Source organism: Pseudomonas mendocina (assembly GCF_003008615.1).
Classification (GTDB): Bacteria; Pseudomonadota; Gammaproteobacteria; order Pseudomonadales; family Pseudomonadaceae; genus Aquipseudomonas; species Aquipseudomonas mendocina_C.
In genome coordinates this window covers 3280864-3393880 of the sequence record NZ_CP027657.1, presented here as the reverse complement: position 1 = coordinate 3393880, position 113017 = coordinate 3280864, and the positions used below count along the sequence as shown (strand labels likewise).

Sequence of the window (113017 nt, the reverse complement as noted above, 5' to 3'; positions counted from 1 at the left end):
ACCGATGACGCGTGCATTCAGGTCGGCAGCGACCTCACTGAGCAGCCAGGGCTTAAGCATGAGCTGCCTCCCAGTCCGCCAGGGCCTTGCTCGCTTCGGTCAGGTCGGAGAACGGCTGACGCACGCCCATGATCTCCTGATAATCCTCATGGCCCTTACCGGCCAGCACCAACACATCGGCAACCTCGGACTGAGCGACCAAGCGCGCGATGGCATCGCCGCGACCATGAATGAAGTGCACCGCCTCCGGCGCAACGAAGCCGGCGCGGATATCGGCGACGATCTGCGCCGGGTCTTCGGTACGCGGATTGTCGTCGGTCACCCAAACCACATCGGCCAGGCGCTCGGCCGCTGCCGCCATCAATGGGCGCTTGCCGCGATCACGATCGCCACCACAGCCGAACAGGCAGACCAGACGCCCATCGACATGCGGACGCATGGCCTCGAGCACTTTCTCCAGGGCATCCGGCGTGTGTGCGTAATCGACCACCACCAACGGCTTGTCGCCGCCACCTAGTCGCTGCATGCGGCCGGCCGGCCCCTGCAGCTTCGGCAGTACCTTGAGCACTTCGTCGAGGGCGTAATCCATGCCGAGCAGGGCGCCGACCACAGCCAGCAGGTTGCTCAGGTTGAAGCGGCCCAGCAGATTGCTGCGCAGCACACCTTCGCCACGTGGCGTAACCAGGCGCGCACGTACGCCGTGATCATCAAAATGCGCTTCGCTGCAATAAAGGAAGGCGCTGGCATCGTTCAGGCTGTAACCAATCAGGCGTGACTCGTGGCCCTTGGCAGCCAGCTCACGACCAAAGGCATCATCGAGGTTGATCACTCGGCAGCGCAGGTTCGGCCAGGCGAACAGCTTGGCCTTGGCGGCGCCGTACGCCTCCATGCTGCCGTGATAATCGAGGTGGTCACGCGACAGGTTGGTGAACACCGCCACGTCGAATTCCAGCGCGGCAACCCGGCCCTGATCAAGGCCATGGGAAGACACCTCTATGGCGACTGCGCGTGCACCTGCCTGCTTCATCCCGGCCAGGGTCGCCTGCACGCCAACCGGGTCGGGCGTGGTGTGCTTGCCCTGCTCCAGCGCGCCGTGGAAACCGTTCCCCAGCGTGCCGACGATGCCGCAAGGCTCGCCCAACAGATCCAGAGCCTGGGCCAGCAATTGACTGACGCTGGTCTTGCCGTTGGTGCCGGTGATGCCAATCAGGTGCAAGCCACGGCTCGGCTCGCCATAGAAACGTCCGGCGATGGCCGAAAGTTGCCCGGCCAGGCCCTTGACCGGCACCAGCACGGCACTCTCTGCATGCATCGGCGCTGCGCCCTGGGCCTCGAAGGCCACGGCAGCCGCGCCGCGTGCGATGGCATCGGCGATATGCACGCGACCATCCTGCTGCGTGCCGGGCACGGCCAGGAACAAGTCGCCCGGACGCACCTTGCGGCTATCCAGGGTCAGTTCACGAATCAGCACCGAGCTCTCGGCGGCCGGCAGCAATTGATTGAGTGGCATGGGCATCAGAGGCGCCCTCCCTGACCGATGGCTGCCGTCTTCTGCTCAGGCGCAGGCAGGTTGTCCGGTGCGATATTCATCAAGCGCAGCGAACCAGCCATGACGCGACTGAATACCGGAGCGGAAATGAGGCCGCCGTAATAGGCGCCCTTGCCGGGTTCATCGATGACCACGACCAGAGCGATACGCGGATCCTGCGCAGGGGCGAACCCCGCGAACAGAGAGCGATAGGAATTGGTCTGGTAACCCTTGGCGCCCGCATTGGTCTTGCGGGCGGTGCCGCTCTTACCGGCAACGTGGTAGCCCGGCACCTGCGCACGGAACACACCACGCGGCGCTTCGACCACCTGCTGCAGCATGCCTTGCAGGGTCTTGGCCACTTCGTTCGGTACCACCTGCATCGCGTTCGGCTTGCGATCCACACGAATCATCGACAGCGGCACCATGCCGCCGCCATTACCCAGTGCTGCATAGGCATGCGCCAGCTGCACCGCGGTCACCGACAGGCCGTAGCCATAGGACAGGGTCGCGGTTTCGGCCTGGCGCCATTGCCGGTGGTTCGGCAGATTACCAACGCGCTCGCCCGGGAAGCCCAGACCAGTGTCACGACCGAAGCCCAGATTGCTCATGACCTGGTAGAGGTTTTCCCCACCTACGTCGAAAGCGACCTTGCTCATGCCGACGTTGCTGGAGTTGATCAGAATGCCGGTCAGATCCAGCGCGGGCCCTTGGGTACGGGAGACATCGCGAATGGTGTAGCGGCCGATCTGCAGACTGCCATTGCCCACCTGCACCACATCGCTGGGTTTCCAACGACCGGTTTCCAGAGCAGCGGCCATCGACAACGGCTTGATGGTCGAGCCAGGCTCGAACACATCGATCATCGCGCGGTTACGCATCGCCGCCGGGGTCAGGCTGCGGCGATTGTTGGGGTTGTAGGTCGGATGGTTGACCATGGCCAGCACTTCGCCGGTCTTCACGTCGACCATCACCAGGCTGCCAGCCTTGGCGTCGTTTTCCAGCAGTGCGTTACGCAACTCGCGGTGCGCCAGGTACTGCAGGCGCAGGTCGATGGACAACGCCAAGGCCTTACCGGCCTTGGCGTTCTGCGCAACCTGTACATCCTTGATCAGCTTGCCGCGCCGATCCTTGAGTACCTGGCGCTTGCCCGGAATGCCGGCCAGCCACTCCTCATAGGCCAGCTCCATACCCTCGCGACCACGGTCGTCGATGTCGGTGAAGCCGACCACATGGGCCGCCACCTCACCTGCCGGATAGAAACGGCGAAACTCTTCGATGGCGTAAACACCGGGCACCTTCAGATCCAGCACGCTCTGTCCCTTCTCGGGAGTCAGACCACGCACCAGATACATGAACTCGCGCTCCTTGTTCTGCTCCAGACGCGCCGCGAAGCTGCCCGGCTCCTGCCCCAGAGCGGCTGCCAGTGCCGGCCACTGCTCACGCCCGGCCTGCAGTTCCTTGCCATTGGCCCACAGCGTGGTGACCGGCGTACTGACGGCCAGTGGCTCGCCATTGCGATCGGTGATCAGGCCACGGTGCGCAGGAATCGGAATGTGACGCACGCTGCGCGCATCGCCATGCGCCTTGAGGAAGTCGTGGTCGAGCACCTGCAGATCAAGCATACGCCAGGCAATGGCGCCGACCATCAGAGCGAGCAGCGCCAACACCAGGCGGAAACGCCAGGGATAGAGTGCGCCTTCAAGACCGATCATGGCCGCACCATACGTACAGCGGCGGGATCGGGAATGTGCATTTTCAACTGTTCGCTAGCCAGCGTCTCGATGCGGTTATGCGCAGTCCAGGTGCTCTGCTCAAGAATCAGTCGGCCCCACTCGGCCTGCGCCTTGTCGCGCACGCTGAGCTCGCCGTACAGCTCATTGAGCAACTGACGATTCCAGTGAGCGCTGTAAGACACCGCCAGCGCAGAAAGCAAAATGGCGATGAACAACAGCAGCATCAGAAAGCTGCCGCTGGGCATGGAGCGAACCAGACGGCGGCTCACCGCAACTTCTCCGCAATGCGCATCACCGCGCTACGCGAGCGCGGATTGGCCTTGAGCTCGGCATCGCCGGCATAAACCGGTTTGCCAATCAGCTTCAGACGCGGCTCGAAAGCCTTGGGAATGATTGGCAGGTCGCGCGGTAACTTGTCTGCCTCGCCCTTGGCCTGACGCTTCATGAACTGTTTGACGATGCGATCTTCCAGTGAATGGAAGCTGATCACCACCAGGCGCCCGCCCACCTCCAGCGCTTCCAGTGCTGCGTCCAGGCCACGCTCGAGATCGCCGAGTTCGTTGTTGACGTGGATGCGGATACCCTGGAACGCACGCGTTGCCGGGTTCTTGCCCTTTTCCCAGGCCGGATTGGCAACAGTGAGCACTTGCGCCAGATCGGCAGTGCGGGTGAACGGCTGCTCAGCGCGGCGCTGCACCACGGCACGCGCCATACGCTTGGCAAAGCGCTCTTCGCCGTAATCCTTGAGAACACGAGCAATTTCGTCTTCGTCTGCCGTGGCGATCCAGTCAGCGGCGCTCACCCCGGCATCCGGGTTCATGCGCATATCCAGCGGGCCGTCATTGAGAAAACTGAAACCGCGTGCGGGATCATCCAGCTGTGGCGAAGAGACCCCCAGGTCGAGCAGGATGCCCGAGACAGAGCCGGCCAGGCCGCGGACAACGGACTCCTCGCCAAGTTCCGCAAAACTGCGCTGCACAACGACAAAGCGGCCGTCTTCGGCCGCCAATGCTTCCCCGGTGGCTATCGCCAGGGGATCTTTGTCGAACCCCAAGAGCCGCCCACCTGGGCCAAGCTTCTGCAAGATCAACCGACTGTGCCCGCCGCGGCCGAAGGTGCCATCGATATAGCAACCGTCCGCGCGCACAGCGAGGCCCTCGACGGCTTCGTCGAGCAGCACGGTAATATGGCGCAAGCTGCTATCGGTCATGGTCACAGGATCAAGTCACGCAAATCATCGGAAAGGGCACCCGGCTGCTTGATGGCGGCCAGGTCGGCTTCGGCTACGGCATTCCAGGTATCTTCATCCCAGAGTTGAAACTTGTTCAGTTGGCCGACGAGCATCGCGCGCTTGTCCAGCTTGGCGTACTCGCGCAGACGCGGCGGCACCAGGAAGCGGCCACTGGCATCGAGCTCTAGATCGACGGCATTACCGATCAACAAACGCTGCAGGCGACGGTTCTCTTCACGAAAGGAAGCCAGCTCGCGCAGCTTGTTCTCGATCAGCTCCCATTCGGCCAACGGATAGACACAGAGACAGGGGTCGACAGCATCAATGGTGACGATGAGCTGGCCTGCACAACGCGAAACGAGCTCGTCACGATACCGACTCGGCATCGCGAGGCGCCCTTTGGCGTCGAGACTGATGGCGTTAGCTCCGCGAAACACGGCTGCGCTTCCCCTGTAATTAGCTTTCCATGCCCATAAAAACCCACTTCATGCCACTTTTTACCACTCGCGCACACTATAGGAACGCGTACGCCCCACCGTCAAGGCGCGTCAGAAGGGAAAAATCCTTACAGGACGGAGATTTAGCGAACAAAAGCGAGGAGAAAAACGATGCTGGGACGGGAAAACGACACGCAAAATCCAGCCATTCCAGCGAGCTGAAAATCAAACTTAAAGTAGTTTCTTAAGAGTAAGAATTTTTCGGTATCAGACGGGCGGGGGTTTAGAAGCGCGCAACGAGGAGAAGAAAGGTGGAGAGTCGATCTGTAAGCCGGGTTCTGTCGAGGACAGCCATTCCTCTACGACGTACATCACTGCACGTCTTTAGCAACCTACCCGGTTCCAGCGCGGGCCACGCCAATGGAACCCTATTTGGTCTTGCTCCGAGTGGGGTTTACCTAGCCACGGACTGTTGCCAGCCGTGCGGTGCGCTCTTACCGCACCTTTTCACCCTTACCGGCGCCGAAGCGCTTAGGCGGTTATTTTCTGTGGCACTTTCCGTAGGCTCACGCCTCCCAGGCGTTACCTGGCACTCCGCCCTATGGAGCCCGGACTTTCCTCCCCCCCGCTTCGCGGAACGAAACGAGGCAGCGACTGCCCGATCGACTCTCCGCCAGCAAGGGTACCGGGGGTGATGGCAAGCTGCAAGCTAGACCGACGGCTTACACCTAACCCTTGCGCTCCAACGCGACCTGATAGAGCACATTCTTGCGCACCCCGGTGATCTCCGCCGCCAGCGCGGCTGCGCGCTTGAGTGGCATTTCCGCCAGCAGCAGGTCAAGCACGCGCAACGCCTCGGCGCTCACCGCTTCATCACCTTCCGGCGCCTGCCAACCAGCCACCAGCACCACGCACTCGCCCCGCTGCTGATTACTGTCAGCGGCAACCCAGGCGCACAATTCATCCAGTGGCAATCCCTTCAGCGTCTCGAAAGTCTTGGTCAGTTCGCGGGCAAGCAAGGCCTGCCGCTCACCTCCGAAAACCGCGCGCATATCCTCCAGGCATTCGAGAATGCGATGCGGCGCCTCGTAGAAGATCAGCGTTCGCGGCTCTTCACGTACCTGCTCCAGCCGCGATCGACGTCCAGCCGCCTTGGCTGGCAGAAAACCTTCGAAGATAAAACGATCCGATGGCAGACCGGCAGCAGAAAGCGCAGCGATCAATGCGCAGGCACCGGGCACAGGCACCACCGGGAAACCCGCCGCACGCACCTGGCGCACCAGATGAAAGCCCGGGTCGGAAATCAGCGGCGTCCCCGCATCGGAGATCAACGCCACATCCTCGCCAGCCTCCAGCCGGGCAATGAAACGTCCGCCCTGCTCACGCTCATTATGTTCATGACAGGCAACCAAGGGCGTCGCAATGCCGAAATGCTGCATCAAGCGGGCGGAGTGCCGGGTATCTTCGGCAGCGATCAGCGCCACATCTCGCAGAATCCGCAGCGCCCGTGCACTGATATCGTCCAGATTGCCGATTGGCGTGGCGACCACATATAAGGTGCCGGGCTGAACACTGGCGACAGCGGGCTGAGTCACAAGAAACACCTCGTTAATTGAAAGACCGCTCATTCTAGCCGGTTAAGTCCCGGCGGCATCGCATGGATCTCGACCCTTGGGTACAATCGCCGCTCGTTTTGCTCAAGTATCAGGATGACCCGATGATCGCTAGCCTGCGCCCTCTTTCTGCTCTCGTTCTGGCAGGCCTGCTCGCCGCCTGCGCCAACTCGCCCTCCAATAGCCTGGGCCAGTTGCCGCGCACCCCACAAGCCAGCATCGAGCAGATGCTCCAGCAAGCCGACGCCAGCAAGCCGGAGCAAGCCGCCCTACTGCGCCTGTCCGCTGCCGACCAGGCTTACCAGCAGAAAGACGTTGCGCGCGCCGCACGCATTCTGGAGCAGATCGATATCGCCAGCCTGCAACCCGCACAACAGATCTTCGCCAGTACGCTGAAGGCCGAACTGGCCATGCAGCGCAAGCAGCCCAAGAGCGCCCTGAAAGCACTGCTGCACCCGAGCCTGGAACGCCTGGGCGAGCTGCCAGTCGAGCAACAGGTTCGCACCCAGCTGGTTCGCGCCCGCGCGCTGGAAGCCGATGGCCAGACCCTGGCCGCTGCCCGCGAACGCGTGTTCATTGCCCCACTGCTGAGCGGCCAAGCCGCTCATGACAACCATGAAAGCATCTGGGAATTGGTTTCCAACCTGCCGCCCCAGACATCCGCAGGTGCCGATAGCGACCTGGCTGGCTGGCTGGAACTGGCTCGCGCCACCAAAAGTGGCGCCACACTGGAACAGCAGCAAGCCGCCATCGACCAGTGGGTCGCCCAAAATCCGCAGCACCCGGCAGCCGAACAACTGCCAGAGGCACTGAGCAAACTGCGTGAACTGGCCAGCCAACCACTGACCCGCATCGCCCTGCTGCTGCCCCAGGAAGGCCAACTGGCCAGCGTCGCACGCGCCCTGCGTGACGGTTTCCTCGCCGCCCATTACGAAGCGCAGCAGGCCGGTCAAAACCCGCCGGACATCAAACTCTACGACAGTGCCCGCATCGGCTCGCTGGACGCCTTCTACCAACAGGCACAGGCCGACGGCGTGCAGCTGGTGGTTGGCCCACTGGAGAAACCACTGGTCAAACAGCTGAGTGACCGTGAACAACTGCCTATCACCACCCTGGCACTGAACTACAGCGACTCCGGCCAGGAAGGCCCCGCGCAGCTATTCCAGTTCGGCCTAGCCGCCGAAGACGAAGCCCGCGAAGTCGCTCGTCGCGCCTGGAACGACGGTATGCGCCGCGCCGTGGCTCTGGTACCTCGCGGCGAATGGGGCGACCGCGTACTCGATGCGTTCCGTCAGAGCTGGCAAGCCCAGGGCGGCACCCTGATCGCCGCCGAGCACGTCGACCAACCTGTAGAACTGGCCCGACAGATCGCCGACCTGTTCCAGCTACGCGAGAGCGAAGCACGCGCCCGCCGCCTGCAGAACACCCTGGGCACCAGCCTGGATGCGCAGCCCGCACGTCGCCAGGACGTCGATTTCATCTTCCTTGCAGCAACCCCACAACAGGCGCAGCAGATCAAGCCAACCCTGGCCTTCCAGTACGCGGGCGACGTACCGGTGTATGCCACCTCACACCTGTTCACTGGCGCCCACAGCCAGGCCCAGTACCAGGATCTGGAAGGCATCCGCTTCTGCGAAACCCCATGGCTGCTGGACGCCCACGCACCACTGCGCCAGGAAGTCAGCAACCAGTGGCCACAAGCCGGTGGCAGCCTCGGCCGCCTCTATGCCATGGGCGTCGACGCCTATCGCCTGGCACCACGCCTGGGTCAACTCAAGGCACTGCCGGAGTCACGTATCGACGGCCTGTCCGGCAGCCTCAGCCTGAACCCGGCGCAACGTATCGAGCGCCAACTGCCCTGGGCCGAGTTCCGTGGCGGTCAGGTTCAGCGACTCCCCGACAGTATCAATTGAGCAGCCATAACGATCTGGGCCGTGCCGCCGAGCAGGCGGCACGTCAGCACCTGGAACGGAACGGCTTGCGCCTGATCGAACAGAACTGGAGATGTCGCCAAGGCGAGCTCGATCTGGTCATGCTTGATGGCGATACAGTAGTATTCGTCGAAGTCCGCGCCCGCCGTCACAGCGCCTGGGGCGGCGCCCTGGAGAGTGTCGATGCGCGCAAGCGTGGCAAGTTGATCATGGCCGCCGAGCTCTTCCTCCAGCAGCAGTCTCGCTGGGCACGCCACCCCTGCCGCTTCGACGTGGTCGCCATCAGCACTAACGGCGCCACACATCTCGACTGGATCAAGAACGCCTTCGACGCCTGAAGACCGCACACTCAAGGTTTATCCGATGGACATGCAATCCCGAATCCTCCAGCTCTTCCAAGCCAGCATCGACACCAAGCAACAGGCCATGGAAGTCCTGAGCCCCTACATCGAGCACGCCAGCATGGTGATGGTTCAAGCGCTGCTCAACGAGGGCAAGATTCTTACCTGCGGCAACGGTGGCTCTGCGGGCGATGCCCAGCACTTTTCCTCAGAACTGCTCAACCGCTTCGAGCGCGAGCGCCCGAGCCTGCCGGCCATCGCCCTGACCACCGACAGCTCGACCATCACCTCGATCGCCAACGACTACAGCTACAACGAGATTTTCTCCAAGCAGATTCGAGCACTCGGCCAACCCGGCGACGTGCTGCTGGCAATTTCCACCAGCGGCAACTCGGCAAATGTCATCCAGGCCATTCAAGCTGCACATGATCGCGAGATGACTGTTGTCGCCCTCACCGGGCGCGACGGCGGCGGCATGGCCTCGCTACTGTTACCCGAGGACGTGGAAATCCGCGTTCCAGCCAAAGTCACCGCACGCATCCAGGAAGTCCACCTGCTGGTCATCCACTGCCTGTGCGACCTGATCGATAGTCAATTGTTTGGGAGTGAAGAATGAAACGTTCCGCACTGATCATTGCCGCCCTGGCCTTTTCCCTGGTGCTCGCTGGCTGCGGCAGCCGTAGCATCGGCAACAAGATCGACGACCAGTTCCTCGGCCCGGATGTGGCATCGCAGATCAGCAACGCCCATGCCGACCTGTCCACTCCCACGTCACGCATCGTCGTCACCAGCTACAACGGCGTGATCCTGCTCGCTGGCCAGACGCCACGTAGCGAACTGAAAGATCTGGCCGCTCAGACCGCACGCCGCGTACAAGGCGTGAAAAAGGTCTACAACGAACTGCAAGTGCAACAACCTGCGTCGCTGCTGGCACGCAGCAATGACTCGCTGCTGACCACCAAGATCAAGACCCAGATGCTCGGTGACGCCAGCGTGCCGAGCACACGTGTCAAAGTGGTCACCGAGAACGGCATCGTCTACATGCTCGGCCTGGTCACCCGTGAAGAGGCCAACGCTTCCACCCGCGTCGTGCAAAGCGTATCGGGCGTACAGAAAGTGGTGCGACTGTTCGAGTACACCAACTGAATCACTCAAGAGCAGCAAGCAAAACGGGGCGCCAGTGGCGCCCCGTTTTCATTCGTACACGTCTTACTTGACCACTTTGAGGCTTGGCCGGCCACTGGGACGTGGCGGCTCGCCACCGTCATCAGGACCACCATCGTCCGGCCCCGGCTCTTCCGGGCCAGAGGCAACTGGCGGCTCCATGTCGAAGACCATGCCCTGCCCATTCTCACGCGCATAGATCGCCAATATCGCTGGCACCGGGATATACAACGTATGAGCCACGCCACCAAAGCGCCCTTCGAAACTCACCGCCTGGTTGTCCATATGCAGCTGACGAACCGCGCTGGGCGACGCATTCAATACGATCTGACCATCACTGGCAAAGCCCGACGGAACCTGCACGCCTGGGTATTCGGCATTGACCAGAAGATGCGGTGTGCAGTCGTTATCGACTATCCACTCGTAAAGCGCACGAACCAGATAAGGACGGCTGGAATTCATGATTTTCCTCCTAAGTCTCAGCGCATTGCGCGCTCGGCAGCGGAAAGACTGGCCTGAAAGGTATCACGAGCGAACTGACGCTCCATGTAGTCAAGCAAAGGCTTCGCCGGGCGCGGTAGCTCGATTCCCAATAGCGGTAGACGCCAGAGAATCGGCAGCAGACAGCAATCCACCAGACTCAATTCCTCACTGAGAAAGAACGGCTTGTCAGCAAATAGTGGCGAGACGCCCGTCAGGCTCTCACGAAGCTCCTTGCGCGCCAGCTGGCGCTCGGCTTCCTTGCTGCGCTTGTCGAGAATACGGTCGACCAGCGCGCACCAGTCACGCTGGATGCGGTGCATCAGCAGGCGGCTGTTGGCACGTGCCACCGGATAGACCGGCAATAACGGCGGATGCGGATAACGCTCGTCCAGATATTCCATCACCACGGACGATTCATACAACGCCAGGTCGCGATCGACCAGGGTCGGCACACTGCCGTAGGGGTTCACTTCAGCCAGCTTGGGCGGGCAACGGCCCAGCTCGACATCGACGATCTCGACGCTGACACCTTTCTCGGCGAGCACCAGACGCACGCGATGGGAATAGTGATCGGCGGGGTCGGAGTAGCAGGTCAACCTATTGGTCACCGCCATGGCGATCCTCCTCGCTTTTTTGATTTTCCAGAAACACGAAAAATTGCCGTAAGCAATTTCTGACGTCGCAGGCGACGGACTCACAAGGAAACCGTCAGGTATGGAAGGCATAAAAACCTGCGCGCCCATAAGGGCGCGCAGGTTTGTTACAAGTCGAACGGCTTAGTGTACGTCCTTCCAGTACTCACGCTTGAGCAGGTAGGCGAACACGAAGAAGAACGCCAGGTACAGCAGCACGTAGGTACCGATGCGCTGGGACTCCAGCTTGACCGGGTTGGCCGAGTAGGCCAGGAAGGTCACCAGGTTCTTCACCTTCTCGTCGAACTCGGCTTCGCTCAGCTTGCCGGTGTTCGGCTCGACGGTCAGTTGGTCACAGGCCTCGTGAGTGATCGGCGTACCGGTCAGCGGGTCGAACTGCTTCTTGCCGTTTTCCACTACCTGAACCTGCTTGCAACCAATGACCTGATTGCCCTGCAGGCTGACCAGTACATTGGGCATACCCACGTTCGGGAACACCTTGTTGTTGGCTCCCAGCGGGCGAGTCGGGTCAGCGTAGAAGGTACGCAGGTAGGTATACAGCCAATCGGTACCACGCACACGAGCGACCAGAGTCAGATCGGGCGGTGCCGCACCGAACCATGCCTTGGCATCGGCCGGTTTCATGCCGATCTTCATGTGGTCACCAATCTTGGCGTCGTTGAACACCAGATTGTCCAGCATGACTTCGTGCGGGATACCAAGGTCATCGGCAACACGCTCGTAGCGCTGATACTGGGCCGAGTGGCAGCCCATGCAGTAGTTGGCGAAAGTACGCGCGCCATCCTGCATGGCAGCCTTGTCGCGCAGGTCGATATCCACCTTGTCCAGCGGATGGTTGCTGGCAGCGCCCATGGCCAGGGCAGGCAGCGCAGCGAAAACAAATGCAGCGAAGAGCTTTTTCATCAGCCAGTCACCCTTTCCGGAACCGGTTTGGTCTTCTCCATCCTGGTGTAGAACGGCATCAGGACGAAGTACGCGAAGTACAGGAACGTGCAGATCTGCGACAGCAGGGTACGACCCGGGGTCGGAGCCAGCACACCCAGTACGCCGAGGATGACGAAGGAGATGCAGAAGACCACCAGCCAGATCTTGCTCAGCCAACCCTTGTAACGCATGGACTTGACCGGGCTACGGTCGAGCCAGGGCAGCACGAACAGCACCGCGATGGCAGCGCCCATGGCGATAACGCCGAGCAGCTTGTCCGGTACTGCGCGCAGAATCGCGTAGAACGGCGTGAAGTACCAAACCGGAGCGATGTGATCAGGCGTCTTGAACGGGTTGGCCGCTTCGAAGTTCGGCTTCTCGAGGAAGTAGCCCCCCATTTCCGGGAAGAAGAACACCACGAAGCAGAATACGAAGAGGAAGACTACAACGCCGACGATGTCTTTCACGGTGTAGTAAGGGTGGAACGCGATCCCGTCGAGCGGCACACCGTTCTCGTCCTTGAACTTCTTGATGTCGACGCCATCAGGGTTGTTCGAACCGACTTCGTGCAGCGCCAGAATGTGCAGCACGACCAGGCCGAGCAGCACGATAGGCAGCGCGATCACGTGCAGGGCGAAGAAGCGGTTCAGGGTGATGCCGGAGATCAGGTAGTCACCACGGATCCACTGGGTCAGGTCATCGCCGATCACCGGGATGGCACCGAACAGCGAGATGATCACCTGGGCACCCCAGTAGGACATCTGGCCCCAAGGCAGCAGGTAGCCCATGAAGGCCTCGGCCATCAGCACCAGGTAGATCAGCATGCCGAAGATCCACACCAGCTCGCGCGGCTTCTGGTACGAGCCGTAGAGCAGACCGCGGAACATGTGCAGGTAGACCACCACGAAGAACGCCGAAGCGCCGGTGGAGTGCAGGTAGCGCAGGATCCAGCCGTACTCGACATCACGCATGATGTATTCGACGGAGGCGAAGGCTTCCTCGGCGGACGGAGTGAAGCTCATGGTCAGCCAGATACCGGTAACGATCTGGTTGACCAGCACCAGCAGCGCCAGCGAGCCAAAGAAGTAGAAGAAGTTGAAATTCTTCGGTGCGTAGTATTTGGAGAGATGGTCTTCCCACATCTTGGTGGCAGGGAAGCGCGCATCCACCCATTCCATGAATTTGCTCATCAGGCCTTCTCCTGGTCCACACCGATGATGATCACATCATCCGTCTCGTAGCTGTAGGGCGGCACCGGCAGGTTCAGCGGAGCCGGCTGCGCCTTGTAGACACGCCCAGCGAGGTCGTAACGAGAACCATGACAAGGGCAGAAGTAACCGCCGACCCACTCGGCACCCAGATCGGCCGGAGCCACTTCCGGGCGGAAGGACGGCGAGCAACCCAGGTGGGTGCACAGACCGACCAGCACCAGCAGCTCGGGTTTGATCGAGCGAGTTTTCTTGTCGACGTACTCCGGCTGCACGGAAGCAGCGGATTCGGGGTCAGCTACGCTGCCTTCGATCTTGGTCAGGTTAGCCAGGATCTCCTCGGTACGGCGCACGATGAACACCGGCTGACCGCGCCACTCAGCAACCATCTGCTGACCCGCCTCGATCTTGCTGACGTTCACCTTCACCGGTGCACCGGCCGCCTTGGCCTTGGCACTGGGGAACCATGACCCCACGAACGGAGTCGCAGCACCTACCGCTCCTGCTGCACCCACCACGGAGGTGGCTGCAACCAGGAAGCGACGCCGGCCTGCATTCACGCCGTCATTGCTCATTCAGTCGTCTCCCATCAGCTTTGTGGCCTGTTGTTCAGGCCTCTACTAAGTAAAAATCGGGCCGCGCAAAAAATTCGCCAAATGGTAAAGAAAAGCCCCTTTTCTGACAAGGTAATTACCCGCCAAGAGACTGACGAAAGCCTTGTCGCGCGCGGCCTGCGCGCATGCGGCACGTTGTCGCATCATTTCGCCACGCCCATAAAAAACGCCCAGCTCCGTAAGGAAACTGGGCGCTTGTGCAAGCGTAGACGCGATTAACGCTTCGAGTACTGCGGACGCTTACGCGCTTTACGCAGACCGACTTTCTTACGCTCAACTTCACGGGCATCACGAGTGACGTAACCAGCTTTACGCAGCGGGCTGCGCAGGGTCTCGTCGTACTCGATCAGAGCGCGGGTGATACCGTGACGGATCGCACCGGCCTGACCGCTGACACCACCACCAGCAACGGTGACGAAGATGTCGAACTTCTCAACAGTCTCGGTCAGCTCCAGCGGCTGACGCACGACCATGCGAGCGGTTTCACGACCGAAGAAGGTATCCAGGGCGCGGTTGTTGATCGAGATGTTACCAGTACCCGGACGCAGGAAAACGCGCGCGGTTGCGGTCTTGCGACGGCCAGTGCCGTAATTTTGAGTCGCCGACATAATGAACTATTCCGTTAAATCTTCAGTTCTTGGGGCTGCTGAGCGGTGTGCGGGTGAACTGCACCCTTGTACACCTTCAGCTTACGATACATGTCGCGACCCAGCGGGTTCTTCGGCAGCATGCCTTTGACCGCAGTCTCGATCACGCGCTCAGGAGCACGAGCGATCAGCTTCTCGAAGTTGATCTCTTTGATGCCGCCCGGGAAGCCGGAGTGGGAGTAGTACATTTTGTCGCTGGTCTTGGCACCAGTCACACGTACCTGCTCGGCATTGATCACGACGATGTAGTCGCCAGTGTCAACGTGAGGAGTGTACTCAGGCTTGTGCTTGCCACGCAGACGGCTCGCGATTTCGGTGGCCAGACGACCCAGGGTCTTGCCAGCAGCATCAACGACGAACCAGTCGCGTTTTACTGTTTCCGGTTTAGCAGTAAAAGTTTTCATTCTTTATAGCCTCAGGGGCCGCCCAGCAAAAATAGACGGCGGATCTTACTGAATAGTGCGTACTTTGACAAGTCAAAGGCAGCCGCATACGGACGCTATCGGGGGCTCGGGTCAGCGCGTCCACAATACGGCAAGATTCTTCGGCAGGCGGCGCATCACTTCCACCGCAGAAAGAGGTGGCGGATTATCCTGATTGCGAAAAAAATTTCAACCTGCTTGTATGGCTCTTTTGCCAAGGGAACACCTCATGGAATACCGCAAGCTAGGCCGAACCGATCTCGATGTCAGCGCCCTGTGCCTGGGCAGCATGACCTGGGGCGAGCAGAACAGCGAAGCCGAAGGCTTTGCCCAGATCGAGCGAGCCAAGGCCGGCGGCGTCAACTTCATCGATACCGCCGAGATGTATCCGGTGCCACCGCGCGCCGAGACCTACAGCAAGACCGAACAGATCATCGGCAACTACTTCAAGCAGCACGGTGACCGCGCCGACTGGATTCTGGCCAGCAAGATCGCCGGCCCCGGCAATGGCATCAGCCATATCCGTGACGGCCAGTTGAAGTTCAACCGTGCGCACATCGTCGCCGCGCTGGACGCCAGCCTGAAACGCCTACAGACCGACTGGATCGACCTGTACCAACTGCACTGGCCGGAGCGCCCGACCAACTTCTTCGGCCAGCTCGGCTATCGCCACCAGGACGTCGATTTCACGCCGCTGGAAGAAACCCTGGAAGTACTCGACGAGCAGGTGAAAGCCGGCAAGATCCGCCATATCGGCCTGTCCAATGAGACGCCATGGGGGACAATGAAATTCCTGCAACTGGCCGAACAACGTGGCTGGCCGCGTGCAGTCTCGATCCAGAACCCCTACAACCTGCTCAACCGCAGCTTCGAAGTAGGCCTGGCGGAAGTGGCGATTCGCGAACAGTGCGGCCTGCTGGCCTATTCGCCCCTGGCGTTCGGCATGCTCAGCGGCAAGTACGAAGGCGGCGCCCGCCCGCAAGGCACACGCATCAGCCTGTTCAGCCGCTTCGCTCGCTACACCAACCCGCAGTCGGAAGCAGCCTGTTCGCGCTACGTCGCCCTGGCCCGTGAGCATGGCCTGGATCCGGCACAGATGGCCTTGGCCTTCGTTACCGCGCAGCCCTTCGTGACCAGCAACATCATCGGCGCTACCAGCCTGGAGCAACTGGACAGCAACCTGGCCAGCGCCGAGCTGAAGCTCTCCGAGGAGGTGCTTGCCGGTATCGAGGCGATCCACAAGGCGCAGCCCAACCCAGCGCCCTGATTCAGCGCGCAACGAAAAAGCCCGGCATTGCCGGGCTTTTTCTTGGCATCAGCCGCCCTCAGACCAGGGAGCGAGCGATGATCTCCTTCATGATCTCGTTGGTGCCGGCGTAGATTCGCTGCACTCGCGCATCGGCCCAGGCCCGCGCCACCGGATATTCCCACATGAAGCCGTAACCGCCGTGCAACTGCACGCATTCGTCGAGCACCTTACACTGCAGGTCGGTACCCCAATACTTGAGCATCGCGGCTGTGGGCACGTCCAGCTTGCGCTGCAGATGCAGCTCCAGGCAGCGATCGACGAAAACGCGCCCCACCTGTATCTCGGTGGCCATCTCGGCCAGCTTGAAACGCGTATTCTGGAAGTCCGACACCGACTTACCGAACGCCTTGCGCTCGCGGGTGTAGTCGAGCGTCCATTGCAGCGCCGCTTCGGCCGACGCCAGGGCGCCAATGCCGACGGTCAGGCGCTCCTGAGGTAATTCCTGCATCAAATAGGCGAAGCCCATGCCCGGCTGGCCCAGCAGATTTTCCTTGGGCACGCGCACATCCTGGAAGAACAGCTCGGAGGTGTCCTGCGCCTTCATGCCGACCTTCTCCAGGCGCTTGCCCTTGGAGAACCCGGGCGTGTTGGCCTCGACCAGGAACAGACTGGTGCCCTTGGCACCGGCCTTGGGATCAGTCTTGGCCACGACGATCACCAGATCAGCCAGCCAGCCGTTGGTGATGAAAGTCTTCGAGCCGTTGATCACGTACTCGTCGCCGTCGAGCACGGCGGTGGTCTTCACGCCCTGCAAGTCGGAGCCGGCGCCCGGTTCGGTCATGGCGATGGCGGTGACCATCTCGCCGCTCACCAGCTTGGGCAGGTAATGCTGCTTCTGCGCTTCGCTGCCGTAATGGAGGATGTAGGGCGCGACGATATCCGAATGCAGGGAGAAGCCGATGCCGGTCAGGCCCAGACGCCCGATTTCCTCGATCACCACGGTGCTGTAGAGGAAGTCGGCCGCCATACCGCCGTACTCTTCAGGAATATGCGAGCAGAGCATGCCGGCCTCGCCTGCCTTGTTCCAAAGCGCGCGGTCGACATGGCCGTCCTTTTCCCACTGGTGGTGATAGGGAACGGCCTCCTGCTCGAGAAACTTGCGCACGCTGTCGCGAAACAGTTCATGGTCGGAGCTGAATATCGTTCTGGGGATCATGGCACTACCTGTGTCTGAGGCGGACAAAAAGCATGGCCTCGACTTTAGCCAAGCAACCGCTTGGTCGCACTGGACACAAGCGCCAAAAAATAAGACGATCCAGCCGCCGCATGACCACTTAGCCTTGAATAAGAATAAATACCCATGGTTATCACACCGCCGCGCGCAGCCTTGCGCCGTGTCAGCATTCTCGCCACCGATGGCGTATTCGCCTCCACCCTGATGCAGGCCAAGGACTTCTTCCACATGGCCGGCATTCGTTATGCCAAGCAGCAGGGGCTGGGTTTTGAGCCACCGTTCGAGATTCATCTGGTCAGCCCGGACGGCCTCCCCGTGAACAGTTTCAGTAATGTGCGCCTGCCAGTGGATGGCGGCCTTGATACCTGCGACGTGATCATCCTGCCCGCCTTCTGGGACGACTTCGACGCTCTGTGCAAGCGCTACCCGCAGGTGCTGGATTGGCTAAGTAGCCGCCATGCTGCAGGCACGGCGATTTGTGGCGAAGCCACTGGCGTGTTCTGGATGGCCGAGGCCGGCCTGCTAGACGGCAAGGAAGCGACCACCTACTGGCGCTTCTTCCGCGAATTCGCCGAACGCTTCCCCAAGGTGCAGTTGAATCAGGATAAGCACCTGTCCGACGCCGACAACCTGTATTGCGCCGGTGGCGTCACCTCGGCCTGCGACCTCTACATCTACCTGATCGAGCGTTACTGCGGTGCCAGCGTGGCCCAAGGGGTTGCGCGCGATATCCTCTACGAGGTGCAACGCAGCTATACGCCGGGGCGCATCGGCTTCGGCGGACAGAAGCTGCATCAGGACGTCACCGTGCTGCAGATCCAGCACTGGCTGGAAGAGCACTACGCCGACAAATTCCGCTTCGAGGACGTAGCGCGCGAGCACGGCATGAGCATTCGCAACTTCATGCGTCGTTTCCAAGGGGCAACAGGCGACAAGCCGCTGCACTACCTGCAGCGCCTGCGCATCGAAACCGCCAAGAGCCTGCTCTCCTCCACCCGCAAGAGCATCAAGACCATCAGCTACGAAGTGGGCTACGACGATGCGAGCTTCTTCGCCAGACTGTTTCGCCAGCACACCGAGTTGTCCCCCAACCAGTACCGCCGCCAGTTCCAGCAGAAAGAAACCCAGGCCTGAATACCGCTCCGCCCAGCCAGGCCGGGCGGTTTCAAGCAGCAGGCAAAGCGCCAGCCCACCCTTGGTTAGGTTGGCGCCTTGCGGCAGCGCCCTATGATCGGTGAGCGAAGATAACAACAACAGGTTCACCGCCATGCGCCGTTTATTGATTGCCCTGCTTGCCACCTGCAGCCTCGGTGCTGCCGCCGCCGACAACTGGAAACCTTTCCCGCTCGACCAGAGCGCCTACGACTACAGTGGCGACAAGCTGCGCCAGGCCTGGCCGCAACTGACTCGCGGCTTTGGCGATTACCCCTTCCCCGATGCCGACTGGGTGGTGAGCATGGCCACCCGCCACCCGCAAGCCCTGGAGAAAACCGTCGCTGCCGGCACCGGCTTTACCGGCAAGCCGGAAGAAGCCGAGCTTTACGCACAGAAACTGCAGGAGGTCTGGCGCCTGATGTTCCGTGGCGACTTTGCCCAGGCCAAGGAGCAGGGCCTGGCCCTCGGCGTCGGCGGGCAGGTTCCGGCGATGTTCGCCCAGGTGATCTATGCCATGTTCCTCGTACCCGATCAAACCGAGAAACATCGCTTGCTCGAGGAAGTGATCGCCTACACTAACGAGGCCGGTGAACTGGTGCAAGCGGACACGGTTGCCCAGTTCGGCCGCGTCTATGCCAAAGCCCGCCTGGGCGAGGAGTTGTCGGTACCGGTGGTGCTCAAGCGCGGCTACACCTCGCAGATCCCTGAGGAACTCAAAGCACTACTGGCCAAGCAACCACAACAGCCCTTCGCCCTGGCGCTTTACGGCGGCTATGAAGCCGGCGTGATCCGCAAGGTCGGCAAGCTGGTGGGCAAGATGACCTACGGCGTCAGTGCGGACAACATGGAGCAGTACTTCCAGCGCAGCTTCCGGGCCCGTGATGACCTGCCCATCGGCCACTACGAGTACGCCAACGCCCTGACTTACGTGTACGGCGATGATGAAGAAGACAAGGTGATCGAACACCTCAAGCGCGCCGTGGCGATAAAACCGATCAGCGCCATGGAGGCGCTGGAAGTGGCGCACGCGCAGAAGATGCTTGCACAGTATCAGCAGAAGCTGGCGAAGAACTGAAAGGTCAACCGTAGGGTACGCCGCGTGTTCAGCCGGGGGACATGGTAAACACCTGTCGGGAGACATGGGTAACAGGTTGATGATCATGTTGCCCGTTGCCTCAGGTCTATCTGACGCAGCGTTTTGCGGATGAATACCACATCGTAGACACCCTCTTCGGCAGTTGGTCGGATGGCGACCTTCTCCCCATATAGACCTCCACTTACGAAGACGTTGAGCCCTTTGAAATACACCTGCCCGGTCTGACGTACATTCACCACGTGATCACCCGGTTCATATTCGATGGCTGGCAGTTGCTCCGGGTAGCTTCGTGGACTGGGCCTATAGCGCTCTATAGGGGGCCGTTGATCAAGTGCTTCGTGCGGACGGTAATGGTTGTACTCGTCTCGCCAGCGGCTCATCACTTGCTGACAATGCTGCAAGTCGCTGAACGCGCGATGCAGCACTTCGCGTTTGAGTGTCTGGTGGAAGCGCTCCAGCTTGCCCTGAGTCTGTGGATGATGAGGCCGACTATGGCTGACCTCGATCCCCAGCCGCATCAGCCAAACCTCCAATTTTGATAGTCCACCGGCAATATTAGAACCCCAAGGCGGCCCGTTGTCGGCGGTGATACGCAGCGGCAAACCGTACTGACGGAAAACCTCGATCAGATGCGGTTTGACCAGCTCCAGCCGCTCCCCCTCACAGGCTTGCAGGCAGAGCGAAAAGCGTGAGTGATCGTCCAGCAGGGTCAAGGGATGACAACGAGGCGAACGGCGATCGTTTAGGGGGACGCTACCCTTGAAGTCGATCTGCCAGAGGTCGTTCGGATTGGGATGCTCGAAACGATGGTTAGCCGGCGCTTGCGCCTGCTCATTGTGGTAAAGGACATGACAATCGTGGCGCTTGAGGATGGCGTCGATAGTGCTGTGGTGAGGCGGATCAACAGCCGCAGTCATCAACAAGCTTCGCAGTTTGCGAGCGCCCCAATAGGGATAGCGGTGGTGCAATTGCACAACCGTTTGTTCCAACGTCGGATCGCTGCGCCCTGGACTGCTCAGGGGACGGCGGGATCGATCCTGTAAGCCTGCATCGCCTTGCTCACGGTACCGATCCAGCCATTTGTAGCCAGTTCTGGGACTGATGCCATACCGCCGACAGAGCTCCCGCACATTACTTTGGGGCTGCCCTGCCAGCAGAACAAACTCTCGCCTTATCGACATAGTGCTGCGCTCCAGCCACGGCATCATTCGATCTCCCGATCCGATGAACACCGTAAGCCTAAATGCGTTACCTATGTCTCCCGACACCCGTTACCTATGTCCCCCGGCTGAACACCGCGCGCACCGAACAAGCCGCGAACATCCATGGTTTCGGTGCGCATGGCGAACCCTATGGGGAGTAGCACCCATGAAAAAGGCGACCTTGTGGGTCGCCTTTTTCATATCGCTTTCCGTCAGGGCCGGTGTGGGCGCGAGAGGAATTCGTGCGATTGCATTTCCAGCAGACGGCTCAGCGTGCGCTGGAACTCGAAGCTCAGGCGGCCGCCGGTGTACAGATCCTTGAGCTCCACTTCCGCGGAGATGATCAGCTTGACGTTGCGGTCGTAGAACTCGTCCACCAGGTTGATGAAGCGCCGCGCCATGTCGTCCTTGGCCACGCTCATCTGCTCGACGTTGGCCAGGATCACCGCATGGAAGATCTTGCCCAGCTCGATGTAGTCGTTCTGGCTGCGCGGGCCGTCGCACAGCTCGCGGAACTCGAACCAGGCCACGTCCTCGCACACCCGCACGGCGTTGATCGCGCGGTTCTCGATCATCAGCGCCTCGTTTTCCACCATGTGGGTGCAATCGGGTAGCAGGCTGCGGAAGCTGGTCAGCAGGCTCTCCTCGGCAGCCGGGCCGAGCGGGAAGTGGAACAGCTCGGCTTGCTCCAATGCGCGTAGGCGGTAATCGACGCCACTGTCGACATTGACGATATCGGTGTGCTGCTTGAGCAGAGCGATGGCCGGCAGGAAGCGCGCACGTTGCAGGCCATCCTTGTACAGACCATCCGGCACGATGTTGGAGGTGGCTACCAGCGACACGCCATTTTTGAACAGCTCTTCCATCAGCGTGGCGAGGATCATCGCGTCTGTGATATCGCTGACGAAGAACTCGTCGAAGCAGATCACCCGCGCCTCGTCGGCGAAACGCTTACCGATGATGGTCAGTGGGTTCTTCTCGCCCTTGAGGGTCTTCATTTCCTCGTGCACACGCTTCATGAAGCGGTGGAAGTGGGTGCGCATCTTCTGCTCGAACGGCAGCGCATCGAAGAAGGTATCGACCAGATAGGTCTTGCCACGGCCGACCCCACCCCAGAAGTACAGGCCCTTGACCGGCCCCTGCGGCTTCTTGCCGAACAGTTTGCCCATCAGCCCGGACTTGCCCTGGTCGCGCGCGATCAGGTCGTCGTACAGACGCTGCAGGTGGCGGACGGCATTTTCCTGGGCCGCATCATGGAAGAAGTCGGGCCGCTTAAGGTCGGCCTGATAACGCTCGAGGGGGGTCATGATTCGTTAGCCGGGCAAGTAAAAACGGGGGCGTCACTTTAGCGATGCCCCCGTTGATTGGCAATCGGTGCAAGCTAGGCACACTCCCTCCCCCATTTATGGGAGAGGGTCGGGGAGAGGGCAGACCGACGACGCGGAGCACCGGACAACCCTCTCCCCCAGCCCCCCGCTCCGCGCCCCAGCCCTTCGCAGAGCTCAGGGCGCTCCAGCGGGTGAAGCCATGCTTCGCTCTTTCCGCTTACGCCCCGCAAGGGGGAGAGGGGAGCAAAAGCCTCTTCATTCCTGCGGCGCCAGCGCCTCACGCAAACGGGAGATGGCATCTTCCAGCGCCTGTCCGTCAGCGAACTCTGGGCTGCTTGCCACGCTTTCACCGTCGATCCAGACCGAGAACACCTGGCCTTCGGCGCGAACGTCCAACGGCTCACCGGATTGCAGACGCTTGTTGACCAGGCCAGCCGACTTGCCATCGGCAAAGGATTTCGACAGCAGCAATTGCTCGCCATCGGCATCCAGCAGGCGGAAGCGGAAGCTGCCGTCGTCATCGCGAAAGCTGACGAAGCGCGCGCTCTTGGCGGCTTTCTTCTTCTCGCCAGCGGCCACCTGCACCTGCTCGCGGAACGAACGCAGGCCCACCGCCTCGCGCAGCTCGCCAAGGAACGGCGTGGCGATCTTGCGCGCCTTGGCGGCGCCGGCGAGGAGGATATCCTCCAGGTCGGCCGGCTTGGCAATCAGCGCGTTGTAGCGCTCGCGCGCCTCGCCCAGCGTGTCTTCGAGCAGTTGGTACAGGCGATTCTTCGCCTCGCCCCAGGCCAGGCCGCCTTCCAGCTCGGCACGAAACTCGGCCTGCTGCGCGTGACTGGCAAAGGCCTGGTACAGGGTGAACAGGTGCGAGCCTTCGGCATCCTTGGGCTCACCCGGCAGCTTGGAGTCGGTGACGATGCGCGCCACGGCGTCCTTGAGCTGCTTGGCGGTGCCGAACAGCGGGATGGTGTTGTCGTAGCTCTTGCTCATCTTGCGCCCATCGAGCCCAGGCAACGTGGCCACCTCCTCCTCGATTACCACCTCGGGCAAGACGAACAGATCCTTGCCCTTGCCGAACAGGTGGTTAAAGCGCTGGCCGATGTCGCGGGCCATCTCCACGTGCTGAATCTGGTCACGACCGACCGGCACCTTCTGCGCGTTGAACATCAGGATGTCCGCGGCCATCAGCACCGGGTAGCTGAACAGGCCCATGGTCACGCCGGCATCCGGGTCTTCGCCGGCTTCGACGTTCTTGTCCACCGAGGCCTTGTAGGCATGGGCGCGGTTGAGCAGGCCCTTGCCGGCGACGCAGGTGAGCAGCCAGCACAGCTCGGGGATCTCGGGGATGTCGGACTGGCGGTAGAAGGTCGCCTTGTCGGTATCCAGGCCCAGCGCCAGCCAGGTAGCGGCGATCTCCAGGCGCGAACGCTGAATGCGCGCCGGGTCATCGCACTTGATCAACGCGTGGTAGTCGGCGAGGAAGTAGAACGAGTCCATCTGCGGGTCGCGGCTGGCGACGATGGCCGGACGGATGGCGCCGGCGTAGTTGCCCAGGTGCGGCGTGCCGGTGGTGGTGATACCGGTGAGGATACGGGTGGTCATGTCAGATTCGCTTTGCTTGAACTATTCCGCTGATCGCGCGAGCCAGGGCCGCGGGACGCCTTGAATGCCAGATTGATCGTAGGGTGCGCCGCGCGCACCACGAATGCAGGTGCGCACGGCGCACCCTACGCCAAGCTCACAGACGCGGCAGAAGGACTTCCTTCAGATCCGTCAGCTTGCCGTGAAAAAAGTGACCGCATTCTGCCACTTTCAGCAGCTCGTGGGCACGCCCGAGATTGGCCGACCAGTCGTACACGGCCTGCGGCTCGACCACTTCGTCAGCATCGGGCTGGATCACCACCAGCGGGCACTGGCTGGCCGGCGGTGTCTCGGCGGTCAGGCGATGCACCGCCGGGGCCACCATGAACAGCTTGCTCGGCACCTGCCCCTGCGCCTCCAGGCGCGCGCCCAGCGCAGCGGCGACGAAGCCCCCGAAGGAAAAGCCCAGCAGGGTGATGGGCAGGTTCGGGTATTCCTCCTTCAGCCAGGCAGCGACGGCTTCGGCGTCGTCCACTTCGCCGGTGCCCATGTCATGGCTGCCGGCACTGGCACCAACGCCGCGATAATTGAAACGCAATGTGTGATATCCACAGTCGCGCGCCGTGCGCTGCAGGGTGGACACCACCTTGTTGAGCATGGTGCCACCCTGTATCGGGTTGGGATGGCAGATCAGCGCCACGCCTCGGGCGTCCGGCACCTCAAGCAGAAGGGATTCGAGTTGGCCCACAGGGCCTTGAATGAAAAGAGGGGTTTCGCGACTGAGCAACACTGAACTCCGTGACCCCGCAACGGGTCGACTCGTCTAGCAAACTGCCTGTGCGGCAAATGAACCTGTTCAGCGCCTCACAAGCTCGCGCAATGCCAGGCAAAAACAGGAGAGGAAGCGGAGTGTACTGTCGTACATGAGCATTCCGAACCTGTTTTTGACGCAGCAGCGCCGACGCGCAGTAGACTCTGAGCAGGTTCTGGTCGTATACAGCACAGGCTCAAGCCGCTAACGTAAAGCAAAGCCGTTTTGAGAGGAAGGACTCGTGGAACAGACCGTTACAGCCTGGTTGATACCCGCCCTGACCCTGGTGGTCGGCATCGCCGTGGGCTTTCTGCTCGCCCGCCTGGCCCCCAATGCTGCACCGGGCCGTACGCAGCGGCAGATGGATGAAATGCAGGCACGCTTCGAGGCCTACCAGAACGAAGTGGTGACCCACTTCAACACCACCGCCAGCCTGGTGAAGAAACTCACCCAGAGCTACCAGGACGTGCAGGAACACCTGTCCGACGGCGCCAATCGCCTGGCCCTGGATGAACTGACCCGTCAACGTCTGCTGGCCACCCTGAACAGCACCGAGGCCGGCGAGAAACGCGAGCGCCTGACACCGCCGAAGAACTACGAAATGCCCAAGGACTACGCGCCGAAAAGCGATGGCCCGGGCATGCTGGACGAGAGCTACGGGCTGAAGAAGCCGTAACTTTCGAGCCGATGCAAAGAGCCCCGCAACTGCGGGGCTCTTTGTTTTCCGGCATGGCAGAACGCGACATCTGGCACTGGCGGTCAGGTCGGTTACACCGCCCTGCGCCCAAAAGCCTAGAGCTGGTAGCCCAGGCGCCTGCGCAGCGTCTGTTCGAGGCGCTGTGCCACTTCTTCGAATGCTGGTGCGGTGTCGAGCAGATCGCGCAACTGCACCATCTTCAGGCCGGCATAACCGCAGGGATTGATGCGCTGGAACGGCGTCATGTCCATGTCGACGTTCAGCGCCAGGCCATGGAACGAGCAGCCACGGCTGACGCGCAAGCCCAGCGAGGCGATCTTGTCACCGTTGACGTATACGCCTGGCGCATCTGCCTTGGGCGCTGCATCGACGCCATAGTGAGCCAGCAGATCGACCAGGCTCTGCTCCATGGCCGTAACCAGCTCGCGCACCCCCAGATCAAGACGGCGCAGATCCAGCATCAGATAAGCTACTAGCTGGCCCGGGCCGTGGTAGGTCACCTGACCACCCCGCTCGACCTGAATCACCGGAATGTCGCCCGGCGCCAGCAGGTGCTCGGCCTTGCCAGCCTGCCCCTGGGTGAACACCTTGGGATGTTGCAGCAGCCAGATTTCGTCCGGCGTGTGCTCATCGCGCTCGCGGGTCAGATTGCGCATGGCCTCCAACGTCGGCTGATAGTCGACCAGGCCAAGATGACGAACGATGAGTTCAGGCACTCAGAGCACCATGTGCACGCGACCAGTTGCACGCAGATCGACGTGGATCGCCTGCAACTGCTCGACGCCGGTGGCGGTGATCAGCACCTGTACGGAGAGGAAATTGCCGTTGCGGCTGTCACGCATGACCAAAGTCGAGGTATCCAGGTCAGGCGCATGACGCTGAATCACCTCGATGACCAGGTCGGAGAAACCTTCGCCAGCAGTGCCGATAACCTTGATCGGGTAACGCTCGCAGGGGAATTCGATTTTTGGGGGTTGAACGTCACTATCGGTCATGGCATCAGCGGGCTTGTGGCCCGTCCAGTAAAGGGCCGCTCCAGGTCGGAGCGGCCGGGCGGAAGCAGAGTGCCTCTCAGGCAGTCAGGCGAGGAGAGGCACGGTTACAGCCTGTATGTGGGCCCTAACTCCGCCGATTTCAACGCCAGCGACTTGCAGAGGCAGCTGTCAGTTGAACAGGCCGAAGAAGAACAACCGAATGCTGTCCCACAGACGGCGCAGCAGGCCGCCCTCTTCCACCGGTTCCAGAGCGACCAGGTCGGTGCTGCGCACTACCTCGTCACCCAGTCGTACTTCGACCTTGCCAATCACGTCACCCTGCGCAATCGGTGCGACCAACTGCGGGTTGAGGCTCATGCTAGCCTGCAGCTTTTCCAGCTGCCCCTTGGGCATGGTCATGGTCAGGTCTTCGGCCAGGCCGGCCTTGACCTGACGCGCAGCGCCTTTCCAGACAGTGGCCTGAGCCAGTTCGGTGCCCTTCTGGTAGAAGGTGCGGCTTTCGAAGAAACGGAAGCCATAGGTCAGCAGCTTCTGGGTTTCCGCAGCGCGGGCCTGCTCGCTGTCGGTACCGAATACCGAGGTGATCATCCGTGCGCCATCACGCACGGCCGAGGCCACCAGGCAGAAGCCGGCTTCCTGAGTGTGACCGGTTTTCAGACCGTCGACGGTACGGTCACGCCACAGCAGCAGGTTGCGGTTGGGCTGCTTGATGTTGTTCCAGAGGAATTCTTTCTGCGAGTAGATCGCATAGTGCTCGGCATCTTCGTCGATGATCGCGCGCGCCAGGATCGCCATGTCATGGGCACTGGAGTAGTGCTCGGGATGCGGCAGACCGGTGGCGTTCATGAAGTGGCTGTTCTTCATGCCCAGGCGCTCGGCGGTGGCGTTCATCATGTCGGCGAAGGCATCCTCGCTGCCGGCGATGTATTCGGCGATGGCGATGCTCGCATCGTTACCGGACTGGATGATGATGCCGTGCAGCAGGTCATCGACAGTGGCCTGGCTGTTCAACGGCAGGAACATGGTCGAGCCGCCAGAAGCCGCACCACCGGTACGCCAGGCGTGTTCGCTGATGGTCACCAGATCCTGCTCGCCGATCTTGCCATTACGGATTTCCAGGGTGGCGATGTAAGCGGTCATCAGCTTGGTCAGGCTGGCTGGCGGCAGACGCTCGTCAGCGTTGTTCTCGACCAGGACGTTGCCGCTGGCGGCATCCATCAGCACATAAGATTTGGCGGCCAGTTGCGGCGGCGCCGGAACCACCTGCTGACTGGCCATGGCAAGGGGCGCCGCCAGAAGGGTAAGAACCAGGGAAGCACGTTGCACGAAGCTGGTGATGTTCATCCGTCTCTCGAAAATCATTGCTTGGGTTGTACGGCCCCGAAGGGCCATCTTTCGACTCGCGAAAAAGCGAGCCTCGGATTTAGTCCGGCAAATGCCGGTTTAGTGCCGTCAGTCGGCCCGCACCAGCGTGGGCTGCCCCAGATTGGCCAGGCGCACGCTGCTCTGCAGCTGCTCAGCCTCGCCCTGGTTGCTGATCGGCCCCAGGCGCACGCGATGCAGAATCTGCTGGTCGCGTACCACTGAGCTGATGAACACCGGCACACTGGTCGTCTGACTCAACTTGGACTTGAGCAGCTCCGCAGCGTCCGGATTGGCGAAGGCTCCCACCTGGAGATACAGGCCAGAGGCTGCGAGTGAATCGTTTTTTTTTGCGTCGATCTGCACTGGCACCACGGCCGCAGCGTGCTGCGCTGGTGGTGGCGAGTACTGCTCGACCACTTGCGGCATCGCCTGCGCGACGGGCTGGGCAACCGCGGCTTTGGCCGGCTGATTGTTGGCCAGCACCAGCGGCACCGGACGGCCCTGCTGCGCCCACCATTCATGCGGGTCGATACCCTCGACCTTGACCCGCGCCGTGCCCTTCTCGGCATAGCCGAGCTTCTTCGCCGCAGCGAAAGACAGGTCGATGATGCGATCGGAATAGAACGGCCCGCGGTCGTTGACCCGCAGGATCACGACCTTGCCGTTCTCCAGGTTGGTCACCCGAACGTAACTGGGCAGCGGCAGGGTCTTGTGCGCGGCGGTCATGCCGTACAGGTCGTAGGTCTCACCATTGGCGGTGGCCTGACCATGGAACTTGGTGCCATACCAGGAAGCCGGCCCTGTCGCCTGGTAGCGGCGGGCATCCTGGATCGGGTAGTACTGCTTGCCGAATACCACATATGGGCTGGCCTTGACCGGGCCATAGTGCGGCATGGGGATGGCATCCTGAATCTTCGAGACGTCGACGTCCCACCAGGGCGCGCCATCGCGGTGTGGCCGGTTGAAGTCATCCGGGCCGGAAATGCCTGCCGACTGCCCCGGCGTCACCGCCGGCTGCGGGGCGCGATTGGAAGAGCAGCTCGCCAGCAGCAGCGCTGCGGTCACGCAAGCTGCCAGCGGCAGCAGTTTGGACGAACTCATCGATTACCCCGTGCTTCGACCAGCAGCTCGGCGAGCTGGTTGACCGCCATGGCATACATCACGCTGCGATTGTAGCGGGTGATGGTGTAGAAGTTGGGCAAACCGAACCAGTATTCGTCGCCTTCTGCGCCTTCCAGACGAAACGCGGTCACCGGCACGTCCTCGGCGAGGGCATCTTTGCTGTTCCAGCCCAGAGCCCGCAGCTCGGCGACATTCTTCACCGGGTCGAGCCCCTGGGTCAGGCCTTCGTCGACGCGTGCACCGCTGACTTCGACGCGGCTGGCCACCTGGCCACCGGCTTGCCAGCCGTGACGCTTGAAGTAGCTGGCGACGCTGCCGATGGCATCGGTGGGGTTGCTCCAGATATTGATATGGCCATCGCCGTCGAAGTCCACGGCATAGGCGCGGAAGCTGCTCGGCATGAACTGCGGCAGGCCCATGGCACCGGCGTAGGAGCCCTTGAGCGTAATCGGGTCGACCTGTTCTTCACGGGTGAGCATGAGGAATTCACGCAGTTCCTTGCGGAAGAACGGCGCACGCGGCGGGTAATCGAAAGCCAGGGTCGACAGTGCGTCCATCACCCGCCAGCTACCGGTATTACCGCCGTAGAAGGTTTCCACGCCGATGATGGCGACGATGAACTGCGGCGGTACGCCGTATTCGGCCTCGGCCTTTTCCAGCGCGGCCTGATTCTTGTTCCAGAACTCCACGCCTTGAGCGATGCGCTTGTCGGTGATGAAGATCGGCCGGTATTCCTTCCAGGGTTTGACCTTCTCGGCCGGCCGCGAAATCGCGTCGAGGATGGCCTGCTTGCGCTCGACCTCGGCGAACAGCGCGTACAGTTGCTCACTGGCAAAGCCGTAGTCGCGGGTCATTTCCTCGACGAACTCGGTCACCTGTGGCGAGTCCTGGTAATCGGCTGCCAGCGCCTGGGCGCCGCCACCGAGCAGACCAGCAAGACCTACGCCCACAAATGCCCGAGCGGTCCAACTGCGCAATGCATGCATTAACTCAAAACCCCCAATCAAACCTGAGCGATCCACTTTCTGTGAGTGTGGATCGCCATCAATATCCCGAAGCCTGACAACAGCGTGACCAGATGGGTTCCGCCGTAGCTAATGAAAGGCAGTGGCACGCCCACGACAGGAAGCAGCCCACTGACCATGCCGATGTTGACGAATACATAGACGAAGAAGGTCATGGTCAACGCACCTGCCAGCAGCTTGCCGAACAGCGTCTGAGCCTGGACGGTAATCACCAAACCGCGTGCAAGCAACAGCAGGTACAACAACAGCAACAAACAGACACCAACCAGGCCGAACTCTTCAGCGAGCACGGCAATGATAAAGTCCGTATGACTTTCCGGCAAAAAATCCAGGTGCGACTGGGTACCCAGCAGCCAGCCCTTGCCCAGTACACCGCCGGAGCCGATGGCAGCCTTGGACTGGATGATGTTCCAGCCGGCCCCCAGCGGGTCGCTCTCGGGATTGAGGAAGGTCAGCACGCGGCGTTTCTGGTAGTCGTGCATCACGAAATACCACATGCCCACCGCGATCGGCACCACTGCGGCGGCGGCGCCGACGATCCAGCGCCATTGCAGACCGGCCATGAAGATGACGAAGGCGCCCGAGGCAAGAATCAGCAGCGAGGTTCCCAGATCCGGCTGTTTGACGATCAGCACGAAGGGCACGCCGATCATCGCCAGGCTGATGACGATGTGTTTGAAACGTGGCGGCAGATTATGCCGGGACAGGTACCAGGCGATGGTCATCGGCATGATGATCTTCATCAGCTCCGAGGGCTGGAAGCGGATCACCCCAGGAATGTTGATCCAGCGTGTGGCGCCCATCGCAGTGTGGCCCATGACCTCCACCACGGTCAGCAGCGCGACGCCGATGACGTAAGCCAGCGGCACCCAACGCGCCATGAAGCGCGGATCGAACTGGGCGATCACGACCACCGCGACCATGCCGATGCCGAAGGACGACGCCTGCTTGAGCAACAGATCGATGTTCTTGCCGCTGGCCGAATAAAGGATGAACAGGCTGCCGGCGCCAAGCACCAGTAGCAGCAGCAACAGCCAGCCGTCGATATGCAGGCGCTGTAGCAGAGTGGCACGGCGACGCAGTACGTCCTCGTCGGACAGAACCCGGTCGAAATTACTCTTCATCGCTGACTGACCTCGGTGGGCTTCGGCGCTGCGAACTCAGCCTTGAGCTGACCGTTTTCATCCAGCAGCCAGGCGTCCATCACCTGCTTGACCACCGGGGCAGCGACACCGGAACCGGATTCGCCGTTTTCCACCATGACCGCCACGGCGATCTGCGGCTTGTCTGCCGGGGCGAAGCCTATGAACAATGCATGGTCGCGATGGCGCTCCTGCACCTTGTTGCGGTCGTACTTCTCGCCCTGCTTGATCGCCACCACCTGCGCGGTACCGCTCTTGCCGGCGATGCGATAGACCGAGCTGTCGCCAACCTTGCGCGCGGTACCGCGCGGGCCGTGCAGCACTTCTTCCATACCGCGAATACCGTAATCCCAGAATTTCGGATCACGCAGCACGATATCCGGCATCGGATTGGGGTCGACGGGCAGGCGGCCGGCAATGCTCTTGGCCAGGTGCGGACGAATCCACTTGCCACGCGTGGCCATCAGCGCCGTGGCCTGCGCCAGTTGCAGCGGCGTGGTCTGCATATAGCCCTGGCCGATGCCGAGGATCAGGGTCTCACCCGGATACCAAGGCTGGCGGTAGCGAGCTCGCTTCCAGTCGCGCGAAGGCATCAGCCCGGCGGTTTCCTCGAACATGTCCAGCGAAACCCGCTGACCCAGGCCGAAGCGACTCATGTAGTCATGCATGCGGTCGACGCCCATCTTGTGCGCCAGATCGTAGAAATAGGTGTCATTGGAACGGGCGATGGCCAGGTTGAGGTCGACCCAACCGTCACCGGTGCGGTTCCAGTTGCGGTACTTGTGGCTGTGATTGGGCAATTGATAGAAGCCGGGGTCGAACACCCGCGAGGTGGGCGTGACCACACCGGCATCGAGACCGGACACAGCGACCATCGGCTTGATCGTCGAGCCGGGCGGGTAAAGGCCGCGCAGCACGCGGTTGTAGAGCGGCTGGTCGATGGAATCACGCAGCTCGCCATAAGCCTTGAAGCTGATGCCGGTGACGAAGGGGTTGGGGTCGAAGCTGGGCTGGCTGACCATCGCCAACACTTCGCCGTTGTTCGGATCGATCGCCACCACCGCACCACGGCGGCCGCCCAGAGCATGCTCGGCGGCCTCCTGCAGTTTCACGTCGAGGCTGAGGACGATGTCCTTGCCCGGTTTCGGGTCGATGCGATTGAGCACACGCAACACACGGCCGCGCGCGTTGGTCTCGACTTCCTCGTAACCGACCTCGCCGTGCAGCTCGTCTTCGTAGAAGCGCTCGATACCGGTCTTGCCGATATGGTGCGTGCCGGCGTAATCGGTCGGGTCGATGCGCTTGAGCTCCTGCTCGTTGATACGCCCGACATAACCGACGGAATGCGCGAAGTGCTCCTGCTGCGGGTAATGCCGCACCAGTTGCGCAGCCACCTCGACGCCCGGCAGGCGGAACTGGTTGACCGCCACACGGGCGATCTGCTCCTCGGACAACTCGAACAGGATAGGCACCGGCTCGAACGGGCGGCGTCCCTGGCGCACGCGACGCTCGAACAGCGCCCGATCATCGTCGGTCAACTCCAGCACTTCGACCACGGTATCGAGTACCTGCAACCAGTCTCCGGCGCGCTCTCGCGTCACCGTCAGGCTGAAGCTCGGCCGGTTGTCGGCGATGATCACGCCATTGCGGTCGAAGATCAGCCCACGCGTCGGCGGGATCGGCTGCACGTGGATACGGTTGTTTTCCGCCAGGGTGCTGTGATGCTCATACTGAATGACCTGCAGGTAATACATGCGCATGATCAGCACGAGCGTCAGCAGCAGGATGAAAGCGCCCCCGACCAGCACACGGCGCCGAACCATGCGTGCGTCTTTTTCGTGATCCTTGAGGCGAATCGGCTGGGGCATCTTTAGGCAGAGCCTACTTCACTTGTGGTACGGGTGGCCGGACAGCACGGTCCAGGCCCGATAGATTTGCTCACCGAGCAGAATACGCACCAGCGGATGCGGCAAGGTCAGTGGCGACAGCGACCAGCGTTGTTCGCTACGCGCGCATACCTCCGGCGCCAGCCCTTCCGGGCCACCGACCATGAGATTGACGTTGCGTGCGTCCAGACGCCAGCGATCCAGCTCCGCGGCCAACTGCTCGGTGCTCCACGGCTTGCCATTGACCTCGAGGGTGACGATACGTTCGCCAGGCTGCACCTTGCTCAGCATGGCTTCACCCTCCTGACGGATCAGGCGCGCGACATCGGCGTTCTTGCCCCGGGTATTCAGCGGAATCTCCACCAGTTCCAGGGGCAGCTCGGCCGGCAGGCGCTTGACGTACTCCTGCCAGCCTTCCTCGACCCAGCGCGGCATGCGCGATCCGACGGCGATCAGTTTGATCCGCACGGTTTGCGCTTACTCGGCCGAATGTTGCGCGCGGCTCTGCTCGGCACCCTGCCACAGGCGCTCGAGGTCGTAGAACTGACGCGCGGTCGGCAGCATGACGTGAACGACGACGTCGCCCAGGTCGAGCAGTGCCCACTCGCCGCTGTCCAGGCCTTCGCTGCCGATCGGGCGCACGCCCTGCTCCTTGACCTTCTCCACCACATTTTCCACCAGCGACTTGACCTGACGGCTCGAGCTACCACTGGCGATCACCATGAAATCGGTGATGCTGGTCTTTTCCTTGACGTCGATGACGGTGATGTCGGTGGCCTTGATTTCTTCCAGTGCCGCTACGGCGATCTTGACCAGCTCGGCGCTGGGCATGGTTTGCTTACTCATATTCGACTCATTTGCCTCATGTAATGGACGTCAACGCGACAGGCGCGACGCTTCAAGCATTGGGCGCACGGTACAGATCGTGCGCCTGGATATAGGCAAGCACCGCATCCGGCAGCAGATAGCGCGCCGAACGACCGGTTGCCAGCAATTGGCGGATCTGCGTGGCGGAAATCGCCAGCGGAGTCTGCCAGATGAAACTGATTTGCCCGCCTGCCCCGCTCAGACTCAACGGGTCGCTGACACTGCGCGCCGCCAGCAGATCGCGCAGCGCCTCCGGTGCCTCGCTGTCGGCATCGGGCCGTTGCAGCACCAGCAGGTGGCAGTGATCGAGCAGTTCCTCCCAGCGGTGCCAGCCAGGCAGGCCGCAGAAGGCATCCCAGCCGAGCAGCAGATACAGCTGATCGCCCTCCGCCAGCTCGGCGCGCACCGATTCCAGGGTGTCGACCGTGTACGACGGTTTGTCTCGGCGCAGCTCTCGGTCATCGACCGTCAGTTGCGCTTCATCGGCCACCGCCAGTTGCACCATGGCCAGACGCTGCTCGGCAGTCGCTTGCGGCGCCTCCCGGTGCGGCGGCCGCGCGCTGGGTATCAGGCGCAGCTCGTCGAGCAGCATGAATTCGGCCACCTCCAACGCTGCACGCAGGTGGCCGATATGCACCGGGTTGAAGGTACCGCCAAGCAGGCCAATACGTCGGGCGCCGTGACTCTGGGCGTCAGTACGCTTCATTTAGGTGCGAATGTGTCCATCGCCAAAGACCACGTATTTCTGGCTGGTCAGTCCATCCAGACCCACCGGCCCACGCGCATGCAGCTTGTCGGTGGAGATACCGATCTCCGCACCCAGGCCATACTCGAAACCATCGGCGAAACGTGTGGAGGCATTGACCATCACCGAGGCGGAATCCACCTCGGTGAGGAAGCGCCGCGCGTCACTGAAGTTCTCGGTGATGATCGAATCGGTGTGCTGCGAGCCGTAGTGGTTGATGTGCTCGATGGCGGCATCCAGGGAGTCGACGATGCGAATCGCCAGGATCGGCGCGTTGTACTCGGCAAACCAGTCGTCCTCGCTGGCCTCCAGCACATCACTGCCAAGCAGTTCGCGCGTCGCGGCATCGCCACGCAGTTCGACGCCCTTGTCACGGTAGATGGCGGCCAGCGGCGGCAGTACGCGAGCCGCGATAGCGGAATGAACCAGCAAGGTTTCCATGGCATTGCAGGGCGAGTAACGCTGGGTCTTGGCGTTGTCGCAGACGCGGATGGCCTTGTCGATGTCGGCGGCGATGTCGACATAGACATGGCAGACGCCGTCCAGATGCTTGATCACCGGCACCTTGGCGTCGCGGCTGATACGCTCGATCAGGCCCTTGCCGCCACGCGGCACGATCACGTCGACGAAGGCCGGCATGCTGATCAGCTCGCCGACGGCAGCGCGATCGGTGGTTTCCACCACCTGCACGGCGGCGGCCGGCAGGTCGGCCTCGGCCAGGCCCTGCTGGATGCAGCGGGCAATCGCCTGGTTGGAATGAATAGCTTCCGAACCGCCGCGCAGGATGGTGGCGTTGCCGGACTTCAGGCACAGGCTGGCAGCATCGATGGTCACGTTCGGACGCGACTCGTAGATGATGCCGATCACACCCAGCGGCACGCGCATGCGACCGACCTGGATGCCGGAAGGCAGGTAGCGCATGTCCTGGATCTCGCCAATCGGGTCAGGCAGGGTCGCCACTTGGCGCAGACCTTCGATCATGCCGTCGATGACCTTAGGGGTCAGCGCCAGGCGGTCGACCATGGCCGGCTCCAGGCCACTGGCGCGCGCAGCGCTCAAATCCAGTTCATTGGCGGCAGTCAGCTCGGCGCGAGCGGCGTCGAGGGCATTGGCAGCGGCCTGCAGCGCGCGGTTCTTCTGCGCGGTGCTGGCACGGGCGAGCACCCGCGAAGCCTGGCGGGCAGCCTGGCCCAGGCGGGTCATGTAGTCGTGCACGGACTCGGTCATGGCGGCGGAGGTCTGGCAATTGGAAAAAGGGGCTGATTATAGCGGGCTCGCGAGGCCACGCCCAGCGGCGTCTGGCAAGCGGTAGACAGGGCGTCCATCGAGCGCCGCCGGTAACGCCGACAGGCGCGCCGCAGAAGCCTTGCGCGGGTGACGGTGACACTCACGGCAAAAGGCCGCCCGAAGGTTGGGTAAACAAAAGCCGTCGCAATGTTTACCTTCAAACTCACCCCGGCGCTGTATGCCGCCCCCCCAACAACAATAAAAACGCCGGAGTGCCCACGCCATGCATTACCGCACCGACTACAGCCCCGCCCTGCTGGCCGCTGCGCCCTCCGTCATGGATATCGCCGGCTGGCGCCTGCATTACCAGGCCTATTCGACCCGCCAGCGCGACACTCGCCAGCCCGTACTGCTGTTGGGCGGCGCCTTTCAGAGCTTTCGCTCCTTCGCTGCCGAGGTCGACGAACTGCTCACCACGCACCCGGTCATTCTGCTCGACCTGCCCAGCCAGGGTGGCAACCTGCAACTGGCACCGGAGCTTGCCCTGGAACACTTGGCCGATCTGATCGCAGGCTTCGCCGAACAATTGCAGCTACCGCCGCTGATGCCCATTGGCCTGTCTTACGGCTCGGCACTGGCCGCGCTGTTCGCCGCTCGGCATCCGCAACGCTGCGCTCGTCTTTTGCTCGCAGGCATCACCGCCTTCGGCCGCCCCGGCGCCCGCCTGATGCTGGAAGAGGGCTTGGCCCTGCTCGATGAAGGTCGCACGGTGGAATTCGCTCAGGGCGCCCTGACCGGGTTGCTCAATCCGTTACACCTGAACGACACCGGCATATCACCGGTGTTTCGCAAGGCGTTGCTGCGGCAGATCCAGCGCCTGAGCCCGGCCGAGGTGGAGCGCTATCGGCAGAACAGCCGGCGCCTGCTGGCGTTCGGCGGCTTCATCGAACATCCGCAGTGCCCGACACTGGTATTGGCCGGCGAGCACGATCATTTCACTCAACCCTGGGAGCACGCGCATTTCGCTGCGGCCTGCCGTCAGGGCGAATGCACCCTGATTCACCAGGCAGACCATCTTGCCCAGTTCGAACAGCGTGAGGCCTGCGCAGCGCTCTACCGCCCCTTTCTCAATCAACGCCCACTGCCATTACGCAGCCCAGGCAGCACCCGCCTGCCGTCCGAGCAGTTGCTTTCCCTGGAGAAGCGCAGCGAGCCACGCCTGGCACCGCGCCAGCGCCAGGCGTGGCTACACCACGCCGAAGGCCAACGATGGCCGGTAGAACTGCGCGAACTGGGCTTCTTTGGCGGGCTGTTGCAGGCCGACCTGCCCACCGCGCTGCCAAGGCGCGGTTGGCAACTTCAGATAGGCGATCTGCCACCTCAACACCTGTTGCCACTGCGCCATGAACAGCAGGATCTGGCCTTCGTCTTCCCGCATACCGATGCCGAAGCCAGCCTGGCGCTGGCCGAGCTGATCCACCCGGCACCATTACCGGCAGCGGCCTGCGCATAACCTGGATACAGCAGCCCAGACAATCTGCCCCGGATTGCATCCGGGCTACGCCTGGAGTCGCGTACGGGGCTAGACCTGCGCCTGAATCACCCGCACCAGACCGGGTAGGTGCGCCGCTGGCAGGCCGAGGCTCACCGCATCGGCGCTGGGATCGAGCACCTGCACCTGATCGAATCCGCAGCGCTGGAAGCCCGCCACGATTTCCGCATGATCGCGGTAATGCAGCGGATAGCTGCCACGGGTCAGCCGACCGATCAGTTCGACACCCCAGCGCAACTGGCGATAGCGCGGGTGCTCGTGCAGATCGGGATAGAGTTCGGTCAGGTAAATACCCTGGGAGAAACCGCGCAACTCAGCAGCAAGGCGGCTCCAGAAGCCCTCGATCAACGCCAGCGGGAAATAGTTGACCAGCCCCTCGGTGATCACCACCACCGGCTGATCGTGATCGAGCTCGGCGAACAGTGCAGCCAGACGCTGATTACCGCGCTCGGCGAGAATATCCACCGCACGCACCTGATGACGGCCATCCAGCCAGCCCTCGCCATGCAGCAGCAGGCGCTTGCGCGCTGCCATGGCCGGTAGGTCGGCCTCGAGGTACTGCAGATGTGGATAACGCGTACAGAAACGACGACCACGTGGCGACAGGCCACAGGCGATCTCCACCACCTGGCGAACACCGCCCTGCTCGATGGCGGCACGGAGTTGCGCGTCGATCTGCAGATGGCGCTGCAGCAGAAGCGCCTCGATGTCCAGGCCGAAACCTGCCCGCGCGCCCCAGGTAACAGGCCACAACAGCGTGTGCACGAAGCGCCCGAAGCCGGTAACGAATGCCGGGTCGGCCAGGCGATGGCGATACCAGACATAACCGGTGTAATGCGCCGAGGGACTGATATGGGCACTACTGGCTCGGGCGCGTTCAGGCATTTTTAAGGCTCTTGTTTTATGCTCGCGGCCCCAGATTAGAACGCTGCGAGATGCTTCGACAGATCATGCCTGCCGAACCCACCCTTAGTTTGCCCTGGCCCGCTGCCCGACCATTGCCCGACGCCTTCTTCGACCGCGATGCACAGTTGGTAGCGCGCGAGCTGCTCGGCAAGGTGATCCGCCACCGCGTCGGTGCGCTCTGGCTCAGCGCCCGGATCATCGAGACCGAGGCCTATTACCTGGTCGACAAGGGCAGCCATGCCTCGCTCGGCTACACGGAGAAGCGCAAGGCACTGTTCGAAGGTGGCGGGCACATCTATATGTACTACGCCCGTGGCGGCGACTCGCTGAATTTCAGCGCCCATGGCCCTGGCAATGCGGTACTGATCAAGTCAGGGCATCCCTGGATCGATGCCATCAGCGGCCCCGAGTCTCTCGCCGTCATGCAACGCAACAATCCCGACAGCCTTGGCCAGCCACGCCCAGCCGAACGGCTGTGCGCCGGGCAGACCTTGCTGTGCAAGGCACTGGGCCTGAAAGTGCCGGACTGGGACGCACGCCGCTTTGACCCGACCCGGCTGTTCGTCGATGACGTCGGCGAGCGCCCGGGGCACATCGTGCAATGCGCGCGCCTGGGGATTCCGCAGGGCCGCGACGAACACCTGCCCTATCGTTTCGTCGATGCGGCCTACGCACGCCACTGCACACGCAACCCTTTGCGTCGAGGCCAGGTCGAAGGACACGACTATCAACTGCATGCGCTGGAGCCCACCCAACCATGATGCAATGGTTCGACAGCATGACCACCTGGCTGCAGGGCAGCCCGCACTGGCTGGCCCTGGCCATATTCCTCGTCGCCTGCCTGGAATGCCTCGCTGTGGCCGGCATCATCATCCCCGGCACCGTGTTGCTGTTCAGTCTCGCCGTACTGGCTGGCAGCGGCGCGTTGGAACTGTGGCAAACCCTGCTGCTCGCCTATACCGGCGGCCTGCTCGGCGATGCGATTTCCTACTGCATCGGCCGGCGCTTCCACCAGGGTATCCGCGGCCTGCCTGTGCTGCGTGACCATCCCGAGTGGCTGAGCGGCGCGGAGAACTATTTCCAACGCTACGGCGTGATAAGCCTGCTGGTCGGTCGTTATATCGGCCCATTGCGGCCGATGTTGCCACTGGTGGCGGGCATGCTGGACATGCCAGCCGTGCGCTTCGCCTTGGTAAGCATACTCGCCGCTGCCGGATGGGCGGTGGCCTATATGCTTCCGGGCTGGGCTACTGGTGCCGCGCTGCGCCTGCCATTGCCGGAAGGTTTCTGGAGCGCCGCCGGAATCGTCTGCGCCACCCTGGCAGTGATGCTGCTGCTGATCATCCAGGCCAGCCTGCGTGAACGCCGCTGGAGCGCCAGCCTCGCCGCCTTGCTCGGTGCCATAGCCCTGACAGCGATGCTGATCGGTTTCCCCCATCTGGACAGCCTCGACCAGGGCTTGATGAAGTTGGTACAGGACGAGCGCAGTGCCGCTTTCGACCCCATCGTGGTGTTCATCACCCGCTTCGGTGATTTCCATATCCAGTTCGCGGTCGGGGTACTGCTGGTGCTGCTTCTGCTTGCCGTACGCCGTTGGCAGGCCGGACTGTTCGTCGGCGGCTGCCTATTGCTCGCCTCGACCGCCACCACCGTGCTTAAGAACCTGCTGGCCCGTTCTCGCCCCGACGTGCTGCTGCAACCACTGGAAAGCTACAGCTTGCCCAGCGGGCACAGCTCGGCGGCGTTTGCCTTCTTTCTCGCGCTGGGCATTCTGGCGGGTCGCGGCAGCGCTGCACGCACGCGGCTGACCTGGCTGTTGGTGGCCTGCCTGCCGGCCTTGGCCATCGCCCTGTCGCGGGTATATCTGGGCGTGCATTGGCCCAGCGACATCATCGCTGGCGCGCTGGTAGCGGCCACCAGCTGCGCGCTCAGCCTGGCGCTGATCCAGCGTGCGGCACCGATGCAGGCGTTGCCGGCGAAGGTATGGTGGCTGGTGATACCGGCGTGCACCGCGCTGCTCGGAGCCATGGTCACCTGGCAGTTGTCCGCTACCTTGCTGCGTTACAGCTATTGAACAGAATCATGCTCACAGACAAGGCCAGGGTCTGGCACGGATAGCTTGGTAGGGTGCGCCGTGCGCACCTGTAACAATGGCACCAACATTTGAGTACGCGCGGATCGGGCGCCCTACGAAGCATCGCCCTGCAACTGTTCCACCATGGACTGCAACTGAGTCAAGCGCTGCTCAGGGTCGTCCAGTTGCAACAGTTGCAGCTTCTGCCCCGGCTCCAGCGGCAATAGATAGGCGAGCTGGTTGGCCAGTTGCAACTGGCCACTGGGCAAACCGGCCATGCCCAGACCTTCGACCAGCGGATGCTGTGCAAGGGCGGTTAGCAATGCCGCCAGGTCGGCGTGCTCGCCCAGCAGCGGACGCTCCTCCTGCTCGTCGAGCCACTGCACGTCGGCGATGGTCAACTGATCCGGCAAGACCTGGGCACGCTCCACCTTGAAGCGGCGGCCGCCCTCGACACGAATGCCCAGCAAGCCATTGGGACGCTGCTGAAAATCACGCACCAAGGCCTCGCAGCCGACAGCAGCAAAACGGCTGGCAGCCTCACCGACCTCGTCACCCTCGACGATGCACACCACACCAAAACCGCTGCCCTGCTTCATGCAACGGCTGATCATGTCCAGATAACGCGCCTCGAAAATCTGCAGGTCGAGCATGCAGCCTGGAAACAACACGGTATTGAGCGGGAACAGCGGCAGATTCATCGGGGCGTACGCCTTCAACGGGAGAACGTGCCGCAGTGTGCCAGTTGAACTCGCGGCTTTACAGCAGCAGGACGAACACCAACGGCAACAGCACTGCGGTAATCACCCCCATCAGACTCATGGCCAGGGCAGCGAAGGCACCGCATTCGTCACTCTCCTGCAAGGCCCGCGCAGTACCCACCGCGTGGGCGGTAATGCCAAGCGCCAAGCCCTGTGCAGCCGGGTGATGGACGCGACACAGGCGCAGCACCGATGGGCCGACGATGGCGCCGATGACACCAGTGATCATCACGAACACGGCGGCCAGCGCGGCGATACCACCGATCTGGTCAGCCACCAGCATGGCGATGGGCGAAGTCACCGACTTCGGCGCCATGCTCCTGAGCATCAGTTGCTCGGCGCCGAACAGCCAGGCCAGACCGGCGCCCAGCGCGGTGGCCAGCGTGCCGGCCACGATCAGGGTAATCAGGATCGGCCAGAACAGCTGGCGGATGCGCCGCAGGTTGAGAAACAGCGGCACCGCCAGGGCGACGGTGGCCGGGCCGAGCAGCAGGGTCAACGCCTCGACGCTGCGTTTGTACTCGGTGAAACTCAGGCCGCAGATCAGCAGGATGCCGATGACCGTGAGCATCGATACCAGCACCGGCTGAAGGAACACCCAACGGGTTCGTTCATAGGCGGCCATGGCCAGTTGATAGGCGCCAAGAGTGATGCCGATGCCGAACAACGGGTGATGGGTCAGCGCCTGCCAGGCATTGTGCCACTCGAGACTCATACCTCCTCCCGACGCTGCTGACGGTCGATCAGACGCTGCATCAGCCAGCCGGCGAACGCCACCGAGATCAGCAACGACAAAACCAGGGCGCCGACCACGGCCCAGAAATCCTCGGCGATATCACTGGCGTAAGCCATCACTCCCACGGCCGGCGGCACGAGGATCAGCGGCAGGTATTTGAGCAGGCTGCTGGAGGCCACGCTGAGCGGCTCACCCACCTCACCGCGCACCAGCAGGAATACGAACAACAGCAGCATGCCAATGATCGGCCCCGGCAGCATGGGCAGCAGCAACGCATTGAGAACGGTACCGAGCAACTGACACAGCACCAGCCAGGATAGGCCGCGAAGCAGCATGATTGAGGTCTCCAGAAGACGAGTGATGGCCGTCATCACCTTTGATAAAGGGGATTGCGGGCATACTTGAGGGCATGTCGGCCATTATAGGACTGTTGGCCTCCTGATTGCCTTTTCTATGACGTGCCATTCGTGCGACGGGGCGGGCTTGACCCCATGCCGTGCCCATGATGATCTAGCCCGCAACGGTTCCACGCACACAACAAAAACACCCGCGTCCTCAAGGAGGAACTATGCCGTCAGTACCCGTAGCAGAACTCAAGGACTATGTTGGCAAGGAACTCGGCAAGTCCGAGTGGCTGACCATCGACCAACAGCGCATCAACCAGTTTGCCGAATGCACCGGCGACCACCAGTTCATCCACGTCGACCCGGAAAAGGCCAAACTGACCCCCTTCGGCACCACCATCGCCCATGGCTTCCTGTCGCTGTCGCTGGTACCGATGCTGATGGAAAAGATCATGATCATGCCGCAAGGCCTGAAAATGGCGGTCAACTACGGTCTGGACAGCGTGCGCTTCATCCAGCCGGTCAAGGTCAACTCCAAGGTGCGCCTGGTGGTGACCCTGACTGACGCCAACGAGAAGAACCCTGGCCAGTGGTTGCTCAAGGCCCGCGCGGTACTGGAGATCGAAGGCCAGGAGAAACCGGCCTACATCGCCGAACCGCTGACACTCTGCTTCGTCTGATCCTCCCCACCGGTTGACGACGCGCCGCGCCAGCGGCGATAACGTCCTCATACCTGCAACTGTGCGGCGCATCTGCGCCGCCAGTCGCGCTTGCGGCATACTGCGTGCCGATGCTTAGACCTGGACGTCCTGATGATTTCGCCTACCCTGCGCCTCGCCCCTCTTTGCCTGAGCCTGCTGCTCGTCGCCTGTGACGACGTGAGCAAGGTGCTGCCGCCGGACGCGATTCTGCCCGACGGCGGCCAGTACCGCGGCGAAGTGGTCGATGGCTTGCTGCAAGGCCCGGGTCGCCTGGATTACCGCAATGGCAGCTGGTTCGTCGGCCCGTTCAAGGATGGCATGCTCGAAGGCGCCGGCGAATGGCAAGGGCCGGGCGGCGAACATTATCTGGGGGACTTTCACGAAGGCATGTTCCACGGCCAGGGCACCCTGACCTACAGCGATGGCAGCCGCTATCAGGGTGGCTTCGAACGCAACCGATTCAGTGGTGAAGGCCTTCTGGAACAGGGTGGTCAGCGCTATCAGGGCGAGTTTCTCAATGATCGTTTTCATGGCCTGGGCAGACTCGAAATGCCCGATGGCAGCAGCTTCCAGGGTCAGTTCGTAGCAGGAGCGCCCGAAGGCCAGGGCGTTCGTACCGATGCCTATGGCAACCAGTACAGCGGGCTGTTCAGCCAGGGTACGCTCAATGGCCAGGGCAACTACACCGGTGCCGATGGCGATAACTACAGTGGTGATTTCCGCAATAGCGAGTTTCACGGCAAGGGTCGTTACCAGAGCGCCGACGGCGATGTCTGGGCCGGCGAATTCGTCGATGGCGTGATGCAAGGCAGTGGCGCCTACAACAGCAGCGACGGCAGCCGCTATCTCGGCCAGTTCGAGGACTGGCGCTATCAAGGCGAAGGGCTGCTGACGCTGGCCGATGGCAATGTCTACCAGGGCCACTTCGCCGCCGGTGAATACAGCGGCGAAGGCACCCTGACCCAGGCCGACGGCACGCGCCAAAGCGGCACCTGGCAGCGCGGTCGCCTGATCCGCGACGAACAGGGGCAACCTGTCGCCGACAGTCTGGAACTGGGCCTGCTGCAACAGGGGCACCTGCTCGACGAAACCATCGCCGCAATCCCGACGTCAACACCGGCGCGCGAACTCTACGCCCTGACCCTGGCCGGCGACGGCAAGCAGAGCGTGTTCATGCGCGAAGCCGATTATGTCAGCCAGTTGATGCGCGAACGCTTCGGCGCCTATGCCAGCGTCACCCTGGTCAACCACCGCGACCATATGGCCGACCGCCCACTGGCTACCCGCGAGAATCTCACCCGTATCGTCCAGGCGCTGGCCGAGCGCACCGGCGAGGAAGACCTGGTATTCATCTACCTGACCAGCCATGGTTCGCGCCAGCATGAACTCAATCTCGACCAGCCACGCCTGCAACTGGCCGATCTGCCCGCCAGCGAGCTGGCCGCGCTACTCACCCCACTGAAGGATCGCAACAAGGTGGTGGTGATCTCGGCCTGCTATTCCGGCGGCTTCATCCCGCCACTGAAAGACGAGAAAACCCTGGTGATGACTGCCGCGCGGGCTGACCGGGTATCCTTCGGCTGCAGCGAAGAAAACGACTTCACCTATTTCGGCCGAGCCCTGTTCGCCGAAGCACTGGCCGAGACCGACAACCTCGAGCGCGCCTTCGAACTGGCCAAGGAACGGGTCGCAGAACGTGAGCAGAGCGACGGTTTCGAACCCTCCGAGCCGCAGATCTGGGCCCCCCGTGGGGTGCTCCAGCACTGGCGCAGCCTGCGCCAGAGTCAGGCCGAACGCGCACTCAGTGCCGCAGCCAGCCCCACCGCAAACGAATAGCGACTGCTAAGCTCAGTTGTAACGGACAAGAGACAATCGAATGCACCTGACCCCGCAGCACATCCTCATCGCCGGCGCCACCGGTCTTACCGGCGAACACCTGCTCGACCGCCTGCTCAGCGAGCCGACGGTGAGTCGCGTGCTGGCACCGACACGTCGTCCGCTGGCGGCTCACCCACATCTGGAAAACCCGGTGGGCGACCTGGCCACCCTGTTGCCGACACTGTCGGGCGAGGTGGATACCGCCTTCTGCTGCCTCGGCACCACCATCAAGCAGGCCGGTTCACAGGAAGCCTTCCGCGCCGTCGATCACGACCTGGTGCTGGCCTTCGCCCGCCGCGCCCGTGAACTGGGCGCACGCCACCTGGTGGTGATCAGCGCGCTCGGCGCCAACCCGCAATCCTCGGTGTTCTACAACCGCGTCAAGGGGGAAACCGAAGAAGCGCTGAAAGCCATGGGCTGGCCGCAACTGACCATCGCCCGTCCTTCCCTGCTGCTCGGCACCCGACATGACTTCCGCCTCGGCGAACGCCTCGCGGCACCGCTGCTACGCTGGCTGCCGGGCAAGTACCGGGGCATCGATGCCTGCGCCCTGGCGCGCGCGCTCTGGCGCCTGGCACTGGAAGAGCAGGACGGCATCCGCGTGATCGAATCCTCCGACCTTCGCCGTCTGGGACGCTGACCTCATGACCACCCTGATCGAGGCGCTGCAGGGCGCCGATATGCTGGAAATCGATGGCCTGCATGCCTGGCAGTTCGAGCTGGATGACGCCCTGCTGCAAAAGCCAGACGCCGACGCCACGCAGCCACTACTGTGGATCGAGTGCATGGACGGGCGCACCGCACGGCGCTGGCAGTTCAGCCTGGCCTCGGTGCGTGCCTCCGCGCACGATGCGCCAAACGACAGCTGGACGCTCGCCGATGCCAACGGCCCGCACGTACTGAAATGCTTTGCCGCCTTCCGCGGCGACAACCTCGACGACGAGGACGACGAGGACGACGAGGACGACGACGAAGTGCCATGAACCTCTACGAGCGCTACGTGCTGCCGCATCTGATCGACGTCGCCTGCGGCATGGGCGCGGTGATGAAAGCGCGCTCACAACTCGTACCGCAGGCGCAAGGTCGCGTGCTGGAGATCGGCATTGGTAGCGGCCTGAACCTGGGCTTCTACGACCCGCAACGGGTAGAGGTCGTGGTCGGGGTCGACCCGTCCGCCGCCATGCAACGCCTGGCCCGTGAGCGCGCCGCGCGCTGCCAGGTGCCGGTGGAGATGATCGCCCTGGAGCTCGGACAGATTCAGGCGGCGAACGCCAGCTTCGACGATATCGTCTGCACCTTCACCCTGTGCACCATCCCCGACGCGGTCGCCGCCCTGCGCGAGATGCGCCGCGTGCTCAAGCCCGGCGGGCGCCTGCTGTTCTGCGAGCATGGTCTGGCGCCGGATCTGCCGGTGGTGCGTTGGCAAAAGCGCCTGACACCGCTATGGAAGCCCTTGGCCGGCGGCTGCCACCTGGATCGCGACATACCGGCGCTGATCGCTGCCGGCGGCTTTCATGTCCGCCAGTTGGAAACCGGCTACCTCAAGGGACCACGACCGATGACCCACGTTTATCGCGGCTGGGCTGACTGAGGTTCAAGCACTTGGTTGCGCTGCAAGCCTAGGTGCGCACGGCGCACCCTACTTCACACCTCTGAACGGATCGCCAGCGGATCCACCAGCCCGGCGGCGATGGCCATACCCACCAGCTCCGGTAGGGTGTCCGCCTGCATGCGCTTCATCACCCGCGAGCGATACAGGTCGACGGTCTTCACGCTGATATCGAGTTGCTCGGCCACCTCGCGGTTGGTGTAACCACGCACCAGCGGCAGCAGTACATCGCGCTCACGCGGGGTAAGCTGATCGAGCCGTGCCTGCACCTCGGCCAGGCGCGGATCATGCCGAGGACGTGCCGGGCGGCGATCCAGCGCCTGCTGCACGCTGTCGAGCAGCAACTGCTCGTTGTAGGGCTTCTCGATGAAGTCCACCGCACCGGCCTTGAACGCGCGTACCACGATGGGTACATCGGCATGACCGCTGACGAAGATCACCGGCAGATCGATACCACGCGCGCGCATTTCTTCCTGCACGTTCAGCCCGCCCATGCCTGGCATACGCACATCGAGCAGCACGCAGGCATTGGCAGTCGGATCGCACGCCTCGAGAAAGGCACGACCGCTGGTGAACGGCACGCCAGTCAGCCCCACCGACTCCAGCAGCCAGAGCGTCGAGTCGAGCATGCCCTGGTCGTCATCGACCACATAAACCCGTTGTTGCATCTGTGTGCAGCTCCTCTTGTTGTTATCAATGACTACGTTTGCGTAGTCGGTAGCTGTAGGGCGAACCGGAACGCCCTACACCTGAGTACGCCTTACCTCGGATTACCTCTCGCTTTCCTCCCCTCTACCCAGTGGCAAACGGCACTCCAGACACAGTCCGCCACCCTCGGCAGGGAAGGCTTCCAGCGCGCCACCAAAGCCCTCGACGATGCTGCGACTCATGGACAGGCCAAGCCCAAGGCCATCAGCCTTGCTGGTGTAAAAGGGCGTGAACAGCTTGCCCAGTTGTTCCTCGCTGACGCCCGGCCCCTGATCGATCACCCGGATCGCCAGGCTGCCGTCGCGCTCACCGGCCTCCAGGCGCACCTGCGAGGGCACGCCCGGGTGCAGGTCGCGGTTGGCCTCGATGGCGTTGCGCAGCAGGTTGAGCAGCACCTGTTCGAGCAATACGCGGTCGGCGAACACTGACGGCAGATTGTCCGGCAAGCCGTCGCTCACCGCCACCTGCGCCGTACCCGCCTCCCAGTTGCACAGGCGCACCGCCTCGCGGGCCACCTCGGCCAGGTTGAGTGCCTGCATGCGCCGCTGGCCCTTGCGCAGGAAGGCACGCAGGCGCTTGATCACGGCCGAGGCGTGGTTGGCGTGCTCGGTGATACGCGCCAGGCCCTGGCCCACCTTGTCCACACCGGCCGGATCGCCGCCCACACCCAGCAGGTAGCGCTGGCTGGCGCTGGCGTAGTTGACCACCGCCGCCAGCGGCTGGTTGATTTCGTGGGCAATACCCGAGGCCAATTCGCCCAGGGTAATCAGGCGCGTGGTGTGCGCCAGCTCGTCTTCCAGGCGCCGCTTGTTCTCTTCGGCCTGGATGCGCGCGGTGATGTCTCGCGACACGCTGACCACCTCGACCACGGCACCGGTGTAGGTTTCACGGATGGCGCGACTGGCCGTCTCGAACCACAGGTAGCGCCCGTCGCGATGACGGATGCGGTAGGTCATGGTGTGGTAGCCGTCTTCCTCCAGCGCTTCACGCGCCTGCTTGGCCTGCTGATTGAGCTCCTGCGGGTGCAGCAGGCTGTCGACCGCCACACCGCGCAGTTCTTCCGGCCAGTAACCGAGCAGCGTCCAGCTGGCAGGCGTGGCGTCGAGGAACACACCGTCGGGGGTGTGCCGGGAAATCAGGTCAGTGGTGTTCTCGGTGATCAGCCGGTACAGGCGCTGTGCCCGCGCCGCCTTGCGGCTCTCGCGCACTTCGCGGGTGGCTTCGCGACAACGCGCCAGCACGCGTTGCTCCACCTGATCCGGGATGAAGCACCAGATCAGGATGCGCTCGCCGTCCTGCGCCTCTACTGCCTCGATGGCGCGGCGCTGCTCCAGGCAGGCGCGCACCAGCGGCAGATGGTTGACCGGCAGCAGTTCGCCGACCTGCGCCAGCGAGCGCTCGCCGAGTAGTGTCTGCAGCGCCGCGTTGCTTTCCAGCAGGCGCGCCTCGGCATCGAGCAGCAGCGCCGGCTGTGGGTCGGCCGAAAGCAGCGGTGCGCTGCGTGCCAGACCAGCCGCCAGCTCGACCATCTGCGCGAGCATTTCGCGCAGCCACGGCAACCACTCCACCCCCGCCGCCTCGTCGACCTGCAGCAACAGTACGCCGGGCTGGCCGGGTTGTAGCTCTAGGGCCAGCGCCTGGCCGTGGTGCAGCGCCGCGCGGCGCAGGCGTCCGGCCAGCCAGCAGGGCAATTGCCGCAAGGCGTCGAAGGTCAGTGCGGGTTGCTCGCCGAGGGCCGAGAACAGCGCTTCGTCGCTGGCCTCCAGCGGATCGCCCATGCCCGGCGGCAGGCGTGGCCCGTCGTCTTCCTGGGCATAAGTGCGGCTGGCCGGCTGCCAGGCCAGGTACCAGGCCTGGCGCACCTGTGGGCAACCCAGCAAGGCACGGCGCAGGGCGATGGCTCGCTCAGCCAGCGGCGGCGCCTCGCGCTGGATGCGCAGCCACGACTGCAGGGGAACGGCGGAAAGACGCGGGTCGACATTCATATAGTAATTATTCTATAAAACCTTGGTACAACTTCCATAAAAAACAGAAATAACCTATAAATTAACGCCAGCAAGCTTCGGTAATGCCTGCATAATTACCGGAATAACCAGAGCTAACAATCAGCCAAAGGTGTATCGCCATGTCGATCTACGAACAGGGCCTCAGCCGTGCCCCTGTCAACCATGTCGCCCTCAGCCCGCTGAGCTTCATCGAACGCACCGCCGCCATCTACCCGCACTACCCAGCGGTGGTGCATGGCTCGATTCGTCGCAACTGGGCCGAGACCTACGCACGCTGCCGGCGCCTGGCCTCGGCGCTGGCCGGTCGTGGCATCGGCCAGGGCGATACGGTGGCGGTGATGCTGCCGAACATTCCGGCGATGCTCGAAGCGCATTTCGGCGTGCCGATGATCGGCGCAGTGCTCAACACCCTCAACGTGCGCCTGGACGCCGAGGCCATCGCCTTCATGCTGCAGCATGGCGAGGCCAAGGTGGTGATCGCCGACCGCGAGTTCTATGACGTGGTGCACGCCGCCATCGGTATGCTCGACCACCCGCCGCTGGTGATCGACGTCGATGACCCCGAGTACGGCGAAGGCCAGGCGGTCAGCGACCTGGACTACGAGGCTTTCCTCGCCGAGGGTGACCCGGAATTCGCCTGGCAATGGCCGACGGACGAGTGGCAGGCCATCAGCCTCAACTACACCTCCGGCACCACCGGCAATCCCAAGGGCGTGGTCTATCACCACCGCGGCGCCTTCCTCAACGCCATGGGTAACCAGATGACCTGGAACATGGGCAACCATCCGGTCTACCTGTGGACATTGCCGATGTTCCACTGCAATGGCTGGTGCTACCCCTGGACCATCACCGCCCTGGCTGGCGTGCACGTGTTCCTGCGCCGCGTCGACCCGGCGAAGATTCTAACCCTGATCCGCGACGAGCAGGTCACCCACCTGTGCGGCGCGCCCATCGTGCTCAACGCACTGGTGAACATGCCGGCCGAAGCCAAGGCGGCCATCGATCATCCGGTCAAGGCCATGGTCGCCGGCGCCGCGCCGCCCGCCAAGGTGATCGGCGCGGTGGAAGAAATGGGCATCGCCGTAACCCACGTCTACGGCCTCACCGAGGTCTATGGCCCAGTGACCCTGTGCGCCTGGCACGCCGAATGGGACGAACTGCCGCTGGAGGAGCGCGCCACTATCAAGGCGCGCCAGGGCGTGCGTTACCCGACCCTGGAAGGGGTGATGGTCGCCGACCCGAAAACCCTGGAGCCGGTGCCGCGTGATGGCCAGACCATCGGCGAGATATTCATGCGCGGCAACACCGTGATGAAGGGCTACCTGAAGAACCCCAGCGCCACCGCCGAGGCCTTCGAGGGCGGCTGGTTCCACACCGGCGACCTGGGTGTGTGCCACGCCGATGGCTACGTGGAAATCCGCGACCGCCTCAAGGACATAATCATCTCCGGCGGCGAGAACATCTCCACCATCGAGGTCGAGGGTGTGCTCTATCGCCACCCAGCGGTGCTGGAGGCTGCCGTGGTCGCCCGCCCGGACGAGAAATGGGGCGAGACGCCCTGCGCCTTCATCACCCTGAAGACCGGCCAGCAGGTCAGCGACAGCGAGATCATGGCCTTCTGCCGCGAACACCTGGCCGGCTTCAAGGTGCCCAAGACCGTGGTCTTCACCCAATTGCCGAAGACCAGCACCGGCAAGATCCAGAAGTTCGTCCTGCGCGATATGGCCAGGACGCTGTAACCCCCATCCGGCGCCACCGGTGGCAGGCCCTGCGCCTACCACCGTGGCCCCGTTCGCCTGGCCACAACAAAAACAAGGAGCCGTAGCATGAGCCAACCCGAAACGATCCACACGCTGCGATACGCACGCATCCGCAACCACCCCAAGTTCCAGGAGCTGGCACGCAGCCGTGCCCGCCTGGCCTGGACGCTGACCGCCCTGGTGCTGGGCGGCTACTACCTGTTCATGCTGGTGGTGGCGTTCTTCCCGCAGTGGCTGCACGCGCCGCTGGAAACCGGCAGCCAGCTGACCGTCGGCATCCCCGCCGCCGCGGCAGTGATCGTGCTGTCCTGGCTGCTCACCGGCTGGTACGTGCGCGTTGCCAACACCCGTTTCGACGCACTCAGCGCCGAACTGCTGGAGGAGCTGCAATGAAGCGCTTTTCCCTGCTCGGCAGCGCCCTGCTCGCCCTCGCTCCCCTGGCGGCCAACGCCGCACCGCTGGTGGCCGAGAAACAGCCCATCAACCTGCACGCCATCGCCATGTTCTTCGTGTTCGTCGTCGCCACCCTTATGATCACCTGGTGGGCGGCGCGGCAAACCAAATCCACCTCCGACTTCTACACCGCCGGCGGCGGCATCAGTGGCTTCCAGAACGGCCTGGCGATCGCCGGTGACTACATGTCCGCTGCGACCTTGCTGGGCCTCTCCAGCCTGGTGTTCGCCAAAGGCTACGACGGCTTCGTCTACACCGTGGCGTTCTTCGTCGGCTGGCCGGTGATCACCTTCCTGATGGCCGAGCGCCTGCGCAACCTGGGCAAGTACACCTTCGCCGACATCGTCTCCTATCGCCTCGACCAGACCCGCATCCGCACCTTCGCTGCCTTCGGTTCGCTGACCGTGGTGTGCTGCTACCTGGTGGTGCAGATGGTCGGCGCCGGCCAGCTGATCAAGCTGCTGTTCGGCCTCGACTACAGCACGGCGGTGATGGTGGTGGGCGCGCTGATGCTGGTCTACGTGATCTTCGGCGGCATGATCGCCACCACCTGGGTGCAGATCATCAAGGCCGTGCTGCTGCTCGCCGGTGGCACCACCCTGGCCGGCCTGGCGCTGGCCGAGTTCGGTTTCAGCCTGGAGACCCTGGCCGCCCGCGCCGTGGAAAGCCATGCCATAGGCTGGAACATCATGGGGCCGGGCAGCATGCTGGCCGACCCGATCAACGCGGCATCGCTGTCGCTTGGTCTGGTGTTCGGCATCGCCGGTCTACCGCACATCCTGATGCGCTTCTTCACCGTGCCCAACGCCAAGGAAGCGCGCAAATCGGTGTTCTACGCCACCGGCTTCATCGGCTTCTTCTTCCTCGTGGTGATGGTGCTGGGTTACGCGGCCATCGTCATCGTCGGGCGTGATCCGCAGTTCTTCGTCGACGGCGACCTGTCCGGCGCGCTGGTCGGTGGCGGCAACATGGTGGCCATGCACCTGGCCAAGGCCGTAGGCGGAAACCTGTTCCTCGGCTTCCTCTCGGCCGTGGCCTTCGCCACCATCCTCGCGGTGGTCGCAGGCCTTGCCCTGGCCGGCGCGTCGGCCATCTCCCACGACCTGTACGCCACCGTGCTGAAGAAGGGCCAGGCCAGCGAACGCGAAGAAATGCGCGTGACCCGCTTCGCCACCATCGGCCTGGGTATCGTCGCCATCGGCCTGGGCATCCTGTTCGAGAAGCAGAACGTCGCCTTCCTGGTCGGCCTGACCTTCGGTATCGCCGCCTCGACCAACTTCCCGGTGCTGATCATGGCCATGTACTGGAAAGGCCTGACCACCCGCGGTGCCCTGCTGGGCGGTTTTGCCGGGCTGATCAGCGCGCTGACGCTGGTGATCCTGTCGCCGGCGGTCTGGGTCGCGGTGCTCGGCAATGCGCAGGCGATCTACCCTTACGATCACCCGGCACTGTTCTCCATGCCGCTGGCGTTCATCGTCATCGTCCTGGTGTCCAAGCTCGACAACAGTGCCCGCGCGGCCCGCGAGCGCGAGGCCTTCGACGATCAGTTCGTCCGTGCACAGACCGGCCTGGGGGCGGCTTCCGCCTCCAGCCATTGATTCACCACCCCAACCGGGGTGAGCAAGCGGAGCACCTGACTGTCGAATGCCAGGTGCTCCTTCTCCGTTTCACTGGCCGGGTTCGCCCGGCGTCACGCATGAGGTGACCGATGCCCGAATTCAACGCCCCGCTGCGCGACATGCGCTTCGTCCTCCATGAAGTCTTCCAGGCCCCCAGCCTGTGGGCACGCCTGCCGGCCCTGGCGGACACCGTCGATGCCGATACCGCCGACGCCATCCTCGAAGAAGCCGCCAAGGTCACCGGCGGCCTGATCGCCCCGCTCAACCGCAGCGGCGACGAGGAAGGCGCGCAATGGGAAGGCGGCAACGTACGCACCCCGGCCGGTTTTCGCGAGGCCTACGCCACCTACACCGAAGGCGGCTGGGTCGGCCTGTCCGGCAACCCGCAGTACGGTGGCATGGGCATGCCCAAGATGCTCGCCGTGGCCTTCGAGGAAATGCTCTACGCCGCCGGCTCCAGCTTCGCGCTGTACTCGGCGCTGAGTTCCGGCGCCTGCCTGGCCATCGACGCCCATGCCAGCGAAGAACTGAAAACCACCTACCTGCCGCCGATGTACGAGGGCCGCTGGGCCGGTTCCATGTGCCTGACCGAGGCCCACGCTGGCACCGACCTGGGCATCATCAGAACCCGCGCCGAGCCGCAGGCGGACGGCAGTTACAAGGTTACCGGCAGCAAGATCTTCATCACCGGCGGTGAGCAGGATCTGACCGAGAACATCATCCATCTGGTGCTGGCCAAGCTGCCGGACGCACCGGCCGGGCCGAAAGGCATCTCGCTGTTCTTGGTACCCAAGGTAATGGTCAACGCCGATGGCAGCCTGGGCGCACGCAACGCGGTGAACTGCGGCTCCATCGAGCACAAGATGGGCATCAAGGCCTCGGCCACCTGCGTGATGAACTTCGACGGTGCCACCGGCTATCTGATCGGTGAGGTCAACAAGGGCCTGGCGGCGATGTTCACCATGATGAACTACGAGCGCCTGTCCATCGGCATCCAGGGCATCGGCTGCGCCGAGGCGTCCTACCAGTCGGCTGTCAGCTACGCCCGCGAACGTATCCAGAGCCGCGCCGCTAGCGGCCCAGTGGCCAAGGACAAGGTCGCCGACCCGATCATCGTGCACGCCGACGTGCGCCGCATGCTGCTGACCATGAAGGCACTGAACGAAGGCGGTCGCGCCTTTGCCTGCTACGTCGGCCAGCAGCTCGACCTGGCCAAGTACGCCGAGGACGCGGATGAGCGGCAGAACGCCGAAGCCCTGGTCGCCCTGCTCACTCCGGTGGCCAAGGCCTTTTTCACCGACACCGGGCTGGAAAGCTGCGTGCACGGCCAGCAGGTGTTCGGCGGCCACGGCTATATCCGCGAATGGGGCCAGGAGCAGTTGGTACGCGACGTGCGCATCGCACAGATCTACGAAGGCACCAACGGCATCCAGGCACTCGACCTGCTAGGGCGCAAGGTGGTGGCCAATGGCGGCGCCGCGCTGCGCCTGTTCGCCAGCGAAGTGCGCGACTTCGCCCATGCCCATGAATCGCCGTTCGGCGAACGCCTGGTGGAAGCGCTGGAGCGCCTGGAAGCGCTCAGCGGCTGGCTGCTGGAGCAGGCCAAGGGCGATCCCAACTCGGTGGGCGCCGCCTCGGTGGAGTACCTGCACCTGTTCGGCTATGTCGCCTACGCCTACATGTGGGCACGCATGGCGGCCGTGGCGCAGACCTCGCAGAGCGAAGACGACGTCTTCTACAGCGGCAAGCTGGCCACTGCAGAGTTCTTCTTCGCCCGCCTGCTGCCGCGCACCCTGAGCCTGGAGGCGAGTATTCGTGCTGGAAGCCAGCCTCTGTACGGCCTGGCCGCAGAGCAGTTCTAAACGTAGGGCGAGTGCAACCCGCCACTACCAAGCCGGCGAGTTGCACCCGCCCTACAGGATTGAGCGTTCGCGCGGCGTCAAGCCGCGCTTTTTTATTCAAACCTCGGCTGCGCCATATTCAGCCGACGAGGAGCCTCTATGCGTGAAGTCGTAATCGTCGCCGCCTGCCGCACCGCCATCGGCAGCTTCCAAGGCGCGTTGAGCCGTACTCCAGCCCCGCAGCTAGGCGCCGTGGTGATCCGCGAACTGCTGACCCGCGCCGGCATCGATGGCGAACAAGTCGACGAGGTGATCCTCGGCCAGGTGCTCACCGCAGGCAGCGGGCAGAACCCGGCCCGGCAGAGCGTGATCCTCGCAGGTCTTCCGCACACGGTGCCGGCCATGACCCTGAACAAGGTCTGCGGCTCCGGCCTCAAGGCGGTGATTCTCGGCGCCCAGTCTATCCAGTGCGGCGACGCCGACATCGTCATCGCCGGCGGCCAGGAGAACATGAGCCTTTCGCCCTACGTAATGCCTGGCGCCCGCAACGGTATGCGCATGGGCCATGCACAACTGGTCGACAGCATGATCCAGGATGGTCTGTGGGATGCCTTCAACGACTACCACATGGGTATCACCGCCGAGAACCTGGCCGAACAGTACGGCATCGACCGCGCCGAACAGGACGCCTTCGCCTTGCGCTCGCAACAACGCGCCCAGGCTGCCATCGAGGCAGGTCGTTTCGCAGGCGAGATCGTGCCGGTGGAAATCCCGCAACGCGGCCGTGAACCTCTGAGTTTTAGCCAGGACGAGCAGCCGCGTGCCGGTACCAGCCTGGACAGCCTGGGCAAGCTACGCCCGGCCTTCAGGCACGACGGCACGGTGACCGCCGGCAACGCCTCGACCCTCAACGACGGCGCCGCTGCGGTGCTGCTGATGAGCGCCGAGAAAGCCGCTGAACTGCAATTGCCGGTGCTGGCACGTATCGCCGCCCACGCCAGTGCCGGCGTCGACCCGGCCGTGATGGGCATTGGCCCGGTATTCGCCAGTTGCAAGGCACTGGAGCGCGCCGGCTGGAGCCTGGAGCAGCTCGACCTGATCGAGGCCAACGAAGCCTTCGCCGCCCAGGCCATCGCCGTTGGCCGCGAGCTGCACTGGGACAGCGCCAAGGTCAACGTCAACGGCGGCGCCATCGCCCTCGGCCACCCCATCGGCGCATCGGGCTGCCGCATTCTGGTCAGCCTGATCCACGAAATGCAGCGCCGTGAAGCACGTCGCGGCCTGGCCACGCTATGCATCGGCGGCGGTCAGGGTGTGGCCCTGGCCATCGAGCGCTGAAACAATCGCCATACCCGGTGGATCAGCTCCAGGCGTTCCATCCAAAGCAATAGCCAAACGACAAGAACAAGAGAAACCCCATGCGAACCCTGACCACCCTGACCGGCAACAGCCAGAAACTCGATGGCGGCGCCATGTTCGGCAATGCGCCCAAGGCCCTTTGGCAACGCTGGATGCCCGCCGACGAACTGAACCGTATCGACCTCGGCTGCCGCGCCCTGCTGGTGCAGGAAGACGAGCGCAACATCCTGGTGGAAACCGGCATCGGCGCCTTCTTCAGCCCGGAGCTGAAACAGCGCTTCGGCGTGCAGGAAGATCGTCACGTGCTGCTCGACAGCCTGGCGGCGGTGGGCCTGAGCGATGCCGATATCGACATCGTGGTGCTCACCCACCTGCACTTCGATCATGCCGGCGGCCTGCTCGCCGCCTGGCAGGAAGGCCAGCCCGCTCGCCTGCTGTTTCCCCATGCCCGCTTCATCACGGGGCGTCGCCAGTGGCAGCGTGCACGCCAGCCCCATGCCCGCGACCGCGCCTCCTACATCCCGGAACTGCTCGATCTGCTGGAAAACAGTGGCCGCCTACTGCTGATCGACGAAACCGACAGCTGCGAGCAGCTCGGCCCCGACTGGCGCCTGCACTGGAGCGATGGCCACACGCCCGGCCAGCTTCTACCGGAAGTGGCCATGCCAGGCGGGCCGGTGGTATTTCCCGGCGACCTGATCCCTGGCGCGCCCTGGGTGCACCTGCCGATCACCATGGGCTACGACCGCTTCCCCGAAGGCCTGATCGAAGAGAAGGAAGCACTACTCAGCGATCTGTTTTCCCGGGGCGGTCGGCTGGTGTTCACCCATGACCCGGACGTTGCCGTGGGCCGGGTGACGCGAGATGAAAAAGATCGCTACGGGCTCGATGAAGCGGCGAACGCGGCACATCTGCTGGCAAACTGACGCCATCAGGTCTTGACGTCTACGTCATGCAGCGCGAGCATGGCCGCTTGTTTCAGCCGTGGTCGCGACCACAGCAGCGCCCCAGGGACGGATCGCGCCTGCTGACCACAGCCCTCCGACAGCCCTGGGGAATCGCTTCATGAGCCTGGCCTCTGTACGCGCCTTCTTCGCCGCCAAGGCGCCCGACATTCCGATCATCGAGTTGCAGACCAGCACCGCCACCGTGGCGCTGGCCGCCGAAGCCCATGGCGTTTCGCCGGGGCAGATCGCCAAGACCCTGGCCTTTCGCATCGCCGAACGCGACGTGCTGATCGTCGCCCGTGGCGATGCGCGCATCGACAACCGCAAGATGAAGGAATGCTTCGGCGCCAAGGCGCGCATGCTCGATGCGCAGACGGTCATCGAACTGACCAGCCATCCGGTCGGCGGAGTCTGCCCTTTCGGCCTCGCGACGCCACTGAGCGTCTACTGCGACCGCTCGCTGCTGGCCTTCGAAGAAGTGCTGCCGGCAGCCGGTGCCACCCACAGCGCCGTACGCATCGCGCCGCAGCGCATGGCCGAACTGGTCGATGCCGAATGGATCGATGTCTGTCTGGAAGTGGAAACCGAGGCCTGCTGATTCGCCGGTAAGAGCCGCTTTCAACAGGTTGATGATTGTGGCCTTCAGCGAAATACGCTTACGACAGTTATTAAACCGAATCAGAAATGATTGATGTGCTGGCCGGCCGGCAAAGTACCCAGTCATGCAGCAGCACGCGCAACTCGTCGAACTTCACTGGCTTGGCCAAGTAGTCGCTCATGCCGGCAGCCAGGCAACGCTCGCGGTCTCCGCTATGACTGTGGGCGGTGATCGCCAGCACCGGCACATCAGCGCAACCCGGCAGCGCACGCAGTGCCCGGCAGGTGGCGAAGCCGTCCATTACCGGCATCTGGCAATCCAGCAGCACGGCGTCGACGCTCTCCTGGCGCAATAACTCGAGGGCCTCGGCGCCATTGTCGGCGGTGCGTACCCGGTAACCGAGCTTGAGCAGCATGCCGCGCGTCACCAACTGGTTGATTGCGTTGTCCTCGACGATCAGCACGGTGCATTGCTGGGCCTGGCGCTGCAGCACAGTGCCGGCTCGCCGTGGCGGGCGCGTCGTGGCGCTCGCAGGCTGCTGTGGCGGTAGCGTCAAGGGCACGTCCAGGCGGAAGCGGCTACCGACGCCAGGCACTGACTCATGCTCCAGCGCGCCGCCCAGCAAGTCGACCAGGTGCCGACAAATCGCCAAGCCGATACCCAGGCCGCCGTACTTGCGGGTCATGGAGCCATCGAGCTGATGGAAACGCTGGTAGAGGTCGCTGTCACTGAGTTCGAAGCCGATGCCGGTATCGCTCACCAGCACACTCAAAGGCAGGTTGTTGCCGATATGACCGCCAGGGCCGACGTGCAGGGTCACGCGGCCTTCGCTGGTGAACTTGATCGCGTTGTCCAGCAGATAACCAAGGGCCTGGGCCAGTTTGGCGGCGTCGCCTTCCAGGGTATCGGGCAAGTTGTCATCCAGCTCCAGCGCGAACGTCAGGCCTTTGTCCTCGGCGCGCGGTGCGTACTGGGCCCGCAGGCCATCGAACAGTCCGCGCAGGCTGAACGCCTCACGTCGCGGGTAGAGCTTGCCGGCCTGCAACTCGGTGAGAGCAAGGATATCGTTGACCATGCGCATCATGTCGCGCGCGGACGCCGCCGCGGTCTTCTGATACTGCTCAAGCTCGACATCCATCTTCACCGTCTGCATCAGTTCCAGTGAGCCGATCACACCATTCATCGGCGTGCGCAGCTCATGGGTGACGGTGGCGAGAAATTCATCCTTGAAGCGGTTGCTGTCAGCCAGTTCCTGGTTGAGCGCCTCGAGCTTGCGCCCGGCATCCTGCAGGATACGCGTGCGCTCTTCCTTCATCGCATTGATACGGTCGGCCAGTGCCAGCGAAAGCAGGCCGACCTCCAGCGCCGAACCGATCTGGCTGGCGTACATGGTGAGAAACACGTTGGGCAAATAGCCAAGCACCATCAGCGTATTGACGATGCCGCCGGCGAGAAAGGCGGTCCAGGCGAAGATGAAATAGCGCGCCACGCGCATGCCGCGCAGCCAGGCGAGGATGCCGGCCGAGAAGATCAGTACGGTGAAGCCCAGCGCCAGGTAAGTAGCCAGACGCAGCGCCGTGGCATAGCTGATGGTCAAGGACAGGATCATCACCAGTGCGCCGCTGCCCATCAGCAGCATCAGGCCCCGGTCGACCCAGGGGCTGTGTTCGGAGGTGTGCAAAAAGCTGCGGGCGAACTGGCAGCCGAACAAGGCGGCCGAGCCGATCAGAAAGGGAGTGGCAGCGTTGGCCCACCACGGGCTGTTAGGCCAGAAGTATTCGATGCCCGCGCCATTGACCGACACCTGATACAAACCGAACGAAGCGATATAAAGGATGTAGTAGAGGTAGCTGGTATCGCGAACGCTGAGGAAGATGAACAGGTTGTATACCAGCATCACCAACAGTACGCCGTAGATAATGCCGAGCACGTAGATGCGTCCCGGCTGTTCTTCCAGATAGGCATTCGGCGCCCACAGCGTCAGCGGCGCCTGAATCGAGCCCTGGCTCTCCAGACGCAGATACAGGCGCTGAGCCTGCTCTGGCTGCAGATTCAGCTCGAACAGGTAGTTGTTCTGCTTGATCTGCCGGCTGTCGAACGGCAGCGCGTCGCCCGTACGCTGTGCCAGCTGGAAACGGCCCTCGGCATCGGGCAGATAGAGTTCGATGTGATCGAGCGGTGGGTAGCTCAGTTCCAGCAGCCAATTGCGCGCGCCCTGTGCCTCCTGCGGCCGGTATTCAAGATCCAGGCGCAGCCAGAATACCGAGCGCGAATAGCCAGCATTGAGCACAGGCTTGTCGTGCAGCCGGAAGCTGCCTTGCAAGGCTGGCGAGGCGACGTCATCGATGCTGGCATCGCCGCGTACATCTTCGAAAACATAGATCGCCTGCCCCAGAGGCAGGCTGCGGCTGTGCTCGTCGAACACCAGGGCACTGGCCAGGCCAGGCATCAAGCAAAAGAGACAAAGCAGGAGGTAGCGCATGCGGCCCGGCCAGAACCCTCTACGACGTGCCGGGAGCCGCCCGCTCACCGCTTCGCACACCGTCCTGGGCAGAGTTATCGTTAGCGCCGCACTCTAGCACAGGCACTGAAAATCGGCGTGAGGCCAGACTTGATCCAGCCGACAGTTTTTCATCGCACGGCACCCTGCCGCAGCCGACCAGGCGGTCTCGTCGTGGTGATTTGGTGGTAAGCTCGCCCGCCATGAACATGACCCATTCCCGCCCCGTAGTGCTGTGCATGTCCGGTCACGACCCCAGCGGTGGTGCCGGCCTGCAAGCCGATATCGAAGCCCTGCTGGCCCAAAGCTGCCACGCCGCCCCGACGGTGACCGCCCTGACCGTGCAGGATACCGTCGACGTCTCCGACTTCCGCGTGCTCGACCGTGACTGGGTGCTGGCCCAGGCCCGCACCGTGATCGGCGATCTGCCCGTGGCCGCCGTCAAGCTCGGCATGCTCGGCTCGGTCGAGATGGTCGACACCGTACTCGAAGTGATGAGCCAGCTGCCTGGCGTTCCACTGGTTTGCGACCCGGTGCTGCGTGCAGGTGGCGGCGGCGCGCTGGGCAAGGACGAAGTCGGCTACGCCATGCGCGAGCGACTGTTCGCCGCTTCCACCATCGCCACACCGAACCTGCCGGAAGCGCGCATCCTCGCCGAACTGCCCGACGGCAGCGCCGACGAGTGCGCCGAGAAGCTCCTGCCGTTCATCGAGCACCTGCTGATCACCGGTGGCCACGGCGACGAAACCGAAGTGCACAACCGCCTGTATTGCCGCGACGGCAGCCGCCACGACTTCACCTGCCCGCGCCTGCCGGGCAGCTACCACGGTTCCGGCTGTACACTGGCCAGTACCCTGGCCGGCCGCCTTGCCCTGGGCGAGGAACTTGTCAGCGCCGTACGCAGCGCCCTCGACTACACCTGGCGTACCCTGCGTGACGCCGAGCAACCCGGTCGCGGCCAGTACATTCCGCGCCGCCTGCCGCTGGACTTCTTGCAATGAAGAACCTGCGCGGCCTGTATGCGATCACCGATACGCCGCTGCTGGCCGACGGCAAGCTGCTGCCTTATAGCGAGGCCGCTCTGCGCGGTGGCGCGCGCCTGCTGCAATACCGCGACAAATCCGGCGACGCCGGGCGACGCCTGGACGAAGCTCAGGCCCTGGCCGAGCTATGCAAGCGATATGACGCCACCTTGATCATCAACGATGACCTGGAGCTGGCCGCACGCCTCAACGTCAGCCTGCACCTGGGTCAGGGTGATGGCTCCCTGGCCGCCGCACGCGCTCGCCTCGGCGAGGATGCCGTGATCGGCGGCACCTGCCACGCGCAGCTGGAGCTGGCCGAGCGCGCCGTCGCCGAAGGCGCCAGCTACATCGCCTTTGGCCGCTTCTTCAACTCCCACACCAAGCCCGGCGCCCCGGCTGCCACCGTGGAGCTGCTGGACGAGGCGCGTGCACGCTTCGCCCAGCCCATCGTCGCCATCGGCGGCGTGACCCTGGAAACCGCTCCCGGCCTGATCGCCCGCGGCGCCAGCATGGTCGCCGTGATTCACGCCCTGTTCGCCGCGGACTCCACCACCGCGGTGGAAGACCGCGCCCGCGCCTTCGCCGCGCTGTTCGTTTGATCCATTTCAGAGAGAACTTGCCATGTCCCGCTCCGAGATCCTCTTCGCCAACGCCCAGAAACACATCCCCGGTGGCGTCAACTCGCCGGTGCGCGCCTTCAAGAGCGTCGGCGGCACGCCGCTGTTCTTCAAGCACGCCGAAGGTGCCTATGTGACGGACGAGGATGACAAGCGCTATGTCGACTATGTCGGCTCCTGGGGGCCGATGATCCTTGGCCACAGCCATCCGGACGTGCTCGACTCGGTGCGTCGCCAACTGGAGCACGGCCTGTCCTACGGCGCGCCAACCGCGCTGGAAACCGAGATGGCCGAACTGGTGTGCAGCCTGGTGCCGTCGATGGACATGGTGCGCATGGTCAGCTCCGGCACCGAAGCGACCATGAGCGCCATCCGCCTGGCCCGTGGTTACACCGGCCGCGACAGCATCATCAAGTTCGAAGGCTGCTACCACGGCCACTCCGACAGCCTGCTGGTCAAGGCCGGCTCCGGCGCCCTGACTCAAGGCGTGCCGAACTCAGCGGGCGTGCCGGCGGCCTTCGCCAAGCACACCCTGACCCTGCCGTTCAACGACATCGACGCCGTGGCCGAGTGCCTGGCGCAGGTCGGCCAGGAAGTGGCCTGTATCATCGTCGAGCCAGTGGCCGGCAACATGAACTGCGTACCACCGGCGCCGGGCTTCCTCGAAGGCCTGCGCGAGCAGTGCGACAAGCACGGTGTGGTATTGATCTTCGACGAGGTGATGACCGGTTTCCGCGTCGCCCTCGGCGGCGCCCAGGCGCACTATGGCGTCACCCCGGACCTGACCACCTTCGGCAAGATCATCGGCGGCGGCATGCCGGTCGGCTGCTTCGGCGGCAAACGCGCGATCATGGAATGCATCGCCCCGCTCGGCCCGGTCTATCAGGCCGGCACCCTGTCGGGTAACCCGCTGGCCATGGCCGCCGGCCTGACCACGCTGAAGCTGATCAGCCGCCCGGGCTTCCACACCGAGCTGACCGATTACACCACGCGCATGCTCGACGGCCTGCAGCAGCGCGCGGATGCTGCCGGCATCCCCTTCGTCACTACCCAGGCGGGCGCCATGTTCGGCCTGTACTTCAGCGGCGCCGACGACATCGTCACCTTCGCCGACGTAATGGCCAGCGATAGCGCGCGCTTCAACCGCTTCTTCCATTTGATGCTCGATGGCGGCGTGTACCTGGCACCGAGCGCCTTCGAGGCTGGCTTCACCTCCATCGCCCATGGCGAAACCGAACTGAAGCAGACTCTGGACGCTGCTGAACGCGCCTTCGCCGAACTGAAGAAAGCCTGAACCTGACCCAGGCTGGCGGCCAACGAGCCCCCAGCACCTGCCCAGCCTGGGTAAAGACTTTGTAAGATTGCGCCGACTTACTCCATAATGCGAAGGCCGGCGCACTCTACGCCCGGCTGCTTCCGTAACCCGCCCCGAACCGTTGAGGCACCGCTATCCAGATGAACCGCACCGGCCGCACCCTGTCTCTGGGCTGCCTGTTGCTTTTCCTCCCGCTGTTTGCACTTGCAGGCGGCAACTCCCTGCTGATCCCTGCCAGCGGCAGCTGTGCCCTGAACGCTACGCCTGAAGACATGCCCGATGCCCTCGCCAGCTGCCAGGAAATGGCACGCGGTGGCAACATGCAGGCGGCCTACGAGCTGGGCGAGTACTACTACGACGGCAAACGCACCCCACGCGATTTCAAGCAGGCGCTGACCTGGTTCGAACGTGCTTCGCTACAGGGTCATGCCGAAGCCCAGTTGCGCCTGGGCACCATGTTCTTCCGCGGCGAAGGCGTACCGGCCAACAATGTGCAGGCCTACATCGTATTGAAGATGGCTTCGGTCAACGGTTCGGACGAAGCGATGGACAGCGCCGATCTGGTTTCGGCGCAGATGCGTCGCGATGAGCTGGAAATTGCCAGCCAGGTACTGGGCCAGATCTTCCGCAGCTACCTGCTGGAATTGCAGACCGCCGAAGGCCGCTCGCCCTTCTCGCCTCTGCCTTGATCGTTCGCATCGTTTCCGGTGCGCGCGGCGCACCCTACAAAAACGCTCTCACTTCTCGGGCATTGGCATGGGGAACGGCATCACGTTACCGCCGCCTTTGGCCTCGCTGATCTTCGCCGTGCCCAACCGCTCCACCTCGTCGATACGGATGATCGCGTGCATCGGCACGAAGCTGCGCACCACACCTTCGAACTGCGCCTTGAGCTTTTCCTCGCTGGGGTCGACCACCAGTTGGCTGCGCTCACCGAAGACGAATTCCTCCACTTCCAGAAACCCCCACAGATCGCTCTGGTAGATCTGCTTGGCGTACATTTCATACACCTGGCCCTGGTTGAGAAAAATCACCTTGTAGATGGGGTCGCGCTTGCTCATGAAGGCTCGAAGTCAGGAAAAACGGGGCGCGCAGAATAGCACAGCACGCCCATACAACACCGCTGCCCGCCCAGCGAATCAACATCAAGGACGAAATCCCATGCCTGCATTTCAGGTGCTTTGCACCATGCTACTGGCCACACTGCTGACACTTTCCGCTCAGGCGGCGGAGAAGGATTGCTCGGAGAACGCGCTGCGTCGCCCCTTGGTAGACACGCTTGTCTCCCGTGGCGACTACGCGGACGCCATCGCGCGCCTGGAACAGGTGCAGCGACAACAGGACGCCTGCCTCTACGACACTCTCGATGCCAACTGGTACTGGCTGCGCAGCGACCTGTCACTCGCCTACCTCAAGGTTGGCCGTGAGCAGGATTGCCTTGTGCTGCTGGGGCGCTTGATCGATAACCCGGCCAGCCCATGGGACATCCAGCAGCATCTGGAGCAGGATGATCGCCTCCAGCACGCCTTGCGAACCAATCAACGCCTCTGTCATGCAGCGCACGAGAAACGCCTGAGTTCGTATAGCGCAACGCCCTGCCCACAACCTGCCGAGGGTGCAATAACCAGCATCGCCACCGTTTCTGGTAGCTGCCTGGTGCTACTACCTGCTCCTACTGCGCAGTCCTGCCCGCATATAGAAGAATGGCGCGCTGGCCACCCCCTGCGCCAGCTCGTTCCTGCCGCAGGCGATAACGACAGCCCACTGGCTGACGCCTCACGCTGCTGCAGCATCCAGACCCTGAGCGTGAATTCCGAAGGCGACCAGCAGCATCTTCGCCTACAAGGCGAAGGTCGCGACTGCTATGGCGGCAGCGCTTATGACCTGATCGACGCGCTGTATCTCTTGCACGATGACCAGTTGGTACTGGAGCAAGATTACTCACGCACCCGCTGAGCGGTAGCGCCACCTCTGGCACATGCCTATAATGCGCGGTCATTTTTTAACCACCTCAGACACTGCCATGACCAAGAAGCTCTATATCGAAACCCACGGTTGCCAGATGAACGAGTACGACAGCTCGCGCATGGTCGACCTGCTGGGCGAGCATCAGGCCCTGGAAGTCACCGAGCGACCGGAAGAGGCCGACGTCATCCTGCTCAATACCTGCTCGATTCGCGAAAAGGCCCAGGACAAGGTGTTTTCCCAGCTCGGCCGCTGGCGCGAGCTGAAGCAAGCCAATCCGGATCTGGTGATCGGCGTCGGCGGCTGCGTGGCCAGCCAGGAAGGCGCCGCGATCCGTGATCGCGCGCCCTATGTCGACGTGGTCTTCGGCCCACAGACCCTGCACCGCTTGCCAGAGATGATCGACGCTGCCCGCGTGACCAAGACCGCGCAGGTCGACATCAGCTTCCCCGAGATCGAGAAATTCGACCGCCTGCCGGAACCGCGTGTCGACGGCCCCAGCGCCTTTGTTTCGGTGATGGAAGGTTGCAGCAAGTACTGCACCTTCTGCGTAGTGCCTTACACCCGTGGCGAGGAAGTCAGCCGCCCGCTGATCGACGTACTGATGGAAATCACCTCCCTGACCGAGAAAGGCGTGAAGGAAATCACCCTGCTCGGACAGAACGTCAACGGCTACCGTGGCGAGACGCCGGACGGCCGCATCGCCGACTTCGCCGAACTGCTGCATGCCGTGGCGCTGGTCGACGGCGTCGAGCGCATCCGCTACACCACCAGCCACCCGCTGGAGTTCTCCGACGCGATCATCCAGGCCCACGCCGAAATCCCGCAGTTGGTGAAGTACCTGCACCTGCCCGTACAGTCCGGCTCGGATCGCATTCTGGCGGCGATGAAGCGCAACCACACCGCGCTGGAATACAAGTCGCGCATCCGCAAACTGCGCGCCGCCGTGCCGGACATCCTGATCAGCTCGGACTTCATCGTCGGCTTCCCCGGCGAGACCGAGAAGGACTTCGAGCAGACCATGAAGCTGATCGAGGATGTCGGTTTCGACTTCTCCTTCTCCTTCATCTACAGCTCGCGCCCTGGTACGCCGGCGGCCGACCTGGTCGACGACACCCCGGACGAGGTGAAGAAGCAGCGCCTGGCCCTGCTCCAGCACCGAATCAATCAGAACGGCTTCGAGAACAGCCGACGCATGGTCGGCACGGTACAGCGCATCCTGGTCAGCGATTACTCGAAGAAAGATCCAGGCATGCTCCAGGGCCGCACCGAGCAGAACCGTATCGTCAACTTCCGTTGCGACGACCCACGCCTGATCGGCCAGTTCGTCGACGTGCATATCGACGACGCCCTGCCCCACTCCCTGCGCGGCACCCTGCTCAGCGAGTCGAACCTGCACTGACGCCCCCGACCAAAGCCTGATCCGCCTACGCTTTCCCAGGTAGGCGGACAGCGTTATGCTTGCTCCTCACTCCCAGCCGAATGGCAGTCAACACAAGACCTTGAACGCTTCCCTAGAACCCCATCGTTTCACCCTCGAACCTTTCGAGGCCCGCCGTTTCGCCAACCTCTGCGGCCAGTTCGACGAACACCTGCGTCTGATCGAAGAGCGCCTCGGTCTGGAAATCCGCAACCGCGGTAACCAGTTCGAATTGCTTGGCGATGCCGAGAAAGCCCAAGCCGCCGAACAGTTGCTGCGCAAGCTGTACCGCGAGACCAAGGCCAGCGAACTGTCACCCGATCTGGTGCACCTGTATCTGCAGGAGTCAGGGGTCGAAGAGCTGGTCAACCCCAGCAATCTGCCGCAGGTCACCCTGCGCACGCGCAAAGGCGTGATCAAGCCACGCGGCGCCAACCAGCAGCGCTACGTCAAATCGATCCTCGATCATGACATCAACTTCGGCATCGGTCCGGCCGGCACCGGCAAGACCTACCTGGCCGTCGCCTGCGCCGTCGATGCGCTGGAGCGCGAACAGGTGCGCCGCATCCTGCTGGTGCGCCCAGCAGTCGAGGCCGGCGAGAAGCTCGGCTTCCTGCCGGGTGACCTGGCGCAGAAGATCGACCCCTACTTGCGCCCACTGTACGACGCGCTCTACGAAATGCTCGGCTTCGAGCATGTGGCCAAGCTGATCGAGAAACAGGTGATCGAGGTTGCCCCGCTGGCTTACATGCGCGGCCGTACCCTTAATAACAGCTTCATCATTCTCGACGAGAGTCAGAACACCACCGTCGAGCAGATGAAGATGTTCCTCACCCGTATCGGTTTCGGCTCCACCGCCGTGATCACTGGCGATATCACCCAGGTCGACCTGCCGCGCGGCACCAAGAGCGGCCTGACTCACGTCATCGACGTACTGCGCGACGTACCGGGCATCAGCTTCACCCATTTCAAGCCCAAGGATGTGGTGCGTCACCCCCTGGTGCAACGCATCGTCGAAGCCTATGAGCGCCACGACAATCGCCTGCACGGCAAGGTCGACAACAACGATGCTTGAGCTCGACCTGCAGCTGGCCAGTGACGGCCAGCACCCGGATGAGGCGCAATTGCGCCGCTGGTGCGAACTGGCGTTGCGCCAGCGCACGGCTGACTCCGAGTTGACCATTCGCCTGGTCGATGAAGCCGAAGGCCGCGAGCTGAACCACACCTGGCGGCACAAGGACTACGCCACCAACGTACTGTCCTTCCCCGCCGAGATTCCCGACGGGATTCTCGATATTCCGCTGCTGGGCGATCTGGTGATCTGCGTACCGGTCGTCGAGCGCGAAGCCGCCGAGCAAGGCAAGACACTGGAGGCGCACTGGGCACACCTGGTGATCCATGGCTGCCTGCACCTGCTCGGCTATGACCATATCGAGGAAGAAGAAGCCCTCGAGATGGAAGAACTGGAACGACAATTGCTCGCCGAACTGGGTCATCCCGACCCATATGCCGGCGACGAATCCCCCTCCTGACAAGGAACCCCGAGTAAACGCCATGAGCGAAGACCGATCGAGCAACGAGCAGAAGTCCTGGTTCAACAAGCTGACCCAGGCTTTTGCTCATGAGCCGAGAAACCGCCAGGAACTGCTGGAAGTCCTGCGTGAAGCCCACCAGAACAAGCTGCTCGACAGCGAGGCACTGGCCATCGTCGAAGGCGCAATCCAGGTCGCCGACCTGCAGGTACGCGACATCATGGTGCCGCGCTCGCAGATGATCAGCATCAAGTCCACCCAGACGCCACGCGAATTCCTGCCCGCCATCATCGATGCCGCGCACTCGCGCTACCCGGTGATCGGCGAAAGCCTCGACGACGTGATTGGCATCCTGCTGGCCAAGGATCTGCTGCCGCTGATCCTCTCCGGCGAACAACCGGACTTCAACCTCAAGGACATGCTGCGACCGGCCACCTTCGTACCCGAGTCCAAGCGCCTCAACGTGCTCCTGCGCGAGTTCCGCGCCAACCACAACCACATGGCCGTGGTCATCGACGAGTACGGCGGCGTCGCCGGCCTGGTGACCATCGAAGACGTGCTCGAGCAGATCGTCGGCGACATCGAGGACGAACATGACGTCGAGGAAGACGGCTACATCAAACCGCTGCCTTCCGGCGATTTCCTGATCAAGGCGCTGACACCGATCTACAGCTTCAATGAAACCTTCGCCAGCGAATTCCCCGACGATGAGTACGACACCGTCGGCGGCCTGGTGATGAGTGCCTTCGACCATCTGCCCAAGCGCAATGAAGTCACCGAGATCGGCGGGTTTCGCTTCCGCGTGCTCAACGCCGACAGTCGTCGCATCCACCTGCTGCGTGTAACACCGCTCAATCGCTGACGCTGATGCCTCGCCATGGTCGCAACTGCGGCCATGGCGAGTGGCACGCCTGCAAAACACTGCCACGAATTTCCCCGCGCCCGCCTTCCCGAGGCAGCATTTCAGCTCTACCCTTGCGCCACCGCTTTCCTAGGACTTGCCCATGCTGCAATGGATGACCCGTTCGGGCTGGCCCGGCCATCTCGCCGCCCTGGTTGCTGGTGCCATCGCGCCACTGGCTTTCGCCCCCTTCGATATCTGGCCTTTGGCTGTGCTGTCCATCGCCGTGCTGTACTTCAGCCTGCGCGAGCTACGTCCAGGACAGGCTGCACTGCGTGGCTGGTGCTACGGTTTTGGCCTATTCGCCGCCGGCACCAGTTGGGTTTATGTCAGCATCCATGACTACGGCTCGGCGTCACCTGCTCTGGCAGGCCTGTTGACCCTGAGCTTCGTCGCTGGCCTGGGCCTGTTCTTCGCGTTGATGGCAGCCCTCTGGGCACGCTGGATACGTCGCAGCGAAGCGCCACTGGCGGACTCTCTGGCATTCGCCGCCCTGTGGCTGGCGCAAGAAATCTTCCGCGGCTGGTTCCTAACCGGCTTTCCCTGGCTCTACGCCGGCTACAGCCAATTGAGCGGCCCGCTAGCCGGCCTGGCGCCGATTGGCGGCGTATGGCTGATTTCCTTCGTCCTCGTCCTCACCGCCGCGCTGATCATCAATCTCAACCAGTTGCGTCCGAACAAGCCACGCTATGTCGCAGCAGTGATCTTGCTGTTAGCCCCCTGGGCGCTGAGCCTGGCACTGCAGGATCGCGACTGGACACAAGCCGCTGGCGAGCCGCTGAAAATCGCGGCAGTCCAGGGCAACGTGGAACAGAGCATGAAGTGGGATCCGGCGCAGTTGAATGCTCAACTCGCCCTGTACCGCGACCTCAGCTTCAGCGCCAAGCCGGTGGATATTCTGGTCTGGCCGGAAACCGCAATCCCTGTGCTCAAGGACATGGCGCAAGGCTATATCGGCGTGATGGATCGCTTCGCGCGTGACCGCCAGAGCGCGCTGATCACTGGCGTACCAGTACGCCAGAGCAATGCCGAGGGCGAGTTGCGTTACTACAACGCCATCACCAGCTTCGGCGAAGGCCAGGGCACCTACCTGAAACAGAAACTGGTGCCATTCGGTGAGTACGTGCCCCTACAAGAAGTGCTACGCGGGTTGATCGCCTTCTTCGACCTGCCAATGTCCGACTTCGCCCGCGGCCCTGCGGATCAGCCGCCACTGCTGGCCAAGGGATACCGGATCGCACCGTTCATCTGCTACGAAGTGGTGTACCCGGAGTTCGCCGCTGACCTGGCCGCGGACAGCGACATCCTCCTGACCGTGAGCAACGATGCCTGGTTCGGCAGCTCTATCGGCCCGCTGCAGCACTTGCAGATGGCACAGATGCGTGCGCTGGAGGCCGGTCGCTGGATGATCCGTGCCACCAACAACGGCGTGACCGTGACCATCGACCCGCATGGCCGCGTGCAGCAATGGCTGCCGCAGTTCCAGCAGGCCGTGCTGTATGGCGAGGTCGTACCGATGCAGGGGCTGACGCCCTACCTGAAATGGCGCATTTGGCCGCTGGCGATTTTCTGCGCCCTGATCCTGGGCTGGGCACTGCTGGCCAGTCGTATGGCCAAGACGCTGTAAATCGCCCCTACGGGAGACCGCCAGACAGCTCCCGTAGGGTGCGCCATGCGTACCGATCGAAGCAGCCCTGTAGGGCGGACTGGAACGCCGGCTGCTTGCAACGTCAGCTCTTAAGGCTGACTCTGGAGCCCTAGCGAACAGTCCGCCAGCCATGCCCAGACCACCTCAATGGCGTACTGCCTGCGGCGAGTACGCCCTAATCCCTCTCACCCTGCCCGTACACCAGCGGATAGGCCACCTGGCCAATCGCCTCGTTGAGCAGCATGCTGCTCTGCCAGATCACCCGGGACTCCGGCAGCCAGCCACCCAACGGTCGCTCATAGCCAGCACTGAGAAAGCCCATCGGGGCGGTGATCACTTCGAAACCAGCCTGTTCGAAACACCAGCGCGCCCGCTGCATATGCCAGGCCTGGGTCACCAGCACTACGCGACGCACGCCCTGCGGCTGCAGCAGCTCGGCGCTAAGCACAGCGTTCTCCCAGGTGGTGCGGCTTTCCTCCTCCAGCCAGCGAATCGGCAGACCGTAGTCACGCTGCATCGCGTCAGCCATCAACGCCGCCTCGCTGGGCGGCTGCCCATAATGCAGGCCGCCGGTAGCCGCCATCGGCAAACCTGAGGCCCGCGCCAGGCGCGCCGCATAGCGCAGTCGCTCGAGCGCCATCAAGCCAGGCTGATCGGCACCGCCCCAGCCCGGATCATTCTGCTCACGCCCCGCACCGAGAATGACGATGGCATCGGCACGCTGCGCCAGCGTCGTCCACTGTTCTTCAGCCAACACCGGCTCACGTTCGAGCAGCCCGGCGCTCCACTGCATCACGGCCGGTAGACTCATCAACCACAAGCCGCCAACTCCCAAAGCCAAGCAGGCGGCGGCCAGACGTGGAAACGAGCGCCGCAGCCACCAGGCCAGCAGGATCAATAGCAGCAGAATGCCTGGCGGCATCAGCAGTTGTTTGAGGATGTAGCGAATCGGCATCAGGCACCTCCAAGGGCGCCCAAGCCTAGCAGGTTGTTGAAAACGTAGACTGGGCTGCCAGCGCAATACCGATGGCGGCCCAGCAAAAACAGGTGAGGAGCGGTCGGAGTCGCGGTCGACTTTACGAGCTGTAAATGAGCAGTACTCGCTTCGCTCGCCCCTTCAGGGCCGCACTGAAGTGCGTTGGCCGCAAGCGGCCTGCCGAGCCTGTTTTTAACGCCGCGATGGCAACGCAGGTAGTTTTCAATAGCCTGCTAACGGGGATTGCCGCTGCGGAACAGCTTCGAGCCACAGGCCTGACACGCCTGTGCATCCTGCCCGCGATGCCAGCTCACAGGTGTACCACACAAGGCGCAGCACAGCGCCTGACGACGCTTGAGCAGTGGTTTGACCTTGTTCACCGGCCGAGTGGCACGCAACGGCTGCCGCTGAATCAGTGCCAGCTCTTCAGCGGCAGCATGCCAACCCCGCAACCAGTGCAGATCCCGATTGAGGTAAGCGCGAATCAGCTCCAGCTCAGCGGGGCTCAGGCCATCGAGCTCTAGGTCGCGCAGCGGCTCGGCATGCAGGCGGCTGGCGGTGTCGGCTTCATCCAGCGCCAGGGCAAGGCGCTGCAACAGCCGCTCATACAGACCGCCACCTCGTTCCACCTGCCGTGTATTGCCCATCCGACACCTCATGGAGCCCAGCATTCGCACTCTCTGGATAAAGCTTAGCGAAGGCATCGCAAGCGGCTGGCTACCGCGACCAACGGCGGCCACGGGACAATCTGGGTTTCCCTCGATAGACGGCGCTCATGTATGCTACGACGTTTTCCGCAAGCCCCATTCCTTCAGCGCCAGAGCCATGCACGAACAGTACTCGCCCCGTGAAATAGAAGCCGCCGCGCAGTCCCACTGGGACGCGCAAAAATCCTTCGTCGTCAGCGAACAGCCCGGCAAGGACACCTTCTACTGCCTGTCGATGTTCCCCTACCCCAGCGGCAAGCTACACATGGGGCACGTGCGCAACTACACCATCGGCGATGTGATCGCTCGCTACCAGCGCATGCTGGGCAAGAACGTCCTGCAACCGATGGGCTGGGACGCGTTCGGCATGCCGGCGGAAAACGCCGCGATGAAGAATCAGGTCGCACCGGCCAAGTGGACTTACGAAAACATCGAGTACATGAAGACCCAGCTCAAATCGCTGGGTCTGGCCATCGACTGGACGCGTGAGGTCACCACCTGCAAGCCGGACTACTACCGCTGGGAGCAGTGGCTGTTCACCCGCCTGTTCGAAAAAGGCGTGATCTACCGCAAGAACGGCACCGTGAACTGGGATCCGGTCGACCAGACCGTACTGGCCAACGAGCAGGTCATCGACGGCCGTGGCTGGCGTTCGGGCGCGCTGATCGAAAAGCGCGAAATCCCGATGTACTACTTCAAGATCACCGCCTATGCCGACGAGCTGCTGAGCAGCCTGGACGAGCTGGATGGCTGGCCGGAACAGGTCAAGACCATGCAGCGCAACTGGATCGGAAAGAGCTTCGGTGCCGACATCGTGTTCGACTACGACGTCGCCAGCATCGGCATCGACGGCCAACTGAAGGTCTACTCGACCCGCCCCGATACCCTGATGGGCGCCACCTACGTCGCCGTGGCCGCCGAGCATCCGTTGGCCCAGCGCGCTGCCGAATCCAACCCGGCGATTGCCGCTTTTATCGCCGAGTGCAAGGCCGGCTCCGTGGCCGAGGCCGATATGGCCACCATGGAGAAGAAGGGCCTGGCCACCGGCCAGTTCGTCATCCATCCGCTGACTGGCGACAAGCTGCCGGTATTCGTCGCCAACTACGTGCTGTGGGGCTATGGAGAAGGCGCGGTGATGGCCGTACCGGCGCACGACGAGCGCGACTTCGAGTTCGCCAACAAGTACGAGCTGCCGATCAAGCAGGTCTACACCGGCGAAGGCAAGGACTACGACGCCACTACCTGGCAAGCCTGGTACGGCGACAAGGATGGCCTGACCACCATCAACTCCGGCAAATACGACGGCAAGGCTTTCACTGAAGCCTTCGACGCCATCGTCGCCGACCTCGAAGCCAGCGGCCACGGCGCACGCAAAACCCAGTTCCGCCTGCGTGACTGGGGCATCAGCCGCCAACGCTACTGGGGTTGCCCGATCCCGATCATCCACTGCGACGCCTGCGGCGACGTACCGGTGCCGGAAGATCAGCTGCCGGTCGTGCTGCCAGAAAACGTGGTACCGGACGGTGCTGGCTCGCCACTGGCCAAGATGCCCGAGTTCTACAGCTGCACCTGCCCGAAATGCGGTAGCCCGGCCAAGCGCGAAACCGACACCATGGACACTTTCGTGGAGTCATCCTGGTACTTCGCCCGCTACGCCAGCCCGCACTACGACAAGGGCATGGTCGACCAGAAAGCCGCCAACCACTGGCTGCCGGTCGATCAGTACATCGGCGGTATCGAGCACGCCATCCTGCACCTGCTGTACGCACGCTTCTTCCACAAGCTGATGCGTGATGAAGGCCTGGTCTCCTCCAACGAGCCGTTCAAGAACCTGCTGACTCAGGGCATGGTGGTCGCCGAGACCTACTACCGCACCCTGGAAAACGGCGGCAAGGACTGGTTCAACCCGGCCGACGTCGAGGTCGAGCGCGATGCCAAGGCCAAGGTAATCGGGGCCAAGCTGAAGAGCGACGGTATGCCGGTGGAAATCGGCGGCACCGAAAAGATGTCCAAATCGAAGAACAACGGCGTCGACCCGCAAGACATGATCGACGCTTATGGCGCCGACACCTGCCGCCTGTTCATGATGTTCGCCTCGCCGCCCGACATGAGCTGCGAATGGTCGGATGCCGGCGTCGAAGGCGCCAACCGCTTCCTGCGTCGCGTCTGGCGCCTGGCCCATGGCCACGTCAGCGTCGGCCTGCCAGGCAAGGTGGATGTCGCCAACCTGAGCGACGAGCAGAAGGCCGTGCGCCGCGCCATTCACCTGGCCATCAAGCAGGCCAGCAACGATATCGGCCATAACCACAAGTTCAACACCGCCATCGCCCAGGTGATGACGCTGATGAACGTACTGGAAAAAGCGCCCACCGTGACCGAGCAGGATCGTGCGCTGGTTCAGGAAGGCCTGGAAACCGTTGCACTGATCCTATCGCCGATCACCCCGCACATCAGCCATGAGCTGTGGCACGAACTGGGCAAGCAAGGTGCGATCATCGACGCCAACTGGCCGCAGGTCGACGAATCCGCTCTGGTGCAGGACTGCCTGACCCTGGTGGTACAGGTCAACGGCAAACTGCGCGGCGAGATCATCGTGGCAGCCAGTGCCAGTCGCGAAGACGTCGAGGCTGCCGCCCGTGCCAACGAGAACGTGCTGCGCTTCACCGAAGGCCTGAGCATTCGCAAGGTCATCGTGGTGCCAGGCAAGCTGGTCAACATAGTCGCCAACTGATTAAGCTCGGCGCCACGGCAACGTGGCGCCGTGATCCGCCAAGGGGATATGAGAATGATGAAACGGAATCTGCTGGTGATCGGCCTGGCCGCCCTGCTCAGCGCATGCGGCTTCCAGCTGCGTGGCACCGGCGATGTACAGTTCGCCATCAAGGAACTCAACGTAACCGCACGCGATGCCTATGGCGATACCGTGCAGGAGCTGCGTGAGGTGCTGAGTCGCAACGACGTTCGCGTGTATGCCGGTGCGCCCTACAAGCTGGTGATCAGCCGCGAAATCGAGAATCGTCGCAGCGCCAGCTACAGCAGCGGCGCCCGTACCGCCGAGTACGAACTGACCATGGCTCTGGAATATGAGATCCGTGGCGCTCGGGATCTGCTGCTGACCAGCAACAAGGTCGAAGTGCAGAACCACTACCAGCAGGACGACAACAACCTGGCCGGCTCGGATCAGGAAGCAGCCCAACTGCGTCGCGAACTGCGCCGCGAGCTGATCCAGCAACTGTCGCTCAACCTGCAGCAGATCACTCCAGAACAACTGGATCAGCTGCAACAGACCGCTGAAGCCCGTGCCAAGGCGGAAGCCGAAGCACTGGAAGCGGCTCGCCGCGCGCGCGAGAGCCAGGTCGCGCCACAACAATCGCCCATCGAACTGCCGATCCAGTAAGGCTCACGGGCCGCGCAGGCGGCCCGACGCCCTTTTGCCCCGATGACATCAACTCGATGAAGCTTGCCCCCGCGCAACTCGGCAAACATCTGCAAGGCCAGCTCGCTCCGGTCTACGCCATCAGTGGTGATGAACCGTTACTGTGCCAGGAAACTGCCGACGCCATACGTCAGGCCTGCCGTCAGCAGGGTTTCGGCGAACGCCAGGTATTCAATGCCGAAGCCAACTTCGATTGGGGCAACCTGCTGCAGGCCGGCGCCAGCCTGTCGCTATTCGCCGAAAAACGCCTGCTGGAGTTGCGCCTGCCTTCCGGCAAGCCTGGCGACAAGGGCACAGCAGCCCTGCTCGAATATCTCTCCCGCCCCCCAGAAGACACGGTTCTGCTGCTGAGCCTGCCCAAGCTCGATGGCAGCACGCAGAAGTCAAAATGGGCCAAGGCGCTGATCGACGGCCAGGTCTGCCAGTTCATCCAGATCTGGCCAGTGGATGCCAACCAATTACCGCAGTGGATTCGCCAACGCCTCGCTCAGGCGGGCCTGAATGCCAGCGCTGATGCCGTGGAGATGATCGCCGCACGCGTGGAAGGCAACCTGCTGGCTGCCGCCCAGGAAGTGGAAAAGCTCAAACTGCTGGCCGAAGGCAACCAGATCGACGCTGAAACCGTGCAGGCCTCAGTCGCTGACAGTGCCCGCTTCGATGTGTTCGGTCTGATCGACTGCACCCTCGGCGGCGATGCGGCGCATGCCCTGCGCATGCTCGAAGGCCTACGCGGCGAAGGCGTGGAAACCCCGGTGATCCTTTGGGCGCTGGCACGCGAGATTCGCCTACTGGCCGGTATCGCCCATCAACAGAGTCAGGGCATCCCATTGGACAAAGCCTTCGCCAGTGCTCGCCCTCCCGTATGGGATAAACGTCGCCCGCTTCTCTCCAAAGCCCTGCAACGGCATAGCAGCAGACGCTGGGGCCAACTGCTGCAACAGGCACAACTGATCGACGCCCAGATCAAAGGCCAGGCGGCAGGCAATCCCTGGAGTGAGCTGGCCTTGCTGACGCTACAACTGGCAGGTCAACGTCTGCGCCTCGCGTAAGCGAGGCCATAAGCCCCTGCAGCGGCTACAACCCGCCGCTTACACCCAATCGAACACCCAATGCGGTAGCCAGCGAAAACGGCAGCAACAAGGTATCGAGCAGCGCGCTGGCTGGCAGATCCAGCGCTGCATGGCGTGGCGCCTCGGCACCGAAACGATCCAGTGGGCAACAGCCGCCATTGAGGCTGTACCAGTCCAATCGCGTACCGGCATAGACCACGGGCGCCCCCGGTTTGGCTGCATCCAGCGTACGCACCGTGGCACAGCCGGTCAGGCTCAGTACCAACAGCATGAAGAGCGGCAGGCCGGGTCTCATCCCCGCTCCGTCCTTATTTCGACAAGCTTGCCGTCGAGGAAACGCAGGTAGCGGTAGACCCCATTGCGCGGCCCGTATACCCACTGCTCTACCGTCACTCCACCGCCCTGCTGGCTACTGGGTGGTGTCACCTCACGCTGGTCGGGCTCACCACACTTACGCAGTACGTCGACACTACGCTCTCCCTCATAGATCAGCGCAGTCCCACAGCGCATGGAGGCCTCAGCCACCGGCAACAGTGAAAACGCCAGAACGCCTCCCAGCACACAACGGATCGCAAGCGGCATGAACAATCTCCTTAATCCTCCGACACAAGGTGATGCTCGCCCCAGCGCGGCAGCATGTCCTGGGGAACGCCCAGGCAGTTGAGGATGCGCGCAACGACGAAGTCCACCAGATCATCCAGCGTCTGCGGCTGGTGATAGAAACCCGGCGAGGCCGGCAGAATGGTCACGCCCATGTTCGACAACTTGAGCATGTTCTCCAGGTGAATGCTGGAATATGGCGCCTCGCGCGGCACCAGGATCAACTGCCGGCGCTCCTTGAGCGCAACATCCGCGGCGCGTTCGATCAGGTTGTTACAGGCGCCGGTGGCGATGGCTGACAAGGTGCCGGTACTGCATGGCACCACTACCATGGCGGTCGGCGCACCGGAGCCGGAGGCAGCCGGGGCCATCCAGTCTTCCTTGCCGTATACCCGGATCTGCCCAGGCGCAGCGCCGGTATATTCGGTGAGGAACTGGGCCATGGACTGCGGCTTGGCCGGCAACGCCACATCGGTCTCGGTGGCCATCACCAGCTGTGCGGCCTTGGAAATCAGGAAGTGTACTTCGCGCTCCTCCTGCACCAGGCAGTCGAGCAGGCGCAGACCGTATTGCGCACCGGAGGCGCCGGTCATGGCCAGGGTGATGCGTTCGGAACCGCTCATAAATTCACTCTCAAAGCTGCTGCGCTTGCTTATGCTGCGTTGAAAGCCTGCTCGGATGCTCATTTACTACAGTAAACTCCGCTTCCTCGCGGGCTTTCGCCTTGCCTAATCTGCGCTCGCGACGCTTTGAGCGCGAATTCGGCTCTTTATGAAAGGGCCTTGGCCAGCTTGCCGTGCAGGCCGCCGAAGCCACCATTGCTCATGATCACCACCTGAGTGCCAGGACGCGCCAAAGCCTTCACACCGTCGATGATCGACTCCAGCGAATCGCACACACGAGTCGGGTTGCGCGCCTGTACGACGGTCGCAGCCAGATCCCAGCCGAGGTTGGGCGGCGCGTACCAGAACACCGCGTCGGCCTGTTCGGCGGACTCCGCCAGACCGTCACGATGGGCGCCAAGCTTCATCGAATTGGAGCGCGGCTCGATCACCGCGATCACCTGAGTCTCTTCCCCAACGCGCTTGCGCAGGCCATCCAGCGTCGTGGCAATGGCCGTCGGGTGATGGGCGAAGTCATCGAAAATCGTCACGCCATTCACTTCGGCGACCTTTTCCATACGCCGCTTGGCGTTGATGAACTTGCTCAGTGCTTCGATGCCGAGCGCCGGCACCACGCCGACGTGACGCGCCGCTGCCAACACGGCCAGGGCGTTGGCGACGTTGTGCTGGCCGGTCAGGTTCCATTCCACGGTGCCTTCGACCTTGCCGTCGAAGCTCACCTCGAAGCGCGAGCCATCGGCAGCGAGCAGACGCGCCTGCCATTGACCGCCTTCGCCAGTGGTCTCGACCTTCGTCCAGCAGCCCATCTCGATCACCCGCGCCAGCGCGCTTTCGCTAGCGGGATGAATCACCAGGCCTTCGCCAGGGATGGTGCGTACCAGATGATGGAACTGCCGTTCGATCGCCGCCAGATCCGGGAAGATGTCGGCGTGGTCGAACTCCAGGTTATTCAGAATCGCAGTACGCGGACGGTAATGAACGAACTTGCTGCGCTTGTCGAAGAAGGCGCTGTCGTACTCGTCAGCCTCGACCACGAAGAACGGCGTATCACCCAGGCGTGCGGAGATACCGAAGTTCTGCGGTACACCACCGATCAGAAAACCCGGGCTCATACCGGCGTGTTCCAGTACCCAGGCGAGCATGCTCGAACTGCTGGTCTTGCCATGGGTACCGGCCACCGCCAACACCCAGCGACCTTGCAGTACATGATCCGCCAGCCACTGCGGGCCCGAGACATACGGCAGGCCTTTATTCAGCACATATTCCACTGCCGGGTTGCCGCGGCTCATGGCGTTGCCCACCACCACCAGATCCGGTGCCGGCTGCAGGTGCGCCGGGTCATAACCCTGCATCAACTCGATGCCCTGAGCTTCCAGCTGAGTGCTCATGGGCGGGTAGACATTGGCATCGGAGCCCGTGACGCGATGGCCGAGTTCCTTGGCCAGAACGGCCAGCGACCCCATGAAGGTGCCGCAGATGCCGAGAATATGGATGTGCATGGATGTCCTCGAAAAACGCCCGTGAAGAGCCGTGAAACATGGGCCGCAGGTTAGCACAGCCCCCATCGAGCGACTGCTGTGCTCTGTTCAGACCGAGGTGCAGACACCAAGTTGCTGCGCCGAACAAAAATCAAACGCTTGCTTGGATTGCGCTTTCAACTGGCTTTGAGGCAGCATCGGCTGGCCTGCTGGCACAACAGCTGCATCGCCACTCCAGTCCTATTACAGAAGCCGAGGCCCACCATGCGCATCGTCCAAGCCACCCTGGAGCACCTGGACCTGTTGACCCCGCTGTTCGTCAAATACCGCGAGTTCTACAACGAACTGCCTTACCCCGAATCCTCGCGCAAGTTTCTCGAGAAGCGTCTGCGCCGCAAGGAGTCGGTGATCTACCTGGCCCTGCCCGACGATGAAGACAAGCTGCTGGGGTTCTGCCAGCTCTATCCCAGCTATTCCTCGCTGTCACTCAAGCGCGTGTGGATCCTCAACGACATCTATGTCGCCGAGGATGCCCGCCGCCAGTTGGTAGCCGACCGCCTGCTGCACACCGCCAAGCAGATGGCCAAGGAGACCAACGCCGTACGCATGCGCGTGGCTACCAGCCGCGACAACGAAGTGGCGCAGAAGGTGTACGAGTCCATTGGTTTTCGCGAGGACGAACAGTTCAAGAACTATGTCCTGCCGATCAGCGAAGACTGAAACACCGGCTTCTCGCCCTGGCTTGCCGTGAACGGCCACCGCCCTTAAGGTGGCCGGATTCTCTGCCGCGAAGCACTCCTCATGTGGTCACTCAAGGCCTGGCGCCGACGTCGCACCCTCGAACGCAACCCGGTCGCCCCCGAGCAGTGGGCCGAGGTTCGCAGGCGCTTGCCCATTGTCGATGGTCTCGATGACATCGAGTTGCAGCACCTGCGTGAACGCGCCGTGCTGTTCCTGCATGACAAACACCTCACCACCCTGCCCGGCCTTGAACTCGGCCCAGTCGAGCGCCTGCTGCTGGCGGTTCAGGCGCAACTGCCGTTATTGCACCTGGGCGACCTGGACTGGTACCAGGGCTTTCACGAGATCGTCCTTTATCCGGACGATTTCCTCAGCCCACAGCGCCATCGCGACGCCAGCGGCATCGAACACGAGTGGGACGACGCCCGCAGTGGCGAGGCCTGGCAGCAAGGGCCAGTTATCCTCGCCTGGCCGGGTGTCGAGGCCAGTGGCGGCTGGGAAGGCTACAACCTGGTGATCCACGAACTGGCGCACAAGCTGGATATGCTCGAAGGCGGTGCCAATGGCCTGCCGCCCTTGCACCGCGATATGCGCGTACAGGACTGGGCGACAGCCATGCAAAGCGCTTATGACCAGCTCAATAGCGAACTGGATGCCAACCCCGACGCCGAAACCGCTATCGACCCTTATGCGGCCGAAGACCCGGCAGAGTTCTTCGCCGTAACCAGCGAATACTTCTTCACCGCCCCGGATCTGCTGACAGAAGCTTTCCCCGAGGTCTACAGCCAATTGGCGCTGTTCTACCGCCAGGACACCCTGGCGCGGCTAAAGCGTTTGCAAGCGGAACACCCAGACTACAGGACGGTCGAAAACGCGACCAATGGCTGAGTAGGCCAACGTAGTAACGCATTGCGAATACGCCTATAATACGCCCCACTTTTTTGGCCCTCCCTGGGAGTTCCCCCATGAGCTACAGCAAGATCCCGGCTGGCAAAGACCTGCCGAACGACATCTACGTTGCCATCGAAATCCCGGCCAATCACGCGCCGATCAAATACGAGATCGACCACGATACCGATTGCCTGATGGTCGATCGCTTCATGGCCACTCCGATGTTCTACCCGGCCAACTACGGTTTCATCCCGCACACCCTGGCCGACGACGGTGACCCCCTCGACGTGCTGGTCGTGACCCCATATCCGGTCGCTCCGGGTTCGGTGATCCGCGCTCGTCCGGTCGGTGTCCTGCACATGAGCGACGAAGCGGGCGGCGACGCCAAGCTGGTTGCGGTTCCTCACGACAAACTGACCGTTCTGTACAAGGACGTTCAGGAATACACCGACCTTCCCGCTCTGCTGATCGAGCAGATCAAGCACTTCTTCGAGAACTACAAGGATCTGGAGAAGGGTAAATGGGTCAAGGTAGAAGGCTGGGGCGGCGCTGAAGAAGCCCGCGGCCTGATCATCAAGGCAGTCGAGGCTTATCAGAAGTAAGCCCTGACACCTCCTAAAAGCCGGCCACAAGCCGGCTTTTTTATTGCCTTTCGCCAGCCAACCGGTACACATTCGATACACCCGGGTAAAACGGCAGCATGCCGATATGCTGTAATCGAATACAAAACCTGACCAGCCAGGCCCCAATGGACATGATGAACCTGACCGTACGCAACCGAATCATTGCCAGCTTCGTGCTGATTATCACCATCCTGGTTCTCCTGGCAGGGGTTTCCCACTTGCGGCTGTTGAAGATCGAGGGCGAAGCCAACGGTATCCGTAGCGAGTCGATTCCCGGCGTTTACTTCACCAGCAAGGCACAGGGCATCTGGGCTGGACACATGCTCGACACCCGTCGCCTGTTACTGCGTTTCGCCGATGAAGGGGCTCCGGCCCTGCTCGACAGCTACCGTGAGCAGTTCACTGCAAGCGAGCAGGCGTTCGACGAGCAGTTCGGCCACTACATGAATACCGTGACCGATGAAAAGGAACGGGCTCTGGCCGAGCAGTTCCGCCAACAACAGCGCCTGTATCTGAACCGTCAGGGCCAGTTGCTCGATAGCCTGCTGACCACCGACCTGCGCCAGGCACGCCAATTCAGTGCCGAGCGTGTATTCCCCGAGTGGGAAAAAGGTCGAGACCTGCTGGGCGAGTTGATCGAGTTGAACCGTACCCAGGCCGACGCTGCCGCATTGGAGATTCGTAATGCCGTGCGCGTTCTGGAAGTGGGCATGCTGATCGCCATTCTGCTGGCCATCTTCGCCTCGGCCGTTTGCGGCTGGCTGTTGATGCGCGCCATAACCGAGCCGGTGGAACGTATCGTCAATACCCTCAAGGTGCTGGAGAGTGGCGATCTTTCAGTGAAGCTGGATCTGCACCGTCGTGACGAATTCAACGCCATCGAGCTCGGCTTCAACAGCATGGTCGGCGAACTCAAGAATCTGGTCGGCAATGCTCAGCGCTCGGCGGTGCAGATGACCACCTCGGTCACCGAAATTGCTGCCACCTCACGTCAGCAGCAGGCCACCGCCACCGAAACGGCTGCGACCACCACCGAGATCGGCGCCACCTCGCGGGAAATCGCCGCCACCTCGCGCGACCTGGTACGCACCATGGGCGAAGTCTCCGACAACGCCGAACAGACCTCGATTCTCGCCGGCACCGGCCAACTGGGCCTGGCGCGCATGGAAGAAATCATGCATCAGGTGATGGGCGCCGCCGACGTGGTCAACGGCAAGCTGTCGATTCTCAACGAGAAGGCCGGCAACATCACCCAGGTGGTGACCACCATCGTCAAGGTGGCGGATCAAACCAACCTGCTGTCGCTCAATGCGGCCATCGAGGCAGAGAAAGCCGGCGAATACGGCAAGGGCTTCGCCGTGGTTGCCGTGGAAGTGCGCCGCCTGGCTGACCAGACTGCCGTGGCCACCTACGACATCGAACAGATGGTGCGTGAGATCCAGTCCGCCGTGTCGGCCGGCGTAATGGGCATGGACAAGTTCTCCGAAGAAGTGCGCCGTGGTATCGGCGAGATGACCCAGATGGGCGATCAGCTCAGCCAGATCATCCAGCAGGTGCAGGCGCTGGCGCCACGCATCCAGATGGTAAACGAAGGTATGCAGGCGCAATCCACCGGGGCCGAGCAGATCAACCAGGCGCTGGTACAGCTCAGCGAGGCAAGCAGCCAGACGGTCGACTCGCTGCGCCAGGCCGGCGCCGCCATCGATGAACTCAACCAGGTGGCCAACAACCTGCGTGTTGGCGTCAGCCGCTTCAAGGTCTGAGCATGCAGGCCTCCAGCAAAGCGGCAGCAGGTGAACTGCACCTGCAGTTTCAACTCGGCGAGGACCGCTACGCCCTCCCCGCTCGCGAGGTCGTCGAGGTGCTACCGCTGCGCCGCCTGAAGCAGATGCCTGAGGCTCCTGAGTGGGTCGCAGGGCTGTTCGAACACCGTGGCCGCATGACCCCAGTGATCGACCTGTGCCACCGCGTGCTCGGCCGCAAAGCCCACTCGCGCAGCAGCACACGGCTGGTGCTGGTGCGCTTCGACCCCAGCCAGGGCGAGCACTCTCCGGTACTCGGCCTGCTGCTGGAGCAGGCCACCGATACCCTGCGCCTGGCACCCGACGCCTTCAGGGCCAGCGGTCTGGAGGCCGGCCTGCCGGATTATCTGGGCCCGGTTCAGCGCGACAGCCAGGGCATGATTCAGCGCATCGAGGTCAGCAACCTGCTCGACGACGCCATGCGCGCCCTGCTGTTCCAACCCATGGCGCAGGGCTGACAGCATGATCGAGCATATCGAGCGCCTGCTGAAAAGCCGCATCGGTCTGGATGCCGAATCGGTCGGGCGCAGCGTGATCGAACGCGCGGTGCGCCAACGCATGGCTGCCACAGGCCTGCATGAACTGGAAAGCTACTGGACGACGCTGGGCGGCTCGCCACGCGAACAACAGGCCCTGGTCGAGGCCGTGGTCGTGCCGGAAACCTGGTTCTTTCGTTACCCGGAGTCCTTCAATGCCCTGGCCAGCCTGGCTCTGGAACGCCAGGCGCAGCTACATGGCGCACGCCCTCTGCGCCTGATCAGCCTGCCCTGCTCCAGCGGCGAAGAACCCTATTCCATCGCCATGGCCCTGCTCGATGCGGGTTTCGCTTCTGGCCAGTTCCAGATCGATGCGCTCGACGTCAGCGACAAGGTGCTGGAGCAAGCACGCAAGGGACTTTATGGACGCAACTCGTTCCGAGGCGATGCACTGGAGTTTCGCGACCGTTTCTTCCATGAACAGGCCGGCAGCTTCCTGCTCGACGAACGCGTGCGCGACTGCGTACGCCTGCGCACCGGCAACCTGCTCGATGGCAATCTGTTCGCAGGCGAAACGCCTTATGACTTCATCTTCTGCCGTAACCTGCTGATCTACTTCGACCGCCCAACCCAGGTGCGCGTGCTGGAGCTGCTCAAGCGCCAGTTGCAGGCAGAAGGCACCCTGTTCATCGGCCCGGCCGAAGCCAGTCTGGCCAGCCAGAACGGCTTGCTGGCGCTGGGTCGCCAGCAGACCTTCGCTTTTCGCCTGGCACCGAGCATGCCCGCCAAGCCTGCCGCGATGCGTGCCCCGGCAAACCGCCCGCGGCCATCGATCATGCCGGTGTCGCGGCCGCCCCTAACCAGCCGAGCACGCCCTACGCCCAGGAACGTGCAGAGCGAGGCGCCAAGACCGCAGACACAGAATGAAGACACCTGGGCGGAGGTCGCCAGCCTGGCCAATGCCGGGCGCAGTGCGCAGGCCCGCCAACTCAGTGAGCAGCACCTGCAGACCCACGGCCCCAGCGCCGCCGCCTACTATTGGCTGGGCCTGCTCAGCGATGTCGACGGGCATAGCGCACAGGCCTGCGGCTACTATCGCAAGGCGATCTATCTTGAACCGCAGCATCGCGAAGCGCTGACCCACCTGGCCGCCCACCTGGAAGCACAGGGTGACCCCGCTGGAGCCCAGCGCCTGTACCGCCGAGCGCAGACTCCGGGAGTAGGTGACGATGACTGATAGCGTTGACCTGATACAGCAGACGCACGCAGCGGTAGACGATTGCTGGAATCGTATCGGCGTGTTCGGCGACAAGAGCTGCCCGCAGCTCGAGCGCCATATCCACTGCCGCAACTGCGAGGTCTACGGTGCCGCGGCAATCGCCCTGCTCGACCGCTACGGCAGTACCCTGGAGCTGGATGAGAGCCAGTACGGCCAGGACGAAGCGCCCCAGGAAGCCGGTGAACAACGCTCGCTACTGATCTTCCGTCTCGGCGAACAATGGCTGGCCATCGCCAGCCGCAGGCTGGCCGAAGTGATGCCGGTTTCACCGATCCACGTCCTGCCTCATCGCAAGACTCGCGGTCTTCTCGGTGTGACCAACGTGCGCGGCACGCTGGTCGCCTGCCTGTCGCTAGGCGAATTGTTGGGCCTGGAGGCACAGGAACTGCGCCGCGCTAATCAGCGGGTCATTCCGCGCATGCTCATCCTGCAGAGCGAGAGCGGCCCACTGGTCGCACCGGTAGACGAAGTCAGCGGTATTCAACGCATCGCGCTGGAGAAGATCAGCACCAGCAAGGGCGAAGACAGCCGCACCATCAGCCGTTTCGCCGCTGGCGTTCTGCAATGGCAGGGCCAGAGCATCACCCTGCTGGACGATGAACAATTGCTGCAACACATGATCGGGAGCCTCGCGTGACACCGGATCAGATGAGGGACGCATCGCTGCTCGACCTGTTCCGCCTGGAAGCCGAGGCGCAGAAACAGGTACTCGACACCGGCCTGCTGATACTCGAGCGCGACCCGACCAACGCCAGCCAGCTGGAGGCGTGCATGCGTGCCGCGCACTCGCTCAAGGGCGCCGCGCGTATCGTCGGCCTGGACAACGGCGTGCTGGTCGCCCACGCCATGGAAGACCTTTTGGTCGCCGCACAGGAAGGCCTGCTGCGCCTGCTGCCCGATCATATCGATGCGCTGCTGCAAGGCTCCGACCTGCTGCTGCGCATTGGCCAGACGCAACAGGACGCCGAGCTGGATGCCCGGGTGGAAACCCTCACCACGCGCCTGCAAGTGCTGCTCGGCAACGCCGTGCCGGCCTTACGCACGCAAGCGGGCAGCAGCAACGCATTGCACGCGGAACATGAACAAACCCAGGTGGTGCCCAACACCCCTGGCACACCCACCGACTCCGGTGTCGAGGAGCGCACCAGCCGCGTATTGCGCGTATCGGCCGAGCGCTTCGACCACCTGATCGACCTGTCCGGCAAATCGCTGGTGGAATTCCAGCGCACCAAACCGCTGAGCGAATCGCTGTACCGCCTCAAACGCCAGCAGGAGTCGGCCCGACGCACACTGGAAACCCTGCGCGAACATCTGCTCGGCAGCGAACAGGACGCCACCGCGCAGGCCCTGTTCAACGAAAGCCGCAATCTGCTGATCGAATGCCAACAGCAGTTACAGGCTCACCAGGAACTGTTCGACGACTTCGTCTGGCACGGAGGGCAACGTACCCAGCAGCTCTATGACCTGGCCCTGGCCTCGCGCATGCGCCCCTTCGCCGATGTGCTCGCCGGGCAGACACGCATGTTGCGTGATCTCGGCCGCTCGCTGGGCAAGCAGGTACGCCTGGAGATCGAAGGCGAGAATACCCAGGTCGACCGCGACGTGCTGGAGCGTCTGGAAGCCCCATTGACCCACCTGCTGCGCAACGCCGTCGACCATGGCATCGAGCCGCCAGCCCTGCGCACGCGCAAAGGCAAGGAAGAAGAAGGCCGGGTGCTGCTGCGTGCCCGCCACCATGCCGGCATGCTGGTGCTGGAGGTCAGCGATGATGGCGCAGGGGTCGACCTGCAGCGCGTCGCCCAGGCCGTGGTGAAACGTCGCTTCGCCTCGGCCGAGCAGGTCGAGCAGATGACCGAGGAAGAGCTGCTGTCCTTCTTATTCCTGCCGGGCTTCAGCATGAGCCAGCAGGTCACCGAAGTCTCCGGCCGCGGCGTCGGCCTTGACGTGGTGCAGCACGAGATTCGTCGCATGCGCGGTAACGTGCGCCTGCTGCAACGGCCCGACGAGGGCTGCCTGTTCCACCTCGAGTTGCCGTTGACGTTATCGGTGGTACGCGCGCTGGTAGTCACCATTGGCGGTGAAGCCTACGCCTTCCCGCTGGCGCAGATCGAACGCATGCTGCGCCTACCGCGCAGCGCCATCGTCCAGCTCGAAGGGCGCCAGCATTTCTGGCTGGATGACGAACATGTCGGCCTGATCTCGGCGGCGCAGTTGCTGCAGTGCGCAGAAAAACAGGGCGAAGAAGACAGCATCCCGATCGTGCTGATTCGCGACCGCGAGCAATACCACGGCCTCGCCGTGGAGGACTTCCTTGGTGAGTTCACCTTGGTGCTGATGCCGCTCGATCCGCGTCTGGGCAAGGTACGCGACGTCGCCGCAGGCGCCTTGCTGCATGACGGCACCCCGGTGCTGGTTCTCGATGTCGATGACCTGCTCAATTCGGTGGGCAAGTTGCTCGGCGACGGTCACCTGGATCGGGTCGACCACAGCAGCAATGCTCGCCAGGCCGTGAGCAAGCGCGTGCTGGTGGTGGACGACTCGCTAACCGTGCGCGAGCTGGAACGCAAGCTGCTGCTCAGCCGCGGTTATCAGGTCTCGGTTGCAGTGGATGGCATGGATGGCTGGAACGCCCTGCGCGCCGAGGCCTTCGATCTGCTGATCACCGATATCGACATGCCGCGCATGGATGGCATCGAACTGGTGACGCAGGTGCGCCAGGATCCACGCCTGCGCTCACTGCCGGTGATGGTGGTGTCGTACAAGGATCGCGAAGAGGATCGCCGCCGCGGCCTGGAGGCCGGCGCCGATTATTACCTGGCCAAGGCGAGCTTCCATGACGAAGCCCTGCTGGACGCTGTACAGACCCTGATAGGTGAGGCACGCGAATGAGGATCGCCATCGCCAACGATATGCCGCTGGCCGTCGAAGCCCTACGCCGCGCCCTAGCGGTAGAGCCGGAATACCAACTGATCTGGGTCGCCAACAACGGTGAGGACGCCGTACGCCGCTGTCGCGAGGATCTGCCGGATCTGCTGCTGATGGACATGCTCATGCCCGGCATGGACGGCGTGGAAGCGACCCGGCGGATCATGCAAGACACGCCTTGCGCGATTCTCATCGTCACCTCCGACGTCGAGCGCAACATGGCGCGGGTCTTCGATGCCATGGGCGCCGGCGCCCTGGACGTGGTCGCCGCCCCTTCGCTCGGCCCGCAGCAGGTGCTCGACGCCGCCAGCGTGCGGCGCAAGATCCACAACATCGCCTGGATGATCGGCCACAAGACCTCGCGCACGGTCAAACCGGCACCGCTGCGCAACAGCGACAACCGCGGCAAGCGCCTGGTGACCATTGGCGCCTCGGCCGGTGGACCGGCATCACTGGTTGAACTGTTGCAACAGATTCCAGCTGATTTTCCTGCCAGCATCGTGCTGGTGCAGCATGTCGATGAGGTATTCGCCGCCGGTATGGCGCAGTGGTTAGGCAGCGAGTCACACATGCCGGTACGCCTGGCTCAGGAGGGCGAAACCCTGCAACCGGGTGCCGTGCTGCTGGCTGGCACCAACAACCACCTCTACCTCTCGCCGGAAGGGCGCCTGGTCTACCGGCGTGAGCCGGCCGATCAGGTCTACCGGCCTTCTATCGATGTATTCTTCGAAAGCGTGGCCAGTTACTGGCGCGGCGAAGCGATCGGCGTACTGCTGACGGGTATGGGGCGCGATGGCGCCAGAGGCCTGAAGCTGATGCGCGAACGCGGCTTTCACACCATCGCCCAGGATCAGGCCAGCAGTGCCGTCTATGGTATGCCCAAGGCCGCCGTGGCCCTGGACGCCGCAACGGAAGTGCTACCCCTGGACAAAATTGCGGCACGCCTGGTCGAGCGACTGATCTGAGATCGATATGCCACCTATAACCCAAAACAACGGCGGAGATGCACACATGCAGCGGCCTAACGGGAACTCCAATCACTATCTCGGTCTGCCCGACTATTCCATGATGGTGCTACTGGTCGACGATCAGGCCATGATCGGTGAAGCCGTGCGGCGCGCCCTGAGCGAAGAGAGCGACATCGACTTCCACTTCTGCTCCGATCCAAATCAGGCGCTGAGCGTGGCGCAGCAGATCAAGCCGACGGTGATCCTGCAGGATCTGATCATGCCTGGTGTCGACGGCCTCGAACTGCTCTCGCTGTACCGCGCAGCACCTGGGCTGAAGGACGTACCGATCATCGTGCTGTCGACCAAGGAAGACCCCAAGGTCAAGAGCGCAGCCTTCACCGCAGGCGCCAACGACTATCTGGTCAAACTGCCGGACGTGATCGAGCTGCTGGCGCGCATCCGTTATCACTCGCGTTCCTACCTGACCATGCTGCAACGCGACGAGGCTTACCGCGCCCTGCGCGAAAGCCAGCAGCAGTTGCTCGACACCAACCTGGTGCTGCAACGCCTGATCAAGTCCGACGGACTGACCGGCCTGGCCAATCGCCGTTACTTCGACGAATACCTGGAAATCGAGTGGAGCCGCGCGCTACGCGATCAGAACGAGCTGGCCCTGCTGATGATCGATGTCGACTACTTCAAGGCCTATAACGACCAGCATGGCCACGTTGCCGGCGACCAGGTGCTGCGCCGCGTCGGCGAGGCATTGCGCTCTAGCTGTACGCGCGCCTCGGATCTGGCCGCTCGCTATGGCGGTGAGGAATTCGCGGTGATCATGCCCGGAACCGCCGCCGGTGGTGCACGCCTGCAGGCCGAGAAGATCCGCCGTGAAGTGGAGGCCATGGGCATCCCTCACGACCTGCCAAAGGCGGGCTCGTCGATCAGCGTCAGTATCGGTATCGCCACCATCAAACCGTCACCAGAGGGCGACCCGCTGAGCCTGGTGGTCAAGGCCGACGAAGGCCTCTACCTGGCCAAGCATGGCGGCCGCAACCAAGTCGCGATGGCCAGCAACAGCCAGTGAGCTTGGCGAACACAAGTAGCCGGTAATCGCCCACTTTCACCCGCCTGTTTCCCGCCTGCAAATCCCCGCAAAACCCGCATACCACCTGACTCCGGAGCCTCTAACGAGGCTTGCAGGGGCGGTTCGGCGCTCTAGAGCCAATGGCGCATCAATTGACTGAATTAACCAGTTAGTACATTTTTCTCGGCAGTTCGTCACAACAACAAGAGAAGCCCTCATGACGCCCTGCATCCTGGTGCTCAACGGCCCCAACCTCAATCTGCTTGGTACCCGCGAGCCGGCCACCTACGGCCATGAAACCCTCGCCGACATCTCCCAACTGTGCGCCGATACCGCTGCTGAATGCGGTCTGAAGATCGAATTTCGCCAGACCAACCACGAAGGCGAGCTGCTCGACTGGATCCACGGTGCACGCGGTCGCTGCGCCGGCATCCTGATCAACCCAGCGGCCTGGACGCACACCTCGGTGGCGATTCGTGACGCTCTGGTGGCCAGCGAGCTGCCGGTGATCGAAGTGCACCTGTCCAACGTGCACAAGCGCGAGCCGTTCCGTCATCACTCCTTCGTCTCGCCGATCGCCGTCGGCGTCATCTGCGGCCTCGGCAGCCATGGCTACCGCCTCGGCCTGCAGCACTTCGCTCAATCGCTCAAGGGTTAAGACCATGTCCTCGGTTACCAGCGGCATTCTTGCCGGCCTCATCGGCAAAGGCATTCAGGCCTCCCGCACTCCAGCCCTGCACGAGCAGGAAGGCGATGCACAGGGCCTGCGCTATCTCTATCGCCTGATCGACCTCGACCAGCTTGGGCGCGATATCGACGCCCTGCCTGAACTGCTTCAGGCAGCGCAGACCATGGGTTTTACCGGCCTCAACATCACCTTCCCGGCCAAGCAGGCGATCATCCCGCTGCTCGATGAACTGTCGGACGAAGCACGTGGTATCGGCGCGGTGAACACCGTGGTGCTCAAGGACGGCAAACGCGTCGGCCACAACACCGACTGCCTGGGCTTCGCCGAGGGCTTCCGCCGCGGCCTGCCTGATGTGAGCCGCCGCCGCGTGGTACAGATGGGCGCAGGCGGCGCAGGCGCCGCAGTGGCGCACGCCTTGCTCAGCGAAGGCGTCGAACACCTGAGCATCTTCGAAGTGGAACCTGGCCGCGCCCAGGCCCTGGCCGACAACCTCAACGCACATTTCGGCAGCGAGCGCGCCGTGGCAGGCACCGACATGGCTACCGAAGTGGCGGCAGCCGACGGCCTGGTCAACACCACGCCGGTGGGCATGGCCAAACTGCCCGGCACACCGTTGCCGGTGGAGTTGCTACACGCTGGGTTGTGGGTCGCCGAGATCATCTACTTCCCACTGGAAACCGAGCTGCTGCGCCACGCCCGCGCACTGGGTTGCCGCACTCTGGACGGCGGCAACATGGCGGTGTTTCAGGCAGTGAAGGCGTTCGAGCTGTTCAGCGATCGCCCAGCCGATGCCGAACGCATGCAGGCGCACTTCGCCAGCTTCCGCTGAGCTTGCTGCACGCGTGGGGCGCACCGAGCGCCCCACTACCCTCTCCGGCGGGCTACCTGACGGCGGCCAGCCTGCTAGCCGAGAACCGGCTTCAGCAGCGCCTGCGCCTCGTATAACGGGGTGAGATAACGCTGGCGCATCTCGTCGATCGCCATCCGAGATGCGTGGGTCGTCAGCGCCATCGCCGCCTTGAGTTCGCCCTTGCGATCCCGTAACGGCACCCCCAGAACGCGCATCCCCACCTCATATTCCCCGTCCACCGTGCAGTAGCCCTGGCGGTTGATCCTCTGCAGTTCTTCACGAAATTGCTCGGGGTCGGTTTGAGTGTAAGGCGTGAGGTTGCGCAGCTCGGTACGCTGCAGATACTGATCGAGTTCCTCTGCCGGCAAGTTGGCCAGCCATATCCGCCCACTGGCCGTGCAATAAAGCGGCATGCGCGCCCCGGGGCGAATCGACAGCGACGAAATATGGCTGTAGCGGCTGCGCACGATGTGCACGATATCGTCCCCGTCACGCACGCCAACCGAGATGTGCTCACCGGTTGTACGCGCCACCTGCTCGACGATCGGCCGCAGCATCAGCGGCAATTGCGCCGAATCCACGTACGCCTGGCCAATACGCAAGGCCTTGGCCGTCAGCCAGTAATGGCGCCCATCCGTCTCGGCGAAGCCCTCGTGCACCAGCGTCAGCAAAAAGCGCCGCGTCGCACTGCTGGTCATCTCGCAGCGCCGTGCAGCATCCGGCACCGTCAGCCGTGGCGTCTCCACGCTGAACAGCTGCATCAGCGCCAGGCCCTTCTGCAGCCCAGCAATCAGATCACGCGGATGGATCGCCGGACTCTTCATATCGACCTCGATTCATGCAAACGCTGCGATTATCGCACTGACACTGCGATAAACAACCAAAACCTCGATCTGCCGCGTTGTGAGGGTGCACCGCTCGCCGCACCATGCAGCCCAACAACAACTCCAATACGCAGGCACCTCTCATGGTCAACGGCTCTACAGAACTGGTCGCGATCGTCGGCTCCCCCATCGCCCAGGTCAAATCCCCGGAAAACTTCAATCGCTGGTTCGAAGGCAACGCCCTGAACCGGGTGATGCTGCCAATCGACATCAGCGCCCAGGCACTGTCCTCCTTCATCGATACCCTGCGCGGCTGGCAGAACCTGCGCGGTTGCGTGGTGACCATTCCCTACAAGCAGCAGGTGGTCGAGCACCTCGACGAACTCAGCGAGCGCGCCAGCGCCCTGCGCTCGGTCAACGTGATTCGCCGCGAGTCTGACGGCCGCCTGATCGGCGACAACGTCGATGGTGAAGGCTTCATCAACGCCGGCCGCCAGCAGGGTTTCGATGCCAAGGGCAAACGTGCGCTGGTCATCGGTGCCGGCGGCGTCGGCAGCGCCATCGCATATTCGCTGTGCCAGGCCGGTGTCTCTGCCCTGACCCTGTCCGACGTCAGCCATGAGCGCGTAGAGGCGCTGGCGCAACTGCTGCGCAGCGCCTTCCCCGAGCTGCCGGTCAGCACCCGAGTCGACAGCCTGAGCGCGTTCGACCTGATCGCCAACGCCTCCCCGGTGGGCATGGGCGACAGCGGCGAGTTGCCGCTACCGCAAGCCTTGCTACAGAGCCTGCCAGCCAGCGCACACGTCGCCGATGTGGTGACGGCCCCGGAAATCACACCCCTGCTGGCCCTGGCCAAAGCCCGTGGTTGCAGCATTCAGACCGGTCCGCAGATGGCCCTGGCACAAGCCGGCAACCTCGGCCACTTCATGGGCGCGACCGCGCTGGTTCTGTGAGGAGAACGGGATGAACGCTGCCATTCAAACTGCCGCAACTCAAACCACTGCAAGCAACGTGCAGGTCTACGACTTGATCGTGCTGGGCAGCGGCGCCGCCGGTTTTGCCGCCGCCACCACCGCTGCCTGCCGTGGCCTCAAGGTGCTGATCGTGGAGAAGGCCTCCACCTTCGGTGGCACCTCGGCGATTTCCGGTGGCGCCGTATGGGTCTATGGCACCGACCAGGCCAAGGCCGCTGGAGCCAAGGACAGCGCCGAGGCGATGCGCCGCTACCTGCAGCATGTGATCGGCGCCGGCTACGACGCAGAACTAATCGACGCCTTCATCGAGCGTGGCCATGAGGCGATGCGCTGGTTGCATGCCAACACCGAGTTGAGCTACAGCCTGCGTCCGCATTCGCCGGATTATTACCCCGATGCCCCCGGTGGTACCGAGCGCGGCCGCGCACTGGAAATCGATGAATACGACGGTAATCGCCTGGGTGAGCACTTCGCCAAGCTGCGCATGCCGCCACCGGGCATGCTGCTGTTCGGCGGCATGATGGTGAACCGCGTCGACATCCAGCATTTTCTCAGCTTCCGTCGCTCGCCCGCCTCGCTGTGGCACTGCATCAAACTGATGAGCCGCTACGCGTTGGATCGCCTGCACCACCCGCGCGGTACTCGCCTGACCACGGGCAATGCCCTGATCGCACGCCTGGCGACGACCGCGTTCGCCAATGGCGTGGAGCTGTGGCTGGACAGCCACGCGCAAGAGCTGATCATCGAGGACGGCGCGGTGCGCGGCGCCCGCATCACCCGCGACGGCCGTACGCTGGACGTTCGCTCGCGCGGCGGCGTGGTCTGCGCCATGGGCGGTTTTGCCGCCAGCGCCATGGCCGCCAACTTCCGCCCGCCCAGCCCCGATCCGCACCTGACCATGTCGCCATCCAGCAACATAGGCGACGGCCTGCGCCTGAGCGCAGCGGCCAATGCCGCAGTCGGCGAGGGCCTGGCGGCAAATTTCTTCTGGGCCCCGGTTTCCGAGGCCGTGCATGCCAACGGCGAGCGCGAGCGCTTCCCGCATCTGGTGACCGACCGCGCCAAGCCGGGCGTGATTGCCGTCAACCAGGCCGCCCAGCGTTTCGTCAACGAGTCCAACTCCTACCACCATTTCGTGCAGACCATGTTCGCCACGGGCAACACCCGTTGCTGGCTGATCTGCGATGCCACCGCGATGAACAGCTATGGCATGGGCCTGGCTCGGCCGAGCCCGGTGGACAACAGCGCGCTGGTTGCCTCCGGCTACCTCAAGCAGGGCAAGACCATCGAGCAACTGGCGCAGACCATTGGCCTTAACCCGCTCGCCCTGCGCCAGACCCTGGAGCGCTACAACAATGACGCTCGCGAAGGCGTCGACCGTGCGTTCGAAAAAGGCGGCAACAGCTACAACCGCTACATGGGCGACCCGGCCCGCCGTCCGAACCCATGCCTGGCACCGCTGGAACGTGGCCCGTTCTACGCCATCGCCATCCACACCGGCGACCTGGGCTCGGCGCGCGGCCTGCGCACCGACCGTTTCGCCAATGTGCTGGACAGCCACGGCAAGCCCATCGAAGGCCTGTACGCCGGCGGCAACGACATGAACTCGATCATGGACGGCACCTACCCCGGTCCCGGCATCACCCTCGGACCGGGCCTGACCTTCGGCTACATCGCCGCCACCCACATCGCCGAGCGCCTCGCCTCGGCCACCAAGACGTCCAAGGAGTAATTCATGTTCTACGAAATGCGCACCTACACCCTCAAGCCCACCCGCATGGCCGATTGGCTGGCGCTGTATCAGAGCGATGCGCTGGCCGTGCAGACCGAGCACCTGGGCCAACTCGTCGGTTTCTTCACCACCGAGTTCGGTGAAGCCAACCAGGTGGTGCACATCTGGGCCTACGACAGCCTCGACGATCGCAGCAAGCGCCGCGCCGCCATGGCCGCCGACCCGCGTTGGGCCGCCTTCGGCCGCAAGAACAAGGAACTGGATGCGGTCGTCACCCTGGAGTCGCGCATCCTGCGACCGACCGGGTTCTCGCCCCTGCAGTGACCTGACCTAGCTCCGTACCCCCTACAAACGCAGGCGCCACGGCGCCTGCGCAGGACTCGCTCGCCCATGCAAAACGACAAGACCAAGCAGGCTACGCGTACGCTCGACTGTGACGTGCTGGTGATCGGCTCCGGCGCAGCCGGGCTGGCGGCAGCTGTGACCGCGGCAGAGCACGGTTTGAGCGTGGTGGTGGCGGAAAAGGCCGAACAGCTTGGCGGCACCAGCGCCTGGTCCGGTGGCTGGCTGTGGATACCGCGCAACCCGTTGGCCAAGGCTGAAGGCCTGTTCGAAGAAGGCGATGCGCCAGAGCGCTACCTGCGCGAGCAGACCCATTGCCAGCGACTCGACGCGCTGCAGCAGGCCTACCTGCAACGCGGCCCGGAAATGGTCGAGTTCTTCCAGAACCGTACTGCCGTGCAGTTCTACTCCGGCAGCCGCATGCCGGACATGCGCGACGGCGATGGCGCGGCAACCGGCGGCCGCTCGTTATGTGCCCAGCCTTTCGATGGCCGGCTACTCGGCGATGCCCTGAAACGGATGCGCGCCCCGCTGGATATTGTCAGCCTGTTCGGCATGGGCATCGCCGGCGGTGCCGACATGGCCGCCTTCTTCAACGTCCGTCGCTCGCCACGCGCCGCCTTGCATGTGGCCGGCCGTTTACTGCGTCATCTGCACGACTGCCTGCTGCAGGGTCGCGGCATGCAACTGGTCAACGGCAACGCGCTGGTGGCGCGCCTGCTGCGCAGCGCCCTGGATCGGCAGGTCGAACTGCTCACCGCCAGCCCCGCTCGCCACCTGCTGCACGCCAACGGCCGGGTCTACGGCGCCGTGCTGCAACAGGTGCAGGGCGAACTGCTGGTCAATGCGCACCGCGGTGTGGTGCTGGCCTGCGGCGGTTTTCCGCATGACCGCCAGCGCATCGCCCAACTGATCACGCACGCCCCCACGGGTACCGAACATCACAGCGCCGCCCCACTGGAAAACAGTGGCGATGGCTTGCGTCTGGGCGAAGCGGTAGGGGCCGTGGTCGCCGCTGACCTGGCGCATGCCGGCGCCTGGGCACCGGTCTCGCGCGTGCCACGTCGCGATGGCAGCGTCGGCAACTTCCCGCACTTGGTCGACCGAGCCAAACCGGGCTTCATCGCCGTGCGCCGTGATGGCAAGCGCTTCACCAACGAGGCCGACTGCTACCACGACTTCATGAACGCGCTGATCGAAGCCACGCCCGCTGGCGAGCCCATCGAGGCCTGGCTGATCTGCGACGCCAGGGCGCGTTGGCGCTACGGCATTGGCTGGGCCAAGCCGCTGCCATTCAGCGATGGCTACTATCAGCGTCGTGGCTACCTGCACAGTGGCGCCAACGCCGCCGAACTCGCGGCCCGCTGCGCCATCGATGCACCTGCGCTGCTAGCCACGCTGGAGCGCTTCAACCGCTTCGCCAGCCTGGGGGAAGACCCTGACTTCCAGCGCGGCCGCTCTACTTACAACCGCGCCCAGGGCGAGGTACTGCAGCAGCCCACCCCGTCACTGCGCGCCCTGCGCGGGCGCCTTTATGCGGTGAAACTGCACCCCGGCAGCCTGGGCACCTTCGCCGGTCTGCGCACCGATGCCGATGCATGTGTTCTGGATGCGAGCGGACAGCCCATCACCGGTCTGTTCGCCGTAGGCAACGACATGAACAGCGTAATGGCCGGCCATTACCCCAGTGGCGGCATCACCCTCGGGCCGGCCATGACCTTCGGCTACCTCGCCGGCCTGGCCCTGGCCGGTGACAGCACATCGCGCCACACAGCCCACACCGCCCCAACACAACAAGAGGTTCAGGCGCTGTAACCAGGCGCCTCGCCTGCTCTCGACTCACCTGCAAGACAAGGTACACCCCGGCCTGAACAGGGGTTCACAACAACAACAACAACAACCGATGGAGAACATCCACATGCTCAAATCCCTACTGACCGGCGCCGCTCTCGGACTCAGCGCTCTCACCCTGGCCTTACCGGCTCACGCCGCCTACCCCGAACGCAGTATCCAGGCCGTCGTCCCATGGGGCGCCGGGGGCGCCACCGACAACGTGATGCGCAGCCTGAGCGCCCACGTCGAGAAAGAACTCGATACCAAGCTGGTCATCACCAACCGTCCAGGCGGCACCGCGCTGATCGGTGGCAGCTACGTCAAACAGCAGCGACCCAACGGCTATACCCTGCTGCTGGGCGCGGAAAACCCACAGCTGTATCAGGTAATGGGCCTGGCCGACTTCGACTACAGCGCCTTCTATCCGGTCAACATCATCGCCCAGAACAGCGTGCTGATCGCCGTGCTGGCTGACAGCCCATGGCAAACCATGGACGACCTGCTCAACGCCATCCGCCAGGGCGACGGCAATATCCGCATGGGCAGTACCGGCGTCGGCGCGCTGCAGAACACCGTCTTCTCGATGTTCCGCGCCGTGGAAGACCTGAAAGTCCGTGAAGTGAATTTCCAGGGCGAAGGCCCGATCGTCAGCGCCCTGCTTGGCGGCCACATCGACTTCACCCCGCTGTCCTTCGCCGCCAGCAAGGAGATGGTCGCCTCGGGCAAGTTCCGCGCCCTGGCCGTGTTCGCCAGCGAGGAAATGCCGGAGCTGCCGGGCGTAGAACCGATCACCAAGACCTTGCCGGATCTGGCGCAGTACCTGCCATGGGGACCGTTCTATGGTGTGTTCGTCCACAAGGACACCCCGGACGAAATCAAGCAGACGCTGGTCAAGGCTTACGCCAATGCGGTGGCAAGCGATGACTACCAGGCGTTCCTGAAGAATTTCGGCGCCAAGCCCCTGAATATCCACGGCGCCGAAGCTGACGCCTTCCTCAAGCGCTGGCAGTCGGTCACCACCTGGTCGATGTACAAGGCCAAGGCCGTGGCCATCTCGCCGGAGTCGGTCGGTATCGCACAGCCCTGAGCCATGAAAAAGCCCCTGACACCGAGGTATCAGGGGCTTTCGTGGAGAAGCGCGAACTAACGCTGCACGAACCGAAGCACGGCCTCGCAGATCATCTCCTTGTGCCGCCTTTTGGTCTCATCATCCTGAAAATCGATGGCAAAGATATGCCCGAAGGTATGCCGGTTCGATACGCGGTAGAAACAGAACGAGCTCATCAGCAGATGCACGTCCAGCACATCGATATTGGCGCGAAACACGCCTTCTTCCTCGCCGCGGCGAATGGTCTTGCCGAGGGTGTCGAGCACCACGTTGCTCATCTGGCGGATGGCTGGCGACTGTTTGACGTACTCGCCGTAGTGGATGTTCTCGATGCTGACGATGCGCACGAAGTCGACGTTGCGGTCATGGTGGTCGAAGGTGAATTCCACCAGCCGACGGATCGCCAGGGCCGGAGGCAGCGAAGCCAGATCGAGCCGGCTCTCGGTGCCGCGAATATCGCCGTAAAGCTTGATCAGGACTTCGAGATAGAGCTGTTCCTTGCTCCCGAAGTAGTAATAGATCATCCGCTTCGAGGTCGCGGTACGCTCGGCAATGGCATCCACCCGCGCGCCCGAGAGGCCCTGCTGGACGAACTCGGTGATAGCGGCCTGGAGAATGCTCTCGCGGGTCTTTTCAGGGTTGTTCTTGCGCGCCTTGCGCACCGCTTCTGGGGGAGCGGAGGCAATGCCTACGGCTGCTTCAGTCATACGGCAATGATCTTTTTTATAGGTATGGATGGAACGAATTATGGCAGGCCGTACAGCCTCTGGGCAGCGGCGCCCTGTCGGGGCACCGCCGCCTCACGGTCAGAGTCTCGGCTTCTTCACCGAACCAGTGCGCGCCTTGGCCATGGCCGCCAGGCGCACCGCGACGTTGGCCGCGCCGTAGCCGACATAACCATTCTTGCGCTGAATGATTTCGAAGAAGAAGCGCTCCTCGAACGGCTCGGTGTAGACGTGGAACAGCTCGCCGCCCTGGGCGTCACGGTCGTACAACACGTTGTAATAGGCCAGCTCGCTGAGGAACTCGTCGTCGAAATCGAAGCGTGCCGCCAGGTCGTCGTAATAGTTCAGCGGGATTTCCAGCAGCGGTACACCAGCTTCCTTGGCCCGCGCCACTTCGGCGAAGATGTCCTCGCAGGAAAACGCGATGTGGTGCACGCCGGAGCCTTGATAGCTGGACAGCGCATGGGCAATGGCCGTGTTGCGGTTCTCCGAGATGTTCAGCGGCAGGCGGATCGAGCTGCAACGGCTACGGATCGCGCGACTTTTCACCAGGCCGTAGGGGTCGGGCAGCACCACTTCGTCGTCGGCCTCGAAGTCCAGCAGGCTCTTGTAGAACAGCACCCAGCTGTCCAGCGAGTCGGCCGGCAATGCCAGGGCCATGTGGTCGATGCGCTGCAGGCTACCCGTGGCCGTAGCGGCCGGGTTCAGGCTGAAGTCGGTGTCATAGATGGTCTGGCCCTCGCCGGCCTGCTCCACCAGGTAAATCAGACTGCCGTCCGGAGCGCGTACGGCGGGCACCTCGCGCTCGTTCGGGCCGACCAGGCCACGATAGGGCTGGCCGCGATAATCGCAGGCACGCTGCAACGCATCGGCGCCATCTTTCACCCGCAATGCCGTGGCGCACAGTGACGGGCCATGGGACGCGAAGAAGTTGTGCGCGAAAGAATAAGGTTCAGCATTGAGCACGATGTTGATATCGCCCTGACGCAGCAGGCTGACATCCTTGGAGCGGTGCTGACCGGCGTGAGCGAAGCCCAGACGCTCCAGCCAACCGGCCAGGCGTGCACCAACCGCCTCATCGACAGCGAATTCAAGGAACTCGATGCCACCGTAGGGATGCGCCGCAGGCGGGGTGAACAGCACGCCCGGCTCGATCGCATGCCCCTCTTTCTGCAGGCGCTTGTGGGTTTTCTCTTCCAGATAGAGCAACGAACGCAAACCGTCGGCAGCGTTCTGCCGTGGTGGCGCGGCGCGGAAGCCGTCGTTGAAGATTTCCAGCGATAGCGGCCCGCGATAGCCGGTGCGCAGGATAGGCGCGAGGAAACCGGCCAGGTCGAACTCGCCCTGCCCCGGGAAGCAGCGGAAATGGCGACTCCACTCCAGCACGTCCATGGCCAAAATCGGCGCATCGGCCATTTGCACGAAGAAGATCTTGTCGCCAGGAATCTCGGCGATGGCACTCGGGTCGCCCTTGAGCGACAAGGTATGGAAACTGTCGAGAATCACCCCGACAGCCGGGTGGTCAGCCTGACGTACCAGGTTCCACACCTGCTGATAGGTGTTGACGTGACGGCCCCAGGCCAGCGCTTCGTAACCGATACGCAGGCCGCGCGCACCGGCGCGTTCGCCCAGCAGGCGCAGGTCGTCGACAAGAATTTCCTCGTCGCCCAGCGAGTCGGCAGCGACGTTGCTGCACACCAGCACCAGGTCGGTGCCCAGTTCCTGCATCAGATCGAACTTGCGCTCGGCGCGGTCGATATTGCGCTGCAGGCGGTCGCGGCGGCAGCCTTCGAAGTCGCGGAACGGCTGGAACAGGGTGATGGCGATGCCAAGGTCGGCGCAGCGCTTGCGAATCTCGGTAGGGCTGCCGTCGTAATAGAGCAGATCGTTCTCGAAGATTTCCACGCCGTCGAAACCGGCCGCGGCGATGGCTTCGAGTTTCTCGGGCAGGGTACCGCTAAGGGAAACGGTGGCAATTGAGCGCTGCATGCTTGTATTCCTTATTGTTCGCACCGGCTCGTCAGCCAGCACGTTTTTGAATTGGATCGAGCAACCCGCGGGGTAGTGAGGTCATTCGCCCCGGCACGCAAAACGGGCGGTGCGCCCTGCTTTCGTGGTGACGATGATTATTCGCCCGCCACTGTAGCCCAGCAATTCAAAATGTACGAACTGGTTAGTATTGTGTTCGATTAACGAACACAAGGCCGATTTTCGCGATTGACGCCTTTTCGACCAGAAGCGCAGCATGAACCAACGTTGCAATCAGCCAACCGGGCAGTTTCCTCAAGACTACTCGCTCAAGCAAACCTGCAATCGTAACCAAGTATCACAGCATAACAATTTCAAACGGGTAACCACCCCATGATCACGACTCTCTACCTGATCGCTCGCCAATCTCCCTGCCGACCTGCCGCAGCTCCCCGACCGAGCGCGATTCGCACTTCGCCTCTCTGACCTGACGTTCCTACACCCAAACACCACCGGACGGCGTTCGCCGGGTCGCTCTGCCTGAGCCCCGTCGTAGTCGCGTGCTCGCGTTCCACTCAGGCCTGGCCTGGAGGGAGCGTGCGTCCGGCCACCTAACAACAACAATGGAGACAACGATGGCCAACTCATCGTCATCACAAGCCAAGAAAGCGACCGCCAGTGGCTGGGTCGGTTCCGCTCTCGAGTACTACGATTTCTTCATCTACGCCCAGGCGGCGGCGCTGATCTTCCCGCAGATATTCTTCCCCAACACCGATCCGAAAATGGCCATCGTCGCCTCATTGGCCACCTACGGCGTCGGCTACCTGGCCCGCCCGGTAGGCGCTTTCGTGCTCGGTCACTGGGGTGACACCCGCGGCCGCAAGAACGTGCTGCTGCTGTGCATGTTCCTGATGGGTATTTCGACCATGGCCGTTGGCCTGCTGCCGACCTATCACGACATCGGCCTGCTGGCACCCGCACTGCTGGTGGTACTGCGCCTGATTCAGGGCTTCGCGGTTGCCGGGGAAATCTCCGGTGCCAGTTCGATGATTCTCGAACATGCCCCCTTCGGACGACGAGGTTTCTACGCCAGCTTTACCCTGCAGGGCGTTCAGGCTGGTCAGGTTCTCGCTGCTGCAGTGTTCCTGCCGCTGGCCTACTTCATGCCGAGCGAGGCCTTCAACGACTGGGGCTGGCGTATTCCGTTCCTGCTCAGCGCCTTCGTATTGCTGGCTGGCTTCATCATTCGTCGCGAAGTCCACGAGACCCCTGCCTTCGTCAACGAAGAGAGCAAGCAGAAGATCGCCAAGTCGCCGATCGCCGAAGCCTTCACCAACAGCTGGAAGAACATGTTCCTGGTCATGGTGATGGCGCTGATGAACACCATCCCGGTCGTCGCCACCATCTTCGGCGCCGCCTACGCCGTACAACCGGCTTACGGAATCGGTTTCGACAAGAGCGTGTACCTGTGGATTCCGGTGGTCGGCAACATTGTCGCAGTGCTGGTGATCCCCTTCGTCGGCAACCTGTCGGACAAGATCGGTCGTCGCCCGACCATGATCACCGGCGCCCTGGGTTCCGGGCTGCTGGCCTTCGGCTACCTGTATGCGATCAGCATCGCCAACGTGCCATTGGCCTTCGTCATGTCGCTGCTGATGTGGGGCGTGGTCTACCAGGGTTATAACGCGGTGTTCCCAAGCTTCTACCCGGAGCTGTTCCAGACCCGCTACCGCGTATCAGCGATGGCCATCGCGCAGAACATCGGCACCATGCTCACCGCCATGCTGCCAGCACTGTTCGCCCTGATGGCACCACCCGGCTCGGACAACATCCCAATGGTGATCGGCAGCATGGCTTTCGGCATCACCTGCCTGTGCGCCATCGCTGCCTATATCGCCCCGGAAACCTATCGGGTGCCGATGGCCGATCTCGGCAAACCAGACGCCAAGCTGATGGACAAGGCCAAATACAATGCAGAGCGCCTGAAAGGAATGAGCGAAGCGGCTCACTAAGTTAGCCTCCCGCAGAATGAGAAAAGGCCCTTGATGGGCCTTTTCTTTTTTGCCGACTCAGCCCTTGCGCTGCGTCCAGACTGCCGCCAAACCGCTGAGGCATATGATCGCGATACCGACCAGCGCAACGGCATCAGGCATGTGACCGAACACCAGTAGGCCAAGCAGACCAGCGAACACGATCTGTACATAGCCGAACGGAGCCAGCATCGCCGGCGCCGCGTAGCGGAAGGAATGGGTCAGCAACAGATGCGCTGCCATCCCGCAACCGCCCAGGGCCAGCATCATCAGGCCATGCGTCAGGCTCGGCACCTGCCAGAAGAACGGCACCAGCAGGCTCATCACCAGGGTGTTGACCAGGCCTGCGAAAAAGTTGCTGGTGGTGGCGCTGTCCACAGTGCTCAGGCGCCGGGTCAGTATCTGATAGAGGCTGAAGCAGAACGCAGCGCTCAGCGGCAACAACACCGCCGGAGTGAACAGGTCGCCACCGGGGTGAACGATGATCATCACCCCGATGAAGCCGACGATCACCGCAATCCACTGCCCCACACTGACCTTCTCGCCCAGCAGCGGCACAGACAGGGCAGTCACCAGCAAGGGAGCCAGGAAGATCACCGACGTCGCTTCGGCCAACGGCATGAACATCAGGCCCGTGGTGAACAGCAGGCTGACGGAAAGCAGACACAATGCCCTCAGCACCTGCAGACCAGGCCGCTTGGTACGCAGCACGCGCAAGCCGGATTGCGGCAGGAAGATGCTCGCCATGAGCAGGGTGTGCACGACGTAGCGTACCCAGACGATCAGGATGATCGGGTAGAAGCCGGACAGGTACTTGGAAATCGCGTCATGGCTGGCGAACAGGAAGGTCGCCAGCACCATCAAACCAATGCCCTTGAGCGGATGATTGACGCCGGATAGCGGTGTGGAGCTCATTGAGTACTCGGGATGCGGACAAACCGCCGAACCATAGATAGGTAGCTAACTATACAGATCTCCCTATCTTGCCGCCTATGACCCGCGTGACAGTATCTGACCCGCGGGTGACGGACGGCATCGAGACGCTATACCTGTCCCAGCAACCGCAGCGTCTTGTCCATGGCCATCTGCGCACGATCCAGCGCACTGACACCCTGCTCGAGCAACTGCCGGGTCGGAATCTCCAGGCTCAGGGCAATGGTCGGCGGCAAGGTGCGCAGCAGCCCGAGCAGGTCGCTGTCGCCATCGCCAGGGAAGCGCCGCTCATTGCGCGCCTGGCGCAGGATCTCGTCCATGTCGTCCGGGCGCGGGCCATTGACGTCACACAATTGCGCGTAGCGCATGCGTTCTGCCGGTATCTGTGCCAGCTCTGCCAGGCTCGATCCGGAGCGGTCGAAGTGGAAGGCATCGACCAGAATGCAGCCATTGGGGCGATTGGCCGCCTCGACGATGCGCTTGGCCTGGGTCAGATCACGCGCATCGGTCCAAGGCATGAACTCCAGATGCGGAAACAGACCGAACGGCGCAGCCAGATCGCAGACTGCTGCGAAGTTCTCGGTCAGACGCGCTTCATCCGGGTCATTACCGGCGATCAGTACGTCAGTCGCGCCGAACTCGGCGCCCACCTCGAAAATGGCCGCGAAATCGCTGACCCGGGTTTCCGGCTTCAAACGCAGGATCTCGATATCCGCCACCTTGATCCCGGTATCGCTCAGACGCTTGAGGGTCTGTGCGCGCAGGCCGGCATCGGCCATCAGCGGGAAGTGATGTTCCTCGGCCGTAGCCGGCACCAGGCGCAGCCCCACGTGACTGTAACCGGCGCGTGCGGCCACCTCGACCATTTCCGGCGGCGACACTTCGAGTACGGTCAGGGCAGCCAGGGACAGAATACGTTCGCTCATGATGATTCTCGTGTTTAGAGGGTGTTTACAAAGCAGCGAGCGAAGGTCAAGCAAGGCGAAAGCAGTCGAAAAAGCGGAGTGTACGAGTAGTACATGAGCATTTTGAGACTGCTTTCAACGCAGCATGGCCGAGCGCAGCAATTTGTAGACGCCCTCTCAGATGATTTGAGGGTTACAGGCCTGGCCGCTCTCGGCCGCCTGACGAATAGCTTCGACCAATGCCAGGGTACGACCGGCATCGGCAGCGCTGACCAGCGGCTTAACCTGGCCACGGGCAACCTGGACGAAATGCTGCAACTGCCGAAGCAGCGCTTCACCGGCGCCGAATTGCTCCTGCACCTGTAACAGTGGCTGGTGCCAACCGGCGCCGCCCTCGGCGTAATGCCAGCGTTTGAGCTGGGGAATGCTCAAGGCGCCACGAGTGCCGGCGAGCAGGTAGCAGGGCTGGTCGGCCTGGCGCGGGTAGACCGGGTTTTCGCCCGAGTCCAGCTCCCAGCTCCAGGGCGCGGCGACCGCATCGGAGCCGGTCAGGCTGCCCAGCGCGCCGCCTTCGAACTGCAGCAGCACAGCGGCGCTGTCCTCGTTGGCGAAACCGCGCACGCCGTTGCTGGTGATCGCCTGCACCTGACGCACCTCACCGCACAGATGACGCAGCAGGTCGAGATCATGGATCAGGTTGGTCAGCAGCATTCCAGCCCCGGCTTCGCGGCGCCAGGGAATGTCGTAGTAACTGTCGGGTTTCTGCAGCTGCCACAGCGCGGTCACTGTGGTCAGCCGACCCAGCGCGCCCTGCTCGAGCAGCTCGCGGGCACGGGCGATCAATGGATTGTGCCGACGATGATGACCGACCAGCACCGGCACACCACTGCGTTCACTGGCGGCAACCAGCTCACGCACCTCGTCCAGGTGCACGCCAACCGGTTTTTCCAAGAGCACCGGTACGCCGGCAGCGATGCAGTCCAGTGCCGTGCTGACATGCAGCGCATTGGGGTTGGCGACGATCACCGCCTCGGGCCTGGCCTGCTCCAGCATCTGCTGGTGATCGGCGAAATATGGCACACCACACTCAGCGGCGAAGTCGGCGGCCTGCGGGCCAGGATCGGCAATGGCGCACAGTTGCGCTTCGTCGAGAGCCTGCAAGTGCTGATGATGCTGTCGGCCCATGACACCGGCGCCGATCAGGGCAATACGCAAGGGGGAAGTCACGCGGTGATCCTCTTGTTGTCGTTCTCGCGCGGGCACGCCGGATGACCCTGGCGCACGTCTTTTAATATTTAGAACTCAGTTCCAAATTTTACGCAAGACGAAAATGCAGAGAAGTTTCGCGCGGTACGGAAACGTCGTAGGGTGCGCCGTGCGCACCGAAACCGGCAAAGGAATCGGATTCGACAGGCCGTAGGAGCGGCTTCAGCCGCGAATCACCGTGCTTCGTGGCTGAAGCCGCTCCTACGATTACGTGGCCATGGGCGTGTCGCTTCTAGCCGATCAGGCGAACAACTCGGAGGCAGGGCTCGCCGCGGAGAGTTCTGCAGCGGCGGCCAGCAGCTCTGCCGCCAGCTCGTGAATGCGCGCAAGCGGCAGACGAGCGCTCGGCCCGGCGATACTGAGCACACCGATCACCCGAGCATCGCGCGGATCACGCACCACGGCAGCCAACGCCGCCGTACCCAGCGACGAGCTCTCCATGACCCAGGCATAGCCCTGCTGGCGAGCCAGGGCCAGGCGCTGCAACAGCTCCTGCTCATCGCGCGGCGCATTGGGGCCAAACTCGGCAGGATCGGCAATGCCCTGGCGCTCCACCAACGCCAGTGCATCGGCGTCGTTCATGCTGGCCAGCCAGGCATGCCCGGAGGCGGTATAGAACAGCGGCGCCTCGCGCCCCATGTCCGGGTCGTAGCGCAGGCCGGAACGGGCACCCTGGCTCTTGGCGATCCAGGTCTGCCGCTCGCCCTCGATCACGCCAAGGCGCACCAGCTCACCGCTGCGCTCAGCCAACCGGTCGAGAATTGGCTGCACCACATCGGCACCGCTGCTGGCCAGGTAGCGAAAGCCCAGCGCCACCAGTTTGGTGGACAGGCGATAGCGGCTGGTCTGCGGATCCTGGCGCACGTAGCCCAGGCGAATCAGCTCGGCGAGCATGCGGTGCGTGGCGCTCTTGGGAATCGCCAACTCGTCGGCCAGGCTTTGCATGGGCATGCCGCCGGGCTCGCGGGTAAGGCTTTCGATAAGGCTGAGCGCGCGTTCGATCTGACTGCCGGCCATGAGGTGTTCCTGAAAATTTTGCGCCGATTCTAAGAGACAAAGCCGCGCAGAAGCGAGCCAGCAACCTGCGCCAACCTCTGGAAGCATGACCCTAGACACGACATACTGCGATGCCAGCGCAAATGTACTAACCGGTTCGTTCTTGTTCGGTTATCGAACAGAACTCCGTTTAACGAATTGAAATGGCGGGGAGGGTCGGCTCACTATTCCGACCACGCCTGAGACGACGCGCACTTTTGCCTGGTGCCATTGCGCGTCGAACATTTCAGCAGCCAATAAATATAAGAAGGTCGATTGTCATGCCACAGCCCAAGCACCTGCGTGCCCCGGCAACTCCAGCACCTCATGAGGTCGCTGCCTGCCCCCCATCCAGCCCCCTGCTCGATGACTGGTCATCCCTGTCGCCCATCGCCCTGCCCATGCTGGCGACCCGCACCGACAGCGAACACCTCAGCCTCTGGTCGTACCTCGTCTCCATCCTGACCCCACGATTGCAGTCCGCTCGCGCGGCCTGACGACGACACTGACCCGTCGGTTTCCTCACCTGTCGGAGCGACAATGAACAAGACAGAAAAAATGCTGGTCGGCGAGCGCACCTTTTGCGCAATGCTGCTGGTCTTCACCCTGGCCATCCTCTACCTGGCCTACGACATTGCCGGTTTTTCCTCGGTCAACTCGCCAGGCGCCTTCCCGTTAGGTGTCGGCCTGATCATGCTGCTCTCGGTGATCAAGATCGGCTTAGAGCTGATCGGCAAGGCCAAGCCCGACAGCAACGGCTGGCTGGACTCGGCTCGCCTGTTCGCCAAAGAGCATTTTCCGAGACGTACCCTGATTTTCCTCGGACTGGCCGTGATCTACCTGGCAGCCATTCAGTGGGCCAGCTTCTACGTCAGCACCTTCGTGTTCCTGGTGCTTTCGATCGTCTACCTGCGCAATGGCAGGGTCGCGGGCGCGGTACTGGCGGCAGCGATGCTGCTGGCAGTCATCTACCTGCTGTTCACCCTGGCTTTCAGCGTTTACCTGCCATAACGAGGCACCCGAGATGAGCGACAACTTTTCCTACCTGCTGATGGCATGGACTGACCCGCAGCTGTTGATGCTGACGGCGCTGGGCACCTTCGCCGGTATCTATATCGGCGCCATTCCGGGCCTGTCGGTGACCATGGCGGTGTCCATTCTGGTGTCCTTCACCTTCTCCTGGGACGTCAACGATGCCCTGGCGCTGATCGTCGGCATCTTCATCGGCGGTGTCTATGGTGGCTCCCGCAGCGCCATCCTACTGAACATCCCTGGAGGCCCCTCTTCGGTTGCGACGTCGTTCGACGGCTACCCGCTGGCGCAGCAGGGCGAAGCAGGACGTGCCATTGGACTGACTACCGTAATGTCGGTGGTCGGCGGCATCGTCGGCACCATCGTACTGGCCAGCGCGGCCCCGGTGATCGGTGACCTGGCGCTGAAGTTCGCCCCGCGCGACTACTTCCTGGTGGCCGCCATCGGCCTGCTGCTGGTCGGCAGCCTCGCCGAAGGTTCGCTGGCCAAGGGCATCTTCGCCGCCGCGCTGGGCGCGGTGATCGGTCTGGTGGGCATGGATCCGGTGACCGCCGAAGGTCGCTTCACCCTCGGTCAGGTCGAGCTGATGGGCGGCATTCATTATGTGGTGCTGATGATCGGCCTGTTCGGCGTCGCCGAGCTGTTCTACCAGTTGCACAACCTGGAAACTCCGGTGACCCGCCAGGTCGTAGACAAGATCATTCCCTCCTTCGCCATGATGCTGAAGTTCCTGCCGCTGTCGATCCGCACCTCGATCATCGGCGTACTGGTCGGCGTACTGCCAGGCGTCGGCGGCGACATCGCCGCACTGATGGCCTACGACCATGCCAAGCGCACCGTGAAGAATCCGACCAAGCCGTTCGGCCAGGGCGCCTATGAAGGCCTGGTAGCCCCGGAAACCGCCAACAGCGCAGCCGTCGGTGGTGCCTATGTGCCGATGCTGACCCTCGGCATGCCGGGTGACGCGGTGACCGCAGTGATCATCGGTGCACTGGTGATCCACGGCCTGAACCCCGGCCCGATGCTGATGGTGGAAAACCCGCACATCTTCTACTTCACCGTAGGCAACCTGCTGCTGGCCAACATCTTCCTGCTGATCTTCGGCCTGATGGGCATCAAGCTCTTCGCCAAGTTCGTCGAGATGCCCAAGGCTGTGCTGATCCCGCTGATCCTGGTGCTCTGCGTGGTCGGCACCTACTCGATCAACAGCAGCATGACCGAGGTGTACTGGATGCTCGGCTTCGGCCTGCTCGGCTACATCCTGAAGATATTCGGTTTCCAGATGGGTCCGATCATCCTCGGCGCCATCCTCGGCCCGCTGATGGACACCTCGTACCGCCAGGCCATGTCCTCGGCCGGTGACAACCCGGTGGAGTTGCTGCAGGGACTGGTCACCAGCCCGCTGTCGCTGATCCTGACCAGCGCCGTGGTGCTGATCCTGCTGGGCAATACGCCACTGCTGAAGAAGATCAAGAGCAAGTTCAGCCCCGCCTCCGCGCGCGGCTGACAACGAGGCAAGACGCGCCTGTTCACGACCCCACGGGCTGCAACCTGCCTCGGCGGGAAGACGCGCAACGGATCGTGGACAGGATCATAAAGGTGTGCCCCGACCTCGACAGGGGCTCACAACAACAAGCGATGGAGAGTCCAGATGTTCAAATCCCTTCTGACCGGCGCCGCCTTCGGCCTTAGTGCGCTGACCATGGCCCTGCCAGCCCATGCCGAATACCCCGAGCGCAGCATCCAGGCGGTCATCCCCTGGGGTGCCGGTGGTGCCACCGATAACGTGATGCGCAGCCTGACTCCGTACGTGGAGAAAGAACTGGGCGGCAAGTTCATCCTCAACAACCGTCCGGGCGGCACCGCCGTGATCGGCAGCTCCTACGTCATGCAGCAGCGCCCCAACGGCTACGCCATCCTGCTCGGCGCCGAGAACCCGCAGCTGTACAAAGTGCTGAAACTGGCCGACTTCGACTACTCCGACTTCTACCCGGTCAACATCATCGGCCAGAACGTGGTGGTGATCGCCGCCAACGCCGACGCGCCGTTCAACACCATGGGCGAGCTGCTGGCCGCGGCCAAGGCCAACCCGGACACCCTGCGCATGGGTTCCACCGGCGCCGGCGGCCTGCCGAGCACCGTCAGCGCGATGATCAACGCGGTGGACGAGCTGAAAGTGCGTGAAGTGACCTTCGGCGGCGACGGCCCCGGCATCACCGCACTGATGGGCAAGCACATCGACTTCATGCCGTTGAGCCTGGCAGCAGCCCGTGAGCTGGTACGCAGCGGCAAGCTCAAAGCCCTGGCTGTGTTCGCCACCGAGGAAACCCCGGAGCTGCCGGGCGTACAGCCGATCACCAAGGATCTGCCAGCCATCGCCGAGTACCTGCCGTGGGGCCCGTTCTGGGGCGCCTTCGTGCACAAGGACACGCCGGATGACGTCAAGCAGAAGCTGGTCGACGCCTACGCCAAGGCCGTGGGTAACGACGAGTTCCAGGGCTTTTTGAAGAACTTCGGTGCGCAGAGCCTGAACCTCAGCGGTGCAGAAGCCGAAGCCTTCCTCAAGCGCTGGCAGTCGGTTACCGCCTGGTCGATGTACAAGGCCAAGGCCATCGAAATCTCCCCGGACTCGGTCGGCATCGCCCAGCCCTGATCCAGGCCTGAAGCACTCCCGCCGGTAAATCCGGCGGCGCCCCCCTCTTTTTGCGTATCTGCCTGCGCAGAGGGGGTCGTGCACCCTGAAAAACGACAACACAGGAAGAAAAACAATGAAAACCACCATCACTCGCCTGCTGCCCAGCGCCCTGGCCCTGTCCGTCATCGCCGCTCTGCCTGTCGGCAGCGTCCACGCCGCCGGCTTCGTCGAAGATGCCAAGGTCACCCTCGGCCTGCGCAATTACTACTTCAACCGCAACTTCCTCAACCAGACCCAGGGTGGCCAGGGCCAAGCCTCCGCCTGGACACAGAGCTTCATTCTCGATGCCCGTTCCGGCTACACCGAAGGCACCGTCGGCTTCGGCCTCGATGTGCTCGGCCTGTACTCGGTGAAACTCGACGGTGGTCGTGGCACCCCGGGCAGCCAACTGCTGCCGGTACATGACGATGGCCGTCAGGCCGATGACTTCGGTCGCACCGCTGTCGCGGCCAAGGCCAAGCTGTCCAAGACCGAGCTGAAGGTCGGTGAGTGGTTCGCCGTGCTGCCGATCCTGCGTGCCGACGATGGCCGCTCGCTGCCGCAAACCTTCCAGGGCGCACAACTGACCTCCAACGAGATCGACGGCCTGACCCTGTACGGCGGTCAGTTCTGGAAGAACAGCCAGCGTAACGATGCCAGCCGCGAAGAGATGTCCTTCGGTGGCGTAGAGGGTGATGACTTCAACTTCGCCGGTGGTGAATACCGCTTCAACGGCAACAACACCATGGTTGGCGTCTGGCACGCACGCCTGGAAGACGTCTACAAGCAGAGCTACGTGCAACTGACCCATAGCCAACCGGTCGGCGACTGGGTGCTGGGCGCCAACCTCGGCTACGTCAACGGCAAGGAAGAAGGCGCGGCCAAGGCCGGCAAGCTGGACAACAAGGTCTACCAGGGCGCACTCACCGCCAAGACCGGCAACAATACCTTCATGGTCGCTTACCAGAAGCTCAGTGGTGATACCAAGTTCATGCGTATCGACGGCGCCAGCGGCGGCACCCTGGTCAACGACGGTTTCACCAACAGCTACGACAACCCGGAAGAACGCTCCTGGCAGATTCGCCATGACTACAACTTCGCCGGCCTCGGCATTCCGGGCCTGACCCTGATGAACCGTTACGTCAGTGGCTCCAACATCCACACCGGCGGCCGTACCGATGCCGAAGAGTGGGGCCGCGAATCCGAGCTGGCCTACACCATCCAGGAAGGCTCGCTGAAGAACCTGAGCATCCGCTGGCGTAACTCCGACGTGCGCCGCGACGTGGGCGTCGATCTGCACGAGAACCGCCTGATCTTCAACTATCCGCTGTCGATCCTGTAAGCACCCAGCGGCATTGTTAACCGATTGACTCCTATGTGTTACGGCACCTTCGGCCCGTCCTCGTGACGGGCTTTTTTTACCCCCCCTAGGTGCCGTCCTGGGCCGACGCCTTTGGCGTTCTTCTCACGTGCAACCGGTTCGAGGAATTACCACCATGCGCTGGATTATCGAACGCACTGCCGACCTCAAGGTCGGCCACAAGCTCCTGCTGGGCTTTTCCCTGGTCATGCTGCTGACCCTGGCGGTCGCCCTGGGCGGTTGGCGCACAGCCAGCGATATCCTCCGGCACGCCGAGCACTCCAGTCAGGTCACCCTGTTGCAACAGCAGATCCTGCAACTGCGCCTGCTGGAAAAGGATCACCTGCTCGCGCCGCAGACCGGCCTGCATAACAAGGTCACGGCTCAGCACGCCATCATTGCCGAGCAGTTGGATCGCCTCGCGGATGGCCGCGAGCAACTGGATACTCTGCGCAGCGGCAACGACGCCTACCTGCAGCGCTTCGAGCATCTGCGGCAGACCCAAGCGAAGGCTGCCTCCACCCAGACCGGCATGGCGATACGTGCCGAGGAAGCCTTGATCCAGTTCGAAATGGTCGCCCAGGATCAACTGAATTCGATCCGCGACCAGTTGTTCGAGGGCGAGAATCGCTCCGACGACAGC

General features: G+C 62.9%; 111 protein-coding genes and 1 other RNA gene (2 of these 112 running past the window's edge). 60 read left to right on the top strand and 52 right to left on the bottom strand.

Annotation, left to right across the window (positions count from 1 at the left end; all coding sequences use genetic code 11):
- From C7A17_RS15860 to rsmI, 8 genes are all read right to left on the bottom strand, one after another.
- Positions 1–60 carry the 5' portion of a UDP-N-acetylmuramoyl-tripeptide--D-alanyl-D-alanine ligase gene (locus tag C7A17_RS15860; protein WP_106738922.1) on the bottom strand. Its footprint begins 1311 nt before the window's first position, so only the first 60 of its 1371 coding nucleotides appear in the window; its start codon is at positions 58–60; its stop codon lies off the left edge, out of view.
- On the bottom strand, positions 53–1516 hold the full coding sequence (locus C7A17_RS15855; RefSeq protein ID WP_106738921.1) for a UDP-N-acetylmuramoyl-L-alanyl-D-glutamate--2,6-diaminopimelate ligase: 1464 nt from the start codon (positions 1514–1516) through the stop codon (positions 53–55). The genes C7A17_RS15860 and C7A17_RS15855 overlap by 8 nt, the downstream gene beginning before the upstream one ends.
- Positions 1516–3243 carry a peptidoglycan D,D-transpeptidase FtsI family protein gene (locus tag C7A17_RS15850; RefSeq protein WP_106738920.1) on the bottom strand — a complete coding sequence of 576 codons (1728 nt, stop codon included), beginning with the start codon at positions 3241–3243 and terminating at the stop codon, positions 1516–1518. The genes C7A17_RS15855 and C7A17_RS15850 overlap by 1 nt, the downstream gene beginning before the upstream one ends.
- Positions 3240–3533 (bottom strand): cell division protein FtsL, encoded by a 294-nt coding sequence (ftsL, locus tag C7A17_RS15845; protein ID WP_106738919.1) that lies wholly within the window; start codon positions 3531–3533, stop codon positions 3240–3242. The genes C7A17_RS15850 and ftsL overlap by 4 nt, the downstream gene beginning before the upstream one ends.
- Positions 3530–4474, bottom strand: coding sequence for a 16S rRNA (cytosine(1402)-N(4))-methyltransferase RsmH (gene rsmH / locus C7A17_RS15840; protein ID WP_106738918.1), 945 nt, complete (start codon positions 4472–4474; stop codon positions 3530–3532). Before rsmH ends, ftsL begins: the two co-directional genes overlap by 4 nt.
- Positions 4475–4476: 2 nt before the next feature.
- Positions 4477–4932 (bottom strand): division/cell wall cluster transcriptional repressor MraZ, encoded by a 456-nt coding sequence (gene mraZ / locus C7A17_RS15835; protein WP_031303041.1) that lies wholly within the window; start codon positions 4930–4932, stop codon positions 4477–4479.
- Positions 4933–5243: 311 nt separating this feature from the next.
- Positions 5244–5602: RNase P RNA component class A (gene rnpB / locus C7A17_RS15830), an RNA gene on the bottom strand.
- Positions 5603–5660: 58 nt separating this feature from the next.
- Complete coding sequence (gene rsmI, locus C7A17_RS15825; RefSeq protein ID WP_199796331.1) at positions 5661–6560, bottom strand: 16S rRNA (cytidine(1402)-2'-O)-methyltransferase; 900 nt, start codon at positions 6558–6560, stop codon at positions 5661–5663.
- Between the two features lie 89 nt (positions 6561–6649).
- On the opposite strand from rsmI, the gene C7A17_RS15820 reads away from it, so the two are divergent.
- Genes C7A17_RS15820 through C7A17_RS15805 form a run of 4 tightly spaced genes read left to right on the top strand, consistent with a single transcriptional unit; the run spans position 6650 to position 9963 of the window.
- Positions 6650–8458 (top strand): penicillin-binding protein activator, encoded by a 1809-nt coding sequence (locus C7A17_RS15820; RefSeq protein ID WP_106738916.1) that lies wholly within the window; start codon positions 6650–6652, stop codon positions 8456–8458.
- Complete coding sequence (locus C7A17_RS15815) at positions 8455–8814, top strand: YraN family protein (protein ID WP_106738915.1); 360 nt, start codon at positions 8455–8457, stop codon at positions 8812–8814. Before C7A17_RS15820 ends, C7A17_RS15815 begins: the two co-directional genes overlap by 4 nt.
- Before the next feature lie 25 nt (positions 8815–8839).
- On the top strand, positions 8840–9433 hold the full coding sequence (locus C7A17_RS15810) for a phosphoheptose isomerase (RefSeq protein ID WP_106738914.1): 594 nt from the start codon (positions 8840–8842) through the stop codon (positions 9431–9433).
- Complete coding sequence (locus C7A17_RS15805; RefSeq protein WP_106738913.1) at positions 9430–9963, top strand: BON domain-containing protein; 534 nt, start codon at positions 9430–9432, stop codon at positions 9961–9963. Before C7A17_RS15810 ends, C7A17_RS15805 begins: the two co-directional genes overlap by 4 nt.
- 63 nt (positions 9964–10026) lie before the next feature.
- On the opposite strand, the gene C7A17_RS15800 is transcribed toward C7A17_RS15805, so the two are convergent.
- The 7 genes from C7A17_RS15800 to rplM form a co-directional block, all read right to left on the bottom strand.
- Positions 10027–10443 (bottom strand): ClpXP protease specificity-enhancing factor, encoded by a 417-nt coding sequence (locus C7A17_RS15800; RefSeq protein ID WP_106738912.1) that lies wholly within the window; start codon positions 10441–10443, stop codon positions 10027–10029.
- 17 nt (positions 10444–10460) lie between these two features.
- Positions 10461–11078, bottom strand: coding sequence for a glutathione S-transferase N-terminal domain-containing protein (locus C7A17_RS15795; RefSeq protein WP_106738911.1), 618 nt, complete (start codon positions 11076–11078; stop codon positions 10461–10463).
- Between the two features lie 162 nt (positions 11079–11240).
- Complete coding sequence (locus tag C7A17_RS15790) at positions 11241–12020, bottom strand: cytochrome c1 (protein ID WP_106738910.1); 780 nt, start codon at positions 12018–12020, stop codon at positions 11241–11243.
- A complete protein-coding gene (locus C7A17_RS15785) occupies positions 12020–13231 on the bottom strand; it encodes a cytochrome b (RefSeq protein ID WP_106738909.1) in 1212 nt (403 codons plus the stop codon). Before C7A17_RS15785 ends, C7A17_RS15790 begins: the two co-directional genes overlap by 1 nt.
- Complete coding sequence (gene petA / locus C7A17_RS15780; protein ID WP_106738908.1) at positions 13231–13824, bottom strand: ubiquinol-cytochrome c reductase iron-sulfur subunit; 594 nt, start codon at positions 13822–13824, stop codon at positions 13231–13233. Before petA ends, C7A17_RS15785 begins: the two co-directional genes overlap by 1 nt.
- A gap of 254 nt (positions 13825–14078) precedes the next feature.
- Complete coding sequence (gene rpsI / locus C7A17_RS15775) at positions 14079–14471, bottom strand: 30S ribosomal protein S9 (protein WP_106738907.1); 393 nt, start codon at positions 14469–14471, stop codon at positions 14079–14081.
- A gap of 14 nt (positions 14472–14485) precedes the next feature.
- Positions 14486–14914 (bottom strand): 50S ribosomal protein L13, encoded by a 429-nt coding sequence (rplM, locus tag C7A17_RS15770; RefSeq protein WP_037004174.1) that lies wholly within the window; start codon positions 14912–14914, stop codon positions 14486–14488.
- Between the two features lie 247 nt (positions 14915–15161).
- Between rplM and C7A17_RS15765 the strand changes: the two genes are divergently transcribed.
- Positions 15162–16199, top strand: coding sequence for an NADP(H)-dependent aldo-keto reductase (locus C7A17_RS15765; protein WP_106738906.1), 1038 nt, complete (start codon positions 15162–15164; stop codon positions 16197–16199).
- 58 nt (positions 16200–16257) lie between these two features.
- On the opposite strand, the gene C7A17_RS15760 is transcribed toward C7A17_RS15765, so the two are convergent.
- Positions 16258–17397: an acyl-CoA dehydrogenase family protein gene (locus C7A17_RS15760; RefSeq protein WP_106738905.1), complete on the bottom strand. Its 1140-nt coding sequence runs from the start codon at positions 17395–17397 to the stop codon at positions 16258–16260.
- A 144-nt stretch (positions 17398–17541) separates the two neighbouring features.
- On the opposite strand from C7A17_RS15760, the gene C7A17_RS15755 reads away from it, so the two are divergent.
- Both C7A17_RS15755 and C7A17_RS15750 read left to right on the top strand, forming a co-directional pair.
- A complete protein-coding gene (locus C7A17_RS15755; RefSeq protein WP_106738904.1) occupies positions 17542–18549 on the top strand; it encodes a GlxA family transcriptional regulator in 1008 nt (335 codons plus the stop codon).
- Positions 18550–18682: 133 nt separating this feature from the next.
- On the top strand, positions 18683–19645 hold the full coding sequence (locus tag C7A17_RS15750; protein ID WP_106738903.1) for a hypothetical protein: 963 nt from the start codon (positions 18683–18685) through the stop codon (positions 19643–19645).
- A gap of 83 nt (positions 19646–19728) precedes the next feature.
- Here the strand turns inward: C7A17_RS15750 and C7A17_RS15745 are convergent, their stop codons facing one another.
- The 4 genes from C7A17_RS15745 to C7A17_RS15730 form a co-directional block, all read right to left on the bottom strand.
- The gene (locus C7A17_RS15745) at positions 19729–20871 is read right to left on the bottom strand and encodes an IS481 family transposase (protein WP_106742723.1); all 1143 of its coding nucleotides are present in this window, start codon (positions 20869–20871) and stop codon (positions 19729–19731) included.
- A 209-nt stretch (positions 20872–21080) separates the two neighbouring features.
- The gene (gene zapE, locus C7A17_RS15740; RefSeq protein WP_106738902.1) at positions 21081–22175 is read right to left on the bottom strand and encodes a cell division protein ZapE; all 1095 of its coding nucleotides are present in this window, start codon (positions 22173–22175) and stop codon (positions 21081–21083) included.
- A 276-nt stretch (positions 22176–22451) separates the two neighbouring features.
- On the bottom strand, positions 22452–23798 hold the full coding sequence (locus tag C7A17_RS15735; protein ID WP_106738901.1) for a tryptophan--tRNA ligase: 1347 nt from the start codon (positions 23796–23798) through the stop codon (positions 22452–22454).
- A gap of 136 nt (positions 23799–23934) precedes the next feature.
- Entirely contained in the window at positions 23935–24564 is a 630-nt protein-coding gene (locus C7A17_RS15730) for an alpha/beta hydrolase (protein WP_106738900.1), read from the bottom strand.
- Positions 24565–24829: 265 nt separating this feature from the next.
- Here C7A17_RS15730 and C7A17_RS15725 point away from each other — a divergent pair, with 265 nt between their 5' ends.
- Complete coding sequence (locus tag C7A17_RS15725; RefSeq protein WP_106738899.1) at positions 24830–25264, top strand: Z-ring associated ZapG family protein; 435 nt, start codon at positions 24830–24832, stop codon at positions 25262–25264.
- 116 nt (positions 25265–25380) lie between these two features.
- Here the strand turns inward: C7A17_RS15725 and lipB are convergent, their stop codons facing one another.
- The 11 genes from lipB to C7A17_RS15670 all read right to left on the bottom strand — a co-directional run bounded on the left by lipB (position 25381) and on the right by C7A17_RS15670 (position 35659).
- Entirely contained in the window at positions 25381–26001 is a 621-nt protein-coding gene (gene lipB / locus C7A17_RS15720; protein WP_106738898.1) for a lipoyl(octanoyl) transferase LipB, read from the bottom strand.
- Positions 26002–26280 (bottom strand): DUF493 domain-containing protein, encoded by a 279-nt coding sequence (locus C7A17_RS15715; RefSeq protein ID WP_017675504.1) that lies wholly within the window; start codon positions 26278–26280, stop codon positions 26002–26004. It abuts the gene before it with no gap.
- A 168-nt stretch (positions 26281–26448) separates the two neighbouring features.
- Positions 26449–27624, bottom strand: a complete 1176-nt coding sequence (locus C7A17_RS15710; protein ID WP_106738897.1) for a D-alanyl-D-alanine carboxypeptidase family protein — start codon at positions 27622–27624, stop codon at positions 26449–26451.
- Positions 27625–27732: 108 nt separating this feature from the next.
- Entirely contained in the window at positions 27733–28746 is a 1014-nt protein-coding gene (locus C7A17_RS15705) for a septal ring lytic transglycosylase RlpA family protein (RefSeq protein ID WP_106738896.1), read from the bottom strand.
- Positions 28743–29753, bottom strand: coding sequence for a lytic murein transglycosylase B (gene mltB, locus C7A17_RS15700; protein WP_106738895.1), 1011 nt, complete (start codon positions 29751–29753; stop codon positions 28743–28745). Before mltB ends, C7A17_RS15705 begins: the two co-directional genes overlap by 4 nt.
- 17 nt (positions 29754–29770) lie before the next feature.
- Entirely contained in the window at positions 29771–30916 is a 1146-nt protein-coding gene (gene rodA, locus C7A17_RS15695) for a rod shape-determining protein RodA (protein WP_106738894.1), read from the bottom strand.
- Positions 30913–32802 carry a penicillin-binding protein 2 gene (gene mrdA, locus C7A17_RS15690; protein ID WP_106738893.1) on the bottom strand — a complete coding sequence of 630 codons (1890 nt, stop codon included), beginning with the start codon at positions 32800–32802 and terminating at the stop codon, positions 30913–30915. Before mrdA ends, rodA begins: the two co-directional genes overlap by 4 nt.
- An 18-nt stretch (positions 32803–32820) precedes the next feature.
- Positions 32821–33288 (bottom strand): 23S rRNA (pseudouridine(1915)-N(3))-methyltransferase RlmH, encoded by a 468-nt coding sequence (gene rlmH, locus C7A17_RS15685; protein WP_106738892.1) that lies wholly within the window; start codon positions 33286–33288, stop codon positions 32821–32823.
- A gap of 9 nt (positions 33289–33297) precedes the next feature.
- Positions 33298–33651: a ribosome silencing factor gene (gene rsfS, locus C7A17_RS15680; protein ID WP_106742965.1), complete on the bottom strand. Its 354-nt coding sequence runs from the start codon at positions 33649–33651 to the stop codon at positions 33298–33300.
- Between the two features lie 67 nt (positions 33652–33718).
- Positions 33719–34393, bottom strand: a complete 675-nt coding sequence (gene nadD / locus C7A17_RS15675; protein WP_106738891.1) for a nicotinate-nucleotide adenylyltransferase — start codon at positions 34391–34393, stop codon at positions 33719–33721.
- On the bottom strand, positions 34394–35659 hold the full coding sequence (locus C7A17_RS15670) for a glutamate-5-semialdehyde dehydrogenase (RefSeq protein WP_106738890.1): 1266 nt from the start codon (positions 35657–35659) through the stop codon (positions 34394–34396).
- A gap of 283 nt (positions 35660–35942) precedes the next feature.
- Between C7A17_RS15670 and C7A17_RS15665 the strand changes: the two genes are divergently transcribed.
- A complete protein-coding gene (locus C7A17_RS15665; RefSeq protein ID WP_106738889.1) occupies positions 35943–37172 on the top strand; it encodes an alpha/beta fold hydrolase in 1230 nt (409 codons plus the stop codon).
- 69 nt (positions 37173–37241) lie between these two features.
- Here the strand turns inward: C7A17_RS15665 and C7A17_RS15660 are convergent, their stop codons facing one another.
- Entirely contained in the window at positions 37242–38096 is an 855-nt protein-coding gene (locus tag C7A17_RS15660; RefSeq protein ID WP_106738888.1) for a class I SAM-dependent methyltransferase, read from the bottom strand.
- A 65-nt stretch (positions 38097–38161) separates the two neighbouring features.
- On the opposite strand from C7A17_RS15660, the gene C7A17_RS15655 reads away from it, so the two are divergent.
- A complete protein-coding gene (locus C7A17_RS15655) occupies positions 38162–38878 on the top strand; it encodes a DNA-3-methyladenine glycosylase (protein ID WP_106742962.1) in 717 nt (238 codons plus the stop codon).
- Positions 38875–40191 (top strand): bifunctional DedA family/phosphatase PAP2 family protein, encoded by a 1317-nt coding sequence (locus C7A17_RS15650; RefSeq protein WP_106738887.1) that lies wholly within the window; start codon positions 38875–38877, stop codon positions 40189–40191. Before C7A17_RS15655 ends, C7A17_RS15650 begins: the two co-directional genes overlap by 4 nt.
- A 113-nt stretch (positions 40192–40304) precedes the next feature.
- On the opposite strand, the gene C7A17_RS15645 is transcribed toward C7A17_RS15650, so the two are convergent.
- The 3 genes from C7A17_RS15645 to C7A17_RS15635 are packed head-to-tail and all read right to left on the bottom strand — an operon-like array spanning position 40305 to position 42023.
- A complete protein-coding gene (locus C7A17_RS15645) occupies positions 40305–40892 on the bottom strand; it encodes an LON peptidase substrate-binding domain-containing protein (RefSeq protein WP_106738886.1) in 588 nt (195 codons plus the stop codon).
- 58 nt (positions 40893–40950) lie between these two features.
- Positions 40951–41667, bottom strand: coding sequence for an LrgB family protein (locus C7A17_RS15640; RefSeq protein ID WP_106738885.1), 717 nt, complete (start codon positions 41665–41667; stop codon positions 40951–40953).
- Positions 41664–42023, bottom strand: a complete 360-nt coding sequence (locus C7A17_RS15635; RefSeq protein WP_106738884.1) for a CidA/LrgA family protein — start codon at positions 42021–42023, stop codon at positions 41664–41666. The genes C7A17_RS15640 and C7A17_RS15635 overlap by 4 nt, the downstream gene beginning before the upstream one ends.
- 233 nt (positions 42024–42256) lie before the next feature.
- Between C7A17_RS15635 and C7A17_RS15630 the strand changes: the two genes are divergently transcribed.
- The 5 genes from C7A17_RS15630 to C7A17_RS15610 all read left to right on the top strand — a co-directional run bounded on the left by C7A17_RS15630 (position 42257) and on the right by C7A17_RS15610 (position 46202).
- Positions 42257–42712, top strand: coding sequence for a MaoC family dehydratase (locus C7A17_RS15630; RefSeq protein ID WP_106738883.1), 456 nt, complete (start codon positions 42257–42259; stop codon positions 42710–42712).
- 132 nt (positions 42713–42844) lie between these two features.
- Entirely contained in the window at positions 42845–44569 is a 1725-nt protein-coding gene (locus tag C7A17_RS15625) for a C13 family peptidase (protein WP_106738882.1), read from the top strand.
- A 40-nt stretch (positions 44570–44609) separates the two neighbouring features.
- Positions 44610–45251, top strand: a complete 642-nt coding sequence (locus tag C7A17_RS15620) for an oxidoreductase (RefSeq protein WP_106738881.1) — start codon at positions 44610–44612, stop codon at positions 45249–45251.
- A gap of 4 nt (positions 45252–45255) precedes the next feature.
- Positions 45256–45594, top strand: a complete 339-nt coding sequence (locus C7A17_RS15615; protein WP_106738880.1) for a DUF5629 family protein — start codon at positions 45256–45258, stop codon at positions 45592–45594.
- Positions 45591–46202 (top strand): class I SAM-dependent methyltransferase, encoded by a 612-nt coding sequence (locus C7A17_RS15610; RefSeq protein ID WP_106738879.1) that lies wholly within the window; start codon positions 45591–45593, stop codon positions 46200–46202. The genes C7A17_RS15615 and C7A17_RS15610 overlap by 4 nt, the downstream gene beginning before the upstream one ends.
- Positions 46203–46255: 53 nt before the next feature.
- Here the strand turns inward: C7A17_RS15610 and C7A17_RS15605 are convergent, their stop codons facing one another.
- Together C7A17_RS15605 and C7A17_RS15600 are read right to left on the bottom strand one after the other, a co-directional pair.
- Positions 46256–46888: a response regulator transcription factor gene (locus C7A17_RS15605; RefSeq protein WP_106738878.1), complete on the bottom strand. Its 633-nt coding sequence runs from the start codon at positions 46886–46888 to the stop codon at positions 46256–46258.
- A gap of 102 nt (positions 46889–46990) precedes the next feature.
- Positions 46991–48913 carry a PAS domain-containing sensor histidine kinase gene (locus tag C7A17_RS15600; protein ID WP_199796330.1) on the bottom strand — a complete coding sequence of 641 codons (1923 nt, stop codon included), beginning with the start codon at positions 48911–48913 and terminating at the stop codon, positions 46991–46993.
- A 140-nt stretch (positions 48914–49053) separates the two neighbouring features.
- Here C7A17_RS15600 and C7A17_RS15595 point away from each other — a divergent pair, with 140 nt between their 5' ends.
- The 7 genes from C7A17_RS15595 to C7A17_RS15565 all read left to right on the top strand — a co-directional run bounded on the left by C7A17_RS15595 (position 49054) and on the right by C7A17_RS15565 (position 57511).
- On the top strand, positions 49054–50673 hold the full coding sequence (locus tag C7A17_RS15595) for an acyl-CoA synthetase (protein ID WP_106738877.1): 1620 nt from the start codon (positions 49054–49056) through the stop codon (positions 50671–50673).
- A gap of 87 nt (positions 50674–50760) precedes the next feature.
- Entirely contained in the window at positions 50761–51087 is a 327-nt protein-coding gene (locus C7A17_RS15590) for a DUF485 domain-containing protein (protein ID WP_106738876.1), read from the top strand.
- Entirely contained in the window at positions 51084–52745 is a 1662-nt protein-coding gene (locus C7A17_RS15585; RefSeq protein WP_106738875.1) for a cation acetate symporter, read from the top strand. Before C7A17_RS15590 ends, C7A17_RS15585 begins: the two co-directional genes overlap by 4 nt.
- Positions 52746–52855: 110 nt before the next feature.
- Positions 52856–54628: an acyl-CoA dehydrogenase C-terminal domain-containing protein gene (locus tag C7A17_RS15580; RefSeq protein ID WP_106738874.1), complete on the top strand. Its 1773-nt coding sequence runs from the start codon at positions 52856–52858 to the stop codon at positions 54626–54628.
- Between the two features lie 138 nt (positions 54629–54766).
- Positions 54767–55945, top strand: coding sequence for an acetyl-CoA C-acetyltransferase (locus C7A17_RS15575; protein ID WP_106738873.1), 1179 nt, complete (start codon positions 54767–54769; stop codon positions 55943–55945).
- 80 nt (positions 55946–56025) lie between these two features.
- Positions 56026–56892, top strand: coding sequence for an MBL fold metallo-hydrolase (locus C7A17_RS15570; protein ID WP_106738872.1), 867 nt, complete (start codon positions 56026–56028; stop codon positions 56890–56892).
- A 139-nt stretch (positions 56893–57031) separates the two neighbouring features.
- A complete protein-coding gene (locus C7A17_RS15565; protein WP_106738871.1) occupies positions 57032–57511 on the top strand; it encodes a YbaK/EbsC family protein in 480 nt (159 codons plus the stop codon).
- Positions 57512–57581: 70 nt separating this feature from the next.
- On the opposite strand, the gene C7A17_RS15560 is transcribed toward C7A17_RS15565, so the two are convergent.
- On the bottom strand, positions 57582–59993 hold the full coding sequence (locus C7A17_RS15560) for a hybrid sensor histidine kinase/response regulator (protein WP_106738870.1): 2412 nt from the start codon (positions 59991–59993) through the stop codon (positions 57582–57584).
- A gap of 221 nt (positions 59994–60214) precedes the next feature.
- On the opposite strand from C7A17_RS15560, the gene C7A17_RS15555 reads away from it, so the two are divergent.
- From C7A17_RS15555 to C7A17_RS15540, 4 genes are all read left to right on the top strand, one after another.
- Positions 60215–61012, top strand: coding sequence for a bifunctional hydroxymethylpyrimidine kinase/phosphomethylpyrimidine kinase (locus C7A17_RS15555; protein ID WP_106738869.1), 798 nt, complete (start codon positions 60215–60217; stop codon positions 61010–61012).
- A complete protein-coding gene (gene thiE, locus C7A17_RS15550; protein ID WP_106738868.1) occupies positions 61009–61635 on the top strand; it encodes a thiamine phosphate synthase in 627 nt (208 codons plus the stop codon). Before C7A17_RS15555 ends, thiE begins: the two co-directional genes overlap by 4 nt.
- 22 nt (positions 61636–61657) lie before the next feature.
- Positions 61658–62947, top strand: a complete 1290-nt coding sequence (gene hemL, locus C7A17_RS15545) for a glutamate-1-semialdehyde 2,1-aminomutase (protein ID WP_106738867.1) — start codon at positions 61658–61660, stop codon at positions 62945–62947.
- Positions 62948–63108: 161 nt separating this feature from the next.
- Positions 63109–63657 (top strand): tetratricopeptide repeat protein, encoded by a 549-nt coding sequence (locus C7A17_RS15540; protein ID WP_106738866.1) that lies wholly within the window; start codon positions 63109–63111, stop codon positions 63655–63657.
- A gap of 48 nt (positions 63658–63705) precedes the next feature.
- Here the strand turns inward: C7A17_RS15540 and C7A17_RS15535 are convergent, their stop codons facing one another.
- Positions 63706–64029, bottom strand: a complete 324-nt coding sequence (locus tag C7A17_RS15535; protein ID WP_106738865.1) for a DUF1820 family protein — start codon at positions 64027–64029, stop codon at positions 63706–63708.
- 100 nt (positions 64030–64129) lie between these two features.
- Between C7A17_RS15535 and C7A17_RS15530 the strand changes: the two genes are divergently transcribed.
- The 6 genes from C7A17_RS15530 (at position 64130) to lnt (ending at position 70413) form a co-directional block, all read left to right on the top strand.
- Positions 64130–64924 (top strand): hypothetical protein, encoded by a 795-nt coding sequence (locus C7A17_RS15530; protein ID WP_106738864.1) that lies wholly within the window; start codon positions 64130–64132, stop codon positions 64922–64924.
- 67 nt (positions 64925–64991) lie between these two features.
- The gene (miaB, locus tag C7A17_RS15525) at positions 64992–66335 is read left to right on the top strand and encodes a tRNA (N6-isopentenyl adenosine(37)-C2)-methylthiotransferase MiaB (protein ID WP_106738863.1); all 1344 of its coding nucleotides are present in this window, start codon (positions 64992–64994) and stop codon (positions 66333–66335) included.
- A gap of 100 nt (positions 66336–66435) precedes the next feature.
- Complete coding sequence (locus C7A17_RS15520; RefSeq protein WP_106742957.1) at positions 66436–67428, top strand: PhoH family protein; 993 nt, start codon at positions 66436–66438, stop codon at positions 67426–67428.
- Positions 67421–67885 (top strand): rRNA maturation RNase YbeY, encoded by a 465-nt coding sequence (gene ybeY, locus C7A17_RS15515; RefSeq protein ID WP_106738862.1) that lies wholly within the window; start codon positions 67421–67423, stop codon positions 67883–67885. The genes C7A17_RS15520 and ybeY overlap by 8 nt, the downstream gene beginning before the upstream one ends.
- 22 nt (positions 67886–67907) lie before the next feature.
- Positions 67908–68747: an HlyC/CorC family transporter gene (locus tag C7A17_RS15510; RefSeq protein WP_106738861.1), complete on the top strand. Its 840-nt coding sequence runs from the start codon at positions 67908–67910 to the stop codon at positions 68745–68747.
- A gap of 145 nt (positions 68748–68892) precedes the next feature.
- Positions 68893–70413 carry an apolipoprotein N-acyltransferase gene (gene lnt, locus C7A17_RS15505; protein ID WP_199796451.1) on the top strand — a complete coding sequence of 507 codons (1521 nt, stop codon included), beginning with the start codon at positions 68893–68895 and terminating at the stop codon, positions 70411–70413.
- A gap of 196 nt (positions 70414–70609) precedes the next feature.
- Here the strand turns inward: lnt and C7A17_RS15500 are convergent, their stop codons facing one another.
- Together C7A17_RS15500 and C7A17_RS15495 are read right to left on the bottom strand one after the other, a co-directional pair.
- Positions 70610–71389 carry a YdcF family protein gene (locus C7A17_RS15500; RefSeq protein ID WP_106738859.1) on the bottom strand — a complete coding sequence of 260 codons (780 nt, stop codon included), beginning with the start codon at positions 71387–71389 and terminating at the stop codon, positions 70610–70612.
- A 254-nt stretch (positions 71390–71643) separates the two neighbouring features.
- The gene (locus C7A17_RS15495) at positions 71644–72057 is read right to left on the bottom strand and encodes a hypothetical protein (protein ID WP_106738858.1); all 414 of its coding nucleotides are present in this window, start codon (positions 72055–72057) and stop codon (positions 71644–71646) included.
- Positions 72058–72235: 178 nt separating this feature from the next.
- On the opposite strand from C7A17_RS15495, the gene leuS reads away from it, so the two are divergent.
- Genes leuS through holA form a run of 3 tightly spaced genes read left to right on the top strand, consistent with a single transcriptional unit; the run spans position 72236 to position 76602 of the window.
- Entirely contained in the window at positions 72236–74848 is a 2613-nt protein-coding gene (leuS, locus tag C7A17_RS15490; RefSeq protein WP_106738857.1) for a leucine--tRNA ligase, read from the top strand.
- A gap of 54 nt (positions 74849–74902) precedes the next feature.
- Positions 74903–75514 carry an LPS-assembly lipoprotein LptE gene (locus C7A17_RS15485; protein ID WP_106738856.1) on the top strand — a complete coding sequence of 204 codons (612 nt, stop codon included), beginning with the start codon at positions 74903–74905 and terminating at the stop codon, positions 75512–75514.
- A 56-nt stretch (positions 75515–75570) separates the two neighbouring features.
- Positions 75571–76602 carry a DNA polymerase III subunit delta gene (gene holA / locus C7A17_RS15480; RefSeq protein WP_106738855.1) on the top strand — a complete coding sequence of 344 codons (1032 nt, stop codon included), beginning with the start codon at positions 75571–75573 and terminating at the stop codon, positions 76600–76602.
- 25 nt (positions 76603–76627) lie between these two features.
- Here the strand turns inward: holA and C7A17_RS15475 are convergent, their stop codons facing one another.
- The 4 genes from C7A17_RS15475 to mpl all read right to left on the bottom strand — a co-directional run bounded on the left by C7A17_RS15475 (position 76628) and on the right by mpl (position 79345).
- Positions 76628–76918 carry a YceK/YidQ family lipoprotein gene (locus C7A17_RS15475; RefSeq protein ID WP_106738854.1) on the bottom strand — a complete coding sequence of 97 codons (291 nt, stop codon included), beginning with the start codon at positions 76916–76918 and terminating at the stop codon, positions 76628–76630.
- Positions 76915–77205, bottom strand: a complete 291-nt coding sequence (locus C7A17_RS15470) for a DUF2845 domain-containing protein (RefSeq protein ID WP_106738853.1) — start codon at positions 77203–77205, stop codon at positions 76915–76917. Before C7A17_RS15470 ends, C7A17_RS15475 begins: the two co-directional genes overlap by 4 nt.
- A gap of 11 nt (positions 77206–77216) precedes the next feature.
- Positions 77217–77846: a flavin prenyltransferase UbiX gene (gene ubiX, locus C7A17_RS15465; RefSeq protein WP_106738852.1), complete on the bottom strand. Its 630-nt coding sequence runs from the start codon at positions 77844–77846 to the stop codon at positions 77217–77219.
- A 146-nt stretch (positions 77847–77992) separates the two neighbouring features.
- Positions 77993–79345 carry a UDP-N-acetylmuramate:L-alanyl-gamma-D-glutamyl-meso-diaminopimelate ligase gene (mpl, locus tag C7A17_RS15460; RefSeq protein WP_106738851.1) on the bottom strand — a complete coding sequence of 451 codons (1353 nt, stop codon included), beginning with the start codon at positions 79343–79345 and terminating at the stop codon, positions 77993–77995.
- Between the two features lie 243 nt (positions 79346–79588).
- On the opposite strand from mpl, the gene C7A17_RS15455 reads away from it, so the two are divergent.
- From C7A17_RS15455 to C7A17_RS15400, 12 genes are all read left to right on the top strand, one after another.
- Positions 79589–80044, top strand: a complete 456-nt coding sequence (locus C7A17_RS15455; protein WP_106738850.1) for a GNAT family N-acetyltransferase — start codon at positions 79589–79591, stop codon at positions 80042–80044.
- An 81-nt stretch (positions 80045–80125) separates the two neighbouring features.
- Entirely contained in the window at positions 80126–80953 is an 828-nt protein-coding gene (locus C7A17_RS15450) for a M90 family metallopeptidase (protein WP_106738849.1), read from the top strand.
- A 77-nt stretch (positions 80954–81030) separates the two neighbouring features.
- Positions 81031–81558 carry an inorganic diphosphatase gene (ppa, locus tag C7A17_RS15445; protein ID WP_106738848.1) on the top strand — a complete coding sequence of 176 codons (528 nt, stop codon included), beginning with the start codon at positions 81031–81033 and terminating at the stop codon, positions 81556–81558.
- Between the two features lie 152 nt (positions 81559–81710).
- A complete protein-coding gene (locus C7A17_RS15440) occupies positions 81711–83342 on the top strand; it encodes a methyl-accepting chemotaxis protein (protein WP_179623898.1) in 1632 nt (543 codons plus the stop codon).
- Between the two features lie 2 nt (positions 83343–83344).
- Entirely contained in the window at positions 83345–83839 is a 495-nt protein-coding gene (locus C7A17_RS15435) for a chemotaxis protein CheW (RefSeq protein WP_106738846.1), read from the top strand.
- A gap of 4 nt (positions 83840–83843) precedes the next feature.
- Positions 83844–85094, top strand: a complete 1251-nt coding sequence (locus C7A17_RS15430; RefSeq protein WP_106738845.1) for a CheR family methyltransferase — start codon at positions 83844–83846, stop codon at positions 85092–85094.
- The gene (locus C7A17_RS15425; protein WP_106738844.1) at positions 85087–85773 is read left to right on the top strand and encodes a chemotaxis protein CheW; all 687 of its coding nucleotides are present in this window, start codon (positions 85087–85089) and stop codon (positions 85771–85773) included. Before C7A17_RS15430 ends, C7A17_RS15425 begins: the two co-directional genes overlap by 8 nt.
- Complete coding sequence (locus tag C7A17_RS15420; protein WP_106738843.1) at positions 85770–88025, top strand: hybrid sensor histidine kinase/response regulator; 2256 nt, start codon at positions 85770–85772, stop codon at positions 88023–88025. Before C7A17_RS15425 ends, C7A17_RS15420 begins: the two co-directional genes overlap by 4 nt.
- Positions 88022–89026 (top strand): chemotaxis response regulator protein-glutamate methylesterase, encoded by a 1005-nt coding sequence (gene cheB / locus C7A17_RS15415; RefSeq protein WP_106738842.1) that lies wholly within the window; start codon positions 88022–88024, stop codon positions 89024–89026. The genes C7A17_RS15420 and cheB overlap by 4 nt, the downstream gene beginning before the upstream one ends.
- A 46-nt stretch (positions 89027–89072) precedes the next feature.
- On the top strand, positions 89073–90095 hold the full coding sequence (locus tag C7A17_RS15410; protein ID WP_106738841.1) for a response regulator: 1023 nt from the start codon (positions 89073–89075) through the stop codon (positions 90093–90095).
- A 217-nt stretch (positions 90096–90312) separates the two neighbouring features.
- Complete coding sequence (aroQ, locus tag C7A17_RS15405; RefSeq protein ID WP_106738840.1) at positions 90313–90753, top strand: type II 3-dehydroquinate dehydratase; 441 nt, start codon at positions 90313–90315, stop codon at positions 90751–90753.
- A gap of 4 nt (positions 90754–90757) precedes the next feature.
- Complete coding sequence (locus C7A17_RS15400) at positions 90758–91612, top strand: shikimate dehydrogenase (protein WP_106738839.1); 855 nt, start codon at positions 90758–90760, stop codon at positions 91610–91612.
- Positions 91613–91686: 74 nt separating this feature from the next.
- Here C7A17_RS15400 and C7A17_RS15395 read toward each other — a convergent pair whose 3' ends face one another.
- A complete protein-coding gene (locus C7A17_RS15395) occupies positions 91687–92457 on the bottom strand; it encodes an IclR family transcriptional regulator domain-containing protein (RefSeq protein ID WP_106738838.1) in 771 nt (256 codons plus the stop codon).
- A 143-nt stretch (positions 92458–92600) separates the two neighbouring features.
- Here C7A17_RS15395 and C7A17_RS15390 point away from each other — a divergent pair, with 143 nt between their 5' ends.
- The 5 genes from C7A17_RS15390 (at position 92601) to C7A17_RS15370 (ending at position 98425) form a co-directional block, all read left to right on the top strand.
- On the top strand, positions 92601–93410 hold the full coding sequence (locus tag C7A17_RS15390; protein WP_106742954.1) for a shikimate dehydrogenase family protein: 810 nt from the start codon (positions 92601–92603) through the stop codon (positions 93408–93410).
- Between the two features lie 10 nt (positions 93411–93420).
- Positions 93421–95163 carry an FAD-dependent oxidoreductase gene (locus C7A17_RS15385; RefSeq protein WP_106738837.1) on the top strand — a complete coding sequence of 581 codons (1743 nt, stop codon included), beginning with the start codon at positions 93421–93423 and terminating at the stop codon, positions 95161–95163.
- 3 nt (positions 95164–95166) lie between these two features.
- The gene (locus C7A17_RS15380) at positions 95167–95487 is read left to right on the top strand and encodes an NIPSNAP family protein (protein ID WP_106738836.1); all 321 of its coding nucleotides are present in this window, start codon (positions 95167–95169) and stop codon (positions 95485–95487) included.
- A gap of 66 nt (positions 95488–95553) precedes the next feature.
- Positions 95554–97320: an FAD-dependent oxidoreductase gene (locus C7A17_RS15375; protein WP_106738835.1), complete on the top strand. Its 1767-nt coding sequence runs from the start codon at positions 95554–95556 to the stop codon at positions 97318–97320.
- 103 nt (positions 97321–97423) lie between these two features.
- A complete protein-coding gene (locus C7A17_RS15370) occupies positions 97424–98425 on the top strand; it encodes a Bug family tripartite tricarboxylate transporter substrate binding protein (RefSeq protein WP_106738834.1) in 1002 nt (333 codons plus the stop codon).
- 56 nt (positions 98426–98481) lie between these two features.
- On the opposite strand, the gene C7A17_RS15365 is transcribed toward C7A17_RS15370, so the two are convergent.
- Entirely contained in the window at positions 98482–99153 is a 672-nt protein-coding gene (locus C7A17_RS15365; RefSeq protein WP_106738833.1) for a TetR/AcrR family transcriptional regulator, read from the bottom strand.
- Positions 99154–99252: 99 nt separating this feature from the next.
- Positions 99253–101160 carry a 3-dehydroshikimate dehydratase QuiC gene (gene quiC / locus C7A17_RS15360; protein ID WP_106738832.1) on the bottom strand — a complete coding sequence of 636 codons (1908 nt, stop codon included), beginning with the start codon at positions 101158–101160 and terminating at the stop codon, positions 99253–99255.
- A gap of 614 nt (positions 101161–101774) precedes the next feature.
- Between quiC and C7A17_RS15355 the strand changes: the two genes are divergently transcribed.
- Complete coding sequence (locus C7A17_RS15355) at positions 101775–103151, top strand: MFS transporter (protein ID WP_106738831.1); 1377 nt, start codon at positions 101775–101777, stop codon at positions 103149–103151.
- A gap of 57 nt (positions 103152–103208) precedes the next feature.
- Here the strand turns inward: C7A17_RS15355 and C7A17_RS15350 are convergent, their stop codons facing one another.
- From C7A17_RS15350 to C7A17_RS15335, 4 genes are all read right to left on the bottom strand, one after another.
- Positions 103209–104084, bottom strand: coding sequence for a DMT family transporter (locus tag C7A17_RS15350; protein ID WP_106738830.1), 876 nt, complete (start codon positions 104082–104084; stop codon positions 103209–103211).
- 128 nt (positions 104085–104212) lie between these two features.
- Positions 104213–105028: a sugar phosphate isomerase/epimerase family protein gene (locus tag C7A17_RS15345; RefSeq protein ID WP_106738829.1), complete on the bottom strand. Its 816-nt coding sequence runs from the start codon at positions 105026–105028 to the stop codon at positions 104213–104215.
- 156 nt (positions 105029–105184) lie between these two features.
- Positions 105185–106234 (bottom strand): Gfo/Idh/MocA family protein, encoded by a 1050-nt coding sequence (locus C7A17_RS15340; RefSeq protein ID WP_106738828.1) that lies wholly within the window; start codon positions 106232–106234, stop codon positions 105185–105187.
- A gap of 279 nt (positions 106235–106513) precedes the next feature.
- A complete protein-coding gene (locus C7A17_RS15335; RefSeq protein WP_106738827.1) occupies positions 106514–107290 on the bottom strand; it encodes an IclR family transcriptional regulator in 777 nt (258 codons plus the stop codon).
- A gap of 299 nt (positions 107291–107589) precedes the next feature.
- Here C7A17_RS15335 and C7A17_RS26790 point away from each other — a divergent pair, with 299 nt between their 5' ends.
- The 6 genes from C7A17_RS26790 to C7A17_RS15310 all read left to right on the top strand — a co-directional run.
- Positions 107590–107805: a hypothetical protein gene (locus C7A17_RS26790; RefSeq protein WP_158704671.1), complete on the top strand. Its 216-nt coding sequence runs from the start codon at positions 107590–107592 to the stop codon at positions 107803–107805.
- A 43-nt stretch (positions 107806–107848) separates the two neighbouring features.
- Positions 107849–108319: a tripartite tricarboxylate transporter TctB family protein gene (locus tag C7A17_RS15330; protein WP_106738826.1), complete on the top strand. Its 471-nt coding sequence runs from the start codon at positions 107849–107851 to the stop codon at positions 108317–108319.
- 13 nt (positions 108320–108332) lie between these two features.
- Positions 108333–109847, top strand: coding sequence for a tripartite tricarboxylate transporter permease (locus tag C7A17_RS15325; protein WP_106738825.1), 1515 nt, complete (start codon positions 108333–108335; stop codon positions 109845–109847).
- Between the two features lie 144 nt (positions 109848–109991).
- The gene (locus C7A17_RS15320) at positions 109992–110993 is read left to right on the top strand and encodes a tripartite tricarboxylate transporter substrate binding protein (RefSeq protein ID WP_106738824.1); all 1002 of its coding nucleotides are present in this window, start codon (positions 109992–109994) and stop codon (positions 110991–110993) included.
- A 115-nt stretch (positions 110994–111108) separates the two neighbouring features.
- The gene (locus tag C7A17_RS15315; protein ID WP_106738823.1) at positions 111109–112356 is read left to right on the top strand and encodes an OprD family porin; all 1248 of its coding nucleotides are present in this window, start codon (positions 111109–111111) and stop codon (positions 112354–112356) included.
- 154 nt (positions 112357–112510) lie between these two features.
- Positions 112511–113017 carry the 5' end (the start) of a methyl-accepting chemotaxis protein gene (locus C7A17_RS15310; RefSeq protein ID WP_106738822.1) on the top strand. The gene runs 1428 nt beyond the window's last position, so 507 of the gene's 1935 nt are visible here — the first part of the coding sequence; it begins with the start codon at positions 112511–112513; its stop codon lies off the right edge, out of view.

Excerpts from the sequence above, each read along its gene's own strand:
- C7A17_RS15855 (WP_106738921.1), bottom strand. The coding sequence starts at position 1,516 with ATGCCCATGCCACTCAATCAATTGCTGCCGGCCGCCGAGAGCTCGGTG.
- C7A17_RS15850 (WP_106738920.1), bottom strand. The coding sequence starts at position 3,243 with ATGATCGGTCTTGAAGGCGCACTCTATCCCTGGCGTTTCCGCCTGGTG.
- rsmH (WP_106738918.1), bottom strand. The coding sequence starts at position 4,474 with ATGACCGATAGCAGCTTGCGCCATATTACCGTGCTGCTCGACGAAGCC.
- rsmI (WP_199796331.1), bottom strand. The coding sequence starts at position 6,560 with ATGAGCGGTCTTTCAATTAACGAGGTGTTTCTTGTGACTCAGCCCGCT.
- C7A17_RS15820 (WP_106738916.1), top strand. The coding sequence starts at position 6,650 with ATGATCGCTAGCCTGCGCCCTCTTTCTGCTCTCGTTCTGGCAGGCCTG.
- C7A17_RS15810 (WP_106738914.1), top strand. The coding sequence starts at position 8,840 with ATGGACATGCAATCCCGAATCCTCCAGCTCTTCCAAGCCAGCATCGAC.
- C7A17_RS15805 (WP_106738913.1), top strand. The coding sequence starts at position 9,430 with ATGAAACGTTCCGCACTGATCATTGCCGCCCTGGCCTTTTCCCTGGTG.
- C7A17_RS15800 (WP_106738912.1), bottom strand. The coding sequence starts at position 10,443 with ATGAATTCCAGCCGTCCTTATCTGGTTCGTGCGCTTTACGAGTGGATA.
- C7A17_RS15795 (WP_106738911.1), bottom strand. The coding sequence starts at position 11,078 with ATGGCGGTGACCAATAGGTTGACCTGCTACTCCGACCCCGCCGATCAC.
- C7A17_RS15790 (WP_106738910.1), bottom strand. The coding sequence starts at position 12,020 with ATGAAAAAGCTCTTCGCTGCATTTGTTTTCGCTGCGCTGCCTGCCCTG.
- C7A17_RS15785 (WP_106738909.1), bottom strand. The coding sequence starts at position 13,231 with ATGAGCAAATTCATGGAATGGGTGGATGCGCGCTTCCCTGCCACCAAG.
- petA (WP_106738908.1), bottom strand. The coding sequence starts at position 13,824 with ATGAGCAATGACGGCGTGAATGCAGGCCGGCGTCGCTTCCTGGTTGCA.
- rpsI (WP_106738907.1), bottom strand. The coding sequence starts at position 14,471 with ATGTCGGCGACTCAAAATTACGGCACTGGCCGTCGCAAGACCGCAACC.
- rplM (WP_037004174.1), bottom strand. The coding sequence starts at position 14,914 with ATGAAAACTTTTACTGCTAAACCGGAAACAGTAAAACGCGACTGGTTC.
- C7A17_RS15765 (WP_106738906.1), top strand. The coding sequence starts at position 15,162 with ATGGAATACCGCAAGCTAGGCCGAACCGATCTCGATGTCAGCGCCCTG.
- C7A17_RS15760 (WP_106738905.1), bottom strand. The coding sequence starts at position 17,397 with ATGATCCCCAGAACGATATTCAGCTCCGACCATGAACTGTTTCGCGAC.
- C7A17_RS15755 (WP_106738904.1), top strand. The coding sequence starts at position 17,542 with ATGGTTATCACACCGCCGCGCGCAGCCTTGCGCCGTGTCAGCATTCTC.
- C7A17_RS15750 (WP_106738903.1), top strand. The coding sequence starts at position 18,683 with ATGCGCCGTTTATTGATTGCCCTGCTTGCCACCTGCAGCCTCGGTGCT.
- C7A17_RS15745 (WP_106742723.1), bottom strand. The coding sequence starts at position 20,871 with ATGCCGTGGCTGGAGCGCAGCACTATGTCGATAAGGCGAGAGTTTGTT.
- zapE (WP_106738902.1), bottom strand. The coding sequence starts at position 22,175 with ATGACCCCCCTCGAGCGTTATCAGGCCGACCTTAAGCGGCCCGACTTC.
- C7A17_RS15735 (WP_106738901.1), bottom strand. The coding sequence starts at position 23,798 with ATGACCACCCGTATCCTCACCGGTATCACCACCACCGGCACGCCGCAC.
- C7A17_RS15715 (WP_017675504.1), bottom strand. The coding sequence starts at position 26,280 with ATGACCGATAGTGACGTTCAACCCCCAAAAATCGAATTCCCCTGCGAG.
- C7A17_RS15710 (WP_106738897.1), bottom strand. The coding sequence starts at position 27,624 with ATGAACATCACCAGCTTCGTGCAACGTGCTTCCCTGGTTCTTACCCTT.
- C7A17_RS15705 (WP_106738896.1), bottom strand. The coding sequence starts at position 28,746 with ATGAGTTCGTCCAAACTGCTGCCGCTGGCAGCTTGCGTGACCGCAGCG.
- mltB (WP_106738895.1), bottom strand. The coding sequence starts at position 29,753 with ATGCATGCATTGCGCAGTTGGACCGCTCGGGCATTTGTGGGCGTAGGT.
- rodA (WP_106738894.1), bottom strand. The coding sequence starts at position 30,916 with ATGAAGAGTAATTTCGACCGGGTTCTGTCCGACGAGGACGTACTGCGT.
- mrdA (WP_106738893.1), bottom strand. The coding sequence starts at position 32,802 with ATGCCCCAGCCGATTCGCCTCAAGGATCACGAAAAAGACGCACGCATG.
- rsfS (WP_106742965.1), bottom strand. The coding sequence starts at position 33,651 with ATGCCCAGCGCCGAGCTGGTCAAGATCGCCGTAGCGGCACTGGAAGAA.
- nadD (WP_106738891.1), bottom strand. The coding sequence starts at position 34,393 with ATGAAGCGTACTGACGCCCAGAGTCACGGCGCCCGACGTATTGGCCTG.
- C7A17_RS15670 (WP_106738890.1), bottom strand. The coding sequence starts at position 35,659 with ATGACCGAGTCCGTGCACGACTACATGACCCGCCTGGGCCAGGCTGCC.
- C7A17_RS15665 (WP_106738889.1), top strand. The coding sequence starts at position 35,943 with ATGCATTACCGCACCGACTACAGCCCCGCCCTGCTGGCCGCTGCGCCC.
- C7A17_RS15660 (WP_106738888.1), bottom strand. The coding sequence starts at position 38,096 with ATGCCTGAACGCGCCCGAGCCAGTAGTGCCCATATCAGTCCCTCGGCG.
- C7A17_RS15655 (WP_106742962.1), top strand. The coding sequence starts at position 38,162 with ATGCCTGCCGAACCCACCCTTAGTTTGCCCTGGCCCGCTGCCCGACCA.
- C7A17_RS15650 (WP_106738887.1), top strand. The coding sequence starts at position 38,875 with ATGATGCAATGGTTCGACAGCATGACCACCTGGCTGCAGGGCAGCCCG.
- C7A17_RS15645 (WP_106738886.1), bottom strand. The coding sequence starts at position 40,892 with ATGAATCTGCCGCTGTTCCCGCTCAATACCGTGTTGTTTCCAGGCTGC.
- C7A17_RS15640 (WP_106738885.1), bottom strand. The coding sequence starts at position 41,667 with ATGAGTCTCGAGTGGCACAATGCCTGGCAGGCGCTGACCCATCACCCG.
- C7A17_RS15635 (WP_106738884.1), bottom strand. The coding sequence starts at position 42,023 with ATGCTGCTTCGCGGCCTATCCTGGCTGGTGCTGTGTCAGTTGCTCGGT.
- C7A17_RS15630 (WP_106738883.1), top strand. The coding sequence starts at position 42,257 with ATGCCGTCAGTACCCGTAGCAGAACTCAAGGACTATGTTGGCAAGGAA.
- C7A17_RS15625 (WP_106738882.1), top strand. The coding sequence starts at position 42,845 with ATGATTTCGCCTACCCTGCGCCTCGCCCCTCTTTGCCTGAGCCTGCTG.
- C7A17_RS15620 (WP_106738881.1), top strand. The coding sequence starts at position 44,610 with ATGCACCTGACCCCGCAGCACATCCTCATCGCCGGCGCCACCGGTCTT.
- C7A17_RS15615 (WP_106738880.1), top strand. The coding sequence starts at position 45,256 with ATGACCACCCTGATCGAGGCGCTGCAGGGCGCCGATATGCTGGAAATC.
- C7A17_RS15610 (WP_106738879.1), top strand. The coding sequence starts at position 45,591 with ATGAACCTCTACGAGCGCTACGTGCTGCCGCATCTGATCGACGTCGCC.
- C7A17_RS15605 (WP_106738878.1), bottom strand. The coding sequence starts at position 46,888 with ATGCAACAACGGGTTTATGTGGTCGATGACGACCAGGGCATGCTCGAC.
- C7A17_RS15600 (WP_199796330.1), bottom strand. The coding sequence starts at position 48,913 with ATGAATGTCGACCCGCGTCTTTCCGCCGTTCCCCTGCAGTCGTGGCTG.
- C7A17_RS15595 (WP_106738877.1), top strand. The coding sequence starts at position 49,054 with ATGTCGATCTACGAACAGGGCCTCAGCCGTGCCCCTGTCAACCATGTC.
- C7A17_RS15590 (WP_106738876.1), top strand. The coding sequence starts at position 50,761 with ATGAGCCAACCCGAAACGATCCACACGCTGCGATACGCACGCATCCGC.
- C7A17_RS15585 (WP_106738875.1), top strand. The coding sequence starts at position 51,084 with ATGAAGCGCTTTTCCCTGCTCGGCAGCGCCCTGCTCGCCCTCGCTCCC.
- C7A17_RS15580 (WP_106738874.1), top strand. The coding sequence starts at position 52,856 with ATGCCCGAATTCAACGCCCCGCTGCGCGACATGCGCTTCGTCCTCCAT.
- C7A17_RS15575 (WP_106738873.1), top strand. The coding sequence starts at position 54,767 with ATGCGTGAAGTCGTAATCGTCGCCGCCTGCCGCACCGCCATCGGCAGC.
- C7A17_RS15570 (WP_106738872.1), top strand. The coding sequence starts at position 56,026 with ATGCGAACCCTGACCACCCTGACCGGCAACAGCCAGAAACTCGATGGC.
- C7A17_RS15565 (WP_106738871.1), top strand. The coding sequence starts at position 57,032 with ATGAGCCTGGCCTCTGTACGCGCCTTCTTCGCCGCCAAGGCGCCCGAC.
- C7A17_RS15560 (WP_106738870.1), bottom strand. The coding sequence starts at position 59,993 with ATGCGCTACCTCCTGCTTTGTCTCTTTTGCTTGATGCCTGGCCTGGCC.
- C7A17_RS15555 (WP_106738869.1), top strand. The coding sequence starts at position 60,215 with ATGAACATGACCCATTCCCGCCCCGTAGTGCTGTGCATGTCCGGTCAC.
- thiE (WP_106738868.1), top strand. The coding sequence starts at position 61,009 with ATGAAGAACCTGCGCGGCCTGTATGCGATCACCGATACGCCGCTGCTG.
- hemL (WP_106738867.1), top strand. The coding sequence starts at position 61,658 with ATGTCCCGCTCCGAGATCCTCTTCGCCAACGCCCAGAAACACATCCCC.
- C7A17_RS15540 (WP_106738866.1), top strand. The coding sequence starts at position 63,109 with ATGAACCGCACCGGCCGCACCCTGTCTCTGGGCTGCCTGTTGCTTTTC.
- C7A17_RS15535 (WP_106738865.1), bottom strand. The coding sequence starts at position 64,029 with ATGAGCAAGCGCGACCCCATCTACAAGGTGATTTTTCTCAACCAGGGC.
- C7A17_RS15530 (WP_106738864.1), top strand. The coding sequence starts at position 64,130 with ATGCCTGCATTTCAGGTGCTTTGCACCATGCTACTGGCCACACTGCTG.
- miaB (WP_106738863.1), top strand. The coding sequence starts at position 64,992 with ATGACCAAGAAGCTCTATATCGAAACCCACGGTTGCCAGATGAACGAG.
- ybeY (WP_106738862.1), top strand. The coding sequence starts at position 67,421 with ATGCTTGAGCTCGACCTGCAGCTGGCCAGTGACGGCCAGCACCCGGAT.
- C7A17_RS15510 (WP_106738861.1), top strand. The coding sequence starts at position 67,908 with ATGAGCGAAGACCGATCGAGCAACGAGCAGAAGTCCTGGTTCAACAAG.
- C7A17_RS15500 (WP_106738859.1), bottom strand. The coding sequence starts at position 71,389 with ATGCCGATTCGCTACATCCTCAAACAACTGCTGATGCCGCCAGGCATT.
- C7A17_RS15495 (WP_106738858.1), bottom strand. The coding sequence starts at position 72,057 with ATGGGCAATACACGGCAGGTGGAACGAGGTGGCGGTCTGTATGAGCGG.
- leuS (WP_106738857.1), top strand. The coding sequence starts at position 72,236 with ATGCACGAACAGTACTCGCCCCGTGAAATAGAAGCCGCCGCGCAGTCC.
- C7A17_RS15485 (WP_106738856.1), top strand. The coding sequence starts at position 74,903 with ATGATGAAACGGAATCTGCTGGTGATCGGCCTGGCCGCCCTGCTCAGC.
- holA (WP_106738855.1), top strand. The coding sequence starts at position 75,571 with ATGAAGCTTGCCCCCGCGCAACTCGGCAAACATCTGCAAGGCCAGCTC.
- C7A17_RS15475 (WP_106738854.1), bottom strand. The coding sequence starts at position 76,918 with ATGAGACCCGGCCTGCCGCTCTTCATGCTGTTGGTACTGAGCCTGACC.
- C7A17_RS15470 (WP_106738853.1), bottom strand. The coding sequence starts at position 77,205 with ATGCCGCTTGCGATCCGTTGTGTGCTGGGAGGCGTTCTGGCGTTTTCA.
- ubiX (WP_106738852.1), bottom strand. The coding sequence starts at position 77,846 with ATGAGCGGTTCCGAACGCATCACCCTGGCCATGACCGGCGCCTCCGGT.
- mpl (WP_106738851.1), bottom strand. The coding sequence starts at position 79,345 with ATGCACATCCATATTCTCGGCATCTGCGGCACCTTCATGGGGTCGCTG.
- C7A17_RS15455 (WP_106738850.1), top strand. The coding sequence starts at position 79,589 with ATGCGCATCGTCCAAGCCACCCTGGAGCACCTGGACCTGTTGACCCCG.
- C7A17_RS15450 (WP_106738849.1), top strand. The coding sequence starts at position 80,126 with ATGTGGTCACTCAAGGCCTGGCGCCGACGTCGCACCCTCGAACGCAAC.
- ppa (WP_106738848.1), top strand. The coding sequence starts at position 81,031 with ATGAGCTACAGCAAGATCCCGGCTGGCAAAGACCTGCCGAACGACATC.
- C7A17_RS15440 (WP_179623898.1), top strand. The coding sequence starts at position 81,711 with ATGATGAACCTGACCGTACGCAACCGAATCATTGCCAGCTTCGTGCTG.
- C7A17_RS15435 (WP_106738846.1), top strand. The coding sequence starts at position 83,345 with ATGCAGGCCTCCAGCAAAGCGGCAGCAGGTGAACTGCACCTGCAGTTT.
- C7A17_RS15430 (WP_106738845.1), top strand. The coding sequence starts at position 83,844 with ATGATCGAGCATATCGAGCGCCTGCTGAAAAGCCGCATCGGTCTGGAT.
- C7A17_RS15425 (WP_106738844.1), top strand. The coding sequence starts at position 85,087 with ATGACTGATAGCGTTGACCTGATACAGCAGACGCACGCAGCGGTAGAC.
- cheB (WP_106738842.1), top strand. The coding sequence starts at position 88,022 with ATGAGGATCGCCATCGCCAACGATATGCCGCTGGCCGTCGAAGCCCTA.
- C7A17_RS15410 (WP_106738841.1), top strand. The coding sequence starts at position 89,073 with ATGCAGCGGCCTAACGGGAACTCCAATCACTATCTCGGTCTGCCCGAC.
- aroQ (WP_106738840.1), top strand. The coding sequence starts at position 90,313 with ATGACGCCCTGCATCCTGGTGCTCAACGGCCCCAACCTCAATCTGCTT.
- C7A17_RS15400 (WP_106738839.1), top strand. The coding sequence starts at position 90,758 with ATGTCCTCGGTTACCAGCGGCATTCTTGCCGGCCTCATCGGCAAAGGC.
- C7A17_RS15395 (WP_106738838.1), bottom strand. The coding sequence starts at position 92,457 with ATGAAGAGTCCGGCGATCCATCCGCGTGATCTGATTGCTGGGCTGCAG.
- C7A17_RS15390 (WP_106742954.1), top strand. The coding sequence starts at position 92,601 with ATGGTCAACGGCTCTACAGAACTGGTCGCGATCGTCGGCTCCCCCATC.
- C7A17_RS15385 (WP_106738837.1), top strand. The coding sequence starts at position 93,421 with ATGAACGCTGCCATTCAAACTGCCGCAACTCAAACCACTGCAAGCAAC.
- C7A17_RS15380 (WP_106738836.1), top strand. The coding sequence starts at position 95,167 with ATGTTCTACGAAATGCGCACCTACACCCTCAAGCCCACCCGCATGGCC.
- C7A17_RS15375 (WP_106738835.1), top strand. The coding sequence starts at position 95,554 with ATGCAAAACGACAAGACCAAGCAGGCTACGCGTACGCTCGACTGTGAC.
- C7A17_RS15370 (WP_106738834.1), top strand. The coding sequence starts at position 97,424 with ATGCTCAAATCCCTACTGACCGGCGCCGCTCTCGGACTCAGCGCTCTC.
- C7A17_RS15365 (WP_106738833.1), bottom strand. The coding sequence starts at position 99,153 with ATGACTGAAGCAGCCGTAGGCATTGCCTCCGCTCCCCCAGAAGCGGTG.
- quiC (WP_106738832.1), bottom strand. The coding sequence starts at position 101,160 with ATGCAGCGCTCAATTGCCACCGTTTCCCTTAGCGGTACCCTGCCCGAG.
- C7A17_RS15355 (WP_106738831.1), top strand. The coding sequence starts at position 101,775 with ATGGCCAACTCATCGTCATCACAAGCCAAGAAAGCGACCGCCAGTGGC.
- C7A17_RS15350 (WP_106738830.1), bottom strand. The coding sequence starts at position 104,084 with ATGAGCTCCACACCGCTATCCGGCGTCAATCATCCGCTCAAGGGCATT.
- C7A17_RS15345 (WP_106738829.1), bottom strand. The coding sequence starts at position 105,028 with ATGAGCGAACGTATTCTGTCCCTGGCTGCCCTGACCGTACTCGAAGTG.
- C7A17_RS15335 (WP_106738827.1), bottom strand. The coding sequence starts at position 107,290 with ATGGCCGGCAGTCAGATCGAACGCGCGCTCAGCCTTATCGAAAGCCTT.
- C7A17_RS26790 (WP_158704671.1), top strand. The coding sequence starts at position 107,590 with ATGCCACAGCCCAAGCACCTGCGTGCCCCGGCAACTCCAGCACCTCAT.
- C7A17_RS15330 (WP_106738826.1), top strand. The coding sequence starts at position 107,849 with ATGAACAAGACAGAAAAAATGCTGGTCGGCGAGCGCACCTTTTGCGCA.
- C7A17_RS15325 (WP_106738825.1), top strand. The coding sequence starts at position 108,333 with ATGAGCGACAACTTTTCCTACCTGCTGATGGCATGGACTGACCCGCAG.
- C7A17_RS15320 (WP_106738824.1), top strand. The coding sequence starts at position 109,992 with ATGTTCAAATCCCTTCTGACCGGCGCCGCCTTCGGCCTTAGTGCGCTG.
- C7A17_RS15315 (WP_106738823.1), top strand. The coding sequence starts at position 111,109 with ATGAAAACCACCATCACTCGCCTGCTGCCCAGCGCCCTGGCCCTGTCC.